Origin of the sequence: Megasphaera vaginalis (ex Srinivasan et al. 2021) (assembly GCF_000478965.1) — a bacterium.
In the GTDB taxonomy this organism is placed as follows: Bacteria; Bacillota; Negativicutes; order Veillonellales; family Megasphaeraceae; genus Megasphaera; species Megasphaera vaginalis.
Genome location: NZ_AWXA01000053.1, coordinates 57,672 through 139,100 on the forward strand (window position 1 = coordinate 57,672; position 81,429 = coordinate 139,100).

Genomic DNA, 81,429 nt, shown 5'->3' on the forward strand with positions numbered 1-81,429 from the left:
CGGCTAATAAATTGGGCGCCGCTTACACGGTCATTATCGGTGAAGAGGAAATGACGGCGCAGACGGCACAGATTCGCAATATGGAAACAAAGGCGCAGGACAGTGTTGCTTTTGATGATATCGTTGCTTACGTAGAAGCACATAAGAAGGGATGATTACGTAATGGATACAATGGAAGGTTTAAGTCGTTCGCATTATTGTACGGCCGTTTCGGAAGCCGATACGGGTAAAGAAGTCGTTCTTTGCGGTTGGGTGGAACGTCGCCGCGATCACGGCGGCTTGATTTTTATCGACTTGCGTGACCGCACGGGCATCGTGCAGGTCGTCGCTTCGCCTGATTATGCCGAAGAAGCGTTTAAAAAAGCGGAACAGGTGCGTAACGAATACGTGTTGGCCATTCGCGGCATCGTCCGCCTGCGTGACGCTGAAACAGTAAATCCCAAGATGGCGACTGGCACGATCGAAATCCGCTGCGAAGAAATGCGCGTGCTGAATCTGTCCAAAACACCGCCCTTCTATATTGAAGATCATATCGATGTCGACGAAAAAATCCGCTTGAAATATCGCTACCTCGACTTGCGTCGCCCGGAAATGCAGAACAATTTGATTATGCGGCATCGCGTTAAACATGCTATGCGTGAATTTCTCAACAGTCGCGGCTTTATCGATATCGAAACGCCGGAATTGTGCAAGAGCACTCCAGAGGGAGCACGTGATTATCTCGTGCCCAGTCGCGTCAATGACGGCAAGTTTTACGCATTGCCGCAGTCCCCGCAGATTTTCAAACAGCTGCTGATGATTTCCGGTATGGATCGTTATTATCAGATCGCTCGCTGTTTTCGTGACGAAGACCTGAGAGCCGACAGGCAGCCTGAATTTACGCAGCTTGACCTGGAAATGTCCTTCATGAGTCAAGAAGATATCCTCCAGCTGACGGAAGCTATGATTTGCCATGTCTTCCAAGCCGTTTTGGGTCATGAAATCGAGCGGCCGATCCGACGGATCACCTGGGATTATGCAATGGAAAATTACGGCTCAGATAAGCCGGATCTCCGTTTCGACATGAAATTTCACGATATTACGGCGCTCGTCAAAGATACGGAATTCAAAGTTTTCCGCAGCGTGATTGAAAACGGCGGTCAGGTCAAGGCGATTAATGTTAAGGGATATTCACAGATACCGCGCCGCGAACTGGACGGACTGGTAGAATACGTTGCTACCTACGGCGCCAAAGGACTGGCCTGGATCTGCTTTACGCCGGACGGCTTGAAATCACAGGTTAAGAAGTTCCTCGGTGAAGACACGCTTCAGGCTATCGGCAGAGAATGCGGGTCCGAAACGGGCGACTTGGTGTTGATGATTGCCGACAAACCTTCTGTCGTCGCGGCTTCTTTAGGAGAATTGCGTAAGGAAATGGCACGCCGTACGAACTGTATCCGTGAAGATGAATTTGCTTTTACCTGGGTCGTCGACTTCCCCATGTTCGAATATAGTGAAGAAGAAAAACGGTATGTCGCCATGCACCACCCGTTTACAGCCATTCGTGACGAAGATCTGGACAAGTTGGAAACCGATCCCGGCCACGTTTATGCCAAGGCCTATGACCTCGTTCTCAACGGCGTAGAATTGGGCGGCGGTTCATTGCGTATTTATCAGCCGGAACTGCAACAGCGCGTTTTTAAAGCTATCGGCCTGACGGAAGAAGAAGCGGAACAGAAATTCGGCTTCTTGCTCCGTGCCTTTGAATATGGCGCGCCGCCGCATGGCGGTTTGGCTTTCGGCTTGGATCGGATGATCATGCTGATGCTGAAACGTAAATCCATTCGCGATGTCATCGCTTTCCCGAAAACGCAGAATGCTATCGATCCGATGAGTGAAGCGCCGTCACCGGTTACGCCGAAACAGCTTCATGAATTACATATTCAGATAGAAGAAGAGTTAGTCAAAAAATAACGTATTACTGCCGCCAGCTCTATAGAAGAGAGGCGGCAGTTTTATTTAAAAAGCAATTTATTTGTTAATAATCATTGTAATTTATTTTAAACGTGGTTTACTATGTATAAATCTTATAGAGATTGCGTTGATGACTATTTTTAGGAATAGCCCTGGTCCGCGAATAGACAAGGAGGAACGCAGCATGTTGGATAACAAAGTAAAAGAGCTTATTAACAAACAGATCAATCAGGAATTTTATTCTTCGTACCTGTATTTGGCATTCGCCAACTTTTATTACGATAAAGGACTCGACGGGTTTGCTCATTGGTACGATGTGCAGGCGCAGGAAGAACACGATCATGCGATGCTGATGCGTACATATCTGCATAATAACGGTGAATCCGTGACGTTTGAGGCGATTGAAAAACCGTCTTTGGCCTGTAACGATATCATCGATCCGATGAAGGCCGCTTATGCCCATGAACAATATGTCACGCATCTGATCAATGAAATTTACAGAGCTGCCGACGAGGTTCACGATTATCGTACGATGCAATGCTTCGACTGGTTCGTCAAAGAGCAGGGAGAGGAAGAAAAGAATGCCGACGGACTGATCAAAAAATACGAACTTTTCGGTTCCGATCCGAAGGGGCTGTACGCGCTGAATCAGGAATTGCTCGGCCGTACGTATGCAGCGCCGACGTTGGTTCTGTAAGTCTTGGCAGAAGGACCCGCAAATTTTGCGGGTCCTTTTTATTTTGGCGGTGACGGGATATGGTATAATAAAAAAGAAAGGAGAAAAGTGATGCAAACTATTCATTATGTAATGGCAGATCCCAGCGGGAACACGACTGTTCTTGTCTTGGATCGAATCGATCGGGCTGATCATAGTGTTGTAGCCGCCAAGTTGCTCGTCTCCGAAGCACTTGAAGCGGAACAGGTTGCTTATCTGACCATGGATCCGGCAGACGGCACTGCTCTTCGCATTGATATGATGGGCGGCGAGTTTTGCGGTAACGCTTCGCGCAGTGCCGCCGCTTATGCCCTGTCCTTGACGAGAGAGGACAAGGGAATGTATCGTGTATCCTGTTCGGGTTGCACTGTGCCGTTAGGTGTTGCCGTTGAGCGTAAAGGGGATGTTTTTCAAGCCGTCATTGATATGCCTCTGCCGGAGTCGGTGGAAGCCGTGCTGATTCCCGTCAATGATTTACCGTACCGGTTTTTCAAGGTGACGTTGCCGGGAATCGTGCATTTCGTTTATTTCGTACAAACCGGCGATAATGTCGATAAGGAAATTTATTGGCAGGCGCTGCGCGAATATGTCTCTACTGACGCCTATGCGGCATACGGGCTAATCATTGTCGATACGCAGGCGCTGACCATGGTTCCTGCCGTCTATGTGGCGGAAACGGATACACGTTACTGGGAACGAAGTTGCGGCAGCGGATCGGCAGCGGCAGCGGCGGCGTTGGCCTGTGTCGGGAGACGGAATGTAGCTTGTACATTGCGCCAGCCGGGCGGCGCAATTGCGATTGCTGCCAAAGTCGATGACGGGGAATTGCAGTCGCTTCGTATCGGCGGAACAGTTGCGCTTTCAGCTGTACAAACGGTGCTTATTGAATAAGCGGACAGGGGCCTTGCAGGGACGGCTGATTGACAAAGACAGATGCCGTTTTGTATAATAAATGCATAGATCATGTGACTGACGGAAGTGGGTTGACCACAGGGAGCATGATCGATGCGAGCCGACCGTCTGGGCAGAGATTCCGGAATGTCGGTATTTTTTTTGCTACTATCGAGGAGCTGACGATGACGATGGAAAAAGTATTGAGTGATATTCAAATCGCGCAACGGACAACGTTGGAACCGATTACGAGCATTGCGGAAAAAGTGGGCTTGACGGCAGATGATTTGGAATTATACGGTAAATACAAGGCAAAGATATCCTTTGACGCGATTCGACGCCTGTCCAAAAACCGGGACGGTAAATTGGTCTTGGTAACGGCAATCAATCCGACACCGGCCGGTGAAGGAAAGTCGATGACGACGATCGGCCTGGCGCAGGCGCTGAATCGCATGGGACATAAGACGATCGTCGCCATGCGCGAGCCGTCTCTCGGCCCCGTTTTCGGGATTAAGGGCGGCGCCGCCGGCGGCGGCTATTCGCAAGTATTGCCGATGGAGGATATCAATCTCCACTTTACCGGCGATATGCATGCCATTACAACGGCCAATAACCTGCTTGCAGCAGCTATTGATAATCACGTCCATCAGGGAAACTCCCTGCGCATTGATATCCGCCGGGTCGTCTGGAAACGCGTCATGGATATGAATGATCGCGCGCTGCGTAATGTTGTCGTCGCTATGGGGGGAACCGTTTGCGGCTTTCCCAGAGAAGACCACTTCATGATTACCGTCGCTTCGGAAATTATGGCCGTCCTTTGCCTGGCGGAAGATCTGATGGATCTGAAGCGGCGCATGGCGAATATTATCGTCGCCTACGATTTGGACGGGCAGCCTGTTCGGGCCGGCGATCTCGGTGTTGCCGGCGCCATGGCTGTTTTGATGAAAGACGCCATCAAGCCCAATCTCGTGCAGACGACGGAAAACACACCGGCGCTGGTTCATGGCGGTCCTTTTGCCAATATTGCGCACGGCTGCAATTCCGTCGTAGCGACGAAACTGGCCATGAAGATGGGGGAAATCACGGTTACCGAAGCCGGTTTCGGCGCCGATCTGGGCGGCGAAAAATTTATGGACATTAAATGCCGGTTTGCCGGTATTAAACCGGATGCCGTCGTGCTCGTAGCAACAATTCGGGCTTTGAAAATGCATGGCGGTGTGAAAAAAAGCGATTTGCAAGTGGAAGATGTGGTCGCTCTGGAAAAAGGGTTTGCCAATCTGGCCAAGCATATTGAAAATATGCGTAAATTTGATGTTCCCGTTCTGGTCAGCATCAACCGCTTCCTGACCGATACGCCGGCGGAAATTGAAAAATTGACCGATCTTTGCCGCGCTTACGGCGTTGATGTCAGTTTGGGCGATTGCTGGGCGCAAGGCGGCGCCGGCGGACTGGATATGGGTGAAAAGGTACTGGCGCTCATGGCGGCACCGAAGAAACCGTATAAACCGCTTTATGAAGCAACGGAATCTATTGCCAAAAAATTGGAAACGATCGTCAGGGAAATTTATGGCGGTGACGGCGTCATCTTTGAAAGCAGAGCGAAGAAACAAGTGGAAGAATTGGAAAGACTGGGGCTGGACAAAATGCCTGTCTGTGTAGCGAAAACGCAGTATTCCTTATCGGATAATGCCGATCTGCTTGGCGCGCCGACAGGATTTACCGTTACGGTCAAAGATGTGCGCGTCTGCACGGGCGCAGGGTTTATTGTTTGTGAAACGGGAAATATTATGACTATGCCGGGCTTACCGAAGGTGCCGGCGGCGAATCGGATGGATATTGATGAAAACGGTGTTATTACAGGATTGTTCTGATCGTAAGAGGCCTTTTGGCAAAGCGGTAATCGAAGAGTTTTTGGCAGCGGCGTCCTCGGCGGAGCCGGTTCCGGGCGGCGGCGGCATTGCCGCTTTAACGGCGGCTTCAGCAGCGGCGCTTTTGGAAATGGTAGCCAATTTGACTGTTCATAAAAAAGGCTGTGAAAAGGTTGCGCCGCTGTTGACGGCGACAGCGGCGGAGGCTGCCTCCTTGAGGCGGCAATACATAGCCGCCATTGATGCGGACGGCGAAGCGTTTGCCGCCGTTTTGACGGCCCTGCGCATCAATAAGGCAGAGATATCCCGGTCGGAACGGGTACAGGCTGCCTTTCGCCACGCTGCGGAAGTTCCCTTGGCATTAGGCGTCAGTGTGTATGATTTACTGTCCTTGGCGGTGCAGGTTGTGCGATACGGCAATGTCTGGGTCATTACGGATGGCGTTATCGGCGCCATGAATGCGCGGGCCGCCATGCGTTCGGCCTTTTACAGCGTCCGCATTAATTTGAAATCCATTGACGATGAAGATTTTGTGCGGAAAACCTGTCAGCTTATGGAAGAGACGGAACGAAAGGCAGCGTTGTTGGAAGCGGAAATTGAACGTGTTTACCGGGAAAGGCAATGACGAAAAAGATAAAAAAACGGACCGCCGCCGGCAGTCCGTTTTTTATCATACGTCGAAATATAATCAGTTATTATTGAATTTATTGAACCAAGCTTTGATGCCTTCCTTCGGATAAACGCCGGTCATTGTTTCATTGAGCGCTTTACGAACGGCCGCTTCATCATACAACGGATAAATATCCTTGTATTCATCATAAACGTCCCAGAAATCGCGCATGTGGAGATTTGCGTACGTTTCGCCGTAGACTTTGAAACAGGAATCGCAGAGCGTGATGAAAACCGCTTCTTCGTCTTGCTGACGGGAATCGTCAAGGCCGCAGCAGCGAGTATACAGATTAATATTGCCGAAAAGCTGATGCAGGTAATCGTATACTTTGGAAACCATCTCCGGTTCCAACTGAAGCAGTTTACAGCCCGGGGCGAAATAAATGGGATATTGCGCAATGTTGTCAAATGAATCCATAGATACACACCTCTTTTAATAAGATCTTTTTTTGATAATAGTCATTATTGTTTGTATTATACCATAAATATGAGGTAAATGCAATAAAACGATAATTCCTATGATTATTGATAATAATTAACAAAATGATTCAAAATAGTGTAATGCCGGGTTTTACCGATGACGTTGAAGGGGCAGTGCGGGATCTGGCGAAAAGATTGAAGATTAAAAATATGTAAAGATAAAATAGTTTTTCGGCATAAAATCTTATGACGATGCGAAATGATCTTCCGTCAGTCAGTACGATATGGAAGAAACTGCCGGTGTGTATCCGTGCAATCGGACCGTTTGTGAATACCTCTTAATGTCGCGAACCGTTCATTTTTGCGGCAGATGGAGAAGGGACGCCTTGTTATTCTCCGCCGTTTCTTGTACAATACTTCATGGAGATGATACGAATGCATATTGTAATGGTAGAACCGGAAATTCCGGGAAATACGGGGAATATAGCGCGTCTTTGCGCGGCGAATCATATGACGCTTCACTTGGTCAAGCCTTTGGGATTTTCCCTGGAAGATAAATATCTGAAACGGGCGGGACTGGATTATTGGGATCTTGTCGATGTCCAGGTTCATGAAAACTTTGCGGCAGTGCAAAAAGCCTATGAAGGGCATCGTTTTTATTATTTAACGACAAAATCCGAACAATGTTATGCCGATATTACATTTCATGAAGATGATCTGATCGTTTTCGGCAAGGAGACGAAAGGACTTCCGGAAGCGTTATTAAAAGCGGCGCCGGAACGCTGCTTCCGCATCCCGATGAGGGAAGAAGCGCGCAGCCTGAATTTGTCGAATGCCGTTGCCATCGTTTCTTACGAAGCGTTGCGTCAACTCGGATTTCCGAAATTGGCAAAGGGCGGCATAGGGATTGCGAATTTACAATAAGAGGTGTTGGCGATGGACGTATTTGTAAAGGCGAATGAATTGGCGCAGGCTATTCAGGCATGTCCCGAATATGTGGCGCTGTTGGCAGCCGGAAAAAAATTGGCAGAAGATCAAAAGACGGAAAAAATGGTGCGTGAATTTTTATTGACACAGGCTGAACTGGCCTATGCGCAGTCCATGGGCGATAAGCCGATTAAGAAGAAACTGGAAACGATGAATCGGCTGGCAGCCATTATCAAAACGCGCTCCGGAGCGGTGGAATATCTGGCGGCATATAACGCGTGGCAGGCGAAGGCCGGAGAAATTTATCAGATCGTGCAAAACGCAATGGCAGAAGGAATGAGCATTCTTGATCACTAAGACGGCAATAAACGAGTTTGTTTCTCAACTTCATACGGTATTCGACGACAAACATCTGCTGGTTCATGAGCCGATGCGGTTTCATACGACCTTTGCCGTCGGCGGACCTGCCGACGTGCTGGTGCTGCCCTATTCGGTAAAAGAGTTGTCCTTATCCATCAGAGCGGCCCGGCGTTTGGGATTGCCCGTTACGGTTCTCGGCGGCGGTTCCAATGTGCTCGTTCGTGACGGCGGCATACGGGGTGTTGTGATTCAGTTGAACTGCATGCACAAGGTCCTGTCGGCACATGACAATAAAATTCTTGCCAGCGCCGGTTTTATGCTGGAAGATGTCTGCGCCTTTGCGCAGAACAGGGGGCTTACGGGCATTGAATTTGCCTGCGGTATTCCGGGTACGCTCGGCGGCGCCGTTTTCATGAACGCCGGCGCTTACGGCGGAGAAATGAGCCACGTCGTATCTCGCGTTCGTACCGTTAACGGTCAGGGCGGCGTTCAAACTTATGTTACCCCCGATTTCGGCTTTTCCTATCGCATGAGCAAGTTCCAGGAGTTGCAGGAGTATGTCGTTGAAGTGGAATTGCTTTTGGATTACGGCCGGCAAGACGTTATTCAGGCGCTGATGGATGAACTCATGGAAAAGCGACGCAGCAAGCAGCCGTTGGAAATGCACAGTGCCGGCAGCACGTTCAAGCGGCCGCCGGGATATTTCGCCGGTACGCTGATTGACCAAACGGGGCTGAAAGGCCTGTCCTGCGGTGATGCGGAAGTATCGGTCAAACACGCCGGTTTTGTTGTCAATCGCGGCAATGCATCGGCCCGAGATGTACTGACCGTTATCCATGAGGTACAGCGCCGTGTTAAGGAAGCTTACGGCGTGACGCTGGAAACGGAAGTCCGTATTATCGGTGAAGAATAAAATGCTCGTAAAAAAGATCCTGTGTATAGGCAAACAGGATCTTTTGTGTTATACTACATAAGTTACAACAAGATAAATTTTGTTATTTCTTTGTATAGGAGAGAACAGCCACATGGAACGTAAGGATATCCGTAATATTGCTATTATTGCTCACGTTGACCATGGTAAAACGACCTTGGTCGATGCCATGTTGAAACAGAGTCATGTTTTCCGTTCGAATGAAAAGGTCGCCGAACGGATCATGGACTCCGGAGATATTGAACGTGAACGTGGGATTACTATTTTATCGAAAAATACGTCGGTCATGCATGACGGTGTAAAGATCAATATTGTCGACACGCCGGGGCATGCCGACTTCGGCGGTGAAGTAGAGCGCGTGCTGAATATGGTAGACGGTGTCCTGCTCCTGGTCGATGCCTTTGAAGGTCCCATGCCGCAGACCAAATATGTATTGCGCAAGGCGTTGGAACAAAAATTAAAACCTATCGTGGTCATCAATAAGATTGATAAACCCGACGCCCGTGTAGCCGAAGTGGAAGATGAAATCCTGGAGCTCTTCATGGAATTGGAAGCTGACGACGATCAGCTTGATTTCCCCGTTATCTATGCTAACGGTCGTGACGGCGTCGCCAAGGTCCGGATGGAAGATGAAGCGACGGATCTGCAGCCCCTCTTCCAGTCGATTATCACGCATTGCCCGTGTCCGAAAGGTGATGCCGACGGTCCGCTTCAGTTCATGGTCACGACGTTGGACTACGATGATTATGTCGGGAAAATAGCTGTCGGCCGCATTGTTCGCGGCAGCATGATGCCGAATCAAAATGTATTGATTGTTGACGGAGAAAGCCAGCGCAGAGCGAAGATCAGCCGCGTTTATACGTATGAAGGATTAAGCCGGGTCGAACAGGAAAAAGGCGCGGCGATGGGGGACATTGCCTGCATCATCGGTATTCCCGATATCAAAATCGGTGAAACCGTTGCCGATGTCACCAATCCGGAAGCGTTGCCGAAGATCAATATTGATGAGCCGACCTTGTCCATGATTTTCTATGTCAATGACAGTCCCTTCGCCGGCCAGGAAGGCGATTTCGTCACGAGCCGTCACCTTCGGGACCGACTTTTCCGCGAGGTGCAGACGAATGTCAGTCTTCGCGTTGAAGAGACGGACAGTGCCGACGCCTTTAAGGTATCCGGACGAGGTGAACTGCACATTGCCGTTTTGATCGAAGAAATGCGCCGGCAAGGATATGAAATGCAGGTCGGCAAGCCCAGCGTCATTACGAAAGAAATCAACGGTCAGAAATGCGAACCGCTTGAAGCGCTGACGATTGACGTGCCGCAGGAATTTATGGGATCGGTTATGGAAAAGCTGGGGACGCGTAAGGCCGAAATGGTCAATATGGTTGATCTCGCCGGCTATACGCGTTTGGAATTCATCATTCCCGCCCGCGGGCTGATCGGTTTCCGCAGTGAATTTCTGACGGCTACGAAAGGGAACGGTATCATGTACCACGTATTTCACGGATATGCGCCTTGGAAGGGTGATATTCCCGGACGGACACGGGGCAGCCTGGTGGCTTTTGAAAGCGGCGAAACAACGGCGTACGGAATCTACAATCTTCAGGATCGCGGCGTGATGTTCATTTCTCCGGCTCAGTCTATTTACTTGGGGCAGGTGATCGGCGAAAGCAACCGCGACGTCGATATTGACGTCAACCCGTGCAAGAAGAAGCATTTGAGCAATACCCGGTCATCCGCTTCCGATGAAGCGCTCCGGCTGACACCACCGCGTATTATGAGCTTGGAACAGGCGCTGGAATGGGTCAATGACGATGAACTCGTTGAAGTGACGCCGAAGAGCATTCGTCTCCGCAAGGCCATTTTGGACAAACACGACAGAAAAAAAGCGGCGCGCAAATAGAGGGTAAAGACTTCCTGCCCATAAGGTGGGAAGTTTTTTTATCATTAAAAAAACAGAAAGAAAAAGGATGAAAAACACGACTGTTTGGTGTACAATAAAATTTAAGCATGTAAAATTTGGTTAAAGAAATGAGGGGGTCATGATGAGTACAGTAAAAAAGAGGGCCGTCGGTGTTATCGGGTTAGGGCATGTCGGGGCGCATGTCGCCTTTGCCTTCGGACTTACCGGAACAGCCGATGAAGTCAAGCTTTGCGATTTGAATGAAAGCAAAGCTGTCAGTGAACGGCAGGATCTGATGGATGCCGTCATGTTCATGCCGCACCGCGTCAACTATACGCTCGCTAAATACGAGGAATTGGGAGATTGCGATGTTATCATCAATGCGATCGGTAAGATCGACCTTTGCGCGACAGGTAACCGCGATGACGAAATGGGCTTTACCGTTCCCGGCGTTGCCGGATATATCGATAAGGTTATGGCCGGCGGTTTTGACGGCGTCATCATCAATATTACCAATCCCTGTGACGTCGTTACGCATTTGCTTGCTACTCGGAGCGGTTTGCCGAAGGGACGTGTCTTCGGCACCGGTACGGGCTTGGATACGTCGCGCTTGGTCAGTGCCATTTCGCAGCAGACCGATGTGGAACATCATTCGTTTACGGCCTACATGATGGGCGAGCACGGCAACTCACAGATGACGCCGTGGTCTGTCGTCAATTTCGGCGGGCAGCCGTATACGGAATTAGCGAAAGAAAACAAACAGTACGATTTCGATACGAAAGAGCTGACGGAACGGGCTATTAAAGGCGGCTGGGTCACGTATCAGGGTAAGCACTGTACGGAATACGGGATTGCCATGACGGCCGTTACGATGGCGAGCGCCGTGCTTCATGATGAAAAGAAAATCATGGCGGCCAGTGTCGCGCTTGACGGAGAATACGGCGAAAAAGGCATTTTTTGCGGTGTTCCTGCCGTTATCGGAGCAAACGGTATTGAACGCGTCGTCGTTTTCGATTTGCCGGCAGACGAATTGCAGGCCTTGAAAGGCTGCTGCGCCACCATTCGCGCCAATATCGCCAAGGCCGATAAATTATTGCAATAAATGCTTTTCTGATAGCCGTCTTTCCGACAGGAGAGGCGGCTTCTGTTATTTTCGGGAGTTAGCGGTGCTGCCGATGACAGACTGTGGTATAATATAAAAGTTAGAGAGAAGATGGGAGGAACTCATGTATAGACATATTCTGTTCGATTTGGACGGAACGCTGACGGATTCTCAGGAAGGCATTATCAAATCCGTCGCATATGCCCTGGAAAAGCAAGGGGAAGAAACGGCGGGAAGATTGGAACAGCAGGTTATCATCGGGCCGCCGCTGATGCTGACTTTTTTGGATACCTTCGGATTTTCACCAGAAAAAGCCCAGGCTACGTATGCCTTTTTTCAAGAACGTTACGGCACGATCGGCAAGTTTGAAAACAGGCCGTTTGCGGGAATTATTCACATGCTTCGGCAATTGCAGTCGGCCGGCAGCAAGGCCTATGTGGCCACGTCAAAACCGCAGGTGCATGCGGAGGCGATTTGTGAGAAGTTCGGCTTATCTCCGTATTTGACTGAAATTGCCGGCAGTGTTCTCGGCGGGACGGAAGATAAGGCTGTTGTTATTGATCGCGTGTTGCGGCATATCGGCAGCGGCGCTGCCGATAGCGCCGTTATGGTCGGTGATCGGAAATATGATGTCATCGGCGCCAGAAAAACGGGCATTCCCGTTATTTATGCCGCTTTCGGCTATGGCAATGAAGCGGAACGGCAGGAATTTCCGGCCGATTATACGGTGAACAGTGTCGCAGAACTGACGGCGCTCCTCCTACACAGTTAAGCAAAGAGGTGTTTTATGGAACAAACATTGAAATGTAATGAAGTATACAACGGCTTTCGCGTCCACCGAGCGGAAGCGGTAACGGAATTGAACAGTTATGCCTATGAAATGAAACATTTGCAGTCCGGCGCCAGGCTTCTGTACCTGGCAAACGATGACGATAATAAGGTATTCTCCGTTTCGTTCCGGACGACGCCGCAGGACAGCACCGGCGTTCCCCATATTTGTGAACATTCGACGCTGTGCGGCTCGCGGAAATTTCCGCTGAAAGAACCGTTTGTCGAGTTGGTCAAAGGATCGTTGAACACGTTTCTGAACGCCATGACTTTCCCCGATAAAACGATGTATCCTGTTGCCAGTCGCAATGATCGGGATTTCCGAAATCTGATGGATGTTTATCTGGATGCCGTCTTTTTTCCGAATATGCTTCATGACGAACAGATCCTGATGCAGGAAGGCTGGCATTATGAAATGGCGACGCCGGAAGAGCCGTTGACATACTGCGGCGTTGTATATAATGAAATGAAAGGCGTGTTCTCTTCGCCTGACGCTCAATTGGAGCGGCGGATCATGGAAAATCTTTTTCCCGATACGACGTATGGCGTCGAATCGGGCGGTGATCCCGATGTCATTCCTACGTTGACGCAGTCGGCTTTTACAGCTTTCCATAAACGATATTACCATCCGAGCAACAGTTATATTTTCTTGTACGGCAATATGGATATTGACGCTACGCTGTCTTTTATTGACAGCGAATATTTGAGCCGGTTTACGGCGACGGCCGTTCATTCGGAAATCGGCCGGCAGCCGTCTCGTTCTCCGCTCGTCAAGTCCTATGCTTACGGCATCGCTTCCGAGGAAAAGACGGCACAAAAAACGTTGCACAGCTTGACCTATGTCATCGACGACGCCCTGGATCCGACGTTGGGCCTGGCAATGAAGGTGCTGACCTATGTCTTTCTGCTTTCGCCGGCGGCGCCGCTGAAAAAGGCTCTCGTCGATGTCGGCGTCGGAAAGGATATTTCCGGTGATTTCCAGGACGGCCTTTTGCAGCCGTTGTGGGGGATAACAGTCAACGGATCGGAGCCGGAAATGGCCGGCGAGATACTACCGGTCGTACGCCGCGTATTACAGGACAGTGTTGAACGGGGCATCGATAAGGTGTTGCTGACAGGCGCCTTGAACCGTATTGAATTTTCCTTGCGTGAAGCCGATTTCGCCGGTCGTCCGAAAGGTCTCATTTACGGTATCCGTTGTATGGATACTTGGCTTTATGACGGCGATCCGCTTGCCGCGCTCCGCTACGAAGAGGCGTTGCGAGTACTTCGTGCAGGTATTGAAAACGGTTATTATGAAGATATTATCAAAAAATATATCTTAGATAATTCCTATTATGCGCTTATTTCACTGGTGCCGGAAAAAGGATTGGCGGAACGGCGGGACAAGGCGTTGGCCGAAAAGCTTGCAGCTTACAAGGCTTATCTGTCGGCAGCGGAAATCGCCGCTATCGTAGCGGCGACACGGGCGTTGAAAGAGAAGCAGGGAACGCCCGATACGCCGGAAGCGCTGCTTTCCATTCCGACTTTGGCGCGGCAAGACCTGAAAAAAGAAGCGGAATGCGTCGACTTTACCGTGACTGCTGCCGCCGGTGTTTCTCTTTGCCACGTACCCGATGTGACGAACGGCATTTCTTATGTTGAAGCCTGCTTTGATTTACGGGGCTTGTCGGAAGAAGAAATTTCTTATGTGTACCTCCTCAGCGACTTGCTTGGCGATATGGACACGACGGCGCACGAGTACGGTGAATTGGCGTCGCTTATCGATTTATATACAGGCGGTATCAGTTATGGCGTAGAAGCCTTTTCCAAGCAAGACAGTCCGGACGAATACGTTCCCGTTTTTCGGATAAAGGCCAAAAGCTTGGACATTCATGTCGATAAATTGATTGATTTACTGCGTGAAATTTCCTTGCAAACTGTCTTTACCAACGCCGCTCGTCTTGCGGAATTGATCGAAGAGACGAAAACGGGGTGGGATATGGATGCTTTCAGCCGCGGGCAGACGTTGGTCATGCACCGCTTGTTATCCTACGTTTCGGCGGCAGAAGGCTTTGCCGACGCCGGCGAGTTGTCTTATTACGCCTTTGTCAGTAAAATAGCCGCTTCTATTCGTGAAGATGGCGGTGTCACGGCAGCGGCGTTGGCGGCCGTTTTGAAAAAGATCATTGTACGTTCCCGCATGACTGTAGCCGTTACCGGTGACGTTGCCGCAGAAAAACGGGTACGGCGTCTGCTGCCGCAGTGGACGGACGCCATGGAAGAGGGAGAAGCCGGCGGCAGCACATGTTCCTTTGACAGGACGGTTAAAAATGAAGGGATTATGACGAGCGGCACCGTCCAATATGTGGCAAAAGGGGGGAATTTCCGCAAGCACGGCTTTTCGTATACAGGGGTCATGTTGGTCCTGAGTACGATTTTGCAATACGAATATTTGTGGACGAAAATCCGCGTACAAGGCGGTGCATACGGTGCTTTTACACGTTTTTACCGCAACGGCAATATGGTCTTTTGCTCTTATCGGGATCCCAATCTCGGCAACAGTCTGCAGGCCTATGATGATTTGGCCGATTATTTGCAGCAATTCGACGTTTCCGACAGGGAGATGACGAAGTACGTTATCGGTACGCTGAGCCGCGTCGATACGCCGCTGACGCCGGCGTTGCGAACTGCCAAAGCTCTTTCGCGCCATTACAGCGGCGTTACGAAAGAGTGGGCGCAGCAGATACGGGATCAGCTCTTGGCGGCGACGGCGGCCGATATCCGCGCCTTGGCTCCGCTCGTTCGTGCCGTCATGCAGGATAATCAACTCTGCGTTCTGGGCAGCGAGACTAAGATTCGGGAAGACGCGTCGTTGTTCAAGAATCTTATATCTCTGCCGAATTGATGACTGCCGGGATCATGCGCGGCAGATTTGCTCCCAGCCCGACGGGATATCTCCATTTGGGCAATGTTTGGACGGCCTTTCTTTGCTGGCTTCAAGTTCGTCAACAGGGGGGCAAACTGATTTTACGCATAGAAGATAACGATGAACAGCGATCCAAAGAATTGTTTCGCCAGGCGTTTCTGGAAGACCTGACATGGCTGGGGCTGTTATGGGACGAAGGACCGGATACGGGCGGACCGGCCGGTCCGTATACGCAGCAGGAACGGTACGCCGTCTACGCGGCAGCGCTTCGGCAGCTGCAGGAAAGGGGCTTGCTTTACCCGTGCTATTGCACGCGGGCGCGTCTGCAGTCTATCGGCGCGCCTCATCCGGGCGAGCAGTATCTCTATGACGGTCACTGCCGCCAGATGAGCCTGGCGGAGCGCCGGCAAATGACGCGGACCCCGTCGCTGCGGATCCGTGTGCCTGCCGCCGAGATCGTTTTCAATGACGGTGTTTTCGGCAGGAAAAACGCTTTTTTGCCAGCTACTTGCGGCGATTTTATTGTACGTCGCAGTGACGGCATGTATGCTTACCAATTGGCGGTTTCGGTAGATGATGCGCTGATGGGCGTTACCCACGTGCTGCGCGGCGCGGATTTGCTGGCATCGACGGCGCAGCAGATTTGGCTGATACGGCTCTTAGGTTATGAAGCGCCTGCATATACGCATGTTCCCTTGTTGGTCGACAGCGACGGTCATCGGTTGTCAAAACGACAGAACGGCATCACCGTGCGTTACTTGCGCGAGCAGGGGATTGACAGCGATACGTTATTGTCCTATTTGGCCTGGCGAGGGCATCTGTTGCCGGATCGCAGGCGCTATTCTCTGACAGAACTGAAAAAAAGGTGCGATCTGCAAAAGCTTACGGCCGAAAATATTGTTATTCATAAAAATTTAGAAAATTATTTATCTTTGTTTTTTCCTTAAAACTACAAGATATAGTACCGACAGAAAGGTTGCTGCATAAAAGCGGTAACCTTTCTTTTTTTATCCCGATTTTCACGAAATATCTTCATTGTCATTTTGTGTGGAAATGTGGTAGAATGTGGTGAAAAGTGAAACGAAAAGGAGGTGACGGCAACATGTTTATGGGAGAATATTCACATTCTATCGATACGAAAGGCCGCGTGATCATGCCGGCTAAATTTCGCGAAGAACTGGGCCTGTCATTTGTCGTCACCCGCGGCTTGGAAGGCTGTCTCTCCGTTTATACGAAGGAGGCTTGGGAACAGTTGGCGCAGGCGATGAAAAAATTGCAGGCTTCAAAAGAAAATGTTCGCGCCTTTAAACGTTTCGTTTTCGGCAGCGCCGCAGAAGTCGAGTTCGACAAGCAGGGGCGCATACTGCTTCCCAGCGCGCTGCGTGATTATGCCAAGCTGAGTAAAGATGTAGTTGTCCTGGGGACGGGTGACAAGATCGAAATCTGGAGCAAGGCCGCTTATGAAGAATATGCGGCGAAAACCGTTCCGGCCATGGAAGAGATAGCGGAAAGTCTTGACGGCCTGTTGGATATAGATTTCTAGGAGGGCTCATGGATTTTCATCATATCAGTGTCTTGCGCGAAGAAACAATCGAACATCTTATCGGTGACCGCGACGGCGTTTATGTTGATTGCACGTTGGGCGGCGGCGGGCACAGCTGCGCATTGGCAGAGCGGTTGTCCGAGAAGGCGACGCTGATCGGGTTGGATCAGGACGAAGCCGCCATCGCTGCCGCCGGCAAACGGTTGTCCGCTGCCAAATGCCGGTTTATTCCGGTACGGCGTAATTTTTCTCACTTCCGTGAAGTCATGGATGAATTGGGAATTGCTGCCGTTGACGGCGTCATGTTCGACCTGGGGGTGTCCAGCTATCAGTTGGATGTGCCGGAGAGAGGGTTTTCTTATCAACATGACGGGCCTCTTGACATGCGCATGGATCGAGGCGCCGATATCAGCGCTTACGATATCGTAAACGGATACAGTGAAGAGGCGCTTTATCGAATTATCAGGGAATACGGCGAAGAACGCTGGGCGAAGCGGATCGCGCAGTTCATCGCGGCGGCGCGGCAAGAAGGACCTATTGAACGAACCGGCGATTTGGTGCGGATTATCAAAAAGGCTGTTCCGGCAGGGGCCCGTAAAGACGGTCCTCATCCGGCCAAGCGTACCTTTCAGGCTGTTCGCATTGAAGTAAACGGCGAGCTCAAGATCTTGCGCGCAGCCGTCGAAGCCGCTTCGGAACGGTTGAAACCGGGCGGTAAGCTGTGTGTGATCACGTTCCATTCGCTGGAAGACAGAATTGTCAAAGAAACGCTGAAACTGCTGGCAACGGACTGTATCTGTCCGCCAGACTTGCCTGTCTGTACCTGCGGACATAAAGCGACGATGAAGGTAAACCGCAAGCCCATTGTGCCGGGAGAAGCGGAATTGGCGTCCAATCCGCGGGCACGGAGTGCGAAATTGCGGACAGCAGTCCGCTTGTGATAAATATAGTTTTTGTCGATTACTGGGGATGTGTTGAACAAATGTTGGCCAGAAAAGCAGGGTATATACCGTATGAGGAAAATAGAGGGCTTCCTTCATCACGGCGCGTAGCGGAAAGAAAACATTTCAGCAGAGTGATTGCACAAACCTTGTTTATTGTTTTTCTTTGCGCCTTCTTTCTGCTTCTTAATGTTGCTCTGGCAAAGGCGCGGATCGATTACGGATATACGCTGATGCAGGAAAAAAGGCAGATACAGAAACTGCAGCAGGAAAATGATGATTTAAAGGTGGATATTGCACGCATGGAGTCGCCGGAACGAATATATAAAATAGCGACCGGCGATTTGGGAATGGTCGTACCGTCAGCCGTTCTGTACAGTCAGAATCGCCGTCAGACGGACAATACCGCCGCAACGATATAGAAGTGCAAGAGCAGTCTTAATGCTGGTTAAGACTGCTATTGTTGTTTGTATTAGCATGACAGCATAAGGGGAGGAATAAGGATGAAAACAGTAGAAGAATTAAGTCGTCAAATAAAAGGGATCTATAATGTAGATGGCAATGTAAAGACCGAGATTAGCGGTATTTCCGCCGATTCTCGTGAAATAGAAGCAGGGTATTTGTTCGTCTGCATTGCAGGCGTTCATGTTGACGGCGCTAAATTTGCCGCGCAAGCCGTTGAAAAGGGAGCCGTTGCCGTGCTGACGGCGAAGCACCTGGACCTGCCTGACCGCGTCGTACAGTTGATGGTTCCCGATATTCACCATGCGCTGGAAGACATCGTTCCTTATTTTTATGATTATCCCGGCAAAAAAATGCGCATGATCGGCGTAACCGGCACGAACGGTAAAACGACGACAAGCCATATTATTGCGCACATTTTGCGTGCCGCCGGCCATCATGTCGGCGTTCTCGGCACGATTCACGCGCTCATCGATGATGAAGAACTGCCGATTCATAATACGACGCCGGATGTGGTGGAATTGCAACATTTCCTGTATCTGATGGCGGAGCGCGGCATAACGCATGTTGTAATGGAAGTATCAAGTCACGCGCTGGAATTAAATCGCGTTGCCGGAATCGAATTTGATACGGCGGTTTTCACAAATTTGACGCAAGATCATTTGGATTTTCACAAGACGTTTGAAAACTACGTTGCCGCTAAAGCCAAATTGTTTCAAGGGCTGACGGCGGGCGATACGGTCAAAGGCAATAAGACGGCTGTCGTCAATGTAGACGATCCGTACGCCAAAGATATTCTGGCCGCCTGCCGCGGCAACGTGCTGACGTATGGCGTGGAACAGGAAGCGGACTTACGGGGATCTTCGTTGCAGGTGGAATTGAAGAAATCATCGTTCCATGTTTCCGGTCCCTTCGGTTCCGTTGATCTGCAGATGCATATTACCGGGCTGTTCAATGTGTACAACACGTTGGCGGCTATCGGCGCCGCCCATGCCGAAGGCGTCGACACGGCGACGATCGATCAGGCCATTCAGACGTTCCGTTCCGTTCCGGGGCGGTTCGAACTCGTTGAAGCGGGACAGGATTTTGCCATCGTCGTCGACTATTCCCATACGCCGGACAGTTTGGAAAAAGCGTTGACAACGGCACGGGCCATGCATCCGAACCGGATTATTTCCGTCTTTGGCTGCGGCGGTGACCGGGATCGTACGAAACGGCCCATTATGGGACGCATTGGAGCCGCGGAATCGGATATCCCCATTGTAACCTCCGATAATCCACGGTCGGAAGATCCGGACGCCATTGTTGCCGAAGTGGCGGCAGGTGTGAAGCAGGGACTCAGAGAAGGGCAAACGTATGAAGTGATTGTCGACCGCCGCCGGGCTATCACGCGGGCTGTTGAAATAGCCGGGGCCGGTGATATCATCGTTATTGCCGGCAAGGGGCATGAAACGTATCAGATTTTAAAAGATAAGACGATCCATTTTGATGATCGGGAAGTTGCAAGAGAAGCGGTTCAACAGTTGAAAGGAAGATAAGTATGGCGGCCTTTACGATTGCCGAAGTAATTGAAGCTACCGGCGCCAGACTTCTGCGCCGAGGAAACCGTGAGAACGCGTTCAGCAGTATCGATACCGATACGCGCACGCTTTCACCGGGATCACTTTTTGTCGCGTTGCAGGGCGATACGTTTGACGGTCATCGTTTTATTGCTGCAGCCCTTGAAGGCGGTGCGGCCGGTGTTCTCGTTGCCAGGGAAACGGAAAAATACGGCGACGGCGATTGTACGGTTTTTTTGGTCACCGATACCTTGAAGGCCTATCAGGATCTGGCCCGCTTTCATCGGCGTCGTTTCGCAATCCCCGTCATTGCCGTTACAGGCTCCGTCGGCAAGACCTCGACGCGGAGTATTATTGCCACGGTACTGGCGCAGAAGTATAATGTATTGCAGACGGAGAAAAATTTTAACAATGAAATCGGATTGCCGAAGACCTTGCTGAACCTGACAGAAGATCACGGCGTTTGTGTCGTGGAAATGGGCATGCGCGGCTTGGGACAGATTGCCGAGTTGGCGGCGATTGCCGAACCGACGATCGGCGTCGTCACCAATGTCGGCAAGAGTCATATCGAGCTTTTGGGATCACAGGAAAATATCGCCAAAGCCAAAGCGGAGCTTGTCGCCGCTTTGCCATCTGACGGCGTGGCCGTTCTCAATCAGGACGATCGCTATGTTGCCGCCATGGCCGATATCTGTCGCGCCAAGAGCGTCACTTACGGCGTCTTGAGTAATGCCGTGATCCGAGGCTGCCGCATTGAGGCAAATGAAAAAGGACTCCGTTTCAGCTGCCGTTGTTTTGATTTGATGTTTGATATAACGATGCCCGTCATCGGCAAGTATACGGTTTATAACGCTTTGGCCGCCGTCGCTGTCGGACGGGTTTTGGGCTTGAGCGAGCACCAAATGCGTAAAGGATTAAGCGAATATGGCGGCGTGCCGATGCGCTTGGAATTAGTGCGGCTTGATCCGTACACCTTTATCAACGATGCTTATAACGCCAATCCCGCTTCCATGAGCGAAGCCGTTTCCACGCTTGCCTCGCTGACGACGGGACGGAAGATCGCCGTCCTCGGCGGCATGTTGGAATTAGGCGACTGGACGGAACGGGAACATCGGACTGTCGGCAGGCAAATAGCCGCTGCGTCGATTGACGCCCTTATTGTCTTGGGCGATGAAGCCGCTTTTATTGCCGATGAAGCCAAAAAGGAAGGAATGGTCAATGTCTGGATTACGGCAAATCACGACGAAGCCGCAGCCATGCTGAAGTCGGTATTACTGCCGGGAGATACGGTTTTGCTTAAAGGATCCCGCGGCTTTGCCATGGAAAAGATATTGACGTATTTTGAAAGGAAGTAATGTGAATGTTAAGTACCCTCATCATGGGATTTGTTGTCAGCCTTGTTATCGGCTTGGCCTTGGGGCCGATCGTGATCAGAGAATTGAAAAAATTTCGCGCCCGGCAATCGGAACGGGAAGAGGGGCCGGAAAGCCATAAATACAAAGCGGGAACACCGACGATGGGTGGTATTCTCATATTAGTTGCAGTCATCGTTTCCTGTCTGCTCTTCAACCCTTTTGAACTGCGTAAGGCCTTGGCTCTGCTGCTGACCTTCGGGCACGGTATCATCGGTTTTCTCGATGACGGCATTAAAACCGTCAAGCGCCGCAATCTGGGCCTGACGGCAAAGCAAAAATTGTGCGGTCAGTTCATACTGGCGGCTGTTTTTTGTCTCGTACTGAACGTGTATTTGGAATTTCCGACAACGCTCTGGATTCCTGTCGCCAATTGGACGGTTGATTTGGGGTTCTTCTACTATATCTTTGTTTTCTTCATGATCGTCGGTACCAGCAACGCCGTGAATCTGACGGACGGATTGGATGGTTTGGCGGCCGGTTCCTGCGCGATTACGTCTGTGGCGTACGTGGTCATTGCATTGGCCCTCGGTTACGGTAATTTTGCCGTTTTCTGCGCTGCATTAACCGGTGCTTGTCTGGGATTTCTCTTTTATAATCAGCACCCGGCAAAAATGTTTATGGGAGATACGGGCTCATTGGCCCTGGGCGGCGCCTTGGCGGCCATGGCGATCTTAACCGAGACCGAACTGTTGTTGGTTGTTGCCGGCGCCCTGTATGTGCTGGAAGCACTGTCCGTCATTATACAGGTAGTTTCGTTTAAGACACGGGGCGTACGCGTCTTCAAGATGAGTCCCATTCATCATCACTTTGAATTGTCCGGTTGGAGCGAAGTAAAGGTTGTGACGGTCTTCTGGAGCTTTTCGGCGCTGATGGCCATTATAGCTATCCTTATCGTCTTAGCGGGAGATCATTAATTATTTTTTTATAAAGCAGGTGCAGTCATGAGTATAATGGATTTTTCAGGAAAAAAAATATTGGTAATCGGCGCCGGCATCAGCGGCAGGGCGGCAGCTTCCGTTTTGGCCGCGCACGGTGGCAAGGTAACGCTGAACGATATGAAAGCGATTGATGCGGCCGATGAACGGTGGCGGCCTTTACGGCAGGCCGGCGTGACGCTGCTTTTCGGCATACAGGACGCGTCTCTGTTGGACGGTGTCGACATTCTCGTACCGTCGCCGGCCATTTCTCCTGAAATACCCATTATGAGAGAAGCTGTGCGGCGGCAGATTCCCATTTGGAGTGAAGTGGAGGTAGCCGTTCGGGTGACGGACGCCGAGATACTCGGTATTACCGGCACCAATGGAAAGACGACGACGACGACGTTGGTCGGAGAGATCATGAAGGCCTGCGGCAGGCAAACCGTTGTCGGCGGCAATATCGGTGTCGGCTTATCGGAACAGGCTGCCGATTTACCGGCTGATGCCGTCGTCGTTGCCGAGTTGTCCAGTTTTCAGTTGGAATTTACCCAGACAATGAAAGCCAAAGCCGCCGTTATCTTGAACCTTACGCCGGATCATCTCGACCGCCATCACACGATGGAAGCCTACGGTGCGGCCAAGAAGCGGATCTTTCGCAATCAGGACCGGACGGACTTGGCGGTGCTGAACTATGACGACCCGTTGGTGCGCGGCATGGCTGGCGATATGACGGGAAACGTTGTGTACATATCGACACAAGGCCCCGTTCCGGCAGGCGCTTTTGCGGAGAAGGGGCAGCTTATTTTCCGCGAAGCTGGTATCGACACGGTCATTTGCCGTGAAGATGAACTGAAGCTTTTCGGCAAACATAATATTCAGAATTGCCTGGCGGCGCTGCTTTTGGCCCATGCCGGCGGCGCGTCTTTCGCCGTTATCCGGCAAGTGCTGAAAACGTTTAACGGCGTCGAACATCGTTTGGAATGGGTGCGCACGCTGAACGGTGTATCCTATTACAACGACTCGAAGGGAACGAATACGGACGCTTCAATCAAGGCGCTTGAAGCTTTTCCGGGACATTTGATTCTTATTGCCGGCGGCTATGATAAAATGACGCCCCTCGATGCTTTCATGTCGTTGGCGGCGGTGAAAGTGGATGTATTGATCCTGATCGGGCAGGCTGCGGAACGTTTCCGCATTGCCGCTGAAAAAGCGGGTGTTAATGATATCCGTTGTGTCGGAGATTCGATGGAAAAAGCGATCATGACGGCGCGGAAGATAGCGAAGAAGCCGCAGGCCGTACTCTTATCGCCGGCTTGCTCCAGTTTTGATATGTATGATAATTATGAACAGAGAGGCCGCATCTTTAAAGGTATTGTCAACGGTCTGTAAGAACGATAAAATCTGTGCTGATAAGGAGGACGTGTTATGGGCCGTGTCATTCTTTCCGGCGGCGGAACGGGAGGCCATATTTATCCGGCAATCACGATCGCCAGAGCAATAGCCGATATAGAGCCGACGGAATTTTTATACGTAGGTTCGAAAACAGGACTGGAAAATACATTGATACCGAAAGAAGGGTTTCCCTTCGTGACCCTCGACGTGCGGGGGTTGGAGCGGAGAATTTCGTTGCGCAACGTCGTTACTGTAGGAAAGACGACGGGAAGCGTTTTCAAGGCTGCCAGAATCATACAAAAATTTAAGCCTGACGTCGTTATCGGAACGGGCGGTTTCGTTTGCGGTCCCGTTTTATTGGCGGCGAGTTTAAGCGGCGTTCCGACGTTGGTCCAGGAACAAAATGTCATTCCCGGTGTGACGAATATGATTTTAAGCAAATTTGCCAATCGCGTAGCCTTGGGTTACAAGGAGGCGATGCAGCGGTTTAAGAAAAAGGACGCGCTGGTTTATACCGGTAATCCTGTCCGCAAAGATGTGTTGACCGTATCAAAGGAGCAGGGACAGGCGCTCTTGGGCCTGGATCCTTGTAAGTTTACGCTTCTCGTCGCCGGCGGCAGCCGCGGCGCGCGCAGCATCAATACGGCGATGATTGAAGTGCATCAATATTTCAGAAATGATAAAGATATACAGATTCTGCATGTCACAGGAGATCATGAATACGATCGAGTCGTCAAACAGCTGGACGGTATCGACGGCAAAGGGAATTATGGCGAAGGAAGCCATATTATTCCGTACTTGCATCATATGCCGGAAGCCTTGGTAGCGGCCGATCTGGCCGTTTATCGCGCCGGTGCCGTCGGCTTGGCGGAATTGACAGTACGCGGTTTGCCTGCTATACTCATCCCCTACCCCTATGCCGCAGAAGATCATCAGCGCTATAACGCGCAGGCCTTGGTCCTGAACGGGGCGGCGAAAATGATTTTGGACAAGATGCTGACGGGGCGGGAATTACTGGAAGAAATCAGACGTCTGAAGGATGATCCGCGGAATTTGAAGGCGATGGCGGCGGCGAGCAAAGCCATGGGACGTCCGCAGGCGGCGGAAGATATTGCGAAATTGGCGCTGTCCATTGCTAGGAACAGCAAACGTTAGAAAAGGGTGCATGATCATGATCAATCTCAATTCGGTAAAGCGTGTACATTTCATCGGTATCGCCGGTGTCGGCATGCAGGCGATTGCCAATATATTTATTGATAAAGGCTACAGCGTTTCCGGGTCCGATATGAAAGCGACGGCAGTAACGGAAAATTTCGCCGCCCGCGGCGCGCGCATCTGTATCGGACAAAGAGCCGAAAATCTCGGTGACGCTGAAGTCGTCGTTATTTCTTCGGCAATCCGCGAGACGAATGAAGAGTTGAAGGCGGCGCGGGAACAGGGAATTCCCGTCATTCATCGCGCCGATGCCCTGGTACATATCATGAGTTGGGGCAAGGCAATCGCCGTTGCCGGCGCTCACGGGAAAACGACGACATCGTCCATGTTGGGGCAGGTTTTTTATGAAAATAATACGGATCCGACCCTGGTCATTGGCGGGGAAGTGGATTATCTGCACAGTAATTCTGTCTTGGGGCATGGCCGGTATGTAATTGCCGAAGCCGACGAAAGCGACGGTTCTTTTTTGAAAGAATCTCCGTATATTGCCGTCGTCACCAACATTGACGCCGATCATATGGATTACTACGGGTCTATTGAAAATGTCGTCGCTGCGTTTAAACAATTTATCCAGCTCCTTGATAAAGAAGAAGGGGCGGCCGTTCTTTGTGTGGAAAATGAGCATATTCGCAACTTGCTGCCAACATTGGAACGCCGCTGTATTACGTACGGTATCGAGCACGAGGCCGACTATCAGGCAACGAATGTCTTTTATCACGACGGCTTGCTGACTTTTACCGTACTCCACGGCGGCGCCGCTCTCGGCGATGTGACCCTTGCCGTTCCTGGCCGTCACAATATTCTGAATGCCCTGGCAACGATAGCGACGGCGTTGTACTGCGGTCTTGCCTTTACGGATATCGTCACGGCGCTGTCGCATTTTCACGGAGCCAGACGCCGTTTTCAGACGAAAGGGCATGTCAACGGCGTTTGGGTCGTCGATGACTACGCTCACCATCCGACGGAAATTAACGCTACCCTGACGGCGGCTCGGGACATGGGGACACATCGTGTTGTCTGTCTCTTTCAGCCCCATCGTTATACGCGGACAAAATTGTTGGCAAAAGAATACGGCCGATCATTTGTTTGCGCCGATAAATTGATCATTACCGATGTATACAGTGCCGGTGAAGATCCCATTCCGGGAGTCAGCGGCAGACTGATTGTCGATATGGTGCAGAAACTGTCGCATCAGGACGTTCTGTACATTCCGACTAAAGAAGCGGTCTTGGCTTATTTGGAAGAACATGCGCAGCCGCAGGATCTGGTTATCACCATGGGTGCCGGCGATATTTATACAGTCGGTGAGCAATATGTCGCCGCAGCGGGAAAGAAGGTGCAGTGGTAATGGAAATAACGAAGGATAAACGTATTGCCGTTGTCGTCGGCGGGCCGTCAACGGAAGCCGACGTCTCACGGCGCACCGGCGCGGCGATTGCCGCGGCCCTGACAACCCGGGGGTATCGGGCCGAAATTATCGAACTGGTGCCGGAAAAGTTTGCGCAGACCCTGTCGGCAGGGACGTTCGACGTCGTTTTCAATGCGCTTCACGGTCGTTATGGCGAAGATGGCGTTCTCCAGGGCCTGTGTGAAATGATGGGCATGCCTTATACGGGGCCCGGTGTCATGGCAAGCGCCGCCGGTATGAATAAGGTAATCAGCAAGTGCGCCTTTCAAGGCGCCGGGATTCCGACAGCCCCATTTGCCTATTATTTTTCATCACAACCCTTTGATTCCATCATAGCGGATATCGGTCGAACTTTTTCCTTGCCTGTCGTCATTAAATCGGCGGCGCAGGGATCCAGCATCGGCACGGTCATTGTCAATGAGACAGGCGCGTTGAGGTCGGCGTTGGAAGAGGCCTTCCGGTATGGCACATCTATCATTGTCGAAGCTTTTATCGACGGAGATGAGTTTACGGTAGCCGTTATGGATGATACGGCTTTTCCCGTGATCCAGATCGTTTCCAGTACGGGAAAATATGATTATTACTCAAAATACACACCGGGCGTTTCGTCGCATTTGTGTCCGGCGCCGATCGGCGATGCCATGACGAAGAAAATGCAGGACACGGCTTTGGACGTGTTCCATTTGCTTCATTGCAGCGGTGTTTCCCGCGTCGATATGATGACAGATAAAGAGGGAAATCTCTTTGTCCTGGAAATCAATACCGTACCGGGGATGACGGCTACCAGCCTCGTTCCCGATGCAGCGAGAGCGATGGGCGTATCCTTTGAGGAACTATGTGAAAAAATTTTGCTCGAAGCTGCAACGGGGAAATTTTAATATACTACGTCTACGTGCAGGGACTTCATGATGACGAAAGAAAAATTTATACCTCCGGAAGGGGAAACAACTTTATATGACGATGTGAACCGTCCGGGTGCAGATGAAACCGGACGGTATATACGCCTTGACGCAGATGCGCAAGCCGTATATACCGTCGATGACGACGGGCAGTCGCCTATGTCGACAGAAGCGCTGCAGCGCATTGCTAGACGAAAAGCGAAGAATCTGCAGAAGAAGCAGCGACAGCAACAGCGCCGCCTGCGGCGGCGACGGCGGCTGCGTGTGTTCGCGGCTGTTTGCGGCGTCTTTTTCCTGTGGCTCATTTTGCGTCTGGCGCCGGTTCCTTTCGGCGCCGTCATCGTCGACGGCAATGAAACGATGTCCTTTGCCGAAGTGTATCGGGCCGCCGGCGTTGGCGAACCGGTCAATACGGTTAAGTTGTCGGTAAGCGATATGGCTGCCCGGCTGCGCAAGGACCTGCGTGTCGGCGACGTCAAGATTACGCGTGAATTTCCCGCCGTTATTCATATTGACATGAAAGAAAGAAAAGCGGCAGCCGTTTTGACGACGATGTACGGTTTTGCCGCCGTTGATGCGACGGGAACGGTCATTGCCGTTGAGCCGCAGATCAAAGGATTTTCGGCGCCCCTGATGACGGGAAAGAAGATTGATACGCTGTTGTTGGGCGACGTTATCGGCGAGCCGGAGATCGTCAACGCCATACAGTATCTCCAAGCCTTGTCACCGGAGGTGACGGAAGAAATCGTGGAGATCAATGTAGGCAATCCGGCCGATATTATTGCCTATACGAAAGATTCCGTTTCCATCCATTTAGGAACGGGGGACAATCCGGTTGAACGGGCGGCGCTCACGATGGAACTGCTTCAGGAAGTAACGGATAATAAGCTGTCCGTCCAATATATTAATGCCGATCCCGCGGCGCCTCTCGTCAAGACGAAATAATCTGTTGTCCGGCGCCGCAGATTGGCGGCGTCGGATTTTCTGAAAGCACGACCGGCAGCGTGTTTAGAAAGGAGCGGTAAGAAATGAAAATAGCGGTTACCTACGATCAGGAACAAATATTTCCCCATTTCGGCAAATCGGAAGCCTTTAAACTGTACGATATAGCCGACGGTGTCATCCTTGCGGCGAGCGTCGTCGGTACAGACGGTCAGGGGCACGGCGCCTTGGCGGGATTTTTGCGGTCCCATGCCGTCGACGCCGTGATTTGCGGCGGTATCGGCGAAGGCGCGCAACAGGCGTTGCAAGATGCCGGCATCACTTGCTATAACGGCAACAGCGGCAGCTGTGATACGGCGGTGCAGAAGCTTCTGGACGGCCAACTGGCTGCAAATGATCGGCAGGCCCTGTGCCGACACCATGAGCATACGGACGGCCACGGCTGCCGCCATGACTGATGATAACGGCATGAACTCGTCTTCCGTTTTTTTTCGGAGACGGGTTCTTTGGTTTTACGTCGGTTGTCGTTTTAAGGAGGATTTCTTCTTGAGAACCGTGAAGTGATGCGCCCCCTTTCAGTGCGGCAGGCCGGGAAATGCCGTTACGAAGCGGATCGTCAGATCGGGAAAATAATCGACAAATTGAATGGTGAAGTTTTCTCCGCTGCTGACGAATTGCCATTCTCCCAAGCGATGGGGAAACGCTGAAACGGCTTTGACGTTCAGGTCGGGGAAGGCGTCGACTGTCTTCACTTTGAGGTCGCCGCCGTGACTGACGATTCGGACCTTGCCGGCCAGGCGAATGCCGTTCCAGCAACCGTCAGGCCCGATATGAGCGGCAGCGGCGGCCGGCAGGGAAATGACGATGAGCAGGGCGGCGATAATTCCCGTGGCTTTTTTCATCATCAGACCTCCTTTTTTCTTTAGTATACCATTGCAGATGCGGGGCGGATAATGCCGTATAGTCATTTGCGCGGCGGGCGGCGAAGTAAATTTTTTTGACGGAAAGACGGTGATGGTCGCTCATTTCTTTACATCGTCAGTCGTCTAGTGTATAATAACTACTGTCATACAGATGCCGGGTGTCTCGAAATCTCCGACGATCACGCAGCATTTTGTGTATTTTTATTTACAGGAGGAATGAACAATGTTAAACGTAGAAGAAAAGAAAGAAATTATTGCCAAATATGGCGCCAATGAAAATGATACGGGTTCTCCGGAAGTACAGATCGCTTTGTTGACAAGCCGTATCGTTTATCTGACGGAACATCTTCGGAGCCACAAGAAGGATCATGCGTCCCGCCGCGGTTTGCTCAAGCTCGTCGGCCAACGCCGCAACTTGCTCGGCTATTTACAGAAACATGACTTGGATCGTTATCGTGCAATTATTGAAAAGCTGAACCTGCGTAAATAATCGCACCCATCAGGCTGATGTATAGGCATCAGCCTTTTTTTTAAGAACAGCTTGAGGAATGGTTGAAGGAGGAAATGGAATGGAACAGGTTTTCCAAATGGATTTTGCCGGTCGGCCGCTGCGCGTTGAAGTCGGCAAATTGGCCAAGCAGGCCAGCGGCGCCGCTTTGGTGCGATATGGCGATACGGCCGTATTCGTTACGGCTACGGGCTCGAAAGAAGCGAAAGAAGGGACGGATTTTTTCCCGCTTACCGTAGATTATGAAGAAAAAATGTATGCTGTCGGCAAGATTCCCGGCGGCTTCATCAAGCGCGAAGCCAAACCGCCGGAATCGGCGACGCTTTTTGCCCGTCTCATCGACCGGCCCATTCGTCCCCTTTTTCCGAAAACATATCGCCACGAAGTTCATGTCGTAGCCTATGATTTTTGCGTCGATCATGATAATGCGCCGGAAATTGCCGCGCTGATCGGCGCCTCTGTTTCGCTTTGCATGTCGCACATTCCTTTTGCCGGACCGATTGCCGGCGTGCGTGTCGGCCGCGTTGACGGTCAATTCGTCATTAATCCGACAGTGGCGCAGAGCGAAGCCAGTGATATGGATATCGTCGTTGCCGGCACGAAAGATGCGATCCTCATGGTCGAAGGCGGTGCCAAACAGGTGCCGGAAGCCGATATTCTTGACGCGATCATGGTTGCTCATGAAGAAATTAGAAAGGTCGTTGCGTTCCAGCTTTCGTTCCTTGAATCCATCAGTACGCCTAAACAGGAGTTCGTGGAAGCCGAAGTGCCGGCCGATATTGTGGAAGCCGTGCATGCCTATGGCGAAGCGGCCATGAAAGGCGCTGTTTGCGACGCAGATAAAATGGCTCGCGAAGAAAAGATGAATACCGTCGAAGCTGATATTTATGAACACTTTGCCGATATCTACCCGGAAAATATGGAAGATGTGGCGGCAGTAACCCAGAAGATGATCAAGGAGATCGTCCGGCACATGATCGCCGTCGATAAGATTCGCCCCGACGGTCGCCAGGTCAATGAAGTTCGCCCAGTCAGTTGTGAAGTCGGCCTCTTTACGCGCACTCATGGCACCGGCCTGTTTACACGGGGCCAGACGCAGGTCATGAGTTTTGCGACGTTGGCGCCCCTTTCGGAAGCGCAGCACATTGACGGTGTTGGAATGGAAACGGAACGGCGCTATATGCACCATTATAATTTTCCGTCCTTCTGTGTCGGTGAAACGAAATCGTCGCGCGGTCCCGGACGTCGTGAGATCGGTCACGGCAAACTGGCGGAACGGGCCTTGACGCAGGTTATGCCAAGTGAAGCCGATTTTCCCTATGCCATTCGTGTCGTATCGGAAGTTCTTGAATCGAACGGTTCCAGCTCTATGGGCAGCGTCTGCGGCAGCACGCTGGCGCTGATGGATGCAGGTGTGCCGATTGAAGCGCCTGTCGCCGGAGTGGCGATGGGGCTCGTTACCAAAGATGATGATTTTACGATTTTGACGGATATTCAGGGAATGGAAGACGCTCTCGGCGATATGGACTTCAAGGTTGCCGGCACGAAAAAAGGGGTAACGGCCATTCAGATGGATATCAAGATTAAGGGCCTCAGCCGTGAGATCCTCGACAAGGCGTTGCAGCAAGCCCATGAAGGCCGTCTCTTTATCATGGATAAGATGTTGGAAGCTATCAGCGAACCGCGTCCGGAACTGTCTCCCTATGCGCCGCGGATTATTACGATTCAGATTGATCCCGATAAGATTCGTGACGTTATCGGGCCCGGCGGCAAAGTGATTAAGAAGATTACGGAAGAAACGGGAGCTAAGATCGATATTGACGATTCAGGCCTCGTTTCCATCGCCTCTGTCGAAGCCGCCGGCGGCGACAGGGCGAAAGAATGGATCGAGCAGCTGACGAAGGACGTCGAAGTCGGCGAAACTTATGTCGGTAAAGTTACGCGTCTCATGAATTTCGGCGCTTTTGTCGAAGTGCTGCCGGGTAAGGAAGGGCTCGTCCACATTTCGCAGCTGGCGAAGGAACGGGTGGAAAAAGTGGAAGACGTCGTTCATATCGGTGATGAGATCATGGTTAAGTGCGTTGAAATTGATGCGCAAGGGCGTGTCAACCTTTCCCGCAAGGTCCTCCTCGGCGGCGGCGACGCGGAATATAAAGCGCGTCCGAAGCACGGTCATCACGATAAGGGGCAGAAACGATGAGCATGAAAGAACGGGGCTTCGAAATTGTTTCCGCCTATGCCGCTGCAGGCGTCACCTTGCCGCAGCGTAAGACGGCGGCCAGTGCCGGCTATGATTTGGCGGCGGCTGCTGCTGTCGATCTGGCGCCACACGCCGTTACCGTCGTGCCGACGGGGGTAAAGGCGTATATGGCAAGGGATGAATACCTTTCCATTTTCATCCGCTCCAGTCTGGCCTTTAAAAAAGGACTTATGCTGGCGAACAGTACAGGCATCGTGGACAGCGATTACTATAATAACCCCGATAATGAAGGGCATATCATGATTGCCTATTATAATACGGCAGATACGGTCTACCATATCGAAAAAGGGGAACGTATCGGGCAGGGCATTTTTATGAAATATCTGCTGACCGATACGGATGAGGCTGTCGGTCAGCGAACCGGCGGTATCGGCAGTACGGGGAAATAATGGATAAAAAAGACGTCTGGCAGTATAATACTGCTATAGGCGTCTTTTTTTTTAGGAGGATGTTACGATGAGTATCAGCACAGAGACTTTAATCGCAAGAAAAGAGATCATGAAGGGCCGTGTCCTGCATGTCACGTTGGATACGGTCAGCATTAACGGCGGTGAACGGACGGCGACGCGCGAAGCCGTCTGGCATCACGGCGCCTGCGCCGTCTTACCGATCAGAGATGACGGAAAAATTATTTTTGTCCGGCAGTATCGTTATGCAACAGGCGTCGCCATGCTGGAGATTCCGGCCGGAAAGATCGAACGGGACGGGGAAGCGCCGGAACTTTGCGCAGCCCGTGAACTGGAAGAGGAAGCCGGTGTTACCGGCGAAATAACGCCTTTGGGATTTATCTATACGTCGCCCGGTTTTTGCAATGAAAAGTTGTATCTTTATGTTGCGCAAAACTTGAAAAAAGGGTCGCAGCACCTGGACGACGATGAATTTTTGAATATTGAAGTATATACGCCGCAAGAGGTGGAGACGATGATTGAAAGAAACGAAATCGTCGATGCCAAAACGTTGGCGGCTTTTGCCAAAGCGCGAAAATATCTGACTTTCCGATAGGAGGACTCACTGATGCGTTTTAAACGGATAATCGTCATCGTCATGGACAGCGTCGGCGCCGGCAGTGCGCCGGACGCGGCGGCTTTCGGCGACGTCGGAGCCGATACGCTCGGCCATATCGACGCTGCCGTACCTGGTGGTCTGAAACTGCCGCACTTGCGCCGCCTCGGCTTGGGGAAGATTGCGGCCATTCATCATGAAGACAGTCGGATTTGCGGCTCTTACGGCGTCATGGAAGAAATTTCGGCCGGCAAAGATACGACCAGCGGCCACTGGGAGTTTATGGGAAATCCTGTCGATACGCCGTTTCCTGTCTTCGAGAAAGCTTTTCCGCCGGACTTGCTGCGAGCCTTTAAAGAAAAGACGGGTTGTGACTATATAGGCAATGAAGTTGCTTCGGGAACGGAAATTATCGAACGTCTCGGGCCCGCTCATTTTCGAACGAAGGCGCCCATCATCTATACATCGGCAGACAGCGTCTTTCAGATTGCGGCCCACACCGAGGTCATCCCGCTGGCGGAACTGTATCGGATCTGTGACCTTACGAGGCGTGAGGTTTGCATCGGGGCATACGAAGTCGGCCGGGTCATTGCCAGACCTTTTACCGGCCGCCAAGGGGCCTTTGTCCGAACCGGCGACCGTCGTGATTACAGCAGGATGCCGAAACGGAAAATGGTGTTTTCCTACTTGAAAGAAAAGGGCTATGACGTCGTCGGCGTCGGAAAAATAGGAGATATTTACGCTCACGTTGATTTGACGGAGACCTATCATACTGCCGATAACCATGAAGACATGACCGTTTTGACGAGGCAGTTGTCGGCGCATCGCAGGCGTGAAGGTCTCTTTATGGCTAATTTTGTCGATTTTGACAGCCAGTTCGGCCATCGCCGTGATCCGGCCGGGTATGCCCGGTGTCTGGAAACATTTGACGTCATGTTGGGAACCTTCCTGGCGCAAATGACGAGTGACGAATTATTGATCATTACTGCTGATCACGGCAATGATCCCACGTGGAAGGGCACTGATCATACGCGGGAGCGCGTGCCTCTCGTCGTTTACAGTCCGGCTCTGCAGGGCGGCGTCGATTTGGGAATACGCAGTACCTATGCCGATTTGGGACAGACAGTTATGGAAAATTTCGCCGCCGGTGTCCTGCCTTTCGGAAAAAGTTTTTGGCGTGAATTGAGGTGAACGGATATGTGGCCCATTGAATGCATTGAGCATAAACGGGATGGAAAGAAGCTGAGCAGCCGTGAAATCGAGCGCTTCATCAGGGACTATATAGCAGGCCGTGTCGCGGAGTATCAGGCGGCGGCCTGGTTGATGGCCGTTTATCTGAACGGCATGGATGATGCGGAAACGACGGCGCTGACTTTAGCTATGGCGGCCTCGGGGCAGGAGCTTGATTTGTCTGCCATACCGGGGATTGTCGTCGATAAACATAGCACCGGCGGCATTGCCGACACGACGACGCTGATTGTCGCCCCGCTGGTGGCGGCCGCAGGCGTTCCCGTTGCCAAGATGAGCGGCCGCGGCCTGGGTTTTACTGGCGGCACAATTGATAAGCTTGAAGCCGTTCCCGGATTCCGGACAGAACTGAGTGAAGCGGAATTCCTTCATCAGGTCGCGACGACGGGGCTGGCCGTCATGGGGCAGTCAAAAGACATCGCCCCTGCCGACAAACTGCTATATGCTCTGCGTGACGCGACGGGAACGGTAGAAAGTATCCCCCTTATCGCTTCGTCGATTATGAGTAAGAAAATCGCCGCCGGCGCCAAGGCTATCATCCTCGATGTCAAATACGGCCGCGGCGCTTTTATGAAGACGGCGGCAGACGCCGCTCGTTTGGCGGAAACGATGGTACGTATCGGTAGGCTGGCAGGACGCCGCACGGAAGCCGTGGTCACTTCGATGGAAGCGCCGTTAGGCACGGCAATCGGCAACAGCCTGGAAATCGATGAAGCCGTAGAAGCTTTGTCAGGCCGCGGCGGCAAGCGGTTGATGGCCGTCGTCAAGGCCTTAGGGACGCGCATGTTGCTGGCGGCGCAGCGCGTCTCGACGGAGCAGGAAGGACAGACGCTGCTGGCAGAAATGCTCCGTTCAGGTGCAGGACTGCGCAAGTTTGCCGAATTTATAGCGGCCCAAGGCGGCACGATCGACTGGCTCGGCCAAAAAGAACTGACGCGTTGTCATAATACGTACACCGTTTACAGTGATCAAGACGGTTTCCTGCAAGGCGTCGACGGCCTGTCGCTCGGGCAGTTGGCCATGGCACTCGGTGCCGGCCGTGCGAAAAAAGAAGACGCCATTGACCTGCATGTCGGCTTGCGTCTGCATAAAGAACTTGGCGATACTATCCTCAAGGGCGAGCCCTTAATAACGCTGTACGGGAAAGACGGGACGTCCTTGGACGAAGCGGCGCGACGCGGACGCAGGGCTCTTTCGATCAGCGCTGAAGCGGTTTCTGTGCCGCCGGTGATCAGCAGGTATATCAGCTGTGGCGAGTAGGGGGAGACGTACATGGAACGGACAGCGTTAACAGGCGTGACGGGGAAATTGGGGGCCATGGTGGCCCGCTGCCTTGGTGCGGAAGAAGGGCTTCGCTATTTGGCCAGACAGCCGCAGCGCGTAAGAAATGCCGGCGCGATACCCGTTTTGTCTTGCGCCTATGAAAATACGGAGCAAACGAGGCGGGCCTTACAAGGCGTTTCCGTCGTCTTAATGATTTCGGCGTCTGAAAGTCCGCAGCGCCTGCAGCAGCACTTCGCCTTTATCGATGCGGCTAAAAAAGCCGGTGTCCGCCACATCGTTTACACGTCTTTTTATGGTGCGGCGCCGACGGCGACGTTTACGTTGAGTCGTGATCATTGGCGGACGGAAGAATACTTGAAACGGAGCGGCCTTGCTTATACGATTGTGCGCGACAATTTCTATTTGGACTTTTTCATCGATCTCTGTCGGACGTACGGTGAAATCAAAGGCCCGGCCGGTGACGGCAAAACGTCATTCATTTTGCGGCAAGATGTGGCGGCTGTTCTCGCGGCGATCTTGAAGGAGCCGCAGCGTTGGGCCGATCAGACCTTGGAGCTGACAGGGGAAGAAGCCCTTTCGTTAGACGAAATCGCCAAGCAGGTCGGCCGTTTTCTCGGCGCCGATATTCCTTACATCAGGGAAACGGAAAGGGAAGCCTATGAATCGCGTAAGCGTTGGCCCGCCGAGCCTTGGCAGTATGCTGCGTGGGTCAGTACCTATACGGCCATGGCCTGCGGTGAACAAAGCGGCATTTCTGATGACGTGCGTCGCGTTCTCGGCCGCGCCCCTATGACATTGTCGCAATATTTGGTACAATGTAAGTCAGTCAACAGCGATGGAGAATAGCATCATCGTATGCTTAGTAAAGGGCGACGTTGTCGTCCTTTTTCCATGGAGAAAAAAGCGGCTTATGCCGGCGGTTGCAATACCTGGGGCAAAGCCGCAGACGATTCAAATTATGGGGAGGACATTATGGCACAACATGCGACGGTTCCCGTACAGAAGGGGCATACGTATACCATTGAGATTACACGCTTAGGATCAAGCGGCGAAGGAATCGGCCGCGTCGACGGCTTTACCGCTTTCGTTCCCTTTGCGCTGCCGGAAGAGACGGTAGAAGGGGAGATTACAGTCGTCAAAAAACAGTATGCGACAGCTGTGTTGAAAAAGATCGTCAAGCCTTCTAAGGAACGCGTCAAACCGCCGTGTCCCGTCTATGACCGCTGCGGCGGCTGTCAGCTCCAGCACCTTTCCTATCCGGCTCAACTGGTCATGAAACGGCAGCAAGTGGCAGACGCGCTGGTACGCATCGGCCATTTGGAATCTGTTCCCGTTTTGCCGACTTTAGGTGCAGACGATCCGTGGCATTATCGCAATAAAATGCAATTTCCCGTCGCCGCAGGAGCGAGACGCTCACTGGCAATCGGTTGTTTTGCCGCCGCAACTCATCGTGTCATCAATGTAGATGAATGTTTCATTCAAAAAGAAGGCAACAATCGGCTCATTCCTATTTTGCGGCAGTGGATGAAAACCTATAAAATACCGGCCTACGACGAAGATCAGGAGACCGGTATCGTGCGTCACCTGATGGGCAGAGTCGGCGTGCATACAGGCGAAGTCATGGTCTGTCTCGTCACCGCCTGTGATATGGTCCCGCATTTGAAGGACCTGACACGGATGCTGCGTGAAAGTATTCCGAATTTGACCGGTTTTGTTCAAAACGTCAATAAGCGGCATACTAATGTCATTTTAGGAGCGAAGACCAAAGTGATTTATGGGAAACCGACCATTCGCGATTCTATCGGTACGCTGACCTTCAATATTTCGGCGCAATCCTTCTTTCAAGTCAACAGTGAGCAAGCGCAGCGTCTTTATGAAAAAGCCTTGGAATTTGCCGATCTGAAAGGACAAGAAACGGTTGTCGATGTCTACTGCGGTACCGGTACGATTACACTCTTTTTGGCGCAGCGGGCAAAGCAAGTCTATGGCATTGAAATTGTGGCGCCTGCCATTAAAGATGCCGTAAAAAATGCCGGAGACAATCGGATCGCTAACGCCGAATTCCTCCTCGGTGACGCCGCCTATAAACTGCCGGAACTCCTTGGCAGCGGCATTCGTCCTGATGTCATCATCGTTGATCCGCCGCGGGCAGGCTGTGAAGAAAAAGTTCTCACCGCCATTGCCCGCGTCAAACCGAAACGCATCGTCTACGTCTCCTGTAACCCGGCCACCCTTGCCAGAGACTTGGCCTATATGGCGGCAAAAGGCTATAAAACGGAAAAAGTTCAGCCCGTCGATATGTTTCCTATGACACATCATGTGGAGACGGTAGCTCTGTTGTCCAAACTAAATACAGAACATCATTTAGATATAGAAATAGGGGAAGATGAATTATCTGAAATTGACTTTTCAAAAGACGCAACTTATGGAGAAATTAAAAAGTATGTGTTAGATAAATACGGACTAAAAGTTTCAAGCCTATATATTGCACAAATAAAAAGGAAACATGGTCTAATAGAGAGAGAAAATTATAATTTTAGTAAGAAAGAAAATCAAAGAGTGCCAAATTGCCCAGAAGAAAAAGAAAAAGCAATCGAAGATGCTTTAGAGCATTTTGGAATGATTTAAATAATATCTAAGATTGAAAATTTTAAAATTAAGACTTAAAAACTTTAAGATTAAAAAGATATGTACTTCTTATATAACCTAAGAAGATTAATTGAAAATCAGGGGAACGATGATGGTAAAATAAAAAAATTTAACAACTAAAGAAGAATTAGGCATTATTGCCAAAGAGGTTTTTATGAAGTTAAAAATACTGAAAAAGACTTGTTAGAATTGAAAATTTTAGATCATTGTGCAGGGTTTCGTGTCATAATAGTGATAGAGGCAAATAGTTATGTAAATATAAAGAGTTCAAGACTTCTACCAAAGTTTAAAACTCAAAAAATAAATAGTTGGTGTGCTGCTTAGAGTAACCATTTTGATAATGTGGATGCGAAACAAAAAGAGATAATCAGACTTCGTAAAAAATTGAAACAGGTTGAAATGGAGAATGATATTTTAAAGCAAGCTGCACTACTGTTAGGCAAAAAATAGACCTCATTATCTCGAACCGAGATAAATATAGTATTAGTGCAATGTGTAGACTACTTGGGGTCACAAGAAGTTTAGTCTATTATCATTTGAACAAAGAAAAAGATGTGAAATTAGATGAAGATGAAAAACTATTAGAAGAAATAAAAGAAATATTCAGAAGAAGTAGAAACAACTATGGAACACGCAAAATAAAAAAAGAACTAGGGAAAATTGGATATAAAATATCGAGAAGAAAAATAGGCCGAATAATGAAAAAAATGGCCTAGTCTCAAACTATACAGTAGCACAATATAAAGTAATAAGACCCAAATGCAACGAAGAAGACATCCCTAACCTTTTAAATAGATAATTTGACAATAGAGACTATTTAGAAGCAATAGTAAGCGACCTAACATATGTAAGAGTAGGAAAAACATGGAATTATATATGTTTAATAATAGACTTAAACAGTCGTGAAATAATAGGATACTCATCAGGTAAAAACAAAGATGCAAATCTAGAAGCAGAAGCATTTTACTCAATAAGGCAGCCACTAAATCGTATAAAAATATTTCACACAGACAGAGGAAGAGAATTTAAAAATATAAAAATAGAAGAAATATTAAAGGTATTTGGGATAAAAAGATCGCTAAATAAAAAAGGAAGCCCATATGATAACGCAGTAAGCGAAGCAGTCAATAAAGTAATGAAGACAGAATTCATATATCAGGAGAACTTTACTAATTTCCAAGAACTTAATCTAAAATTAGCAGAATACGTATATTGGTATAATAACCTAAGAATTCATGGATCTTTAGGATATAAAACACCAGTAGAATATAGAAAAGCAGAATAAAAAGCTCTGGAAGTTTCATAAATTAAATAAAATATATGAACAGACTGTCAAGGGCAAATTTCAACGAAATTTGGGCGAAGCCTTTACCCTTGATTGTCTGAGAATATATTTTATAATCTAAAGAAACTTTCAAGCTTGATAATGTTCGGTTATAAATTGTCTAAAAAAGGGTTGCCATTCCATGTATTTGGGTTAATTAGAAGAATGCCGAGCAATGGGTAACATGACGCTGATGTGTTTATACACAAAAAAGCTACACGTGCGTTGGCTGACAACAGGGAGCTAAGTAAATTAACACCAGCTAAAATGTTTGACGCTATTAATAAATGACAAGTATATGAAATTGGTTTTACCTAGTTTAAAAAAGAAATTATAATGAAAATATGGAGGCTAAGAATATGAAGATTAATAATGAATGTTGTTGTGGATGCAAAACAGAAAAGCCGGATCAAATTAAAGACAATTGTCCTGTATGTAATAATGAAGGGATTTCCGTTAGTAAAGTAACTGTTGAACATCTAGTGGTAGATGATTATCGTAATGCTGTTAACGGAGATCAATATAAGATTTGCATGAACGAGGACTGCGACGTTGTTTACTATAACTTAGATAATGAAATAAAATTCTTGAAAGACCAAGTTAGAGTTCCTATCTGGTTTAAGAAAGATGCAGATCCTAAGTATGCTTGTTATTGTAGCGAAGTCACAGAAAATCAGGTAATTGAAGCAGTTGTAAAGCATGGCGCGAAATCCGTAAAAGAAGTAAATGCCATCACTGGGGCAATGAAAAATTCTAATTGTAAAGAAAACAATCCGTTGGGAGTTTGTTGTCATAAGATTATTCAGGAAGCTATCGATAAAGGCTTGAAAATGAAATAATTACAGTCGATATGTTCCTACAAACGAGAGCCAATCTTTGATATGTTTCCATCTACGAGCGTGGATATGTTCCCCATAACCATAGGGGTTGAGACTGTCTGTTTGATGTCACGGGTGAAGGACTAAAAGCACACAAATATGCTTGAAATCAGGGGATTCTGAAGAGCTGCCCGGTTTGGAGAGATAATCGGAATCCCTTTTTTAGTCCGTTTGACAACAGTTCTGACTACTGGAAAATAGAGGGTTGTAACTACAGAACTGCTTTTTGCCGTATTGAGACAACAGAAATATTGTCAGAGATGTTTTTGGAGATATTGAGGCTACGGAAATACTGTTATTGATAGTTGAGAGGGTATGTAATAAGGGCTCTGTTGGCGTTGTGATCAATTTAACTTAGCTCAGAATTATTTTCGGCAGAAACTTGTCAAGATGAAGCCGTTGCTTGATTATGAGGATTTTTGCCAGATTTCAGTAATGGGCTTTGAATACATACCGCTTATTGCGCACCGAGGAGTGTGCAGCGACCCTCTGCACAATTTTGTGTGATTTCGTCACTAAAGAAGTTCATAGGAGAATCTTCAAATATTATTGAAATGGCTGCTTAAATACGGCATTATGTTATATGGATGCTATATTGATGTTAGTCACATAACAACGAGGTTTTATAAATGAGTTTTTCAGAGGATATTAAAAGGATTCGCAGGAAAGCGTTCCTGACACAAGAAGATTTTGCGAGAAAAATAGGTGTCTCCTTTGCAACGGTCAATCGTTGGGAAACTGGTAAAGCAAGGCCGAACTTGAAAACCATGAAACTAATTGATGACTATTGTAAACGCAATGAGATTGATTTTGATATCAGTGAACAAATTGATAATGAGGTGGATACCTAAAATGAAGAAACCCAAGTTTATAGATTTATTTTGCGGGTGTGGAGGATTGAGTTTAGGCTTTAAGATGAGTGGCTTTGACCCTATTGCTGGAATCGATCATAACCAGGCAGCAATAAAAACATATAGAAGAAATTTTAGAAAGACAAGGGCTATACGCGCTGACATTTTGACGATAGAAAAGGATGATATCCTGTCGCGGATAGGGAACATACAAGACATAGATGTAATAATTGGAGGACCACCATGCCAAGGGTTTTCTAATGCAAATAAAAACTATGTTGAGTTGGATGATCCGAGAAATAAACTATTCTTTGAATTCGTAAAATTTGTCGAGTTGGCACAACCACGAGTTGTTGTGATTGAGAATGTACCGCAAATCATAACAAAAGATGGCGGCTATGCAAAGGATAGGATTACGGAAATATTCACTGACCGTGGATATAGTGTTACCAATGCTGTTTTGGATGCATCAGATTACGGCGTTCCCCAAAAAAGGTTGAGGAACTTCTTTATCATTACAAAGGGTGAGAAGTTCGATATGACTCGAATAATGAAAAGCAACATAGCAATTACAGTTAAAGATGCTATCGGTGAGCTTTATCAGTTCGAGGGAACTTCATCAGAGTTTAGAGAATTGCACATGGCTCCGAATACACCGTATCGCACATACCTTCGAGCGAGGAATAATATTATCGTGAATCATGATATTCACTATCCTGCTGAAATCCAACAGAAGAGAATATCTTATGTTCCACAAGGCGGCAACTGGCATGATGTTCCAGAAGAATTATGGGAAACAACTCGTACTACAAATTCTGGAAGGAAAAATCGCCATTCATCAGCATACAAGCGACTGAAGGAGGATGATTTTTCGGTCACTATAGATGCAGGCAATCAGCATAGTAATTATTATCATCCTATTTTTCATAGGTTACCTACTGTAAGGGAGGCTGCAAGGTTACAATCCTTTCCAGATAACTTTGTGTTTGAAGGCATTATGACAGAACAATATCTTCAGGTGGGAAATGCAGTTCCTCCTTTACTTGCCAAGTGTATTGCAGATGCAATCAGGGAGTTGTTTGAAGATGAAGAATAAAATAATAGATTTATTTTGTGGATGTGGAGGACTCAGCCTTGGATTTGAAATGGCAGGATTCGAGGTATCATATGCGATAGATATGTGGGAGAAAGCCGTAGCCACATATAATCATAATCACGAGAAAAAAGTGGCTGAATGTGCTGACATACATTCAATAACAGACGAGCAACTTGTAGCTTTGAATAAAAAAAATGATGTTATTGGGGTGATTGGTGGCCCTCCTTGCCAAGGGTTTAGCAAGGTTGGAACAAGGGACGTGAATGATCCTCGTAACCACTTATATCTTGAATACTACAGAGTTGTTAAGTTAGTGCGACCGGAATTTTTTGTAATTGAAAATGTATCTGGGCTTTTGACTTTGTCAAAAGGTCTTTTTAAAGATGACATTGTTGAACGTTTCGGTAAGTTGGGTTACGAGGTCTCATTTCAAGAAGTGGTGGCTTCGGATTATGGTGTTCCACAGAATCGCCATCGTGTTTTCTTTGTTGGCATGAAAAAGAATAAATTCGTGTTTCCTCCAAAGGTGGAAGGAGTCGTTACCAGTATGGATGCAATTAGTGATTTACCACCGTTGAATGCCGAAGATGGTCTTGACGATGAGTATGGATATGCTTCTGCGCCGCAAAACGATTATCAGAGAAAAATGCGTGGTAAGCAGAAAACAGTAAAGAACCATCAAATAACTATTCATACACAGCAAACCATTGACATAATTTCAATGGTTCCTGACGGCGGGACTATTTACGATTTACCAGATGAGTATTGGAATGTCCGCAAGTATAGGAAAGGTTTTGAGCGCATGCCGAGTCTTAAGCCATGTCATACTGTAGATACCGGCCACAGGAATTATTTCCATTATTCGGAGAATAGAGTCCCGACCGCACGAGAAAATGCAAGATTACAATCTTTCCCAGATTGGTATGAGTTTCTCGGAACGAAAACAGATCAGTACAAAGAAATAGGAAATGCTGTACCGCCAATTCTCGCATATCATATTGCAAGTGCCATTAAGAGTCAACTTTCGGAGGAGGAATAGCTTATGGATATAACGGTATCAAGTCCTGGCTCTCCGGGAACGAGTTTTACAGATAATGTAAAAGATAAAATCCTTATCATATATGATGTACTTCAAAATAATGAGAAATTTGCTTCTATACGAGATTTAGGGACAGAACTGGAAAAGTACGACATTAACTGGAATTATGCCAGAAATATTTTACCGTTTTTGCAAAACTGCGGTATTGTCAATTATCAGGAAGTAGCGGCAATTGATAATAAGAAGTTCTTCACAAATATAGGGAATGCATATGTTGACATACTACGGAGCATTAAGACAATCAAGGCTGAGGAAGAAAGTGACCTGCGTGATGAGATATTGGAAAAACTTGAAAAAATACAAGAAGAAATCTATTTCCAGTGTCTTGTCATTATGATGAAAAGCCCTGATTGCAATTATGGTTATGATTTCTTTGATGTGCTTTGGTTTGTTAAAGAATATGGAAGTATAGATTCTACTGAATATCTGTTGATTCAACATGAACGTGAGGTCAATCCTGATAGTTATTTGATAGATATGGGAGATATAGTTAGGCAGTATCGGGATAGCACTATAACGATCAATGTAAAAACAAAAACAAAAAACGATAAGAATGGGGCTGATAAGAGTGTAAATTCATTCCCTTACGTCCAAGGGAACTTCATCAAAGCTGGTGTGTTTTATAAAGGGAATGATAATAGGTATTATATCGTTAGAGATAGAATGCCGGAAATCCTAAATGCAATACAGGAGGTAAGATTATGTCTGAATTCAGCAAAGAAGCAATAGATGCCATCACATCCAATTTGGATGATATTAGAAGGCGATTGTCTTTGAATATAGAAGGTGATTCGCTTGAAAGTGTTGATGGAGAAATCTTAGTTCCATTAAAGGATTTTGAAGAAATTAGAATTGCTGGTGGCACAAATATCCTCCTCTACGGCGTTCCGGGTTCAGGAAAAAGCTGGACTATTGAGCACGAATACTGTCATCAAGATAGTGTTGTTGAACGTCTTGTTTTTCATCCGGATTACACGAATGCAGATTTTATAGGACAAATATTACCAGTCGTTGATGCAGACAAGCAGGTAACTTATGAGTTCACGTCGGGACCATTTACGACAATTTTGAAGGATGCTTATAGAAATCCTATGCGGGAGTATATTCTTATTATCGAGGAAGTGAATCGCGGAAACGCTCCGGCAATTTTCGGTGAAGTGTTCCAGTTGCTGGACAGAACAGTTGAGCCGAAGACGGTGGAAGGAATCACTTATCCGGTTGGAACAAGTGAGTATGGCATCACACATAAGTATATGGCCGAAAAAATATACGGCGATCCTTCCCATAAGGTTAGGATTCCCTCAAACCTTTCCATCGTAGGCACGATGAACACATCAGATCAGAACGTATTCACGCTTGATACGGCGTTCCAGCGCAGATGGAGAATGCGCCTGATTGAGAACAACTTTGACAATGTTCGGGCATCCCTTGCAAATGCACAGATTCTTGATACGGAAGTTACATGGAAAACGTTTTGCGAAAAGATCAACGCTATCATCGTAGGCAACAAGGCGAAGATGGCATCTGCCGAGGATAAGAGACTGGGCATTTATTTTGTACACGAGAATGATGTGACTTTTGATCAACGCGCTATGCCTTCGGAGGGATATACTTCCCTTCTTACGGAATACAACGAACTTCTGCGGACTGAAGCTACCGGTGATATGCCGGAGGATAAGAAACAGAGACTCGCAATTATCAGGGAAGCATTGATGCATAACCGTATGTTCCCAGAAAAAGTTATTAAATATCTGTGGGATGATGCGTTTAAGTTTAATCCGGAGGCACTGTTTGACACCGACAACATGGAAAGTCTTGAACAGGTCATTCGTACCTTTGTGTATTCGGCGGGCCGTGAGAGATTTAAGATTTTCAAACCTACTGTCCGCGCATCTCTCTATCCCGATACGCAGGCATGATGATGCGCCTGATGGAAAGCGAGGTGGTCAGTAGCTATGGATTTACAAAAGAATATTAGAGAACGCTGCCACGTCAACAAAAATGACGAAGGAGACAGTTTTGTCGGTGTAAAAGCGGATACAGATGATGCCGTTATCTATTTTCCGATAGGCTATCAGCTTCCTCCGAATGATGATGATCTCCGTGCGGACATAAACAACTTGTTCTATGTGCTTGCCGCATTCATGAAAGAGGACAAGCTGATAGAAGAATCGAAGTTTGCTGCGCCGCGAACGGTTGACTTTCCAATGCACGCATACCTCAAGGTGATTCGGGATTTTCTGCGAACAGGTCGTTATTACATTGAGACTGATCCGCGGTTTAAGACGGATACCAAGGGAAACGCATCGTGGCCGCGTACTGTCCGTGAACAACGGGCATTGGTACAGAAGAACGGCTCTCTGATTTTTACAAATATGACCGTGCGTTCCGTAACACCGAATGCCGACAAGAAAATTACGCAGATTCATCGGTACTGCGTGTACGAGGCATTCGATAAAATGGGCTGGCTCTATGTGCCCTATATGCCGGAAAAGCCCGGTCCGCATCCCGACAACAGAGAAGCCATTTACATCCTGGAAAAGAAACTGGCATCTACCCACAACGATGTGGAGCAAGGACTGTTTTCGGCAATGGTATCCATGCTCAAATACATGGACGAGAAGTCTTCCGAAAAGCAATACTTTTTCGGCACGGATTTCTTTGAGCGTATTTGGGAAAAGATGATAGACAAGGCGTTCGGGATTGAGGATAAGGATCGATATTTCCCGCGCACCAGGTGGCTGCTTGACTACGGTCCCAACAGGTCAAAAACTCCGCTCCAACCGGATACCATAATGATTTACAACGGCAATGTGTATGTGCTTGATGCAAAACTATACCGATATGGATATAGCGGCAATCCCGATCATCTTCCGAACGGGCCCGACATCAACAAGCAGATTACATACGGAGAGTACATTGAGCGCGCCAAGGGTGTGCCGAGTGAAAATCTTTATAACGCATTTATCATGCCTTTCAATCGGGAGGATAACACCTTCTTTGAGCTGGGGGCTGACGGTAATCCTATACCTCGCATTACAGATAATATCGGCAACATCGGTGAAGCGGTCGGCGACTGGAAGCCCGATCCAAAGAATTACGAGCGCGTACAAGGTCTCGTAATTGACACACGGTTTTTGATGTACAACTACATCGGTATGCCAGATCAGCAGAAACGACAACTTGCAGAAGCCATAGAAAAAGTGGAGACCAGGGCTCCCGTTCCAAGACCTGCAAAATAAAGAATAAAGGCTCTACCTTTCAATCAACGAGAGGCAGAGCCTTATTTTTTTGCCCATTCATAGCTGGCGATTTCGGTATCGTTGTGCGCCTGCCGCATTTCTGCATTGTTCGCAACAATAGCGTTTATTCGTCCTTGTTGCTTCTACCAGGAAAAACCTGTCTCTCTTGCAATTCGGATTTTCGCATTCTTTATACATCTCACCATTTCTCATATAGAAAATCGAAAAATAAAGGGCTTCGATGAGGGTATCAACCTGCCATGTAGCAGTTAGCTTGCCGCCGTTATACTTCGGATGGATGCCGCGAATGTTGTGGTTGATTTCCTCTGCTACGACAATCCTTGCAATCTTCAGCAGAGCATTCTTGAAAGAATCGTCAAGTGCATTTTCGTTGAATGTCGTATATGACTTAAAACTGCCGAAATGGACTTCTTTTATGACAGATACTTCCGTTTGGAGATGATAAAAGAAATCTATAAGGAAGCGGGTCTCTTCGTCCACGTCCTTACATCCCACGTACATTGCCATTAAGTTCTTAAACCACGGGTCTTTGCTACCTTGCAGATTCGTATCGGAGCCGCTTCTCACAACATTATAAAAACCAATGTCGATGGTATTTTTCTTTCCGAGGAACGCATCATCTACTGAGTATGTTCCGTTTGCGGCCACCTCTGGCTCCCTACTCAAATCCAGGAAAAGGTTATAGGAGTCAAGCAGACTTTTGAAACGATGGGTACAAGTTGAAAAAACATCATCACCTATGCGTAGCTCAGTCACGGGAGCGTAAAGCAGATAAACCACATGAATGAGGACTCCACGGTAGTCTTTTTTGTTGATGTAACTGTATAGCCTTATGGTGGACTTAATTCTGTTAATTATCTCAATGAGGTCACTTGCTTCAATAGCCGTGTACTCATTATCTGGCAGCGGATATAAGAAACCATATTTTTCAATAAACTCGATATGCTTGTCTATGTCTCCCTTTGGAAGGGCGAGCAGTTTGCCAAGGATATTTTTCTCATGCAGACCGCCAGCAACGCCGGTCATATTCAAACCGTCTTTCGGTGCATAGGAGAACAATAGCTGTGTGCTTGTATCGGGGCAAACTTTGAGGGTAACAGTCGGAGCCTCGTCGGGAGAAGTATTCACCGTGTCTTTCGCACAGAGACAGCCGTATCCCTTGTGCTGAAACATTGTTTTTAATGAAATTCCAGATATTTTTTCGTCCATAACGACAAATTCCTTTCCGTGGGGCTATCTAAAACAGGCTCCGCTTTTACAGAAACCATTATTTTTGACAACGCTGGGGTTCCCGATTGGGAGCCCTTTTCTCTTATTATACTCAATAATAATTGTAAAAACAAGAAAATACCATTATGAACGATGCAATAAATAATTGGTATTCTTGTAAAATTTTCTTACTCTTTCTTGCAGAGTACAATAAATACGCTGCCAATGGTGGCGGCAAATTAAATCTCTTAGTCCGAATAGCGCTATAAGGGCGGAGGGATGCATAAGAGTTCAATGCACAGCAATAAAAGCTGTGTTTGGAACGAAGATGCTCCCACCGCAGTTTCGTGCGCCCATTTTCGGCTGACGGAGCCTGTGGTCATCTTCAACCGCAGGCTCTTTTTGTATCCTTCCGTACCGCCTTCGGACGGAAAGGAACGCATATGAAATTGAAGATTCGTTATGAGAACGGGTACCAGACAATAGAGCTGGACGAGAAGTCAACACAGGAAATGTGGGTAAGTTTCGGTTTTGAGGATGAGGAACCTGAGCAGGGAGAAAAGGAACGCCGTATCCAAGAAGCGTTTGATAAGCGATTCAACAGGCCTGAGTACAACAACTGGCACAAGTTTGACCGCCATCGTGGTTACAGTAAGGCGCAGCACGGAAAAGACAGCATCGAGGATGAAATCGATTCATCCGAGCCGTTAATGGACGAAGTCGCGGATGACCGCATCTTCCGCAAAGACGAAATAGAACACGAGAAGAAAGAAGATTATGAAGCTGTCTGCCGGCGGGTGCGTAAGATTCTGGCTAAAAAGCCGGAATGGGCTGACGCCTTTATCGCGGTTTCCTTAAACAATGAATCCATTCGTGACTACGCTGCTCGCATAGGAGCGGATGAAAACAACATCACGCAGAAGCTGAAGCGGGCAAAGAAAAAACTTAGAGAAAATTATAAAAACCGTCAGATTTAATCATCTCCCAAGGCTACCACTTAGGAGGCAATGACGTCTTCCGTAAAAAATTTAAGGAGGTAATTCTCATGAATGAATTACAGGTTTTTAACAATGCGGAGTTTGGCTCCGTACGCACAACCGTTATAGATGGTGAGCCTTTCTTTGTTGGCAAAGATGTGGCGGAGATTCTCGGATACCGAGACACATCCGATGCCCTTAAAAGGCATGTGGACGAAGAGGATAAGCTGACTCGGTGTTTCACCGACTCAGGTCAGAATCGTGAAATGTACATTATTAACGAATCCGGTCTTTATAGCCTTATCCTTCGCAGTCAGCTTTCAAAGGCGAGGAAGTTCAAAAGATGGGTGACGTCTGAGGTTCTTCCGGCGATTCGCAGACACGGCATGTATGCGATTGATGAGATTTTAGAAAATCCGGATCTCGCCATTGCCGCGCTTACTCAGTTAAAGGAAGAGAGAAAGCGCAGAAAAGAACTGGAACTTACTACGGCTATTCAGAATCAGCAGATTGCGGAACTTAAACCGAAGGCATGCTACTATGACCTGATTCTGCAGAACAGGAACACGGTTCCGGTTACGCAGATTGCCAAGGATTACGGCATGAGCGGAAGAAGATTCAACGAACTGCTTCATGACATCGGCATCCAGTATAAGTTCCGCAAAACCTGGCTTTTATATCAGCACTACGCGGATCCGGGATACACCCAGTCCAAGACGTTCGCCATTGATGCGGAGAAAAGCGTGATGCATGCCTACTGGACGCAAAAGGGCAGACTTTTCCTTTATGATCTTTTGAAAGGCGAAGGAATCCTGCCGCTGATTGAACAGGAGGTGTAAGCATGGAAGGCAATACGATTTTTAACAACACAACGAGGGCGGGAGAAAAACCCGCCTTCCGCCCGCTGGTATATATCTGCGCGCCTTATTCCGGTGACGTGGAAGAGAATACGAAAAGGGCGGCCGCTTTCGCGAAGTATGCCTATGACAAAGGGAATATTCCGCTGACGGCGCATCTGCTGTTTCCTTTTATGGATGACACTAACGAAGAGGACAGGAGAATCGCCATTTTCATGGACATTGTCCTGATGGGTAAATGCCAGGAGGTCTGGGTATTTGGAAACGAAATTACCCGGGGAATGAGAATTGAAATTGAGAAAGCGAAGAAACGCAGACAGAAGGTCAGGTATTTCAACAGTAAATTCCAGGAGGTGGAGGAAAAATGAGGGATCTTGCCATCGCCTATGGGAATAACCGTCAGGCGAAAAAATGGGTGAACAAAACCATAAGCTATGATGACTTGAAAGCGCGGCTTAAGGTGACCATTCGCACAACGGAGTCGGCGGAGGAATACGCCAAGATGAGCAGGGCGCAGCGTGATATCGCAAAAGACCACGGAGGCTTTGTGGGCGGCGTGCTGAGAGGCGGCCGCCGCAAGGTGGATACCGTGGAGCTTCGTTCCATGATTGCGCTTGACGGAGACCGGATCGATAAAACGTTTCTTGCTGATTATGAAAAAAGCGCGCCCTATGCTTCCTGCCTGTATACGACACATTCCAGCACCCCGGAGAATCCGAGGGTGCGTCTTGTGTTTCCGCTGACAAGGGATGTGACAACGGAAGAGTTTGTCGCCGTATCAAGGTATCTTGCTGAGATGCTCGGTATCGATTTCTTCGATGAATGTTCCTATCAGCCTAATCAGCTGATGTACTGGCCGTCCTCTCCGCAAAACGGCGTATTCGTGTTTAAGGAAACGGAGAAGGACTGGCTGAATCCTGATGATATTTTATCCGCTCACCCGGAGTGGACGGATCCCACAAGGCTTCCGACATCGTCTCGTGAGAGCAAGGCAAATCAGGTGACAAAGGAAAAGGTGAAGGATCCACTTGCAAAAGATGGAACGGTCGGCCTTTTCAATAGAGTCTATTTTCCAATCTCCCGCGCGCTGGAGAATTTCCTTTCCGATGTCTATGAACCAACGGATAAGGAAAACCGCTGGCATCTTATACCGTCATCCAGTATGGCGGGGGTGGAAATCATCGAGGATAAATTTGTGTATTCCCACCACGCCAAGGATCCCGCCTATCTGAAGCTCTGTAACGCCTTTGATATCGTCCGCATCCATAAGTTCGGCGATTTTGATGATAAGGAATCTTTTAAGGAAATGTGCGAGTTTGCTATGCAGCAGGACGAAGTAAAGGTGGCTGCCGCAAACGAGAAGTTGTCAGAGGCGGAAGAGGACTTTTCCTATGTCGACGACTGGAAGAAAAAGCTGCGCTATACATCGAAAGGGGCGATTTTGGAAAACTCCCTGTATAACGCGAAACTCATCATGCAAAACGATCCGCTGCTGAAAAATATCGTGTTTAATCAGCTGGCGGACGGGCTTGAGATCAAAGGCGATGTGCCGTGGCAGCATCCGGCGAAGTTCTGGCGGGACGCAGATGACGCGCAACTGATCTGTTACGTGGACGATCACTACGGCACATTCTCGCAGAGAAACTATGACATCGCCGTGACTAAGGTGGCGGATGATCGGTCCTATCATCCAATCAGACTGTACTTCGAGGCGCTTCCTCCCTGGGACGGTGAGAAGCGCGTTGATACCTTATTCATTGACTACCTCGGCGCGGACGATAACGACTACATCCGCGCCGTCTGCCGGAAGATTTTGTGCGCCGCGTATATGCGCGTCTACCATCCAGGCATCAAGTTCGATTATCTTCCTGTGTTCAACGGAGCGCAGGGAATCGGAAAATCGACCTTCATTTCGAATCTTGGCATGGAGTGGTTCTCCGACAGCCTGACGCTTTCCGATATGAATGATAAAACAGCGGCGGAAAAACTGCAGGGCTACTGGATTCATGAGATTGGAGAACTTGCCGGAATGAAGAAGGCCGACCTCGACAAGGTGAAATCCTTTGTATCACGGTGCGATGACAAGTACCGCGCCAGTTTCGGCAAGCGCGTCACACCTCATCCGAGGCAGTGCGTCTTCTTTGGCACGACAAATTCCGAGAACGGATATCTGCGTGATATCACCGGGAACCGCCGTTTCTGGAACGTGAAAGCGTCCGGCAGGAGCAAATATAAGCCGTGGGACATGACGAAGGAAGTGGTGGAGCAGATCTGGGCGGAGGTCATTTTGCTGGCTAAGGCGGGTGAAAAGCTATATCTTGATCCATCCCTGGAGACATATGCCCGGGAAGAGCAACGTGAAGCGATGGAGCAGGATGACCGTGAAGGCATCGTGCGTGAGTATCTTGACATGTTATTACCCGAAGCCTGGGACGATATGGATATGTACCGCAGAAGGGACTATTTCCGTGATCCTTCCGATCCCACAAGGCCGGAAGGCGTAAGGAGACGCATGGAGGTATCGAACCTTGAAATCTGGTGCGAGTGCTTTGGCAAACCGAAGGAGGATATCAAATCATCCGACAGCTATGCTATAGCCACCATCATGAAACGGCTTAAGGACTGGGAGAAGAAGGAAGATCGAAAGCGCGTACCGATTTACGGCAGGCAGCGAATCTACGAGCGGAAGGAGTGATGGGAAGGGACAAGCTGCCGGGACAACTTATCATGGGTTGTCCCGCCGTCAAAAAGTTGTCCCCCTTGAAAACAGCGGATTGGGACAGGATGGGACGGACAGGACAGGAATTTCTATATTAAATCAAATCATTATTTATTAACTATAGCGTACCCGTAACACGTGTATTTCGCGCGTATAGGGATTTTTGGCCGCTTGTCCGTCCCGTCCTAAATAAACGGAGGAATCATCATGGTAAGCAAAAAAGAAAGAACAATGGAAAGATACATGAAAGCGGGAGCCGAGATGCGCCTGTTTAAGAACCTGGGAGCGAAAATGCGCACCGCTATCGGCTATGTGCTATCCGCAGCAGACCAGGATAAATTGATGCGGGCAATGAACAGGATCGATGAAGTCTGTTCAAAAGCTGAGGATAACATGTTCTGTGATTATCCGAATATCTCAAATGAATATACCGATGTGTTTTACGGAAATAATGTAGAGGATGCGCCGAGAAATGGTGTGGACAAAAAGATCATTGAAATGGCAAGGGAGGCTGCGGATGAACTCTTTACGGGAAAGAGATATTGAAAAGAAGCTGGTGGAGGCAGTAAGGAAGTCGGGCGGTCTTGCTCCTAAGTTTGTAAGTCCCGGTCTTGACGGCGTGCCTGACCGCATCATCCTGTTTCCAAAAGGCCGCGTGGCTTTTGCGGAAGTAAAAGCTCCGGGGAAAAAGCCGAGACCTTTGCAGGCAAGACGCATAAAGCAGCTGCAGAGTCTTGGCTTTCAGGTCTACGTGATTGACGAACCGGAGCAAATTGAAGGAGTAATAAAAAATATACAGACGGGAGGTGATGCCGAATGAAGTTCATAGCGCATGATTATCAGCGGTACGTGAGCGACTATATCGAAACGCATCCGATTGCCGCGATATTTCTTGATATGGGCTTAGGTTAGGCAAGACCGCTATTACGCTTACCGCTCTGTTTGACCTGTGCCTGGACCGATTTCTTATAAGAAAAACGCTTGTTATCGCGCCGCTTAGAGTGGCGAAAAACACATGGCTATCGGAGATCAAAAAATGGGATCACCTTGAAGGGCTTATGTATTCCGTGGCGGTCGGATCGGAGGCGGAGCGCAAAGCGGCTCTTATGCAAACGGCGGATATCTATATCATCAACCGAGAAAATGTGGACTGGCTTATCACGAAGAGCGGCGTACCGTTTGACTTTGATATGGTAGTGATAGATGAGCTGTCATCCTTTAAATCCAATCAGGTGAAACGGTTTAAAAGTCTCTTAAAGGTAAGGCCAAAGGTGAAACGAATCGTGGGACTTACAGGAACTCCCTCAAGCAACGGACTTATGGGCGGAGTTTCGCATTCTCGATTTTGGAGAAAGACTGGGAAGGTACATCACTCGTTACAGAAACGCCTACTTTACTCCGGATAAACGAAACGGCGAGATCATCTTTTCATATAAGCCGCTTCCGGGAGCGGAGGAAGCCATCTATCAGAAAATATCAGACATCACGATTTCCATGAAATCATGCGATTATCTCAAACTCCCTGATTGCGTGATCAATGAAGTCCCGGTGCGCATGGACGAGAAGGAAACGGAAGTGTATGAACGATTCAAAAAAGACATGGTGGCGAAAATCAAGGACAAGGAAATAGATGCGGCGAATGCGGCCGTTCTTTCCGGGAAACTTCTGCAGATGGCAAATGGATCGGTCTATGACGAGGACAAGAATGTGATCCGCATCCATGACCGAAAACTTGAAGCGCTGGAAGATCTTCTGGAAGCGGCGAATGGAAAGCCTGTCCTCATCGCATACTGGTATCAGCACGATGCAGAACGAATTAAGGAAAGATTCTGTATCCGTGAGATTAAGAAACCTAAGGATATCGAAGAATGGAACGCAGGCAAAATCCCCGCGGCCACCATTCATCCGGCATCAGCAGGTCACGGATTGAATCTTCAGGCCGGCGGTTCCACGCTTATATGGTTTGGACTTACATGGAGTCTTGAACTGTATCAGCAGACGAACGCGAGACTTTACAGGCAGGGGCAGACAGAAACGGTCGTTATTCATCACATTATTGCCAAAGACACGATTGATGAACAGGTCATGAAGGCGCTTCGTAAAAAAGAGAAAACTCAGAATGCGCTGATTGACGCTGTCAGGGCGAATCTGGCGGTGGAAAGATGATAGACCCCTATGAGAACCTTGCCTGCGCCATCATTCTGCAGGCGGTGAAGGATTATCGCGCGGCAAGGAAAAAATTGAAACATAACCCGAAGAACAAAGACGCGAAGCTCATGGCAGAAGACCTCGAGAGGTTCTTTCGTTCCGATTGGTACACATCGCTCACATCCTTTGATGGAGAAATGCTGCTTACGAAACTCAAGGAGGAAGAAATCTCATGACAGTAAAGGAATATTTTTACCAGGCATATCGTCTGGATCATAGGATAAATTCAGATATAGCGGAAATGGAAACTCTAAGAGCAATGGTGTGTTCCGCCCACTCTCCCGGATTTGAGGAACACTATAATCCGAACCGTCCTACGGATGCTCCTTTTGTAAAAAGCCTTGAGAAGGTATGGGAATTCCAGGAAAAGATAGATGATGAGATTAACGGGCTGGTCGACCTTAAAAAACAGATGCGGAGCGTGATAGGGGCTGTTCCGGATATTGATGAGCAGCTGGTTCTTCGCTACAGATATATTCATAACTATACCTGGGAGCGAATCGGGGAAGAACTGCACGCGGATAGAACAACGGTTTACCGCTGGCACGAATCCGCGCTTTTGCATGTGACTCTTCCGGAAAATCCGATCAAAATATAAACCTGCACGTTTTGCAATACTTTGCAACAAGATACCACTGTGGCATATGTGATATAGTAAAATCAGCAAAATTGAACGATGAATAAGGCCTCACAGGAGAAATCCCGTGGGGCTTTTCTTATGGGCGAAAGGAGGCGCGCATGCCAAGAAAACCGAAGCGGCCATGCCGCTACCCCGGCTGTCCCAACCTAACGGACGGCGTTTACTGCGAGGAACATGAAAAAGTAATGCAAAGGCACTACGAGAAGTTCCAGCGCGGTTACTCCCCCGGCAAACGCTACGGCAGAGCCTGGAAAAGAATCCGTGACAGATATATAGGTTGGCATCCGCTCTGTGAGATGTGCCTTACAAACAAGAGATACATCAAGGCGGAGGAAGTCCACCATATCATTCCTCTCTCGGAAGGCGGAACGCATGAGGAGGCTAACCTTATGAGTTTATGCAGAAGCTGTCACGAGAAAATTCATAAAGAGCGCGGTGACCGGTAGGGGCGGTCAAATCTCTACGAGCCTTCCATGCGGAAAACGGTGCGGGGCAACGCGAACGAAAAAAGCAATTTCAAAAGGGTAATAAGGGCGGCCGTCTTTGGTCGCTCAAAATTTATGTAGGAAGGCGGTGAGAACGGTGCCGACAAAATCAAACAATACGGGCGGCAGAGGCGGCAAGCGTCCGGGCGCGGGCCGTAAGAAAACCGCCGTCCGTGAGAAACAGGAAAACGGGAATCCCGGCGGCAGAAAGCTTGAGGTGCTGAACATTCTGGACACGCAGGGCGAGGATATGCCGGAGCCTCACGAGTTCTTATCGGCTCGACAGCATGACGGCTCCACGCTCTCCGCTGCGGAGATATACAGGGAAACTTGGGAGTGGCTTGATGATCTCGGTGTAGCAAAAGCCGTATCGCCGCAACTGCTCGAACGCTATGCCATGTGTTCTGCACGGTGGATTCAGTGCGAGGAGATGACCACCAAACTCGGATACCTATCCAAGCATCCGACTACAGGCAAGCCTATCACCTCGCCGTTTATCAATATCGGGATAAATTACATGAACCAGGCGAACCGCCTGTGGAACGAGATATTCCAGATAGTCAAAGAAAACTGCTCCACGGAGTTCGGCGGAACGAATCCGCAGGACGATGTGATGGAACGGCTCCTAAGAGCCAGAAAGGGAATGAACGATGTTTGAGAAAGTGAATCCTGCGCATCCGGATAAACTTGCCGACCGTATCGCCGGGGCAATCGTGGATACCGCATACAGAAAAGAAGAAAATCCGAAGATTGCCGTGGAAGTCCTGCTCGGTCATGGAATGTGTCACATTATCACGGAAACTTCCGTGCATATTCCGAAGGGCGATATTACATCTATCGTTCAGCGAATCGTGGGAAATGTAAAAATCAGCGTTCAGGAAGTTCCGCAGGACGGCCACCTCTCCCGAAACCAGGATGACGGTTTCCGCTGTGGAGACAACGGCATCTTCAAAGGCGTGCCTGTGACGGAGGAACAGAAAAAGCTGACAGGGATTGCCGCCGACATTTACGGGAAGCATCCGTATGACGGTAAGTATATTCTTGACGGCGATAACCTGACTATCTGCCAGAGCAAAGCCGAAACGCAGCAGTTAAAGAAAACATATAAAAAAGCCGTAGTCAATCCCCTCGGCAACTGGACGGGCGGCACGGATGTGGACTCGGGCGCCACCAACAGAAAACTCGGTTCTGATATGGGCGATTCCGTCACGGGCGGCGGCCTGCACGGCAAAGACCTGTCCAAGGCTGATGTGTCCGTGAACATTTGGGCATGGCTCAAAGCACAGGAAACGGGAACGGTTGTGGAGCTTTCCTGTTCCATCGGTGATGACACCGTGGGCGGCACTCCGTATTCGGAGATCGTGGAGACCGCAAGGAAATACATCTCAGGTCTCGGCGGTTTTGAGAAGTTTGCGGAATGGGGGCTGATACGATGAAAACGACAACCGAAATGCAGCTTGTACCGATTGACAGGCTGATACCCTATATCAATAACGCAAGAACGCACAGCTCGGAGCAGATCAATAAACTCCGGGCTTCTTTGCGGGAGTTCGGATTCATCAATCCTGTGATTATCGACAGGGATTTCAATGTTATCGCAGGTCACGGCCGCATCTTCGCCGCCAAGGAGGAGGGGATCAAGGAAGTACCCTGTGTGCTTGTGGATTATCTTACCGAGGCGCAGAAGAAAGCCTACATCATTGCCGACAACCGTATGGCGATGGACGCCGGCTGGGACGAAGAACTTCTGCGAGTTGAGATCGAAGCTCTGCAGGCAGAGGCTTTTGACCTTTCCCTCACGGGCTTTGACGAGGTGGAGATTGCCGGCCTGTTTGGAGACGATTCCGATGTGCAGGAGGACGATTTCGATGTAGATGAGGAACTGGAAAAGCCAACTTTCTCCAAGAGCGGCGATGTGTGGACGCTCGGACGGCACAGACTGGTCTGCGGCGACTCCACGAAAGCGGAAACCTTTGATACGCTCATGCAGGGACGAAAAGCAAACCTCGTGGTTACCGATCCTCCCTACAATGTGGACTACGAAGGGGCTGCCGGAAAAATCAAGAATGACAACCTGGCTGACGAGAAGTTCTATCAGTTCCTCTTCGATGCCTTTTCCAAAATTGAAAAGGTCATGGCGGACGATGTGTCCATCTATGTGTTCCATGCGGATACAGAAGGTCTGAATTTCAGAAAGGCATTCTCGGACGCGGGATTTTATCTCTCCGGCTGTTGTATCTGGAAGAAACCGAGTCTTGTACTTGGACGCTCCCCTTACCAATGGCAGCACGAGCCTTGCCTTTTCGGCTGGAAGAAAAAAGGCAGGCACCAATGGTACTCCGACCGCAAGCAGACCACGATATGGGAGTTTGAGAAAACAAAAAAGAATACGGATCATCCGACCATGAAGCCCATACCGCTTTTGGCATATCCGATTCAGAATTCATCCATGAGCAACACACTCGTACTCGATCCGTTCGGCGGCAGCGGTTCCACGCTGATTGCCTGCGAACAGACGGACAGGAACTGCGCCACCATAGAACTGGATGAGAAATACTGCGATGTCATCGTGAAGAGGTATATCGAGCAGGTCGGCTCCGCGGACAAGGTTTCCGTAGAGAGGGACGGCAAGACATACAACTATGCGGAACTGGAGGCGCCGGATGGAGAGTAAAATGAAACTCGGCTCCCTCTTTGATGGAAGCGGGGGATTTCCGCTTGCGGGGCTTATCTCCGGAGTGGTGCCCGTGTGGGCTTCAGAGGTAGAGCCTTTCCCAATCAGGGTAACCACAAAGCGTTTTCCGCAGGTAAAGCGCTACGGCGACGTATCAAAGATGGACGGCGGCAAAATAGAGCCGGTTGACATTATCACATTCGGCTCGCCTTGCCAGGACATGAGCATAGCGGGCAAACGGGAAGGTCTGAGAGGTTGTCGGTCTTCTCTTTTTTATGAGGCAATCAGGATCGTCAAAGAAATGAGGGAGGCTACCAATGGCGAATATCCGAAATACATCATCTGGGAGAACGTCACAGGCGCATTCTCCTCAAACAAGGGCGAGGATTTCAGAGCAGTCCTCGAAGCGGTCTGCTCGGTCAAAGAAAACAAAGCTGATATTCCTCGATATGACAAATGGCCGAACGCAGGACTTGTCCTGGCAGACGGTTTCTCAGTCGCATGGAGGGTATTTGATGCTCAATACTGGGGAGTTCCCCAGAGAAGAAAACGCATCTACCTTGTCGCAGATTTTGATGGACTGTGTGCCGGAAAGATATTATTTGAGTCCGAAGGCCTGTCAGGGCATCCTTTCGAGGGCTTCAAAGCGTGGCAAGGAACTGCCGGAGGTGCTGAAGGTGGCATTGGAGAGGCAGGCGGTATTTGCCTGAATGACCAAGGCGGGCAGCGTATGGATATCACTGAGGATGTGACGGGAACGTTACGAGCAGAGGCGCATCATCCGCCTGTGGTCATGGGTTCGGCGGGGTTCTGTACGGAACACTCTGAAAAGAGCCGTTCTATCGGCTATGAGGAAGAAAAATCCCCTACACTCCGTGCCGGCATCGTTCCTGCGGCGCTGATGTTTGAGAATCACTCGCAGGACACGAGATACACGGGACCGCTTGATAAATCGCAGACCGTCCTTGCTACCTTCGGAACAGGCGGCAACAACCAGCCGCTTGTAGTGCAGAAGCCGAAAACCTACGATGTGCGTTTCACATCCGAAGCCACACGGAATGCAAGGCAAAATTGCTATGAGACCGATACGGCAAGAACCATCGACACAGGCGGCAACGCTCCCAATTCCAACCAAGGGGGCGTGGCCGTGGTGGAGGTCAAAGCCTACGGCATCAGTTCGGATAAAAGCCATGCGATGCTTTCAGATAATCCTCACGCAGGGATTTACGAGGCTGAAACCTCTCGGACGCTCGATACAAGGTGCGCAGATCCCGGATGCAACCAGGGCGGCATTGCCGTGGTTGCCATCGAGGGAAACGGCACAAGACCTTCCCACAAGGGCAGCGGCTATTCTGAAGAGAACGTCAGCTATACCTTAAACGCTACGGAACAGCATGGTGTGGCTTACGGCATAGACCGTGCGACATACAACATGGGACAGAACGCGCGGTTCGGTCTTGCCATCGAGGAAGAGGTCGAGCCGACTATGGTGGCAAAAGGTCCCGGCGCTGTCGCTCATCCCGTCTATACCACGAGCAAGAATTCCTACCACACAGAGACTGAGGAAGATGTGGCGAATACGCTGGTCGCTACGGATTACAAAGATCCGCCGACCGTAATCGAGGAGCCGTATTACATCGTACGAAGGCTCACTCCCACCGAGTGTGCAAGGCTGCAGGGATTCCCGGACTGGTGGTGCGCTGACCTCGGAACGGATGATCCGACCGATGAGGAGCTTGCTTCCTGGAGGGATGTTTTTGAAACGCACAGGAATGTCGTGTCCGGCGCATCCAAACCGAAAACGGACAAGCAGATAATCAAGTGGCTCTCCGATCCGCATACGGACTCCGCCGAATATAAGATGTGGGGCAACGGTATCGCACTCCCGTGCGCTGTTTTCGTGCTGTCAGGCATTGTGTACTACTCACAGTTCCGAGTCTGATATTCTGGCGATAATTCTACAAAGAAAATCCCGTTATTCGCTTGCTATTTTAGGGCTTTAGAGTGATGTATATAACAGCCACAAGGCACAGAAAATCAAGCGAAAGCGGAGGTAAACGCAATGCAAGTAAAGTACAACGTCACAGGCGCACGGCGCAAGAAACTGGTCAAGGTCATCTCCGACACCACGGGAGCGAAGGCGGAATACAAATTCATGCCGACCTGCAATTACGAAATCGATTACTTTACGGTCACCAAGGACGGTACACTCGAATTTGACGACCGTGCCGACAGCGAGGAGATCGAGCAGGTGATTGAAGCCATCGCCGCCGCAGGCTTCGACTGTGAGCCGCAGGACGGCGCGGATGCGGAGGTTGAGAAAGTATTCGAAGCCGAAGAAAATGCGCCACAGGGCGAAACAGGAGACCTTACGGTGGAGATTTCGCTCGATAAGGTTTCGGTGGGCAACCTCACCAAGCTGTTGGATGCCAAGGGAACGCTCATCCGAAAGGCTCTCGGCATCGAGGACCTCCGAATCGAGGTCAAAGAGGACAGGGTTTCCTTCCCCTGGTTTGCGGAACTGCCGGATGCGGATTCGGTGAAAGCCTGCACGCATTTCATTGCCGCACTCTGCGAGATGAGCAGAAATGCCAAGCGAGTGACCGCCGCGGAAAAGGATGTGGACAACGAGAAGTACGCATTCCGCTGTTTCCTCCTGCGGCTGGGATTCATCGGTGCGGAGTACAAGGCCGAGCGGAAAATCCTGCTGAAGAACCTCACAGGGTCTTCGGCATTCAAGAACGGAGACGCTGACCATGAGATTTCCGAATAAGGAAACGGTCGACCGCATCCGCAGGGAGTATCCTGCAGGAACACGGGTGGAACTGGTACGGATGGAGGATGTGCAGGCTCCGCCGATTGGAACCAAAGGCACGGTTATCGGCGTGGATGATATAGGCTCCATTATGGTTCGCTGGGATAACGGCTGCGGGCTATCCATCGCTTACGGCGAGGATTTATGCAGGAGGTGCGACTGATGGATATGAAAATAAGGAAGCAGATTCTTGCCGTGCGAGATACCGCGCTTACCAATATGTTTGATGTGAATGCTGTTCAGCGGATTGCTTATGAAATGGGTTTCTATGAACTGGTAAATTACCTTGAGGAAAACCGAAAGGAATACATCCGATTCATCCTCACCGGCGAGGAATAATTCTGCATATTTCTTTGAAAAACTACAGAAAAGGCTTGCTGGTACCTCCGTTCAGAGTGATATATGTACATGCCGAAAGAAACGGAGGATACGATGATGACAATCAACGAAGGAATGAGAAAATACAGGCTGTCGAATCCCACCACGCCGGAGGACATGGAATGCCGCCGAAGCAAGATGCTGAACTTCGGAGATAAGGTGCTGCTTGCCGGGTACTACTACAATGGGCAGAACAAGCCTTCCTATTTCGGAGCGGTTTACGAGTACCTCGAAGACGGCAGGAAGACTTGCGAAAGCACCATCGGACTGGCGGCGGTCAGCGAGGTCGAGTTTGAGGATGAAGGCCACGCAATCGCCTGGGCGATGCAGCAGTAAGACACAGAGAAAAAACAGCAAAAGGGACGGGCCGCAAGGCTCTGTCTCTCGTACAGACAGATTTTAGAAAGTCGCAGAGATGCTGCTGTTTTTATTCCATTTTCGGAAGGAGGAGACGCCGTTGGCAGTACGGAAACTGAAGAAATATAAGCCTACCAAGTTCATGGCGGATACCTCCCGCTATGACAAGAACCTCGCTGATTATGCCGTGATGTTCATCGAGCAGCTGTGCCATACCAAAGGCACATGGGCGGGAAAGCCCTTCGAGCTTATCGACTGGCAGGAGCAGATAATCCGCGACCTGTTCGGTGTGATAAAGAAAAACGGCTACAGGCAGTTCAGTACCGCATATATTGAGATTCCGAAAAAGCAAGGCAAGTCGGAACTTGCGGCGGCTATGGCGCTCCTGCTCACCTGCGGCGATGGCGAGGAACGAGCCGAGGTCTACGGTTGCGCCGCGGACAGGAACCAGGCAAAGATTGTTTTCGATGTCGCTGTGGATATGGTGCGGTTCTGTCCTGCGCTTTCCAAGCGCGTGAAGATACTCGCATCGCAGAAACGGCTCGAATATCTGCCCACGCACAGCTTTTACCAGGTGCTTTCGGCGGATGTGGCGAACAAGCACGGCTTTAATACCCACGGCGTTATCTTCGATGAACTGCATACCCAGCCGAACAGAAAGCTGTTTGACGTCATGACCAAGGGCTCCGGCGATGCGAGGATGCAGCCGCTGTTCTTCCTCATTACCACGGCAGGCAATGATACGCATTCCATCTGCTATGAACAGCATGAGAAGGCTCTCGACATCATGAGCGGAAGGAAAATCGATTCGACCTTCTATCCTGTTATTTATGGTGCGGACGAGTCGGAGGACTGGACTGATCCCGCCGTGTGGAAAAAGGCAAATCCCTCGCTCGGTATCACGGTTGGCATTGACAAGGTAAAAGCTGCCTGCGACTCCGCAAAGCAGAATCCCGGCGAGGAGAACGCTTTCAGGCAGCTGCGTCTTAACCAGTGGGTGAAACAATCCGTCAGATGGATGCCGATGGACAGGTGGGATGCCTGTTCCTTCGCTGTGAGCGAGGACGATCTGGAAGGGCGAATCTGTTACGGCGGGCTTGACCTTTCAAGTACCACGGACATCACGGCGTTTGTGCTGGTGTTCCCTCCGCAGGATGAGGAGGACAAATACAGTATCCTGCCGTACTTCTGGGTGCCGGAGGATACTCTTGACCTTCGGGTAAAGCGCGATCATGTTCCCTACGACCTGTGGGAGCGTCAGGGCTTGCTTATGACCACGGAGGGAAATGTTGTTCATTACGGCTTTATTGAGAAATTTATCGAAGAGCTTGGCACAAGGTTTAATATACGGGAGATTGCCTTTGACCGCTGGGGCGCGGTGCAGATGGTGCAGAACCTCGAGGGAATGGGCTTTACCGTTGTTCCATTTGGACAAGGGTTCAAGGATATGAGTCCTCCAACCAAAGAATTCATGAAGCTTACATTGGAAGGACGCATCGCCCACGGCGGACACCCTGTCCTTCGGTGGAATATGGACAACATCTTCATCCGCACCGACCCGGCTGGGAATATTAAAGCCGATAAGGAAAAATCCACGGAAAAGATTGACGGGGCAATTGCGACCATCATGGCTCTTGACCGCGCAATACGCTGCGGAAATGACAATACTGCCTCGGTCTACGACAGCCGCGGTATTTTATTCATATGACCTCTACATATTTGACCTTAAATGGAAAGGAATATTAAGGGTTTATTCCCTTAATATCTTGATTTTTACCTTATAATATACTAAAATTTAAGGGTAAAAGATGGGAGGTAAGGAAATGAGAGTGTTCAACTACTCATTGATTCGGGATAAAAAGTGGGATTCCGATCTGCTGGGGCTTATCGCCGCCATATACAAAGAGGCCGGAAAACAGGAGATGTATCTGAAACAGAGACCGGAGGAACTTGAGAAATTGGTGGAGATAGCCAAGGTGCAGAGTACCGAGGCATCAAATGCCATCGAAGGGATTGTTACCACGAACACACGCATCAGACAGCTTGTTGAAGAGAAAACAATACCAAGGAACCGGGATGAGCAGGAAATCGCAGGTTACAGGGATGTGCTGGGTATCATTCACGAGAGCTTTGATGCAATCCCTATTACACAGAACTATATTCTTCAACTGCACAAAATCCTCTATAGCCACATGAATAATCCCGTGGCAGGAAGGACGAAAACAGTACAGAACTATATCAGTGCGACTTATCCGGACGGGCATAGGGAAACGCTCTTTACTCCGGTTGCGCCTTTCGAGACGCCGGCTGCGCTGGACAAGCTGTGCGAGGAATACAACCGTGTTATCGGGAATATGGAACTTGAACCGCTGATTGCGATTCCTGTTTTTATACACGATTTTCTTTGTATCCATCCGTTTAATGACGGAAACGGGCGTATGAGCAGATTGCTTACAACGCTCCTTTTATACAGAAGCGGATTCTATGTCGGAAAATATATTTCTTTGGAAGCGAAGATCGCTAAGAATAAGGATTTATATTATGATGCGCTGTCTGCGTCACAGGATGGTTGGCATGAGGGAGCAGATGATCCTGTCCCGTTTATCAAATACCTTCTTGGAACGATCCTTGCGGCCTACAGGGATTTTGAGGACCGCTTCTCCCTTGTGGAAACCAAACGATCCGCACTGGATATAGTGCGGCTTGCAGCGCAAAACAAGATAGGTCGTTTTACCAAACAGGATATTCGGGAACTTTGTCCGTCTCTCAGCGTCAGTTCCGTAGAGGGAGCGCTGCGCAAGCTGGTGGCTTCCGGCGAACTGAGACGCGAGGGAAGCGGCAAAAGCACCTGCTACTACAGAACAAAGTAGCATTCCCTTAAGAAGAATAACTTTCCCTTAATATTATGGATGTTTTAAGGGAGAGGAAATCGATATAAGAGAAAGCATCTGCCTGATTACACAGGCAGGTGCTTTTTTCATGCGTCAAACAGGAAGGAGCGTGATGAGATATGGGAATATTCAGTGGGTTATTTCGGTCAAGGGATAAGCCTGCCGACAGCACGGCCGGATCGAGATACGCCTTTTACATGGGCGGAAGCAGCGCAGGGAAACTTGTGACGGAGCGGAGCGCCATGCAGATGACGGCTGTATACGCCTGTGTGCGTATACTCGCAGAGTCTATCGCGGGGATTCCTCTCCATCTATATCAGTACAACAGCAAAGGAGGCAAAGAAAAAGCAGCGGAGCACCCGTTGTTTTTTCTTTTGCATGATGAACCGAACCCGGAGATGACGAGTTTTGTGTTTCGGGAAACGCTCATGACGCATCTGCTGCTGTGGGGAAACGCCTATGCTCAGATTATCCGTAATGGCAGGGGTGAGGTAACGGCTATCTATCCCTTGATGCCGAACCGTATGAAGGTAAACCGTGATGAAAATGGCAGGCTATACTACGAATATACACGTTACGGCGATGAGGCGGGGAAGCGGGATTGTGAGACCGTAAAGCTGTCACCCATAGAAGTGCTGCATATTCCGGGACTCGGCTTTGACGGACTGGTGGGGTATTCTCCCATCGCCATGGCGAAGAACGCCATCGGTATGTCTATGGCCTGCGAAGAGTTCGGCGCAAAGTTTTTTGCTAACGGCGCGGCGCCGGGGGGCGTGCTTGAACATCCGGGAATTTTGAAAGATCCGGCAAGGGTGCGGGAAAGCTGGAATGCGACGTTTGGCGGCAGCGGCAATGCCAATAAGGTGGCAGTGCTGGAAGAAGGCATGAAGTACACGCCGATTTCCATGTCGCCCAATGAAGCGCAGTTTCTGGAAACCAGGAAGTTTCAGATTGACGAAATTGCCCGTATTTTCCGCATACCGCCTCATATGATCGGTGATTTGGATCGATCGAGTTTTTCCAACATTGAACAGCAGAGCCTGGAATTTGTAAAGTACACCGTTGGGCCATGGGTATCGCGCTGGGAGCAGTCGCTTGCAAGATGTCTGCTTTCCGTGAGCGAGCGCGGGCGGTATCTTATCAAGTTCAATCTGGACGGACTGCTGCGCGGTGATTACGAAAGCCGTATGAACGGCTATGCGACCGCAAGGCAGAACGGCTGGATGAGTGCCAACGATATCCGTGAATTGGAGAATATGGACAGGATTTCTTCGAAAGAAGGCGGCGATCTGTATCTGGTCAACGGCTCCATGACACCGCTGCAAAATGCAGGAGCCGCTTATGATGTAAGAAAGGAGAAAAAAGGGAGTGAAGAAGTTTTGGAACTGGACGGCGAAGAATGAGAAGACCGCGGAGAGGATGCTCACGCTGTCGGGAGTGATTGCGGAAGAATCATGGTTTGACGATGAGGTGACGCCTCGGCAGTTCAAAAATGAACTGGAAAGCGGAAACGGAGATATCACTGTCTGGATCAACAGCCCCGGTGGGGATTGCATTGCAGCCGCGCAGATTTACAATATGCTCCTTTCCTACAAGGGCAATGTCACGGTCAAAATTGACGGCATTGCGGCATCCGCGGCGTCCGTCATTGCTATGGCCGGCACGAAGGTGATGATGTCTCCGGTGTCGATGCTGATGATCCATAATCCCATGACTATGGCGGCAGGGGATACGGCAGAGATGGAAAAAGCCATTGCCATGCTTTCTGAAATCAAGGAAAGCATCATCAATGCCTATGAAATGAAAACTAACCTTGGCCGGACGAAAATTGCGAGACTCATGGATGCGGAAACATGGATGGATGCCAATAAGGCGATGGAACTTGGTTTCGCCGATGAAGTGTTAAAACGGGAATCAGCAACAGCGCCGTCTGCCATGCTGTATTCCGAAAACATAGTCAACTGCAGACTTTGGAACAAGCTGGCAGAAAAATATAAGCCGAAAGAGCAGGGACACCCGGTGGATGTTTTAATGCGCAGATTGTCTTTGGAAAAGAAATTTATGTAACGGAGGTACGATTATGAATCTGATTGAATTACGGGAAAAACTGCTCCGGCTTGCCACACCTTCGGAGAAGGGTATTGAAATCAGGCAGTGGCGGGAAACCATGGCTGTTTCTTATAAAAAATGACAGAAAGGGTATGTATGAGAAAATTTACTGTTTTTCTGTTAAGTGTGCTTCTCCTTTGTTTTTGCGGTGTCTTGCAAGGGTGTAAGACGCAGGAACGAAAGGGCGAGGCGGAAATCGTTCTTGCCGCTGCCAGAGATCTCGTGCCGGGCAATAAAGACCCGTACTATGCGACGACGATACTCAAGGTATGGGAGCCGCTGGTCAGTATTTCCAATGATGGGGAGGCTGTTCCCTTTCTGGCGGAATCATGGGAAAGCAACGAGAATAAAACGGAATGGATATTTCATTTGAAACGGAACGTCCTTTTCCAGGACGGAGAGCCTTTTGACGCGCCTGCGGCGGTAGAGAATTTCAAACGCTATCAAAATATGGGATATCGTCCGTCTACTTTTTACGGTTTTTTGATTGACCGTATCTATCCCGGCTTGGAAGCCGCGGAGGCGGTGGGAAATGACTCTCTCCGTCTGCGGTTCAAGCACCCTGTGCCTATGCTCATTTACCGTATGGCCGGCTGGGGGAGTGCGATGTTCAGTCCGAAATGTTTCAACAGTGAAACCGGGGATTGGACAGGAATTGCCAAAGGAACGGGGCCGTTTCAGATTATAGAAAGAGTACCCGATTCTTATGCCGTTCTCGAAAGATTTGACGGTTATCACGGTGAAAAAGCAAAGGCGAAACGAATCCGGATACGGACCATTCCTTCTCCCGATACAAGGTATTCGGCGATGAAATCAGGGGAAATACAAGGCGTTCTCGACTTAGGCGGACTCGCTCCCATTATGGCAGAGGAGCTGGAACGGGACGGGCGTTTTTCCGTCAATTCTGCACATTCGACGATTTCCCACTACCTGACATTGAACGGAGACCGGTTTCCTTTCCAGGATGAAAGAATGAGACGGGCCATCGACTTGGCAGTTGACAGAGAAAAAATCGTTAATCATTATTTCCGCGGATTTGCCGTACCTACCCGGAGCTTCCTGAACAGTACGAATCCTTTCGGGCATATCGAAAAACCCGTGTATGACCCGGTGAAGGCGAAAGAGCTTGCCCGGGAAGTGCTGGGGGATAAGCGGGCGACTGTGAAATTTTTACTTCCCCAATACGGTATGGCACGGTATCCGTATAAGATTATTTCTGAATTTATCCAAGCGGAATTAAGACCTTTGGGACTTGATGCGAAAATCGTCATGGTAGACAGTATGACCTCTAAAAAATTAATGAGAAGCGGCGATTATGATATGTCTATCGGCACAAGAGGTTTGGGAAATCTGGATCCTACCTCGCTTTTGTCGGAATATTTTGCTTCTGACGGGGCGACGAATAAAGCCAATCATATCGGTTATGAAAATGCTGTGGTCGATGACTGTTTCGAACGGCTGAAAACCACGTACGATGTAGAGGAGAGAAGAGCGATTTATACGGAAATTCTGGACCAGCTTCTTCTTCATCCGCCCGGCATGATTCCGCTCATGGAAGATGAAAATATCGCCGTATCTTCCAATGCGCTGGGCGGCTATGATGCGGCCGTATACGGAATTACTCTCGATAAAGTCTATTGGAAAAAGGAGGACACATGAAAGCGTTTCTTTCCTATGCGGGACATAGGCTTTTACTGCTCATTCCTTTTTTGATAGGCATTACGATTTTATCTTTTCTTTTGGGGATACTTTCCCCCGGCGATCCCGCACTGGCCGTTCTTACCATGGACGGGGCGAGTGAGCCGACTATGGAAGAATTGGCGGCTATGCGCCATACGATGGGACTTGACCGTCCTTTGTGGATACAGTACGGAAGTTGGCTGTTTCATGCGGTACAGGGGGATCTCGGAAATTCCTACCTGACGCAAAAACCTGTTCTGAATGAAATCTTGAGACGATTCCCCGTCACGCTCCACCTTGCCGTTTGTGCTATCGGCTGGGTTATTTGTCTCGGCGTTCCTCTCGGCGTATGGGCGGCACGGAAAAAAGACAGCGTTTCCGAATTCGGACTCCGTATCCTGTCGCTTCTTTGTATTTCCATTCCGTCTTTCTGGATGGCCATTCTTTGCATGCTTCTTTTCTCGGAACATTTACAGATTCTTCCGTCCAGCGGATACGGGACGATACGGCAGATGATTATGCCCTCTTTCGTCCTCGCTTTGGGAACGATGGCGGCGGTGATGCGTCTTCAGCAGACGACCATGCTTGAAGTGATGGAAAAAGAATTTATCCTGACGGAAAAAGCGAAAGGAATTCCGCTGTCCCTCATCATGAAACGCCATGTATTGCCGAACTCCTTAATTCCCGTCATCACTCTTCTGGGAACGTACTTCGGTTCCGTTCTCGGCGGGTCCGTCATTATTGAAGACATGTTTTCCATTCCCGGACTGGGAAGTTACGTTCTCGCGGCGATATGGGGAAGAGATTATCCCGTCATTCAAGGCTATGTCATTGTCAGCGGTACCGTCTTTATCGTATTTAACTATGCAGTGGATATCATTTGCTATCTTCTGAACCCGTTGGTACGGAAAGGAGAAAACGGATGAAACGGAAAACAACGTATCTCCATATCCTTTACGGCTTTGCCGCCTTGACCGTTACCGTTATCGTGGCGGCCGCCGTCTTTGCACCGTGGATAGCTCCTTATGATCCTTCTGCCGTATCGATGGACGAAATATTGGAATACAGCTCGCCGGCCCACTGGCTCGGCACAGATGCTTTGGGAAGAGATATCCTTTCCCGGACGATTTACGGTGCACGCTCGTCAGTTGCTTTTGCTTTCTGTGCGGCACTTTGTACCATGCTTGTGGGACTTACGCTCGGTATGGCAGGCGGATATTTCGGCGGATTTATCGATAAAGCCATCCAGTCTTTGGTTGCCGTTTTCCAGGGACTCCCCGGAACGAGCCTTATGATAGCGATTGCAGCGATTCTTCCCGAAAATAATGCACGTATCATTATTGCCCTGACCCTGACCTCGTGGACAGGATTCTCCCGTATTGTCCGTAATGAAGTGCGGCGTATAAAAGGAGAAACGTATATGGAGGGTATACGGAGTCTCGGAGCGGGGCATTGGTATATTCTTACGAAATATGTACTTCCCAATCTTCTGCCCGTGATTATTGTCCTCTTTACACTCCGGACGGGAACATCACTTCTTTCAGCGGCGGCTCTGTCGTACCTCGGACTCGGTGTATCTCCGCCCACTGCAGACTGGGGCGTCATGATCAGCGATGCCCGTACCTATTTCCGTTCTTATCCCCTCATGATTATGGCACCGGGCATCGGAATCACTCTCTTCTGCCTTTCCATCAATCTTATCGGGGACGCTCTGCGAGACTTTTTGCAAATCAAAAAATCCCCCTTTGAAAAGGAGAAATGACATGGACATAGAAATCAAAAATCTATCCGTCTCCTTTCCTGAAGGGAAAGAACAGAGACGTGTACTGAATCCGGTGAGCCTTACGCTCAAACAGGGAGAAATCACAGCCGTTATCGGCGAGTCGGGAAGCGGTAAATCCATTCTCGGAAGTGCCGTTATAAGGCTGCTTGACGATTCGGCGGTCATAGAGGGCGAGATTTATCTGGGAGAAACAAATCTGCTCCGTCTGCCGGAAAAAGAAATGAACAAAGTGAGGGGAGACAGAATAGGCTGGATTGCCCAGGATCCCGTAGCCGCCATGAATCCTCTTATGAAAATCGGAAAACAGGTCCTTGAAGGCATCTGTTTCCACAGAAAGAAAAAAGAAGAAGAAGAAAAGGAAAACGGAATCCGCCAACTGCAGAAATACGGACTCAAAGAGGCGGAAGATATCTGGGATAACTACCCGTACCAACTTTCCGGCGGTATGGCACAGCGTGTCATGACAGCGATGATGACACTGCCGCATCCGGAATGGCTGATTGCCGACGAACCGACAAAAGGTTTGGATGCTTTTGTACGGGAACAAGTGGCAGAAGCATTCCGGCAGTTGAAAAAACAAGGAATCGGAATTATTCTGATTACCCACGACCTGCGTCTGGCGGAACGGATATCGGACCGCACGGCGATTATTTATAAAGGAGATTTAGTGGAATTCGGGAAAACGGCGGACATATTTCAAAATCCGGACCATGACTATACCAAAAAACTCTTTGCCGCCGCTCCTGACAGAAACAGGCATTCGAAAATAAAGGAGGCGGACCGATGACACTCCTTTCTGCAGAACACATCTGTAAAGAATTTGAAACGGGATGGATACATAAAGAGAAAAAAGAAATTCTTCATGACATATCCTTCACCATAGAAGCGGGTGAAACCGTCGGACTTACGGGAGCCAGCGGCGCCGGGAAATCGACGATTTCAAGAATCATCATGGGGCTTATACAGATACAAAAAGGGAAACTTTTCTTTGACGGAAAAGATATCACCAATAAAGCGGGGAAGAACAGGGAAATACAAATGCTTTTCCAAAATCCTCTGGCCTCATTGAATCCGAGAATGAAAATCATCGAATCGATGAAAGAACCGTCAAGGATACAGGGAATATCCGTAGACTATGAAAAGGAAATTCCGAAAGTCATGGAACGGTTCCAATTGCGGGAAGAATTGCTGGACCGGAGACCGCACCAGTTATCCGGCGGCGAAGTGCAAAGAATATGCCTTGCCCGCCTGCTGTTTCTGAAACCGCGGCTTCTGATTCTTGACGAACCGACGTCTATGCTTGATGTATCCGTGCAGGCACAAATTATCGATATATTAAAAGAAATACAAAAAGAACAAAATATTTCCTACCTCTTCATTTCCCATGACCTGGACCTGCTCCATTCCTGTGCCGACCGCATAGGGATATTAAAAGCGGGACGCCTCATAGAAATGGAGAAAACCGAAGTCTTATATAAAAATCCGAAACAGGCATATACAAAAGAACTTATCGCCGCCTTTGAAGATTTCTGATATATTTGTTTAAGGGAATAACCGGGAAAGTCGAGAAAACAACAGAAAACTCCACTTTTTCCGAATATCCATATACCATCCAAGGCAACAAAGATTCCGTCTTACACCACATTTGACTTAGGTGTGAAATACAGGACACAGCTCGGAAGCGTTCCCGTATCGCTCACCGCTATGTGCTATAACCTGACAAATAAAGACTACTGGATGGGAAGAGGAAGCTCTACCACATTCGGTCTTTCCATGCCGAGAACATTTATGCTTTCTGCCCGTTTTGCATTCTAAAAAGAAAGCATAAGAAAAGCAGAGATATCATACGATAAAGTTCTTTAAAAAATAGGAAGTAAATAAAATACCTGTTCCTTTTGTATGGAGCAGGTATTTTATTATGCATCGAGGAAGAAAAAGTAAAAAATTCAGAAGCGACAGACACAAAAAAGCGGTTGCCAACATCATTTGGGGGGGGAGTATAATCTTAAATGAAAGGTAATATTGATACAAAAATCTGCCTAAATTTTATTTACAATAAAATATTTCTAAAAGCTCTTATGAACCAGTCTTTATTTTGCCGGACTGGGTTGAAAAATGGAGAAAGCGGCACTTCCGCATGATTCTTTTGCTTTCCGCATTTTGAGAAAACCGATTGTCCGGCCGTATTATAGAAGGGAGACATTTTAATGATTAGTAAAGGTAAAAAGTCTGTCGCTTTGTGCGCTGCCGTATTGACAGCGCTCAGTATTTCTTGCACCGTTGTCGATGCAGCGGGCGATCCCGCCATTCCTTATTTCTCCGTGAAGTCAAAGGATCAGATCAATAATGATGGTAAAGGTGCCAAAGGGGAAAACTCTGTCGCCATAGGACCGGGGTCGACAACGAAATTCAGAGACAGTTTATCGGTCGGTACGAGTAATACAAATGAAGGATACGAAACGGTCCTCGTAGGAAATCAAAACAAAGCGTACGGATTGAAACCTGATCTTGAATATGCATACGGAGCAACGCTTGTAGGAACCAATAATACAGTCATGGGCACTTCGGGCATCCTCGCTATGGGTTCGAAAAATATCGTATATGAAGGCATCGCAATCGGGGCAGGAAATAAGTCTATGGGAGAAAATGCTGTTGCTCTGGGACATCAAAGTTCTGCCATGTACACGGACAGCATCGGAATCGGTTTCGGCACTCATGGTGATGCAGATGCCGTCATTGCTATAGGACGTGCAGCAAAAGGAAGTGCTTTGGGCGGCGTCGCGATCGGCAGATATGCAGAAGTGCATGCAAGTACAGGCGTGGCACTTGGCGAAAGCAGTGTTTCCTCACGCGGGGCAGGTGTTGTCGGTTATATGCCGGGAGCCGTAGGACAGACGGCAGAAGAAGTGGCAACGTACCTGGGAAAAGCGGAAGAATACAAGAGCTGGAAAGACGATGTGGAAAAGAATAAAGATGCTTATACTAGAGCCAAAGCATGGCATGCTGCTATAGACGCGGAGCGGAAGGCCTTTAGAGAAATCAATGAAGCTCGCATTGCGTATGCTGAAAATTCGACCGAGGAAAACAAAAAAGCCATTACAGAAAAATACGATGCATGGAAAAAAGCAAGTGATCATCGTCAAGAGACAGATGTGGCAATGAGACCGGACTTTAAGACGATTAATGATCTGAATGCCCGGTACGGACAGATTTTCGGCAAACTTATGTCCACCGGAGGTGCCGTATCCGTCGGCAATGAAAAAGAGGGCATTACCCGCCAGATTATCAATGTAGCGGCAGGAACAAAAGATACGGATGCGGTGAATGTCTATCAGCTGAAAGCGGTAGAAAGCAAAATCCCCCAAACGGGCGCGGAAGCACAAAAACACACCTCGGTCGCAGCAGGAACCAATATTTCCGTTACGGAAGAAGGAACCAATAACGGGGGTGGTAAAAACTACAAAGTAAGTCTTGCCGAGAATATCGACCTGGGCCAAAACGGAAGCATCAAAGCCGGAAACACGACGATCAATAAGGACGGTTTGACCGTGCAAGGCGGTCCGTCGGTCACCACTGATGGTATTGACGCAGGCAAAAACGTCATTACCAACGTAGCCGCCGGCACAAAAGATACCGACGCGGTGAACTTCGCGCAGCTGAAAGCGGTACAGGAAATCGCGGCGGCCAAGACCACTATCGAAGCGGGCGACAATATCAAAGTCGAAGCGGGAAGCGCGAAAGGCAGCTACAAAATTTCGGCTACCAATACTTACACGACCGGCGGCACGTATGACGCGGCGAATAAGAAAATCACATTCACGAGAAATGACAACCAAACCTATGATGTCAACCTTGCCGATTTTGTCGGTAACGTGACGGACACGAGAAATACCATTGCGAACAGTGACACCGTAACCGTAGACGATACAAATAAAAACGCGGATGGAAGTACCAACTACAAACTGAACGTCAAGACGGACGGCAAGGTCGCGAAAGACGATAAGGGCATTGTCACGGGCGGCACCGTTTACAACGAAACAAGAGTTGCCAATGACGGAAACTACATCAAGAAAGATAATACGGCAGGCCAAAACTTGACCGCCTTGGATAAGGGAATCAGTGACCTGGTAAACGGAATGGGTAAATTGGGTACAGATTCAGCCGTGGCAGAAGACGGAGCCTATGTCAAGAAAGATAAAACAGTTGGTGAAAATCTGACTGCCATGGACAAACAGGTTCAAGCAAATGCAGGAGAGATCGGTGCTTTAGTAAACGGCATGGGAGAATTGGACAGCCGTGTGAACAAGGTGGGCGCAGGTTCGGCTGCTCTTGCCGCACTCCATCCGCTTGATTTCGATCCGGAAGATAAGTGGAACTTTGCTGCCGGTTACGGTCACTACAAAGGATCCAATGCCTTGGCTATCGGCGCGTTCTATCGTCCTAATGAAAACCAAATGGTCAGCATCGGCGGTTCTTTCGGCGGTGGAGAAAACATGATCAATGCCGGTGTTTCCTTCAAAGTCGGAGAGGGAACCTCCCCGTATGCAGGCGTTTCCAAAGCGCAACTGGCACAGCGTATCAGCCGGCAGGATGAAATTATCAGACGGCAGGACGAAGAATTGGCAGCACAGAAAGAACAGATTCGTGAAATTCTGGCGCAACTGGAAGCTATGAAAAAAGCATAAATGAAAGAATGAAAAAGCCACTCGTGAGGGTGGTTTTTTTATGGACATTTGCCTCGGGTATTTCTTTTTTATACAATAGAACTAAGGAGGGATACTATGATATTTGATGAAATATTATCTTTGCATAACGGAAAAAAGATTCCCAAGCTGGGACTGGGAACCTGGTTTATTAAAGACGGCGAGGCCGCTGAGGCGGTGCGGTCGGCGGTTAAAATCGGGTACCGCCATATCGATACCGCCCAGACGTACAGAAATGAGCGGGGTGTCGGGGAAGGTCTTCTTTCCTGCGGTCTCGGACGGGAGGAAATTTTTGTCACCTCGAAAGTGGCGGCAGAGCATAAAAGCTATGAAGCGGCCATGGAATCTATTGACGGAACGCTGGAAAAAATGGGGCTTTCTTATCTGGATTTGATGATTATCCATTCGCCCCAGCCGTGGACGGAAGTGAACCAATCGGAATACCGTTACGAGAAGGAAAACAGGGAAGTCTGGCGGGCGTTGGAAGAGGCGTACGAGAGCGGAAAAGTGAAAGCCATCGGTGTTTCCAATTTCCTGGAGAAGGATTTGGAAAATATTTTGGAAACCGCCCGTATCAAGCCGATGGTGAATCAGATTCTCTGTCATGCGGGAAATACACCGCTCGCACTCATTGATTTCTGCAAGAAACAAGATATTGTGGTGGAAGCATATTCGCCGATTGCCCACGGAGAGGCGCTGAAGAACAAGGTACTTTGCGAAATGGCGGAAAAGTACAAAGTGACGGTGGCACAGCTCTGTATCCGTTACGACTGGCAGCTGGATACGGTGGTTCTTCCGAAGACGACATCGCCTTTGCGGATGAAAGAAAATGCAGAAATTGATTTCACGATTTCAAAAGAGGATATGGACCTGCTGATACATTTGGAAAAAATAAAAGACTACGGTGAGTTCGGACGTTTCCCCGTTTACGGCGGAAAGTTGGAAAAGAAATAAAAATAAAGAAAACCCTTATGGCGGTGATGGCGGTCATAAGGGTTTTTGATTGTTCTGATGAAATTATACTTCCATGATGCGCATGATATTTGTGGCGGCGGTATTTTCTTTTTTTCAGATTTCCCGAGAAAATACCGGCGGTGATGACACAAAGATCTATTTTTCTTGATATAGCCTTCTTTTTTGCAATTTTTCTATGGATTTCTCAAATATGATGTCTGTCGATTCGTAACGGGGTGCCAAAAGCGGGCGGACTCCCCAGAAGAGCATCATTTGGCGGACCGTGATTTCATCGGGCGACAGAGCAAAAATATCTACATCGGGGCGGTACTTCGAGAGGAGAAGAGCCGTATTTCCCGAAATCTGCGTGGCGGTGATGACAATCTTTCCCTCATAATTACATTTCTTAATCATGTCTTTCTGGAGACGGGGGAGCATTTTCGGATTCACTTCGACCCCCAAATCTCCGCGGGCAATCATGATACCGTCAGCGGCAACGACGATTTCATGGAAGTTTTTTACTCCTTCTTGGGATTCGATTTTGGCAATAATTTTGATTTTTGAGTTTTTTTCCGAAAGAATCCGGCGGATTTCTTCAATGCAGGAAGCATCGCGGACGAAAGAGGCGGCGATAAAGTCGAAATCATTTTCTATGGCAAAAAGAATATCCTCTTTGTCTTTTTCCGTAAGCGCCGGAAGACGGACGGGAATATCCGGTATGTTCACGCCTTTTTGCTCGCCCAGCTCGCCGCCGCTGATGACTTCGCACAAAATGTCACAGCCGTTCACGTCTTTCACGACAAGGTCAATCAGCCCGTCATCGATGAGGATATGATGCCCCGGGCGGATATCTTTGAGGATGGCGGGGTAGTTGATAAAAACTTTATCCGCCGCATTTTCCGCATCGGCAGTGAGTACAAGGGAGCCGCCTTTTTGAAGAAGCAGGGGACGGTGGTCCTTCAGCAAACCGGTCCGTATCTCCGGCCCTTTCGTATCCAGCATAGCGGCGATGGGACGGCCTGCTTCAAGAGCTGCTTTCCGGAGCATGACAAGTTTTTCCTTGTGGCTCTCCCGGGTACCGTGGGAAAAATTGAAACGGGCGACGTCCATCTGGAGAGCCATTTTTTTTCATGATTTCATAATCGTCCTGGCGGGGACCGATGGTGCAGATAATTTTAGTTTTTCTCATACAATCTCCTTGAAAAATAAAAATATCCCTGTATGTATCTATTTACTATATAGTACTACAGGCAAGGGAAATAATACACCGGGAAAGAAATAGCAGGTAAAAACAAAAAAATAAGGAAATGACTCACATCAAAAAGCCATACCCGACCAACGGGAGCGGTAAGAATCCGGGCAAAGAATACGAGTGTTAAATATACTTTTTGCGATTATCCTATGCCGGATTCTTCGCTATCACTCATCACGCTGTGGTTCCGTTCTGCTCATCCGCATGCTTATCACCGCTCAAGAATGACGGCAGGGGTTAATTACGTTTCCAAGGAATTCTTCACTGTTGTATCAAAAAGAAAGAATGCAAATCGTAAGCCGTCCCCGCTCGTCGGGGAAGGTGGCGGCGGTAGCCGTCGGAAGGGGCAAGTATGAGCAAAAAATGGAAAAACAGTTTCTACTAAAGTGGTATTAAATACTTGCCTGTCATTCTTGAACGGCGGTAAAAAGCGGTCGGGAATAGAGAAATAAAAAAGTATGGGGTAGAGTGATGGCAAGTGAACCATTTTCCGGGGAGCAAAGCGACGCTGTAAAAGTGAGTGAAACGCCATACCCGACCAACGAGAGCGGTAAGAATCTGGCAGAGGTTGTAAGTATTACATATTCTAACCTGTGTACGCAGACTTGCCCCTATCGCCTCGCAGGCTCGGCACTTGCCACCGAGTTCGGGGGAAGCTGACACTAAGGAAGAAAAAATTATAGTTTTTATTATTTAAATGCGATTTTGACGATAATCCATGCCGTCCCCGCATGATGGAAAATAAAGGAAAGAACACGAACCGTAAGCCGTCCCCGCTTGTCGGGGAAGGTGTCAGCGGAGCTGACAGAAGGGGCGAGTGTGAGCCGATATGAAAAACAGTTTCTTACAAAGCAACAGTAAATACTTGCCTGTCATTCTCGAACGAAGTGATGGCAAGTGAACCATTTTCCGGGGAGCGGAGCGACGCTGTAAAAATGAGTGAAACGCCATACCCGACTAACGAGAGCGGTAAGAATCCGGGCAGAGGAAACAAGATTTAAATGTTTTAACCTGTGTACGCAGACTTGCCCCTATCGCCTCGCAAGGCTCGGCACTTCCCTCCGTGTTCGGGGGAAGCGAACGACTACGGAAAAAAGAATTTATGTTTTTTATATAAGAAAAAGCAAAAATAATTAAATGATTCACATTAAAAAGCCGTCCCCGCTTGTCGGGGAAGGTGTCAGCGGAGCTGACAGAAGGGGCAAGGGTGAGCAGACATGTAAAAGAGTTTCTTACAGAACAGTAGTAAATATCTGCCTGTCATTCTCGAACGATAGTAAAAACCGCTATGACCGTAATGTAATAAAAGGAAATCGACTCAGAGTGAAGAATCTGGGCAAAGAATACGGGTGTTAAATACACTTTTTGCGATTATCCTATGCCGGATTCTTCGCGATCACTCATCACGCTGTGGTTCCGTTCTGCTCATCCGCATACTTCCACCGCTCAAGAATGACGGCAGGGGTGCTTTGGGTTTCGGTATGACAGTAAATGATTTATTGCCTAAAAAGAAAAGAATACGAACCGTAAGCCGTCCCCGCTTGTCGGGGAAGGTGTCAACTGACAGGTTGACGGAAGGGGCAAGTTGGAGCAGGCACGAAAAAGTGATTCGACCTGTGTGCATTTGCTTTTTTTCAGGAATAGCTGACGCTAAGGAAGAACATTTATATTTACTTTGCTACCCGCTGTAAAAGTGCATACAAAAACGCCGCCCTTTTTTGAGAGCGGCGTGATTTTTTATGCCATATCCAGATTTTTCAGAATTTTGTTCAACACACCTTGGAATATTTTCATGTCCGTGTCGGAAACACCGGCGTAGAAACGCTGATCCAAGGCAACGGCTTCTTTGTGACTGACTTCTTCCACTTCTCTTGCCCTGTCGGTGAGGAAGAGCCGGTATTTTCTTGCATCTTCAGGAAGACGCTCTTTTCTGATCAGCCCTTTTTTAATCATGACCGTAATGGTCGGATTGGTCAGATGAAGATGGTCCTCCAGCACTTTCTGGGTGACCACTTCTTTTTTGTGAGTCGATAAATAAGCAATGATCAGTGCCTGTCTGGCAGTAAGACCGTACTTTTTCATAATGTTCGTTTGCTTCAGAAGCATCCGCTTGTGTGCCCGGCCCAGGTTGTAGGTCAGACCCATCTGGTCGCTTTTTTCAAGGTCCTTCGGGTGTAAATGGATTTGTTTTTTCATGAATATCACCTGGCTGTAAAACGTAAAACATGGAAATTCGCAGTCACCGGCATTATGCACAGAAACAGACCGATCGGCCGATTACCGTCGGTTATCCGCTAAAGACGGCTCTGAAAGAGGAAGAGGTACTTTTTCACTCTGTTTCCTTGATTTTTCCTTAATATCCCAGCGGTCATTCTCATCAATTTCGCCGTAGAGAATATGCTCACCGGCGGTAATTTCAAAGGTGATATGCCCGAGGATGTCATGGCGTTGTACGGAAAAATAAGGAGATTTTACGGAATAGGTACCCTTCCATAAAATGTTCATATTCCGACGGATTGTGATGATCATCTGTCCGTCATGATGCTCCATCTCAAAAATGGTCAGTCTTTCGAATCCGTCATTGAAAAATAAAGTGGAAGATTGGGAATACCCCGGTTCTCCATAAGCAGACAAAGAAGAATAATGAAATTCTTCCTCCCGGTTTCCTACAGAAGATGTCATGCCGGCCGTTCTTTCCGGTGTCCCGGCAAGTCCTGTGACAGGCAGACATAAAGCGAGAGCGAGGACCGCTCCCAGCGGTTTAACGAAAAACATGAAACCCCTTTCTGTATTTGAATACGCAAAGAAGAGAGGAAGACATCTCTTTAGCTTTTGATTATACACACAGGTGCAATCAAAGAAGTAAGAAACATGTATTCTTCTCGGTAACTATTTTATCACTAATCACTGCTAAATGAAAATGGTTAGGAGTGAAAAAATTTTTATAAAACGGTAAATAATAAATTTAGAATAAAATGTATATATATAATGATACATGACTACAGGTCAAAATGCAATTCTGCTATACTGGAGTCAGATAAGGGAGGAACATATGAAAATCATAGTGAGTGCCTGTTTACTGGGCAAGCGGTGTAAATATAACGGCGGCGATAATTACCGGCAGGAAGTTGTCGATTTTTGCCGCGGAAAAGAAGTGATTCCCGTCTGTCCGGAAATAGAGGCAGGTATGCCTTGTCCGCGTCCGCCTGTAGAAATTGTCGACGGAAAAGTCACGGACTGTCACGGAAAAGATGTGGACAAAAAATACAGAAAAGGCGTGGAAAAGGTATTGGAAGAAATCGGGGATACGCCGGTGGCGCTGGCTGTACTGAAGTCACGGAGTCCAACCTGCGGCGTGCATGAAATCTATGACGGCACGTTCACGGGACGAAAAATCAAAGGGATCGGAATTTTGGCGGAAGCCTTACGAAACAAAGGAATTCCCGTAATTGACGAGGAAGATCCGCTATTTAATAAAAAATAAGAGCAACAAAAAAGCACGGAACAGAAAAAGGTTCCGTGCTTTTTATTTTATGAGTGAAAACAAAAAATATTGAAGTAACTCATATAAAAAAAGCAGTTCCGACTGATAAGAAATAAAAAGAAAAATGCAAAATAAAAGCCGTCCCCGCTTGTCGGGAAGCAAGCGAACCACTTTTCGAGGAGCGGAGCGACGCTGCAAAAGTGTGTGAGACGCTTTGCCTTGGCTAAGGTGTCAACCGACAGGTTGACAGAAGGGGCAAGTGTGAGCAAAAACGAAAAAATAGTTTCTTACAGAACAGTATAAATACTTGCCTGTCATTCTTGAACGAAGTGAAGAATCTAGGCAAAGGATACAAGATTTAAATATTCTAACCTGTGTACGCCAAATTGCCCCTATCGCCTCGCAAGGCCCGGCACTTCCCCCGGAGCGGGGGCAGCGAACGAATAAGGAAGAAAGAATTCATAGTTTTTACATGAGTTAAACCCTAAAATAAGGAAATGACTCATACAGAAAAGCCGTCCCCGGACACAGGGAAGGTGTCAGCGGAGCTGACGGAAGGGGCAGGGTGGATCAGAAACGGATCATATAAAAAAGCCGCTCCTGCTTATTTTGTAAAGGCGGTTTGCTGCGGAGCGGTTACCGTTTTTCATCATTGTTGTACAAAAAAACTTTCTTTTCTGTCCCGGTGGTGAGGCAGAAGA

Annotated in this window: 76 protein-coding genes, 2 pseudogenes and 1 riboswitch (1 of these 79 cut by a window edge); of the genes and pseudogenes, 72 read left to right on the forward strand and 6 right to left on the reverse strand. The window is 48.8% G+C overall.

Annotated features, from left to right (window positions below; all coding sequences use genetic code 11):
• From hisS to HMPREF1250_RS09465, 6 genes are all read left to right on the forward strand, one after another.
• Positions 1-155: the end of a histidine--tRNA ligase gene (hisS, locus tag HMPREF1250_RS09440; RefSeq protein WP_023054443.1), read on the forward strand. The gene continues 1,111 nt to the left of window position 1, outside the view; the window shows 155 of its 1,266 coding nt (coding positions 1,112-1,266); its start codon lies beyond the left edge, outside the window; it ends in the stop codon at positions 153-155.
• A gap of 7 nt (positions 156-162) precedes the next feature.
• Positions 163-1,953 carry an aspartate--tRNA ligase gene (aspS, locus tag HMPREF1250_RS09445; RefSeq protein ID WP_023054418.1) on the forward strand — a complete coding sequence of 597 codons (1,791 nt, stop codon included), beginning with the start codon at positions 163-165 and terminating at the stop codon, positions 1,951-1,953.
• Between the two features lie 184 nt (positions 1,954-2,137).
• A complete protein-coding gene (locus HMPREF1250_RS09450) occupies positions 2,138-2,650 on the forward strand; it encodes a ferritin (RefSeq protein WP_023054496.1) in 513 nt (170 codons plus the stop codon).
• Positions 2,651-2,740: 90 nt separating this feature from the next.
• Positions 2,741-3,559 (forward strand): hypothetical protein, encoded by an 819-nt coding sequence (locus HMPREF1250_RS09455; RefSeq protein WP_023054479.1) that lies wholly within the window; start codon positions 2,741-2,743, stop codon positions 3,557-3,559.
• A 64-nt stretch (positions 3,560-3,623) separates the two neighbouring features.
• Positions 3,624-3,701: riboswitch (ZMP/ZTP riboswitch) on the forward strand.
• A 49-nt stretch (positions 3,702-3,750) separates the two neighbouring features.
• A complete protein-coding gene (locus HMPREF1250_RS09460) occupies positions 3,751-5,430 on the forward strand; it encodes a formate--tetrahydrofolate ligase (RefSeq protein ID WP_036243230.1) in 1,680 nt (559 codons plus the stop codon).
• Complete coding sequence (locus HMPREF1250_RS09465) at positions 5,399-6,052, forward strand: cyclodeaminase/cyclohydrolase family protein (RefSeq protein WP_023054444.1); 654 nt, start codon at positions 5,399-5,401, stop codon at positions 6,050-6,052. Before HMPREF1250_RS09460 ends, HMPREF1250_RS09465 begins: the two co-directional genes overlap by 32 nt.
• Before the next feature lie 63 nt (positions 6,053-6,115).
• Here the strand turns inward: HMPREF1250_RS09465 and HMPREF1250_RS09470 are convergent, their stop codons facing one another.
• Positions 6,116-6,514 carry a hypothetical protein gene (locus HMPREF1250_RS09470; RefSeq protein WP_023054458.1) on the reverse strand — a complete coding sequence of 133 codons (399 nt, stop codon included), beginning with the start codon at positions 6,512-6,514 and terminating at the stop codon, positions 6,116-6,118.
• Positions 6,515-6,951: 437 nt separating this feature from the next.
• Here HMPREF1250_RS09470 and trmL point away from each other — a divergent pair, with 437 nt between their 5' ends.
• The 20 genes from trmL to HMPREF1250_RS09570 all read left to right on the forward strand — a co-directional run bounded on the left by trmL (position 6,952) and on the right by HMPREF1250_RS09570 (position 28,626).
• Positions 6,952-7,440 carry a tRNA (uridine(34)/cytosine(34)/5-carboxymethylaminomethyluridine(34)-2'-O)-methyltransferase TrmL gene (gene trmL, locus HMPREF1250_RS09475; protein ID WP_023054442.1) on the forward strand — a complete coding sequence of 163 codons (489 nt, stop codon included), beginning with the start codon at positions 6,952-6,954 and terminating at the stop codon, positions 7,438-7,440.
• A gap of 12 nt (positions 7,441-7,452) precedes the next feature.
• Positions 7,453-7,800 carry a YlbF family regulator gene (locus HMPREF1250_RS09480; protein WP_023054401.1) on the forward strand — a complete coding sequence of 116 codons (348 nt, stop codon included), beginning with the start codon at positions 7,453-7,455 and terminating at the stop codon, positions 7,798-7,800.
• Positions 7,790-8,716 (forward strand): UDP-N-acetylmuramate dehydrogenase, encoded by a 927-nt coding sequence (gene murB, locus HMPREF1250_RS09485; RefSeq protein WP_023054473.1) that lies wholly within the window; start codon positions 7,790-7,792, stop codon positions 8,714-8,716. The genes HMPREF1250_RS09480 and murB overlap by 11 nt, the downstream gene beginning before the upstream one ends.
• 112 nt (positions 8,717-8,828) lie before the next feature.
• Entirely contained in the window at positions 8,829-10,637 is a 1,809-nt protein-coding gene (typA, locus tag HMPREF1250_RS09490; RefSeq protein ID WP_023054406.1) for a translational GTPase TypA, read from the forward strand.
• A 139-nt stretch (positions 10,638-10,776) separates the two neighbouring features.
• Positions 10,777-11,739 (forward strand): lactate/malate family dehydrogenase, encoded by a 963-nt coding sequence (locus HMPREF1250_RS09495; RefSeq protein ID WP_023054390.1) that lies wholly within the window; start codon positions 10,777-10,779, stop codon positions 11,737-11,739.
• A 124-nt stretch (positions 11,740-11,863) separates the two neighbouring features.
• The gene (locus tag HMPREF1250_RS09500; protein ID WP_023054459.1) at positions 11,864-12,511 is read left to right on the forward strand and encodes an HAD hydrolase-like protein; all 648 of its coding nucleotides are present in this window, start codon (positions 11,864-11,866) and stop codon (positions 12,509-12,511) included.
• Positions 12,512-12,526: 15 nt separating this feature from the next.
• Positions 12,527-15,454, forward strand: coding sequence for an insulinase family protein (locus tag HMPREF1250_RS09505; RefSeq protein ID WP_023054515.1), 2,928 nt, complete (start codon positions 12,527-12,529; stop codon positions 15,452-15,454).
• A 14-nt stretch (positions 15,455-15,468) separates the two neighbouring features.
• A complete protein-coding gene (gene gluQRS, locus HMPREF1250_RS09510; RefSeq protein ID WP_036243235.1) occupies positions 15,469-16,422 on the forward strand; it encodes a tRNA glutamyl-Q(34) synthetase GluQRS in 954 nt (317 codons plus the stop codon).
• A 155-nt stretch (positions 16,423-16,577) separates the two neighbouring features.
• Complete coding sequence (gene mraZ / locus HMPREF1250_RS09515) at positions 16,578-17,018, forward strand: division/cell wall cluster transcriptional repressor MraZ (RefSeq protein WP_023054482.1); 441 nt, start codon at positions 16,578-16,580, stop codon at positions 17,016-17,018.
• 8 nt (positions 17,019-17,026) lie between these two features.
• Complete coding sequence (gene rsmH / locus HMPREF1250_RS09520; RefSeq protein WP_023054407.1) at positions 17,027-17,959, forward strand: 16S rRNA (cytosine(1402)-N(4))-methyltransferase RsmH; 933 nt, start codon at positions 17,027-17,029, stop codon at positions 17,957-17,959.
• Positions 17,956-18,381, forward strand: a complete 426-nt coding sequence (locus tag HMPREF1250_RS09525) for a septum formation initiator family protein (protein WP_231391311.1) — start codon at positions 17,956-17,958, stop codon at positions 18,379-18,381. The genes rsmH and HMPREF1250_RS09525 overlap by 4 nt, the downstream gene beginning before the upstream one ends.
• Before the next feature lie 81 nt (positions 18,382-18,462).
• Entirely contained in the window at positions 18,463-19,959 is a 1,497-nt protein-coding gene (locus HMPREF1250_RS09530; protein ID WP_023054477.1) for a UDP-N-acetylmuramoyl-L-alanyl-D-glutamate--2,6-diaminopimelate ligase, read from the forward strand.
• A 2-nt stretch (positions 19,960-19,961) separates the two neighbouring features.
• Positions 19,962-21,335, forward strand: a complete 1,374-nt coding sequence (locus tag HMPREF1250_RS09535) for a UDP-N-acetylmuramoyl-tripeptide--D-alanyl-D-alanine ligase (protein WP_023054397.1) — start codon at positions 19,962-19,964, stop codon at positions 21,333-21,335.
• Between the two features lie 5 nt (positions 21,336-21,340).
• Positions 21,341-22,309 (forward strand): phospho-N-acetylmuramoyl-pentapeptide-transferase, encoded by a 969-nt coding sequence (gene mraY / locus HMPREF1250_RS09540; RefSeq protein WP_023054424.1) that lies wholly within the window; start codon positions 21,341-21,343, stop codon positions 22,307-22,309.
• Between the two features lie 27 nt (positions 22,310-22,336).
• Positions 22,337-23,701: a UDP-N-acetylmuramoyl-L-alanine--D-glutamate ligase gene (murD, locus tag HMPREF1250_RS09545; RefSeq protein ID WP_023054417.1), complete on the forward strand. Its 1,365-nt coding sequence runs from the start codon at positions 22,337-22,339 to the stop codon at positions 23,699-23,701.
• Between the two features lie 36 nt (positions 23,702-23,737).
• Positions 23,738-24,859 (forward strand): undecaprenyldiphospho-muramoylpentapeptide beta-N-acetylglucosaminyltransferase, encoded by a 1,122-nt coding sequence (gene murG, locus HMPREF1250_RS09550; RefSeq protein ID WP_023054440.1) that lies wholly within the window; start codon positions 23,738-23,740, stop codon positions 24,857-24,859.
• A 16-nt stretch (positions 24,860-24,875) separates the two neighbouring features.
• A complete protein-coding gene (gene murC, locus HMPREF1250_RS09555) occupies positions 24,876-26,267 on the forward strand; it encodes a UDP-N-acetylmuramate--L-alanine ligase (protein WP_036243239.1) in 1,392 nt (463 codons plus the stop codon).
• Positions 26,267-27,205 (forward strand): D-alanine--D-alanine ligase, encoded by a 939-nt coding sequence (locus HMPREF1250_RS09560; RefSeq protein WP_023054447.1) that lies wholly within the window; start codon positions 26,267-26,269, stop codon positions 27,203-27,205. Before murC ends, HMPREF1250_RS09560 begins: the two co-directional genes overlap by 1 nt.
• A 27-nt stretch (positions 27,206-27,232) precedes the next feature.
• Complete coding sequence (locus tag HMPREF1250_RS09565; protein WP_023054519.1) at positions 27,233-28,171, forward strand: cell division protein FtsQ/DivIB; 939 nt, start codon at positions 27,233-27,235, stop codon at positions 28,169-28,171.
• An 83-nt stretch (positions 28,172-28,254) separates the two neighbouring features.
• The gene (locus HMPREF1250_RS09570; protein WP_023054494.1) at positions 28,255-28,626 is read left to right on the forward strand and encodes a NifB/NifX family molybdenum-iron cluster-binding protein; all 372 of its coding nucleotides are present in this window, start codon (positions 28,255-28,257) and stop codon (positions 28,624-28,626) included.
• A gap of 117 nt (positions 28,627-28,743) precedes the next feature.
• Here the strand turns inward: HMPREF1250_RS09570 and HMPREF1250_RS09575 are convergent, their stop codons facing one another.
• The gene (locus HMPREF1250_RS09575; protein ID WP_023054413.1) at positions 28,744-29,073 is read right to left on the reverse strand and encodes a hypothetical protein; all 330 of its coding nucleotides are present in this window, start codon (positions 29,071-29,073) and stop codon (positions 28,744-28,746) included.
• Positions 29,074-29,314: 241 nt separating this feature from the next.
• On the opposite strand from HMPREF1250_RS09575, the gene rpsO reads away from it, so the two are divergent.
• The 16 genes and pseudogenes from rpsO to HMPREF1250_RS09650 all read left to right on the forward strand — a co-directional run bounded on the left by rpsO (position 29,315) and on the right by HMPREF1250_RS09650 (position 46,532).
• Positions 29,315-29,581 carry a 30S ribosomal protein S15 gene (rpsO, locus tag HMPREF1250_RS09580; RefSeq protein WP_023054448.1) on the forward strand — a complete coding sequence of 89 codons (267 nt, stop codon included), beginning with the start codon at positions 29,315-29,317 and terminating at the stop codon, positions 29,579-29,581.
• A gap of 79 nt (positions 29,582-29,660) precedes the next feature.
• Positions 29,661-31,799, forward strand: a complete 2,139-nt coding sequence (locus tag HMPREF1250_RS09585; RefSeq protein WP_023054507.1) for a polyribonucleotide nucleotidyltransferase — start codon at positions 29,661-29,663, stop codon at positions 31,797-31,799.
• A gap of 2 nt (positions 31,800-31,801) precedes the next feature.
• Positions 31,802-32,248: a deoxyuridine 5'-triphosphate nucleotidohydrolase gene (locus HMPREF1250_RS09590; RefSeq protein WP_036243247.1), complete on the forward strand. Its 447-nt coding sequence runs from the start codon at positions 31,802-31,804 to the stop codon at positions 32,246-32,248.
• A gap of 67 nt (positions 32,249-32,315) precedes the next feature.
• The gene (locus HMPREF1250_RS09595) at positions 32,316-32,861 is read left to right on the forward strand and encodes an NUDIX hydrolase (protein ID WP_023054475.1); all 546 of its coding nucleotides are present in this window, start codon (positions 32,316-32,318) and stop codon (positions 32,859-32,861) included.
• Positions 32,862-32,873: 12 nt separating this feature from the next.
• Positions 32,874-34,052, forward strand: coding sequence for a phosphopentomutase (locus HMPREF1250_RS09600; protein WP_023054419.1), 1,179 nt, complete (start codon positions 32,874-32,876; stop codon positions 34,050-34,052).
• Between the two features lie 6 nt (positions 34,053-34,058).
• A complete protein-coding gene (locus tag HMPREF1250_RS09605; protein WP_023054388.1) occupies positions 34,059-35,369 on the forward strand; it encodes a thymidine phosphorylase in 1,311 nt (436 codons plus the stop codon).
• Between the two features lie 12 nt (positions 35,370-35,381).
• Entirely contained in the window at positions 35,382-36,239 is an 858-nt protein-coding gene (locus HMPREF1250_RS09610; RefSeq protein WP_023054484.1) for an SDR family oxidoreductase, read from the forward strand.
• Between the two features lie 9 nt (positions 36,240-36,248).
• Positions 36,249-38,021 carry a 23S rRNA (uracil(1939)-C(5))-methyltransferase RlmD gene (gene rlmD, locus HMPREF1250_RS09615; protein WP_023054425.1) on the forward strand — a complete coding sequence of 591 codons (1,773 nt, stop codon included), beginning with the start codon at positions 36,249-36,251 and terminating at the stop codon, positions 38,019-38,021.
• A 357-nt stretch (positions 38,022-38,378) separates the two neighbouring features.
• A pseudogene (locus HMPREF1250_RS12090) lies at positions 38,379-39,327 on the forward strand (IS3 family transposase); the annotation flags it as partial.
• A 398-nt stretch (positions 39,328-39,725) separates the two neighbouring features.
• Entirely contained in the window at positions 39,726-40,205 is a 480-nt protein-coding gene (locus tag HMPREF1250_RS09620) for a Csac_0668 family 2Fe-2S cluster-binding (seleno)protein (protein ID WP_000700631.1), read from the forward strand.
• Between the two features lie 668 nt (positions 40,206-40,873).
• On the forward strand, positions 40,874-41,095 hold the full coding sequence (locus tag HMPREF1250_RS09625) for a helix-turn-helix domain-containing protein (RefSeq protein WP_023054434.1): 222 nt from the start codon (positions 40,874-40,876) through the stop codon (positions 41,093-41,095).
• Between the two features lies 1 nt (position 41,096).
• Entirely contained in the window at positions 41,097-42,191 is a 1,095-nt protein-coding gene (locus HMPREF1250_RS09630; protein WP_023054498.1) for a DNA cytosine methyltransferase, read from the forward strand.
• Positions 42,181-43,230 (forward strand): DNA cytosine methyltransferase, encoded by a 1,050-nt coding sequence (locus HMPREF1250_RS09635; protein WP_023054495.1) that lies wholly within the window; start codon positions 42,181-42,183, stop codon positions 43,228-43,230. Before HMPREF1250_RS09630 ends, HMPREF1250_RS09635 begins: the two co-directional genes overlap by 11 nt.
• A gap of 3 nt (positions 43,231-43,233) precedes the next feature.
• On the forward strand, positions 43,234-44,019 hold the full coding sequence (locus HMPREF1250_RS09640; protein ID WP_023054431.1) for a hypothetical protein: 786 nt from the start codon (positions 43,234-43,236) through the stop codon (positions 44,017-44,019).
• On the forward strand, positions 43,992-45,209 hold the full coding sequence (locus HMPREF1250_RS09645) for an AAA family ATPase (RefSeq protein WP_023054437.1): 1,218 nt from the start codon (positions 43,992-43,994) through the stop codon (positions 45,207-45,209). The genes HMPREF1250_RS09640 and HMPREF1250_RS09645 overlap by 28 nt, the downstream gene beginning before the upstream one ends.
• Positions 45,210-45,245: 36 nt before the next feature.
• The gene (locus tag HMPREF1250_RS09650) at positions 45,246-46,532 is read left to right on the forward strand and encodes an LlaJI family restriction endonuclease (protein ID WP_023054505.1); all 1,287 of its coding nucleotides are present in this window, start codon (positions 45,246-45,248) and stop codon (positions 46,530-46,532) included.
• Positions 46,533-46,589: 57 nt separating this feature from the next.
• On the opposite strand, the gene HMPREF1250_RS09655 is transcribed toward HMPREF1250_RS09650, so the two are convergent.
• Entirely contained in the window at positions 46,590-47,762 is a 1,173-nt protein-coding gene (locus HMPREF1250_RS09655) for a CGNR zinc finger domain-containing protein (RefSeq protein ID WP_023054394.1), read from the reverse strand.
• A gap of 443 nt (positions 47,763-48,205) precedes the next feature.
• On the opposite strand from HMPREF1250_RS09655, the gene HMPREF1250_RS09660 reads away from it, so the two are divergent.
• From HMPREF1250_RS09660 to HMPREF1250_RS09800, 29 genes and pseudogenes are all read left to right on the forward strand, one after another.
• Entirely contained in the window at positions 48,206-48,739 is a 534-nt protein-coding gene (locus HMPREF1250_RS09660; protein ID WP_023054471.1) for a hypothetical protein, read from the forward strand.
• Between the two features lie 68 nt (positions 48,740-48,807).
• Positions 48,808-49,578, forward strand: coding sequence for a phage antirepressor (locus tag HMPREF1250_RS09665; RefSeq protein ID WP_023054455.1), 771 nt, complete (start codon positions 48,808-48,810; stop codon positions 49,576-49,578).
• 2 nt (positions 49,579-49,580) lie between these two features.
• Positions 49,581-49,964 carry a DUF4406 domain-containing protein gene (locus HMPREF1250_RS09670; protein ID WP_023054395.1) on the forward strand — a complete coding sequence of 128 codons (384 nt, stop codon included), beginning with the start codon at positions 49,581-49,583 and terminating at the stop codon, positions 49,962-49,964.
• On the forward strand, positions 49,961-52,291 hold the full coding sequence (locus HMPREF1250_RS09675; protein WP_023054399.1) for a virulence-associated E family protein: 2,331 nt from the start codon (positions 49,961-49,963) through the stop codon (positions 52,289-52,291). Before HMPREF1250_RS09670 ends, HMPREF1250_RS09675 begins: the two co-directional genes overlap by 4 nt.
• A gap of 231 nt (positions 52,292-52,522) precedes the next feature.
• On the forward strand, positions 52,523-52,861 hold the full coding sequence (locus HMPREF1250_RS09680) for a hypothetical protein (RefSeq protein ID WP_023054517.1): 339 nt from the start codon (positions 52,523-52,525) through the stop codon (positions 52,859-52,861).
• Positions 52,788-53,135 (forward strand): VRR-NUC domain-containing protein, encoded by a 348-nt coding sequence (locus HMPREF1250_RS09685; RefSeq protein ID WP_231391312.1) that lies wholly within the window; start codon positions 52,788-52,790, stop codon positions 53,133-53,135. Before HMPREF1250_RS09680 ends, HMPREF1250_RS09685 begins: the two co-directional genes overlap by 74 nt.
• Positions 53,132-54,481: pseudogene (locus tag HMPREF1250_RS12320) on the forward strand (SNF2-related protein). Before HMPREF1250_RS09685 ends, HMPREF1250_RS12320 begins: the two are co-directional and overlap by 4 nt.
• On the forward strand, positions 54,478-54,699 hold the full coding sequence (locus HMPREF1250_RS09695) for a hypothetical protein (protein ID WP_023054456.1): 222 nt from the start codon (positions 54,478-54,480) through the stop codon (positions 54,697-54,699). The pseudogene HMPREF1250_RS12320 and the gene HMPREF1250_RS09695 overlap by 4 nt, the downstream one beginning before the upstream one ends.
• Positions 54,696-55,121, forward strand: coding sequence for a DUF1492 domain-containing protein (locus tag HMPREF1250_RS09700; RefSeq protein WP_023054492.1), 426 nt, complete (start codon positions 54,696-54,698; stop codon positions 55,119-55,121). The genes HMPREF1250_RS09695 and HMPREF1250_RS09700 overlap by 4 nt, the downstream gene beginning before the upstream one ends.
• A gap of 338 nt (positions 55,122-55,459) precedes the next feature.
• Positions 55,460-55,609, forward strand: coding sequence for an HNH endonuclease (locus HMPREF1250_RS12105; RefSeq protein ID WP_231391317.1), 150 nt, complete (start codon positions 55,460-55,462; stop codon positions 55,607-55,609).
• A 136-nt stretch (positions 55,610-55,745) separates the two neighbouring features.
• A complete protein-coding gene (locus tag HMPREF1250_RS09710; protein WP_023054508.1) occupies positions 55,746-56,306 on the forward strand; it encodes a P27 family phage terminase small subunit in 561 nt (186 codons plus the stop codon).
• On the forward strand, positions 56,299-57,084 hold the full coding sequence (locus HMPREF1250_RS09715) for an S-adenosylmethionine synthetase N-terminal domain-containing protein (RefSeq protein WP_023054449.1): 786 nt from the start codon (positions 56,299-56,301) through the stop codon (positions 57,082-57,084). Before HMPREF1250_RS09710 ends, HMPREF1250_RS09715 begins: the two co-directional genes overlap by 8 nt.
• Entirely contained in the window at positions 57,081-58,322 is a 1,242-nt protein-coding gene (locus HMPREF1250_RS09720; protein WP_036243208.1) for a site-specific DNA-methyltransferase, read from the forward strand. Before HMPREF1250_RS09715 ends, HMPREF1250_RS09720 begins: the two co-directional genes overlap by 4 nt.
• Positions 58,312-60,264 (forward strand): DNA cytosine methyltransferase, encoded by a 1,953-nt coding sequence (locus HMPREF1250_RS09725; protein WP_023054387.1) that lies wholly within the window; start codon positions 58,312-58,314, stop codon positions 60,262-60,264. Before HMPREF1250_RS09720 ends, HMPREF1250_RS09725 begins: the two co-directional genes overlap by 11 nt.
• Positions 60,265-60,384: 120 nt before the next feature.
• The gene (locus tag HMPREF1250_RS09730; protein WP_023054454.1) at positions 60,385-61,095 is read left to right on the forward strand and encodes a hypothetical protein; all 711 of its coding nucleotides are present in this window, start codon (positions 60,385-60,387) and stop codon (positions 61,093-61,095) included.
• Entirely contained in the window at positions 61,079-61,300 is a 222-nt protein-coding gene (locus HMPREF1250_RS09735) for a DUF4314 domain-containing protein (RefSeq protein WP_023054439.1), read from the forward strand. The genes HMPREF1250_RS09730 and HMPREF1250_RS09735 overlap by 17 nt, the downstream gene beginning before the upstream one ends.
• Entirely contained in the window at positions 61,300-61,476 is a 177-nt protein-coding gene (locus HMPREF1250_RS09740) for a DUF5049 domain-containing protein (RefSeq protein WP_023054510.1), read from the forward strand. Before HMPREF1250_RS09735 ends, HMPREF1250_RS09740 begins: the two co-directional genes overlap by 1 nt.
• A 93-nt stretch (positions 61,477-61,569) precedes the next feature.
• Positions 61,570-61,851, forward strand: a complete 282-nt coding sequence (locus HMPREF1250_RS09745) for a hypothetical protein (protein WP_225723632.1) — start codon at positions 61,570-61,572, stop codon at positions 61,849-61,851.
• Between the two features lie 163 nt (positions 61,852-62,014).
• Positions 62,015-63,580, forward strand: coding sequence for a terminase large subunit (locus HMPREF1250_RS09750; RefSeq protein ID WP_196806875.1), 1,566 nt, complete (start codon positions 62,015-62,017; stop codon positions 63,578-63,580).
• A 115-nt stretch (positions 63,581-63,695) separates the two neighbouring features.
• A complete protein-coding gene (locus HMPREF1250_RS09755) occupies positions 63,696-64,742 on the forward strand; it encodes a Fic family protein (protein ID WP_023054408.1) in 1,047 nt (348 codons plus the stop codon).
• Positions 64,743-64,882: 140 nt separating this feature from the next.
• Positions 64,883-66,166 carry a phage portal protein gene (locus tag HMPREF1250_RS09760; protein WP_023054483.1) on the forward strand — a complete coding sequence of 428 codons (1,284 nt, stop codon included), beginning with the start codon at positions 64,883-64,885 and terminating at the stop codon, positions 66,164-66,166.
• A complete protein-coding gene (locus tag HMPREF1250_RS09765; RefSeq protein ID WP_023054451.1) occupies positions 66,132-66,830 on the forward strand; it encodes a head maturation protease, ClpP-related in 699 nt (232 codons plus the stop codon). Before HMPREF1250_RS09760 ends, HMPREF1250_RS09765 begins: the two co-directional genes overlap by 35 nt.
• 138 nt (positions 66,831-66,968) lie before the next feature.
• Positions 66,969-68,531 carry an ABC transporter substrate-binding protein gene (locus HMPREF1250_RS09770; protein ID WP_023054489.1) on the forward strand — a complete coding sequence of 521 codons (1,563 nt, stop codon included), beginning with the start codon at positions 66,969-66,971 and terminating at the stop codon, positions 68,529-68,531.
• Complete coding sequence (locus HMPREF1250_RS09775; RefSeq protein WP_023054481.1) at positions 68,528-69,478, forward strand: ABC transporter permease; 951 nt, start codon at positions 68,528-68,530, stop codon at positions 69,476-69,478. The genes HMPREF1250_RS09770 and HMPREF1250_RS09775 overlap by 4 nt, the downstream gene beginning before the upstream one ends.
• Entirely contained in the window at positions 69,475-70,314 is an 840-nt protein-coding gene (locus HMPREF1250_RS09780) for an ABC transporter permease (RefSeq protein WP_023054467.1), read from the forward strand. The genes HMPREF1250_RS09775 and HMPREF1250_RS09780 overlap by 4 nt, the downstream gene beginning before the upstream one ends.
• Before the next feature lies 1 nt (position 70,315).
• On the forward strand, positions 70,316-71,122 hold the full coding sequence (locus HMPREF1250_RS09785) for an ABC transporter ATP-binding protein (protein WP_023054509.1): 807 nt from the start codon (positions 70,316-70,318) through the stop codon (positions 71,120-71,122).
• Positions 71,119-71,868, forward strand: coding sequence for an ABC transporter ATP-binding protein (locus tag HMPREF1250_RS09790; RefSeq protein ID WP_023054464.1), 750 nt, complete (start codon positions 71,119-71,121; stop codon positions 71,866-71,868). Before HMPREF1250_RS09785 ends, HMPREF1250_RS09790 begins: the two co-directional genes overlap by 4 nt.
• 674 nt (positions 71,869-72,542) lie before the next feature.
• Positions 72,543-75,020: an autotransporter adhesin gene (locus tag HMPREF1250_RS09795; protein ID WP_023054503.1), complete on the forward strand. Its 2,478-nt coding sequence runs from the start codon at positions 72,543-72,545 to the stop codon at positions 75,018-75,020.
• 96 nt (positions 75,021-75,116) lie between these two features.
• A complete protein-coding gene (locus HMPREF1250_RS09800) occupies positions 75,117-75,992 on the forward strand; it encodes an aldo/keto reductase (protein ID WP_023054436.1) in 876 nt (291 codons plus the stop codon).
• Positions 75,993-76,148: 156 nt separating this feature from the next.
• Here HMPREF1250_RS09800 and pyk read toward each other — a convergent pair whose 3' ends face one another.
• From pyk to HMPREF1250_RS09815, 3 genes are all read right to left on the reverse strand, one after another.
• Positions 76,149-77,114: a pyruvate kinase gene (gene pyk, locus HMPREF1250_RS09805; RefSeq protein ID WP_023054487.1), complete on the reverse strand. Its 966-nt coding sequence runs from the start codon at positions 77,112-77,114 to the stop codon at positions 76,149-76,151.
• A gap of 1,867 nt (positions 77,115-78,981) precedes the next feature.
• Positions 78,982-79,440 carry a MarR family winged helix-turn-helix transcriptional regulator gene (locus HMPREF1250_RS09810; RefSeq protein ID WP_036243213.1) on the reverse strand — a complete coding sequence of 153 codons (459 nt, stop codon included), beginning with the start codon at positions 79,438-79,440 and terminating at the stop codon, positions 78,982-78,984.
• Between the two features lie 81 nt (positions 79,441-79,521).
• Positions 79,522-80,019: a hypothetical protein gene (locus tag HMPREF1250_RS09815; RefSeq protein WP_023054463.1), complete on the reverse strand. Its 498-nt coding sequence runs from the start codon at positions 80,017-80,019 to the stop codon at positions 79,522-79,524.
• Positions 80,020-80,296: 277 nt separating this feature from the next.
• Here HMPREF1250_RS09815 and HMPREF1250_RS09820 point away from each other — a divergent pair, with 277 nt between their 5' ends.
• Positions 80,297-80,728, forward strand: a complete 432-nt coding sequence (locus tag HMPREF1250_RS09820; protein WP_023054423.1) for a DUF523 domain-containing protein — start codon at positions 80,297-80,299, stop codon at positions 80,726-80,728.
• Positions 80,729-81,429: the final 701 nt, after the last annotated feature.

Coding starts and splice junctions, on each gene's coding strand:
- aspS (WP_023054418.1), top strand. CDS start 163: ATGGATACAATGGAAGGTTTAAGTCGTTCGCATTATTGTACGGCCGTT.
- HMPREF1250_RS09450 (WP_023054496.1), top strand. CDS start 2,138: ATGTTGGATAACAAAGTAAAAGAGCTTATTAACAAACAGATCAATCAG.
- HMPREF1250_RS09455 (WP_023054479.1), top strand. CDS start 2,741: ATGCAAACTATTCATTATGTAATGGCAGATCCCAGCGGGAACACGACT.
- HMPREF1250_RS09460 (WP_036243230.1), top strand. CDS start 3,751: ATGGAAAAAGTATTGAGTGATATTCAAATCGCGCAACGGACAACGTTG.
- HMPREF1250_RS09465 (WP_023054444.1), top strand. CDS start 5,399: ATGAAAACGGTGTTATTACAGGATTGTTCTGATCGTAAGAGGCCTTTT.
- HMPREF1250_RS09470 (WP_023054458.1), bottom strand. CDS start 6,514: ATGGATTCATTTGACAACATTGCGCAATATCCCATTTATTTCGCCCCG.
- trmL (WP_023054442.1), top strand. CDS start 6,952: ATGCATATTGTAATGGTAGAACCGGAAATTCCGGGAAATACGGGGAAT.
- HMPREF1250_RS09480 (WP_023054401.1), top strand. CDS start 7,453: ATGGACGTATTTGTAAAGGCGAATGAATTGGCGCAGGCTATTCAGGCA.
- typA (WP_023054406.1), top strand. CDS start 8,829: ATGGAACGTAAGGATATCCGTAATATTGCTATTATTGCTCACGTTGAC.
- HMPREF1250_RS09495 (WP_023054390.1), top strand. CDS start 10,777: ATGATGAGTACAGTAAAAAAGAGGGCCGTCGGTGTTATCGGGTTAGGG.
- HMPREF1250_RS09500 (WP_023054459.1), top strand. CDS start 11,864: ATGTATAGACATATTCTGTTCGATTTGGACGGAACGCTGACGGATTCT.
- HMPREF1250_RS09505 (WP_023054515.1), top strand. CDS start 12,527: ATGGAACAAACATTGAAATGTAATGAAGTATACAACGGCTTTCGCGTC.
- gluQRS (WP_036243235.1), top strand. CDS start 15,469: ATGCGCGGCAGATTTGCTCCCAGCCCGACGGGATATCTCCATTTGGGC.
- mraZ (WP_023054482.1), top strand. CDS start 16,578: ATGTTTATGGGAGAATATTCACATTCTATCGATACGAAAGGCCGCGTG.
- rsmH (WP_023054407.1), top strand. CDS start 17,027: ATGGATTTTCATCATATCAGTGTCTTGCGCGAAGAAACAATCGAACAT.
- HMPREF1250_RS09530 (WP_023054477.1), top strand. CDS start 18,463: ATGAAAACAGTAGAAGAATTAAGTCGTCAAATAAAAGGGATCTATAAT.
- HMPREF1250_RS09535 (WP_023054397.1), top strand. CDS start 19,962: ATGGCGGCCTTTACGATTGCCGAAGTAATTGAAGCTACCGGCGCCAGA.
- mraY (WP_023054424.1), top strand. CDS start 21,341: ATGTTAAGTACCCTCATCATGGGATTTGTTGTCAGCCTTGTTATCGGC.
- murD (WP_023054417.1), top strand. CDS start 22,337: ATGAGTATAATGGATTTTTCAGGAAAAAAAATATTGGTAATCGGCGCC.
- murG (WP_023054440.1), top strand. CDS start 23,738: ATGGGCCGTGTCATTCTTTCCGGCGGCGGAACGGGAGGCCATATTTAT.
- murC (WP_036243239.1), top strand. CDS start 24,876: ATGATCAATCTCAATTCGGTAAAGCGTGTACATTTCATCGGTATCGCC.
- HMPREF1250_RS09560 (WP_023054447.1), top strand. CDS start 26,267: ATGGAAATAACGAAGGATAAACGTATTGCCGTTGTCGTCGGCGGGCCG.
- HMPREF1250_RS09565 (WP_023054519.1), top strand. CDS start 27,233: ATGATGACGAAAGAAAAATTTATACCTCCGGAAGGGGAAACAACTTTA.
- HMPREF1250_RS09570 (WP_023054494.1), top strand. CDS start 28,255: ATGAAAATAGCGGTTACCTACGATCAGGAACAAATATTTCCCCATTTC.
- HMPREF1250_RS09575 (WP_023054413.1), bottom strand. CDS start 29,073: ATGATGAAAAAAGCCACGGGAATTATCGCCGCCCTGCTCATCGTCATT.
- rpsO (WP_023054448.1), top strand. CDS start 29,315: ATGTTAAACGTAGAAGAAAAGAAAGAAATTATTGCCAAATATGGCGCC.
- HMPREF1250_RS09585 (WP_023054507.1), top strand. CDS start 29,661: ATGGAACAGGTTTTCCAAATGGATTTTGCCGGTCGGCCGCTGCGCGTT.
- HMPREF1250_RS09590 (WP_036243247.1), top strand. CDS start 31,802: ATGAAAGAACGGGGCTTCGAAATTGTTTCCGCCTATGCCGCTGCAGGC.
- HMPREF1250_RS09595 (WP_023054475.1), top strand. CDS start 32,316: ATGAGTATCAGCACAGAGACTTTAATCGCAAGAAAAGAGATCATGAAG.
- HMPREF1250_RS09600 (WP_023054419.1), top strand. CDS start 32,874: ATGCGTTTTAAACGGATAATCGTCATCGTCATGGACAGCGTCGGCGCC.
- HMPREF1250_RS09605 (WP_023054388.1), top strand. CDS start 34,059: ATGTGGCCCATTGAATGCATTGAGCATAAACGGGATGGAAAGAAGCTG.
- HMPREF1250_RS09610 (WP_023054484.1), top strand. CDS start 35,382: ATGGAACGGACAGCGTTAACAGGCGTGACGGGGAAATTGGGGGCCATG.
- rlmD (WP_023054425.1), top strand. CDS start 36,249: ATGCTTAGTAAAGGGCGACGTTGTCGTCCTTTTTCCATGGAGAAAAAA.
- HMPREF1250_RS09620 (WP_000700631.1), top strand. CDS start 39,726: ATGAAGATTAATAATGAATGTTGTTGTGGATGCAAAACAGAAAAGCCG.
- HMPREF1250_RS09625 (WP_023054434.1), top strand. CDS start 40,874: ATGAGTTTTTCAGAGGATATTAAAAGGATTCGCAGGAAAGCGTTCCTG.
- HMPREF1250_RS09630 (WP_023054498.1), top strand. CDS start 41,097: ATGAAGAAACCCAAGTTTATAGATTTATTTTGCGGGTGTGGAGGATTG.
- HMPREF1250_RS09635 (WP_023054495.1), top strand. CDS start 42,181: ATGAAGAATAAAATAATAGATTTATTTTGTGGATGTGGAGGACTCAGC.
- HMPREF1250_RS09640 (WP_023054431.1), top strand. CDS start 43,234: ATGGATATAACGGTATCAAGTCCTGGCTCTCCGGGAACGAGTTTTACA.
- HMPREF1250_RS09645 (WP_023054437.1), top strand. CDS start 43,992: ATGTCTGAATTCAGCAAAGAAGCAATAGATGCCATCACATCCAATTTG.
- HMPREF1250_RS09650 (WP_023054505.1), top strand. CDS start 45,246: ATGGATTTACAAAAGAATATTAGAGAACGCTGCCACGTCAACAAAAAT.
- HMPREF1250_RS09655 (WP_023054394.1), bottom strand. CDS start 47,762: ATGGACGAAAAAATATCTGGAATTTCATTAAAAACAATGTTTCAGCAC.
- HMPREF1250_RS09660 (WP_023054471.1), top strand. CDS start 48,206: ATGAAATTGAAGATTCGTTATGAGAACGGGTACCAGACAATAGAGCTG.
- HMPREF1250_RS09665 (WP_023054455.1), top strand. CDS start 48,808: ATGAATGAATTACAGGTTTTTAACAATGCGGAGTTTGGCTCCGTACGC.
- HMPREF1250_RS09670 (WP_023054395.1), top strand. CDS start 49,581: ATGGAAGGCAATACGATTTTTAACAACACAACGAGGGCGGGAGAAAAA.
- HMPREF1250_RS09675 (WP_023054399.1), top strand. CDS start 49,961: ATGAGGGATCTTGCCATCGCCTATGGGAATAACCGTCAGGCGAAAAAA.
- HMPREF1250_RS09680 (WP_023054517.1), top strand. CDS start 52,523: ATGGTAAGCAAAAAAGAAAGAACAATGGAAAGATACATGAAAGCGGGA.
- HMPREF1250_RS09685 (WP_231391312.1), top strand. CDS start 52,788: ATGGTGTGGACAAAAAGATCATTGAAATGGCAAGGGAGGCTGCGGATG.
- HMPREF1250_RS09695 (WP_023054456.1), top strand. CDS start 54,478: ATGATAGACCCCTATGAGAACCTTGCCTGCGCCATCATTCTGCAGGCG.
- HMPREF1250_RS09700 (WP_023054492.1), top strand. CDS start 54,696: ATGACAGTAAAGGAATATTTTTACCAGGCATATCGTCTGGATCATAGG.
- HMPREF1250_RS12105 (WP_231391317.1), top strand. CDS start 55,460: ATGTGCCTTACAAACAAGAGATACATCAAGGCGGAGGAAGTCCACCAT.
- HMPREF1250_RS09715 (WP_023054449.1), top strand. CDS start 56,299: ATGTTTGAGAAAGTGAATCCTGCGCATCCGGATAAACTTGCCGACCGT.
- HMPREF1250_RS09720 (WP_036243208.1), top strand. CDS start 57,081: ATGAAAACGACAACCGAAATGCAGCTTGTACCGATTGACAGGCTGATA.
- HMPREF1250_RS09725 (WP_023054387.1), top strand. CDS start 58,312: ATGGAGAGTAAAATGAAACTCGGCTCCCTCTTTGATGGAAGCGGGGGA.
- HMPREF1250_RS09730 (WP_023054454.1), top strand. CDS start 60,385: ATGCAAGTAAAGTACAACGTCACAGGCGCACGGCGCAAGAAACTGGTC.
- HMPREF1250_RS09735 (WP_023054439.1), top strand. CDS start 61,079: ATGAGATTTCCGAATAAGGAAACGGTCGACCGCATCCGCAGGGAGTAT.
- HMPREF1250_RS09740 (WP_023054510.1), top strand. CDS start 61,300: ATGGATATGAAAATAAGGAAGCAGATTCTTGCCGTGCGAGATACCGCG.
- HMPREF1250_RS09745 (WP_225723632.1), top strand. CDS start 61,570: ATGATGACAATCAACGAAGGAATGAGAAAATACAGGCTGTCGAATCCC.
- HMPREF1250_RS09750 (WP_196806875.1), top strand. CDS start 62,015: ATGGCGGATACCTCCCGCTATGACAAGAACCTCGCTGATTATGCCGTG.
- HMPREF1250_RS09755 (WP_023054408.1), top strand. CDS start 63,696: ATGAGAGTGTTCAACTACTCATTGATTCGGGATAAAAAGTGGGATTCC.
- HMPREF1250_RS09760 (WP_023054483.1), top strand. CDS start 64,883: ATGGGAATATTCAGTGGGTTATTTCGGTCAAGGGATAAGCCTGCCGAC.
- HMPREF1250_RS09770 (WP_023054489.1), top strand. CDS start 66,969: ATGAGAAAATTTACTGTTTTTCTGTTAAGTGTGCTTCTCCTTTGTTTT.
- HMPREF1250_RS09775 (WP_023054481.1), top strand. CDS start 68,528: ATGAAAGCGTTTCTTTCCTATGCGGGACATAGGCTTTTACTGCTCATT.
- HMPREF1250_RS09780 (WP_023054467.1), top strand. CDS start 69,475: ATGAAACGGAAAACAACGTATCTCCATATCCTTTACGGCTTTGCCGCC.
- HMPREF1250_RS09785 (WP_023054509.1), top strand. CDS start 70,316: ATGGACATAGAAATCAAAAATCTATCCGTCTCCTTTCCTGAAGGGAAA.
- HMPREF1250_RS09790 (WP_023054464.1), top strand. CDS start 71,119: ATGACACTCCTTTCTGCAGAACACATCTGTAAAGAATTTGAAACGGGA.
- HMPREF1250_RS09795 (WP_023054503.1), top strand. CDS start 72,543: ATGATTAGTAAAGGTAAAAAGTCTGTCGCTTTGTGCGCTGCCGTATTG.
- HMPREF1250_RS09800 (WP_023054436.1), top strand. CDS start 75,117: ATGATATTTGATGAAATATTATCTTTGCATAACGGAAAAAAGATTCCC.
- pyk (WP_023054487.1), bottom strand. CDS start 77,114: ATGGCTCTCCAGATGGACGTCGCCCGTTTCAATTTTTCCCACGGTACC.
- HMPREF1250_RS09810 (WP_036243213.1), bottom strand. CDS start 79,440: ATGAAAAAACAAATCCATTTACACCCGAAGGACCTTGAAAAAAGCGAC.
- HMPREF1250_RS09815 (WP_023054463.1), bottom strand. CDS start 80,019: ATGTTTTTCGTTAAACCGCTGGGAGCGGTCCTCGCTCTCGCTTTATGT.
- HMPREF1250_RS09820 (WP_023054423.1), top strand. CDS start 80,297: ATGAAAATCATAGTGAGTGCCTGTTTACTGGGCAAGCGGTGTAAATAT.